Below are 115,343 nucleotides of genomic sequence, written 5' to 3'. Positions count from 1 at the left end.
GCGCTGGTTTTAGTCTTCTGAGCATTTGAAAAATTAGGTTTTTGTGAATTTGGTATTTTAGAATAAAAACAGATAATTATGAGTAAAGCAATATATATAGCCACTAGCGATCATAATAGCGGTAAGTCAATTATCACGCTCGGTTTAATGAGCATTTTGATTGGCAAAACAGCCAAAGTAGGGTATTTTAGACCTATAATCGAAGATTTTGTTGATGGTGAGGTAGACAATCATATCGAGACCGTTTTGTCGTATTTTAACCTTGATATTGCTTTTGATGATGCCTACGCTATCACCAAAAGCAGATTGATTAAGAAAAAAAATAAAGGTAAAATAGGAGAGGTTCTCGACTTAATTATCGAAAAATATAAGAAGCTAGAAGAACGTTTCGATTTCGTTTTGGTTGAAGGAACCAGTTTTACAGGAGAAGGAACTTCAATTGAATTGGATTTAAATGTTTTAATCGCAAAAAACCTCGGAATTCCAACCATAATTGTAGGTTCTGGAGTTGGCAAAACCTTAGAAGAGCTTTTAGACAGTTTATACTTGGTTTACGATTCTTTCAAAATCAAAGAAGTCGAAGTTTTATCGATTTTTGCTAACAAAGTACAGCCAGAAAATATCGAGCTTGTTACAACTAGCTTGCAAAAGAGTCTGCCTTCAAATGTATTAATCAATACAATTCCGCTTATTTCTAGTTTGAACAATCCAACGATGCAGGAAATCGTTCACGAATTGAATGCTAAAGTGCTTTTTGGCGAAAATTATTTGAATAACGAAATTGGGCATTATAGCGTAGGTGCGATGCAGTTGCATAATTATCTGGTTCATTTGCACGATAATGCTTTAGTAATTACTCCAGGAGACCGTTCAGATATTATTTTAGGAGCTTTGCAAGCAAATGAATCAGCCAATTATCCTACTATTTCTGGAATTATCCTGACAGGAAATATTGTTCCAGAAGAAAGTATTTTAAAGCTTATAGAAGGACTTTCTGCCATAGTGCCAATTATTGCTGTTGATGGTGGAACGTATCATATTACCAATAAAATCGGTTCTATTAAATCGGAGATTTACGCCAATAATACACATAAAATAGAAACATCGATTAATACTTTTGAAAAATACGTTGAAATCGAAGCTTTATCGCAAAGAGTGATCACTTTCCAGCCTGAAGGCATGACGCCAAAAATGTTTCAATATAATATGGTGAAAAGAGCTAAACAGCATAGAAAACATATTGTATTACCAGAAGGAAACGACGACAGAATTATTACCGCAGCATCAAGATTGTTGGATATGGATGTGGTTGATATTTCTATTATTGGAGATAAAAAACAAATAGAAAGCAAAGTTGCAGAACTCGGACTTACATTTGATTTTTCTAAAGTGAATATCATCAATCCGATCGAATCTGAAATGTATGAAGACTATGCGAATACGTACTACGAGCTTAGAAAGGCAAAAAACGTAAGTATTACAATGGCAAGAGATTTAATGGAAGATGTTTCGTATTTCGGAACTATGATGGTCTATAAAGGCCATGCTGACGGAATGGTATCGGGTGCAGCGCATACCACGCAACATACCATTTTGCCAGCATTGCAATTCATTAAAACAAAACCAAATTCGTCTGTAGTTTCTTCGGTATTTTTTATGTGTTTAGAAGACCGCGTTTCTGTTTTTGGAGATTGTGCTATTAATCCAAACCCAACCGCAGAACAATTGGCAGAAATCGCAATTTCATCGGCAGAATCGAGCTTAGCTTTCGGAATCGAACCTAAAATTGCAATGCTTTCTTATTCTTCTGGATCATCAGGAAAAGGGGATGAGGTTGACAAAGTAAGAACAGCAACAGCAATTGTAAAAGAAAAAAGGCCAGATTTAAAAATTGAAGGTCCAATTCAGTACGATGCCGCAGTCGATTTAAGCGTAGGAAAAAGCAAAATGCCAGATTCTGAAGTAGCAGGACAAGCAAGTGTGTTGATTTTTCCTGATTTAAATACAGGAAATAACACTTACAAAGCTGTTCAAAGAGAAACTGGAGCCTTGGCAATCGGACCAATGTTGCAAGGTTTAAACAAACCCGTAAACGACTTAAGCCGTGGTTGTACTGTTGATGATATTATTAATACGGTTGTAATTACAGCAATTCAGGCGCAAGGAATGTAATTAATTGTGAATTGTTAATGGTAAATTGTGAATTAAACTTTGCTATAAAAAGTTTTGAGTCTTTAAAAAAAACTCAGCGCCTTAGAAACTTAGCATCTTAGCACCTTTAAATAAAAATGAAAATACTAATTATAAATTCAGGAAGTTCTTCAATTAAATACCAATTAATGATAATGCCAGAAAACGAAGTAATTTGCTCTGGAATGATAGATAGAATTGGATTAGAAACTTCAAATATAACCTTCAAAACAGCAATTGCTTCTCGCGAAGAAATGCTTCCTATTCCGAATCATAAAGTAGGTTTGGAAAAAGTAGCCAATATGCTTTTGGATACCGAAAAAGGAGTAATTAAATCAACTTCAGAGATTACAGCTGTCGGACATCGTGTTGTGCATGGCGGAAGTGATTTTAGCGCTACAGTTAAAATCGATGAGAAAGTAAAAGAAAAAATCAAGCAGCTTTTTGAATTAGCACCATTGCATAATCCAGCAAATTTAGAAGGAATCAACGTGGCAGAAGAGATTTTCAGCTCAGCCGAACAAATTGCTGTTTTTGATACCGCTTTTCATCAGACGATGCCAGAAGTAGCTTATAAATATGCCATTCCAAATTACCTTTTAACCGAAAATAAAGTGCGTGTTTACGGTTTTCACGGAACAAGCCATAAATATGTTTCTGAAAAAGCGATTGCTTATTTAAAAGACAATTCTAAAATAATTACCATTCACTTAGGAAACGGCTGTAGTATGGCGGCCATTAAAGACGGAAAATGCATCGATACCACAATGGGATTCTCGCCTTCAAATGGCTTAATTATGGGAACTCGCGCTGGAGATATTGATCAGTCGGTTATTTTTTATATGATTAAAAATTTAGGATATACACCAGACGAAGTAAACGCCGTTTTACTGAAACAAAGCGGTATGCTGGGACTTACAGGCTACAGCGATTTGCGTGATATTGAGTCAGAAGCAGAAAAAGGAAATAAAGATTGTCAGTTGGCATTACAAATGAATGCTTACAGAATTAGAAAGACAATTGGCGCTTATGCTGCGGCTTTAAACGGATTAAATGCTATTGTTTTTACTGCTGGAATAGGAGAGAATTCTTCTTTCATGCGTAATTTAATTTGTACCGATATGGATTATTTCGGAATTGAAATTGACGCAACAAAGAATCAAATTCGATCTAAAGAATTGAGAGAAATCAGTTCAGACAAATCAATTGTAAAAGTCTTGGTTGTTCCGACTGATGAAGAATACGAAATCGCCAATCAGGTTTATCAATTATTAGAAAGTTAATATGGTAGAATTCAGAAAGAAAATTGCTGAATTAGAAAAAAATATTGAAGGTAATTCGAAAAATAACGAATTGGATAATAGTTATTTAGTAAAACTTCCAGAAGAATTACAATTAGTTTTTAAATATAAAATTTTTGGAAATAATTTACTAGCGATTCCTGCAAAACTAATAAATGAAAACGATGATGAGGAATTTGAAAAACCGTTTAAGTTTCTAGATTCCTTAAGTGAAATTGAAGTGTTTGAAAGTGAATTTAGATCTGAAATTCCAGATAATTTTATTCAAATTGGTAGTTTTTATGACTCGACAGAAATTGTACTTTTAGATGTATTAAAAAAGACAATTCATGTTTTTCATATTTCTGATATTGTTGATAGTGACTGGCTAAATTACAAATTGAATAAAGAAATATGTGATTTGAATATATTTTTAAATAATATACAACTTCAAACAGTGTGTTGTTTAATCAATCCTGAAAATTATTCGGAATATGATATTTTTGAAATTAGAAATGGAACAGATTTAAAAAGTGAAAATGAGAATATTGAATTTCCAAATTTCGAAAATGTACAGATTGAGTATATTAAACGTATCAAATTATCTTTTAAAAAAGGATTTAAAATACATTATGCACCTCAAAAAGTACTAAATGAATTAGAAAAATGATCTTATGTAAAAAGAGAGGAGTTCCTTAATTGGGAGCTCTTCTCTTTTAAAAAAATTAAATATTTGTGAGTATCCTTGAGTTAAAAGCGAATATTTTGAAATCGATATTTTTTAAATCAATTTTCTTCTTTTTCATCGCTTTATAACTCCGACTGATGAAGAATACGAAATCGCCAATCAGGTTTATCAATTATTAGAAATTTAATTTAAAAAAAAAATCAGCCATGGCAAAAATCATTGCGACGCTATTATTTCTTATATTTCTATTTCTTTCTCTGATCCACTTGTATTGGGTTTTTGGAGGAAAATGGGGAACAGAAGGTGTTTATCCAACTCCAGATGTTCAGACACCACCTAAGAATCCGGGAATGCTGCCCACACTGATTGTTGCCATTGGTTTATTTAGTTGTGGTGTTTTTTATCTGATAAAAGTTAAAATCATTTTTGCCGAACTGCCTCTCTGGCTCGAAAAATATGGTTTGTGGTTTTTACTGGCAATATTCGCTGTAAGAACAATCGGAGATTTCAAATATGTTGGTTTTTTCAAAAAAATAAAAAATACCAGATTCGGACAGAATGATACAAAATACTTTGCTCCATTATGTTTGATAATCAGTTTTCTAATAATGTTTTTGTTGCTTCTAAACTGATTTTCTTCTTTCCTTTTTAAGACCAAAAATTAAATATTTGTGAGTATCTTTGGGTTTAAAAACGAATATCTTGAAATCGATACTTTTTAAATCAGTTTTCTTCTTTTTCATAGCTTTACAACTTCAAGCACAAGAATTACTACCATTTGTCGAAAATTACAGCAAGTCAGATTATCAAGGTGATAATCAGATCTGGAATGTAGCACAAGGAAATGATAATGCAATGTATTTTGCCAATAATCATTATTTGCTTCGCTACGACGGCGTAAAATGGGAAAAATATACACTTCCGAACAAAACAATCATTCGATCTATTCTGATTGAAGGTGATAAAATCTATTCTGGTTCATATAAAGAATTTGGCTATTGGTATAGAAAAGACGGAACCATGCACTATGTTTCTATTACCAAAAATCTAAGATTGTTTGATGAAAAAGACAACGAAGAAATCTGGAAAATATTCAGATTTAATGGTTCTCTCTATTTTCAATCTTTTAATGATGTTTTTATTTATGACGGAAAAACAATTAAGAAAATTAAATTCCCGTTTCTTATTTCGTATTGTTTTGGCGTAGATAAAGACTTATATGTTGCTTCAGTTAAAGATGGAATTTTTAAAATGAACGGCAAACATATCGCTAATCCGAAAGGATGGAACGTTTTGAAAAATACGGTTGTCCATGCCATAGAAAAATATCAAAATGAAACTTACATTTTTACACAGAAAAAAGGAGTTTTCCTTGTAGAAAAAAACGGGTTGAAAAGTTGGGATAATCCAATAAACGAAACATTAAAATCGGCTACAATTAATGTGGCAAAATTTGTCAAAAACGGAAAGCTAATTATCGGTACAGGAAATCGTGGGATTTTCATTTTAGATTTAAAAAACAATTCATTTAAAAATATTGAACGCAATAATGTTTTAATGAATAATTCGGTCCTGAGTTTAGGATTGGACAAAGAAAACGATTTGTGGCTTGGGTTAGATAATGGTATTGCACATGTTGAGGTTAATTCTCCTATTTCTTTCTTTTATGACAATTCAGGTATTTTAGGATCGGTATATGCGGTTGCGTCAATTAATAAAGGCTATTTAATCGCATCAAATCACGGTATTTTCGAGTATAGCGCCGGAAAATTTAATATGATGCCTAATACGCAAGGGCAGGGTTGGAATATTTCTCTTATTGACGGAAAATATATTATTGGTCACAATGATGGTACTTTTTCATACGAAAATAATGTTTTGACTAAGATAAATGGTGTAAGTGGTGGTTGGAACATGTCTAAAAGCAGTATCAATAATACCTACTTCCAGTCGACTTATAGTGGTATTTTGGTTTATGCCGATCCTTCAAATATGTCTCATTATAAAATCATTAAAGATCTGGCAAAACCCATTAAGTATGTTGCTCAAAACAAAAAAAATGAAATCTGGGCAGCCGATAATTACCGCGGATTATATCGTGTTATGCTAGATGATAATTACAATACTTTAAAAGTTGAAAATGTCACACAGCAGAGCAAAATACAAAATGATTTTGGGATTAAGATTTTTGAGTTTAGGAAAGAAATTCTTTTCCTCATTAATAATTCTTGGTATACCTACAATTCGATATCTGGCAAATTAGAAGAGAATGAATTGTTTAATACCAATTTTAAAAATGTAACCGACGTTGTTTCTATAGATGACGATCATTTTATGGTGCTGCAAAACGGGATCTTGTATCATATTTATGCGGAAGGAAGTAAGTTTGTCTGGAATATTATTCAAGAGAAATATTATAAAGGAAAATTGATTAATGAGAATCTAAGAATTTTCAAGAAAGATAATTATTATTTATTTAATCTAGACGATGGCTTTGTTTCGCTGAAACTCGAATATGAAAACAAACAAAATTCAGGATTGAAAATAGAAGCATTTAGTAATGATGTTTTAGTCCCGAGCGAAGAGAAAATTAAATTCAATACAGAATTAAGGATTAATGTCATTTCTGGAATTTATGGAGCAAGTAAACCAAATCTATTTTATAAACTTGATAAAGAAAAAGAGTTTATTCCTATTTCCGATGGATTAATCGTTTTGAACAATTTAAACAGCGGTTATCATACCGTAGAAATATTCAAACACGATGGAGCAACCTATGATAAAGTTTCATTTTATAAATTTAAAGTTGCAGAACCTTGGTATTTTTCTTTTTGGATGATTCTGCTTTATCTTCTTGTTATCGCGGCAGTTTTATTTTTCTATTATAAATGGAATAAGCTGCGCTATATGCAAAAACTAAAATTGCAGGCAGAAGAATTAAAACATCAAAGAGAAATTCTTGAGATGGAACTTAAGAAAGAAAACGAACTCAACATTCAAGAATATGAAAAACATATTCTAGAGTTAGAACTACAAGCAAAATCTTCTGAAGTAGCTGGAAAATCTTTGTCAATTGCCAAGCAGACCGAAATGATTGATAAAATTCAAGGCATTTTGGAGACTGAAAAAGATTTTAGCAAACTTAAAAACGAAATTAGAAAAGCTATTAAGATTAATGAAGTGAATAAACACGAATGGGAAACTTTTGAAACCAATTTGAACCAAATTCACAATGAGTTTATCATTAATCTCTCTAAAAAATACCCACAATTAACTCCAAAGGATATAAAACTCTGTGTTTATCTTAAAATGAACCTTTCGTCAAAGGAAATTGCTCCTATGATGAATATCTCTTTTAGAGGTGTAGAACTGCATAGATACCGTCTTAGAAAGAAGCTTAACCTCACTCAGGACGAAAATCTATCAAAGTTTTTATTAAGTCTGTAAGATTCGGTTTTATTTTTTATAGAATTTATATTTTTCAATATCATTTTTTATATAATTCCAATACATCATTACTACATCATAACGATATGTTAAAGAATTTTTGTTAACATTTATCCTGTTGATAATCAATGTTATAACGTTAATTTTTAACACAATGATGTAGCTATGCTGTAGTGGTATTTGATGTACTACAACGTTGTAATTGCTTAATTTGGCTCTACTAACTTAAACGATTACGTACTGTATGAAAAATTTTATTTTTAGCTTTTTAGCTCTCTTGCTACTGCCTACATATATGGTAGGACAAGCGCAAGCAATCAAAGGAAAAGTAGTGGACAGCAGCGGAATGGGAATTCCAGGAGCAATAATTGCTTCTGCTGACGCTAGGGCAACTGTAGATGCCGATTTCGATGGAAACTTTACCATCAATGCAAAACCTGGAGACATTTTAAAAGTTTCTATGTTAGGCTTTGATTCGGTTTCTGTACCGGCCACTGCCGCACCAATGACTATTACTTTAAAAGAAGCAGGAGACACTGCCTTAAAAGAAGTAGTTGTAATTGGATACGGTACAAGAAAGAAAATTGATAATACTTCGGCGGTTAGCTCAATTAAGTCCGAAGAGATTACCAAAATGAAGGTTTTAAATGCCTCTCAAGCTATTCAAGGTAAAGCAGCTGGTGTTCAGGTTTCTACTTCAGATGCACCTGGAAGTACGCCTTCTGTTGTAATTAGAGGGGCTGGTACTGCATTAGGAGGAAGAAACCCTCTTTATGTTGTAGATGGTATGCCTACTGAGAACATTAATAACATTAATACTAATGATATTACATCTTATGAAGTTTTAAAAGATGCTTCTTCATTGGCTATTTATGGTACCAGAGGTGCTAATGGTGTAATTATGATTACAACTAAAGGCGGTAAAGGAAAACTTACTGTAGATGTTGAAAGTTTTGCAGGTATAAGAACTCCACTGAAAAAAGTTAAAATGGCAAATAGTGACGAGTATGTTCGTTATAGCAATGCAGCTTATAGTGCAGCTTTTCCACAAGGTAGATTCTCTGCTAATCAGCCATATAACACAGATTGGCTAGATGCAATTACAAGAACTGGGTCTTATACTCAGAACAATATTTCGGTTTCAGGATCTTCAGAAAACGTAAAATACTTCTTTAGTGTTGGAAATTATGAAGAAAAAGGAATTTTAAACGGATCTGATTATGGACGTACTACATTCAGAAACAACAATGAGTTTAAACTTTCTGAAAAAGTTAAATTAACTCAAAACTTTAGTGTAAGTAGTATCAAAAATACGCCAATGCCTTTAAGTGCATTTACTAATGCTTATAGACAATCTCCGTTAGTTCCTGTACGTTATGCTGATGGAAAATATGGTGTGCCATTTGTTTCAAATGGAGTTGTAGCTGAAACTGGACAATCGTTTAATAATGTTGGAAACCCAGTAGCTCAACTGGATTATACTAATGAACAACAAAAAACGGTTACATTACAAGGAGGATTAAAATTAGATTGGGATATTATCAAATCTTTAAAATTCACATCACAATTTAATGGAGAATATTATACTTACAAACAGTATAATTATGTAGATAATTTAGCACTTTGGTTATCTGCTGATCCTACTCGTGTAAAATCAGATTATGATACTAGTAGTTTAAATACAAATACTTTGACAAGAAGCAGAGATGAATATTTTAATTGGAATTTATCAAACTACTTAACTTATAATAAAGTTTTTGCAGAAATTCATGATGTTGAGGTTACTGCAGGTATCGAAGCAAATGTTCAAGGTACAAGAGAGAAATTAACTATTGATAGAAAAAATGTAAATCCAAATTCTAATTACTGGTCTTTGAAAGATGTTAACAATGCATCTAATGTAACTGGTTATAAAGATGAAGCGCTTAACCAAAGAAGATTAGCATCTTATTTTGCTCGTTTCCAATATAAATTGATGGATAGATATTTGGTTACTGGTACAGTAAGACGTGACGGTTCATCACAATTTAGCGAAGACAATCGTTGGGGAACATTCCCGTCAGTTGGTTTAGGATGGATTATTTCAAAAGAAAGTTTCTTAAGTAATGTAGAACCAATTAATTTGTTAAAACTTAGAGGATCTTGGGGTAGATTAGGAAATCAAAATGTACCTCTTAACACGCAAGTCTTTACTTCAGGATTAGATTATCCAGATTTTGGTTCAGGTGTAACAATTAATTCTCAGGTAGATCCTAATTTATCTTGGGAGATTGTAGAAGAACTTTCAGGAGGTTTTGATTTTGAAATGTTTAATAGCAGATTAAAAGGATCTTTTGATTTGTACGACAAAAATACAACAAACACAATTTTGAATGTTAAACCATATTCAACTTCAGGAATTACACTAGCTACACCTGCACATGTTGGTGAAGTGTCTAACAAAGGTTATGAAATTGCATTGCGTTGGGATGATAAAATCAATGATAATTTAAGTTATTGGATTGGAGGGAATTTTTCTCATAATAAAAATGAACTTACAAGTCTTAAAAATGTTCAGCTAAATCCAATTATTGGGGGAAGTTTAGGGAATGGTCAAAATACCAAAATCTTGGATAATACATCAGTAGGACAACCATTAGGTAGTTTTTATGTGTATGAATACGCTGGTGTTGACCCAGCAAATGGTCAAATGTTATACTACAAAGCTGATGGTTCTAAAGTCCCTCAGACTGGCTTAGATGAACTTAAAGATAAAAAATATGTGGGTTCTCTTCTACCAACTTCTACTTATGGAGTTACTTTAGGATTGACATACAAAAACATTGATTTTTCTGTTGATGGTTATGGAACAGGAGGAGCAAAAGTATATAATGGAAAAAAAGCACAAAGATTTGGAGGAGAAAATGTAGAAGCTTCTATGGCTAATAATTTTTGGACACCTACAAATACATCATCTTCAATTCCTGCACCTTCTAATTTAACTCCTTTTGCTTCAACCTATTATTTAGAATCTGCTGATTTCTTTAGAATTAATAACATCACTTTAGGATATAAACTTCCAATAAAAGAGAACAATTTTATTAGCTATTGCAGATTATATGTAAACGCAATTAACCCATTTATTACACAAAAATTCTCTGGATTCTCACCAGATGTGGTGTCTGATGGTAAATTAGTTGAAGGTACTCAGGGTGTTGAGCTAGATGCTTACCCATCATTGAGATCTTTTGTAGTAGGTGCAAATTTAAAATTTTAATATCATGAAAAGAATATATATATCAATGTTTGTACTTTCTGGATTATTCTTATCTGGATGTTCAAATGATTTTTTGGATGTAGAGCCAACAGAGTCTATTCCTGCTGACCCAGCTTTGGTAAATAGCGATGCTGGAGCTACAAGTTTTGTAACAGCAATTTACAATCAATTTTTAGGATGGGATATGTCTTCTTTTGGTTGGAACGCAGTTACAAGTATTATTAGTGATGATGCTGATAAAGGTTCTGATCCGGGAGATGCCGGTGGAGATAAAGATATTATGGATGCTTTAACATATAATGCTTCAACTCCGTCATTTCAGTCTACGTGGAATGCAAATTATGCAGGAATTAATAGATGTAATCAGGCTTTGGCAATATTTCCTAAGTTAGATCAGGTAACACCTAGTTTAAAAGTCAGATTAGAAGGAGAGGCTAAATTTATGAGAGCTTTTATGTACTTTACTTTAGTTAAAGGATATGGTGGAGTTCCTATTGTAGATCATTTGCCAATTCCTGGAAATGACTCAGACAGAATTATGCAATTAACTCGTAAAACTCCTGCCGAAGTTTATGCTTTTATAGAAAAAGACTTAACAGATGCTATTGCGAATTTGCCGGAAAAATCGACTTATACTGGTAAAGATGTTGTAAGAGTTTCTAAAGGATCGGCTTATGCTTTATTGGCAAAAGTAAATTTGTATCAAAAAAATTGGCAAAAAGTAATTGATAATTGTGATAAAGTAACTGGTTACTCTTTAGTTTCTGATTATTCTCTACAATTTAAAAAAGAGGGAGAATTTGGTCCAGAATCTATTTTTGAGATTGATGGAATTGGAGGAACTTCTAGTCCTGGATTTGGAATTGGAAACTATACTGTTTCTCAAGCACCACGTGGCGCTGGAGGATGGGGTTGGGGATTCAACACTCCAACACAAGGTTTAGCAGATGCTTATGAGCCAGGAGACGTGAGAAGAGCAGCTACAATTATTTTCAGAGGTTCAGTTTTGTATGATGGTAGAGAAGTTCCATCTACAGTAGCAAATCCAAGATATAATTATAAAGCATATTCTTCATCTTTTTATAACCAAGAATTTACAGATACAAATCTTAGATATTTAAGATATGCAGAGGTTATATTAATGAAAGCCGAAGCTTTGAATGAATTAGGACAGACTTCAGCAGCAATTCCTTTAGTAAATCAAATTCGTCATAGAGCAGGTTTAGGAGACACTCCTTTTACTTCTCAATCAGATGTTAGAAAAGCAATCTACAAAGAAAGAAGATTAGAATTTGCTTTTGAGCACGACAGATGGTTTGATATCGTTAGAACAGGACAAGCAGAAGCGGCTATGGCAGCAGATGGTAAAACTTTTATAGTTGGAAAACATGAATTATGGCCTCTTCCAACGTCATTTATGAGAGAAGCAGGAGCACTTTCACAGCAAAACCCTGGTTATTAATCAAAATCTTTAAAAATCACTTCCCTCTAGATTTCCTGGAGGGAGTGATTATTTTTTCAATACTTAAATTTTTATAATGGTTAGAATTTCAGTTTTATTTTTAGCTTTTACTTTTTTTAGTTGTGGATCAAATGCCGATAAGTCAAAAGAAAATGTACAGGAAAATACTTCTGGCGTTACTGCATTAACAGACGAGCAGCTTTTAGATGCTGTTCAAAAACAAACTTTTAAATATTTCTGGGATTATGCAGAACCAAATTCTGGATTAGCTAGAGAGCGTTATCATCCGGATGGAGTTTATCCTGAAAACGATTCCAATATTGTAACTACAGGTGGTTCAGGTTTCGGATTAATGGCGATTGTTTCAGGAATGTCACAAGGTTATATTACAAAAGAAAAAGGAGTAGAAAGACTTAACAAAATTGCAGATTTTTTAGGCAAAGCAGATCGTTTTCATGGAGCATGGTCACACTGGATTGACGGAAACACAGGAAAAGTAAAGCCTTTTGGAACCAAGGATAACGGAGGAGATTTAGTTGAAACCTCATTTTTGGTTGCAGGAATGATTACTGTTCGTGAATATCTGAAAGATGGTTCTGAAAAAGAAAAGGCTGTAGCACAAAAATTTGATGCGCTTTGGAAAGGAGTTGACTGGCAATGGTACACAAACAATAAAAATGTTTTGTATTGGCATTGGTCTCCAAGTTATGCTTGGCAGATGAATTTCCCACTACAAGGATATAACGAATGTCTTATTACATACGTAATGGCAGCATCTTCGCCAACCCATACCATCGATGCAAAAGCATACCACGAGGGATGGGCGAGAAGCGGAGGTATCGTTTCTTCAAAAACAAAATACAATATCCCCCTTATTTTAAAACACAATGGAGCTGAAGAATTTGGCGGTCCGTTATTCTGGGCACATTATTCTTATGTAGGTTTAGATCCGAATCAGTTGAGTGACAAATATGCTAACTATTGGGATTTAAATGTAAATCAGACTAAAATTAATTACCAGTATTGTGTAGAAAACCCGAATAAAAATGCTGGTTATGGACCAGAATATTGGGGGTTAACAGCATCTTATTCTAGAAACCCAGATGGTTCAGTTGGGTATAATGCACACATGCCAAGTAACGATCAGGGTGTAATTTCTCCAACTGCAGCTATTAGTTCTATCGTTTACACGCCAAAAGAATCAATGGCATTAATCAGAAACTTATATGAGAATCATAAAGATGAAACTTGGGGAGATGCCGGTTTTTATGATGCTTTGAGTTTAGGAAACAAATGGGTTGCAAAGCGTTATTTAGCGATTGATCAAGGTCCAGAAGTGGTAATGATTGAAAATTACAGAACAGGATTGTTGTGGAAATTGTTTATGAATGCACCAGAAGTCAAACAGGGTTTAACAAAACTTGGATTTAAATCTGGAAAATACGGAATTTAAGATTCTATGAAAAATACACTAGCATTTATATCTCTGTTGTTTTCTATCGTTGTTTCTGGGCAGAGTGAAACAACTGGGAAAATCAATACTGTTATAATGTCTAAATATGAGCTAGGATATGTTTTGCATCGTCCAGCAAATGTTAAGGAGAAAAAGCCATTGATTGTTTTTATTTCTGGAGATGGAGAAAAAGGAACTGATTTGGAAAAAGTAAAAATTAATGGGCCTTTAAAATATTTAAAAACGCACCAATTAGACGCTTATGTTTTGGCTCCGCAATGCAAAGAAGACGAAAATTGGGATATTGAATCAATTTATCAGCTGATTGTAAAAATTCAGAAAGAAAACAAAATCGATTCAGAAAGAATATATGTTACTGGTTTGAGCTCAGGAGGTTGGGCTTCATGGAATTTGGCTTTTGCACATCCGGATCTATTTGCAGCAAACGTACCTGTCGCTGGTTTTGTAGATTTAATTCAGTTAGAACACGCTTGTGAAATAGCCAATATTCCAACCAGAATTTTTCACGGATTACTAGATGATGTAGTAAATGTGGATTATGCAATTGCGATTTACAAGGAATTAAAAAAATGTAATGCTAAAGATGTAAAGCTGACCATTTTTGATGATGCAAATCATGACAGCTGGACAAGGGTTTATGATAATGCGGCAATCTACGACTGGATGTTGCAGCAAAGAAAAACGAATACAAACAAATAAATAGAATAGAATGAAAAACAAATTAGTCTTACTTTTTTTAGGATGTGCTGTTTTGGGTTATGCTCAAAAAAAGACAACTAAAAATACAGTGAAAATTAAACCAAAGTCTGAATTTGTGGCGGAGTTAATGTCAAAAATGACTTTAGACGAGAAATTGGGTCAGTTAAACTTGCCAACATCTGGTGATATTACCACAGGGCAGGCAAACAGCTCAAATGTGGCAAAAAATATTGCTGAAGGAAAAGTGGGTGGTTTGTTTAACATTAAATCAGTTCAAAAAATTAAAGAAGTGCAGAAGATTGCGGTTGAAAAAAGCCGTTTAAAAATTCCGTTGCTTTTTGGTATGGATGTAATTCACGGTTACGAAACAACATTCCCAATTCCGTTAGGATTATCTTGTACTTGGGATATGGGATTAATTGAAAGAAGTGCACAAATTGCGGCTAAAGAAGCAAGTGCAGACGGAATCAACTGGACATTCTCTCCAATGGTTGATATTTCTCGCGATCCAAGATGGGGAAGAGTTTCTGAAGGTTCAGGAGAAGACCCATATTTAGGAAGCCAAATTGCGAAAGCAATGGTAAACGGTTATCAACAGCACGATCTTTCTAAAAACAACTCCATTTTAGCGTGTGTGAAACACTTCGCATTGTACGGAGCTCCAGAAGCTGGACGCGATTACAATACTGTAGATATGAGCCATATCAGAATGTTTAACGATTATTTCCCTCCTTACAAAGCAGCTGTTGATGCAGGAGTAGGTTCTGTAATGGCTTCTTTCAACGAAGTTGACGGAATTCCTGCAACAGGAAACAAATGGTTAATGACAGATGTTTTAAGAAAACAATGGGGTTTCAAAGGATTTGTGGTAACAGACTTTACAGGTATTCCTGAAATGATTCCTCATGGAATGGGAGATTTACAGCAAGTTTCAGCTTTGGCATTAAACGCTGGTGTTGAAATGGATATGGTAGGAGAAGGTTTCTTAGGAACTTTGAAAAAATCTTTGGATGAAGGAAAGGTAAAAATTGAAACAATTGATAATGCTGTAAAATTGATTTTAGAAGCAAAATACGACTTAGGATTATTCCAAGATCCGTACAAATATTGTGACGAAAAAAGAGCTAAAACGGAGATTTTTACAAATGATAGCCGTAAAGAAGCACGTGATATTGCAGCACAATCTTTAGTATTATTAAAAAACCAAAATCAGCTTTTGCCACTTAAAAAATCTGGAACGATTGGTTTAATCGGACCATTGGCAGATGCTAAAGAAAACATGCCTGGAACTTGGAGTGTGGCTACAAAAATGGAAAATGCTGTTTCTTTATTGAGAGGTATTAAAGAAGTCGCTGGAGCAGGAACAAAAGTTTTATATGCAAAAGGAAGCAATTTAGATTACGATGAGACTTTTGAAACTAATGCGACAATGTTTGGAAAAACATTACACCGTGATTCACGTTCAAAAGAAGATATGTTGGCTGAGGCTTTAAAAGTGGCAGAACAGTCAGATGTAATTGTTGCGGCTTTAGGAGAATCTGCTGAAATGAGTGGAGAATCAAGCAGCCGTACAAACTTAAATATTCCTCAAGCGCAAAAAGATTTATTAAACGCTTTATTAAAAACAGGAAAACCAGTTGTTTTAGTTTTATTTGACGGACGTCCATTAGTGATTACTGACGAAGAAAAAACGGTTCCTGCAATCTTAAACGTTTGGTTTGCTGGTACAGAAGCAGGTTATGCTATTGCTGATGTTTTATTTGGAGACGTAAATCCTTCTGGAAAATTAACTTCAACTTTCCCAAGAAGCGTTGGACAATTGCCAATTTACTACGCACACAAAAATACAGGAAGACCGCTTTCTAACACAGAAGGTAAATTCGAAAAATTCAGATCAAATTATATTGACGAAAGAAACGAGCCTTTATTCCCATTCGGATTTGGTTTAAGCTACACCACTTTTGATTATTCGAACTTGAAAATTTCTTCTGATAAAATGAATGCTTCTGGAAAATTGAAAGTAACAGTTGATGTAACAAATACTGGAAATTTTGACGGAAAAGAAACAGTTCAATTATACATTAGAGATTTAGTTGGTTCGGTAACAAGACCAGTTAGAGAACTAAAAGGTTTCCAAAAAATAGCACTTAAAAAAGGTGAAAAACAAACCGTAAGTTTTGACATTACGGTTGAAGATTTAAAATTTTATAACTCTGATTTACAATTTGTAGCAGAGCCTGGGCAGTTTGATATTTTCGTGGGAGGAAATTCAAACGCCGATAAGAAAGTTAGTTTTGAGTTAACTAAATAGTTGGTTTATTTGATTAGTGAAAAGCCCTTCGTTTGGAGGGCTTTTTTTCTAAAACGAAAGACCTTTTTGTAATTTTTTAACTACGATTATATGAATACTTTAAAAATATTTAGCGCAGTATGCCTTATGGCTTTTTCTTATGGGAATGCACAGAAAAATGCAATCGTGGCACATCGAGGAGCTTGGAAAAAGAACAACCTGCCAGAAAACTCGATTGCCGCCTTAAGACATGCGATAGATTTAAAATTGCCAGGTTCAGAATTTGATGTCTGGAGAACAGCAGATGATTCGCTTGTAATCAATCACGATGCGCATTACAATAAACTGCTTATTGAAGAAACCAATTACGCAGATTTAATAAAATTTAAGCTTTCTAACGGAGAAAAACTTCCAACCCTTCATGAATATATTTCAGAGGGAATAAGAAATAACAAACACACACTTTTGGTTTGCGAAATCAAACCTTCAGAAATTAGTAAAGAAAGAGGACAAAAAACTGGTGTAGCTGCCGTCGAAACCATTAAAAAATTAAAAGCCAATAAAAATACCTGCTACATCAGTTTTGATTATGATATTTTGAAGAAAATCAGAGCTATAGATTCTAAAACTTCTTTGCAATATTTGGAAGGAAATAAATCTCCAAAAGAGGTAAAAGCAGATAAAATTAATGGTGTAGATTATCATTATTCTGTTTTTCAAAAGCATCCTGAGTGGATACAAGAAGCCAAGGATAACAAAGTTATTCTAAATGCTTGGACCGTTAATGATGCCAAAGATATGGATTGGATTATAGAACACAAATTCAATTACATCACCACAAACGAGCCCGAGCTTTTAAAGGAAAGAAAAGAGATTAAAAAATAAGCTAAAGCTTTTAGCTGTAGAAATCGAACAATGAAGAAGATATACAAACAATTAAAGCCAATTTTATTGCTTTCGATACTTTTTGGAAGTAGTCTTTCGGCACAAAATTCTGGTAAAACAGAGTGGTTTGATCCAAGCAGACCAGCGACAACCTATTGTAATCCAATAAATATTGGATATAATTATACAACGCACAATCATAACGGAATTCCAGAATCACGCCGTTCTAGCGCCGATCCTGTAATTATTACGTACAAAGGCGAGTATTATTTATTTGCGACCAATCAGGCGGGTTTCTTTTGGAGTAAAGACATGTCAGACTGGAATTTTGTTTACGGAAGTTTCCAAAGGCAGCCTGGCGATGACGATCAGTGCGCTCCTGCAGCTTGGGTTGTAAATGACACTTTATTTTATGTAGGTTCAACTTGGAAAAGAGATCATCCAATTTGGAAAACAGCAGATCCAAAATCAGGAAGATGGACACGTCATGTAGACAAAGCAATGTTGCCAACTTGGGATCCAGCGATTTTTCAAGACGATGATAAAAAAGTGTACATGTACTATGGTTCAAGCGGAAAATTACCGTTAGTTGGCGTTGAGGTTGACTACAAAACTTGGCTTCCAAAAGGAAATCAAGCAGATTATGCAACTTTGTATAAAGCAACCGAAGTAGAAGATATTCAAAAACCTTACGGACAAATTAAAGAAGTGGCTATTCTAGATCCTTCAGCACACGGATGGGAGCGTTTCGGGCCAAATAACGATATGGAGCCTGCACCGTGGGGAAATTTCATTGAAGGAGCTTGGATGACCAAACACAACGGAAAATATTATATGCAATATGGTGCACCAGCAACCGAATTTAAAGGGTATGCAAATGGTGTTCATGTTGGAGATAATCCGTTAGGACCATTTACCTATCAGAAACACAATCCAATGTCGTATAAACCAGGCGGATTTGTAATTGGAGCCGGACACGGAAATACGTTTGCAGATAATTACGGAAATTATTGGAATACAGGAACCTGTAAAATTTCTATAAAAGATCGTTTTGAGCGTCGTATTGATATGTTTCCTGCTGGATTTGACAAAGATGATGTAATGTATTCTATTACAGCTTATGGGGATTTTCCAATTGTATTGCCAACAGCTCAACGCGATCAAACAAAGGGAGCTTCTTCTGGATGGATGTTGCTTTCTTATAAAAAGCCTGTAACAGTTTCTTCTTCCGAAGAATGTATGGAAGTGGAGACGCACAGAATGGATAATGGCGGAAAGAAAGTGTATGAGAAATTCTGTTACGGACCTGAAAATCTAACTGATGAAAATATTCAGACTTATTGGTCTGCCAAAACGAGCAACCCTGGCGAATGGCTTCAAATGGATTTAGGAAGACCAATGGAAATAAATGCGTTGCAGATTAATTATGCAGATCATAAAGCGACACAGTTTAATAAGGCAATGGATATTTATTATCAATATAAAATTTTCATGTCTGATGATGCTCAAAATTGGACTTTGGTAGTTGATAAATCTAAAAATGATAAAGATGCGCCTCACGATTATGTAGAGCTTATAAAACCGATTAAAGCGCGTTATATTAAAATGGAAAACATTCATAATGCATCTGGTTTATTTGCGATTTCAGATTTTAGAGTTTTTGGAAACGGATTGGCAGCAAAACCAAAAGCAGTTGCTGCTTTCAAAGTAGATAGAAATAAAGCAGATTCTAGAAATGCTATAATTTCTTGGAAAAAACAAGCCGATGCAATTGGGTATAATATTTATTACGGAATTGAACCAGACAAATTATACAATAGCATTATGGTGTATGGAGATAATACGTATGATTTTAGAGGTTTGGATAAAGGCACAAAATATTATTTTACAATTGAACCTTTTAATGAAAACGGAATCGGAACAAAAAATAAGATTATTGAAGTAAAATAATCTTTATTTATAAAATCTGTAAAAGCTCTAATTGCAAATTGAAAAATTTGCAATTAGAGCTTTTTTTTGAGAAAAGCTTTAGAAAAAAACTCAGAACTGTCAATAATTTTGTTCCTTTGTGAATGTGCCAAAAGCACTATAAACTCCAAAATTACTATATAAACTATGAAAAAAACGATTCTTTTAACTGCATTAGTTTTAAACGGATTGACATTGTTTGCGCAGACAAATGATGAAAAAAACATCAAATTATTTTACAAAAAAGCCTTAACAGAGTCAAAATGTTACACGTGGCTGGAATATTTGTCTAACGATATCGGAGCTCGTCTGTCTGGATCTAAAGGTGCAGAACAAGCTGTTGAATACACTAAAAGACAATTGGAAAGCTTAGGACTTGATAAAGTTTATTTGCAAGAAGTTATGGTGCCTCACTGGGTTAGAGGCGAAAAAGAAACTGCTTTTATCCTTGACGGAAAAGTAAAAACGAATGTGCCAATATGTGCATTGGGTGGTTCTGTTGCAACACCAAAAACGGGTCTTACGGCAGAAATAATCGAAGTTCAAGGAATTAAAGAATTAACGGAGCTTGGATCAGATAAAGTAAAAGGAAAAATTGTTTTCTACAACAGACCAATGAATCCTGAAAACATTGAAACTTTTACTTCTTATGGAGCTTGTGTTGACCAAAGATACGCAGGAGCAAAAGAAGCTGCAAAATTAGGAGCTGTCGGAACAATTGTTCGTTCTATGAACTTGCGTTTAGACGATTTTCCTCATACAGGAGCTCAGAGTTACGGAGATTTGCCAAAAACGCAATATATTCCAACAGCGGCAATTAGTACAAACGGAGCTGAGTTGTTGAGTAAATCTTTAAAAGCAAATCCAGCTTTGAAATTTTATTTCAAACAATCTTGCGAAACTTTACCAGATGCATTGTCTTATAACGTAATTGGTGAATTGACAGGTACTGTAACTCCAGAAAACATTATGGTTGTTGGTGGACATTTAGATTCTTGGGATTTGGCAGATGGTTCTCATGATGATGGAGCAGGGGTAGTGCAAAGTATGGAAGTAATTCGTATTTTGAAAAACTTAAACTATAAGCCAAAAAATACGATCCGTGTGGTATTGTTTATGAATGAAGAGAACGGAGGAAAAGGCGGTGCTAAATATGAAGAAGTTTCAAAAGAAAAGAAAGAGAACCATATTTTTGCTTTAGAAAGCGATTCAGGAGGATTTTCTCCAAGAGGATTCTCAATTGAAGCTGATGATGCTAATTTGAAAAAAATCCAAGGTTACAAAGATCTTTTTGAGCCTTATTTAGTGCACAGTTTTACAATTGGCCATGCAGGTTCAGATATCAATCACTTAACTTCGCAAGCAATAGTAAAAGCAGGTTTAAAGCCAGATTCTCAACGTTATTTTGATTATCACCACGCAGCAAACGATAAATTTGATGCTATCAATAAAAGAGAATTGGAACTTGGTGCAGCAACAATGGCTTCATTGATGTATTTATTAGACCAAAACGGAATCGAAATCAAAAAAGCGAATTAAGATTCAGATTATAAAAACCCAAAAAGCCATAAGTTTACTTGTGGCTTTTTTTGTGCTCATTAAATTCCGTAGGAACGTATTCATATTGTAGCGACGGATTTCAATCCATCGGAATGTGCGGAAAATTAAAATTAAGATTTCATCACAACCAAATAATAGAAAAAAATAATCGGAATATTAGAAAGCAAGATTAGAATCTTTACTCCGATGTCTCTTCGATGTTGGGGTAAATGAATAAATTTTTCTGCTAAATGAAAAAACATAATAGAGTTAACTACAATGCCAGCTAAAGCAAAAGGCCATGCAATAATCAGAACCATAGAATTTTGATTGGAAATGATATAAAACATAAACAGAAGCGTAGTGATTAGAAATGTTCCTATAGCTAATTCTGTAGATTGTTTTTCTTCGGAAGGATCATAAATTGTTTTCATAATTTTTAGATTTTAAAAGTGTGCTGAATAGTTTGAACAGGCATAAAAAGCATTTTAGAAAAATCGAGATAATGAAATGGAAGTGCCTGTTTTCCTCTTTTATATTGTTTAATGAAATAGTCCATTCTTTTAGGATAAAAAACGGTTCCTGTTAGAATCACCATAAACAGATACAGGCTCTTTTTGCCATTTCCTAGCAAATAATACTGCATTCCGATTTCTTCGTATACACAAACTCCCGTATTGGTAAGAACATGAATGACATCATGATCTTCCAGTTTTTCCTGAATATCAAAATGATTTTTGTGCAGAAAATTTCCTAAGCCAAATCCAAGGCTCTCTTCAGGATATTTCATTAGTAGACTTTTATCAATATTCCAAGGTTCGTTTTTCTTGAAATATTTTTGATACGGTTTTTTAGAACATTCATATAGTTTTTCAATCCAATAATCTCTCATAAAGTGTAGTTTTTTTAAAAGTTCTTTGAAATTCAAAGTAAAATGATAAATAAAAAAGCTAGAAAATAGAGAACTAGCTTTTTCAATATTAATAAGTGTCTATTAAGGTTTTCAATATATTAGAATCGGCAATGTCAGAAGGAGCAACAACTTTTTCTTCCAATGGTATATCGTTGCCATAACGTTCTTTTAGTATCTTCTGAACTCTTGGATCTTCTAAATTAAAATCTTTCAATTCTCTAAGTTTAGATAATTCTATTCCTGCCGCATTTTTATAGATTTTCCAGATCAATTCAGAGCAATAAATTCTATTATCGGTCCATTCAAAATAAGCATCGTATTCTTTACCATCAAATTGCTGACTGTAGTCTTTCATTTTTTGTAGAATTTCTGGCTTTAGAATGCTGTCATCTTTTAATCGTTTCACCACATATTTGCTGTCTTTTCCATGTTTGATCCAATCTTCAAGCGGAGTAAGTTTTACAGGCTGAACGGCTTCAAAAACAAACCATTTTCCGTTAATATCATATATAATTCCGCAATGAGAAAACTTCGAATTAGTTGCAATACGAACTGCTTCACATTGTTTTGATTCTGAAGTTTGAAAAATAAGATCTCCATCCTTAAACTTGCTAACTGCTGTTTTTTCTGTTTTAGTTTCTCCTGTAAAAGGATTATTAGGAAAAACTTTTATAGCAACAAATAAAGCACAGCCAAAGCTTATGATGAATGTAACTATTGGAAACAGATATTTTTTGATTTTCATAAAGTAAAATTTAAAGTACTTTGAGATGCAAAGTAAATGATAAAAAAAATAGTTACCAAATTAATGATAACTATTTTTGCTATATTTTCTAAACTTATATTAGATTCTGAAAATTCCGCCCACTTCGATAATTCTTTGAAAGAAGAAGAAATCTTGTGAAGCCTTATCTTCGTTGCTAACAGATGTTCTAATATCTTGCATATTGATATATCCGCCTTTTAATTCTCCCTGAATATAGAAATGTTTAAAGAAGGTAATATTTAGACCAGCTTTTGCAGAAAGACCGTAACCCGAAAAATGGAAATCATCATGACGTTCTTTTCCTAATAGAGTCGCATTTGTTTTTGGGTACAAAAGACCAGCTCCTAATCCTTCTGTTAAGTTAATTTGAACTTTATCAATATTTGGAAGACGAAACAATTTTGAAATATCATCAAATCTAGAAACTTCAGTATTGATGTAGTTTAAACCATCTGTGTGCTCATACATTAAAAAAGCAGGAGGATTTCCTTGAACAGTACCCATATCATAACCACCTTCCTGAGCACCATATAGTGACATATCGACAGGAGTATTGTTATAAACACCGTTGTAGAAAGATCCAGGATCGTTTGCAGGCAAATTGATATATCCGTTTACATTTGCTATCTGATTTTGTGTCATTACATACTTCATGTGGTCAAGACCAATTGTTACGCTGTAATGATCGCTAAAGAAATAACCTAATCTCAAATTGGTTTGAGGAATGGTCATATTAGCAGGATTTACATAATCGATATGGTATCCTTTTGGTTTGTCATGAGCGGCCATATTCTCAACTGTAAAGTTGTAATCTTTACCTCTAAAGTTTACATCCGATTTTGAGTAGCTTTCTCTGTTACCACCCCACGACACAAAGAATTTTCCTTTATTATGTGCCGCATATTTATCTACTGTGCTTTCTTCCTGAGCAAATGTGCTTAAAGAAACACAAGTCAGTAAGAAAAATAAAATTTTTGTTTTCAAAGAACTTAAGTATTATAATTTAAAATGCGTTAACTGTTTTTCTAATAGCAACTAACTTGTTCATTAAGCCTTCAAAATAGTCTAAGTGAAGCATATTAGCACCATCGCTTTTTGCGTTTGCTGGATCAAAGTGCGTTTCGATAAAAATACCGTCAACACCCACTGCGATACCTGCTTTTGCTACCGTTTCAATCATATCAGGTCTTCCGCCCGTAACACCAGCAGTTTGATTTGGCTGCTGTAAAGAGTGGGTAACGTCTAGAACTGTAGAAGCATATTGCTGCATAGTAGGAATTCCTCTAAAATCAACAATCATATCTTGGTAACCAAACATAGTACCGCGATCTGTAACCATAACGTTCTCATTGTTACAGTCTAATACTTTTTGAACAGCATGTTTCATGCTTTCTGGACTCATAAATTGTCCTTTTTTCAAGTTTACTGTTTTACCAGTATTGGCAGCAGCTACAACAAGATCTGTTTGACGAACTAAGAAAGCAGGAATCTGCAACACGTCTACGTATTGAGCAGCCATATCAGCATCTTCGTTAGTATGAATATCGGTTACAGTTGGAACATGAAAAGTCTCTGAAACTTTTCTTAAGATTTTTAATGCTTTTTCGTCGCCAATTCCAGAAAAACTGTCAATTCTAGAACGGTTTGCTTTTTTAAAAGATCCTTTAAATACGTAAGGAATCTGAAGTTTGTCGGTAATACCAACTAATTTTTCAGCAATCTTTAGCGCCATTTCTTCTCCTTCGATAGCACAAGGCCCCGCCAATAAAAAGAAATTCCCGCTGTCAGTATGCTTAATTTGAGGAATATGTTGTATGTTCATAAAATTATTTTTTTGCAATGCAAAGGTAGTTATGATTTATGAGTTTCGGATGAAGATTTAAGATTATTTTAAGATGGGGTATTGTTAAAATTATAGCTTTTTTCTTATGATTAAAAAACTCGGAATTGTTTTCTGGAAATTAAGCTGAATTATAGATGTCAAAATATTTTTATCGTTTTAATTATATAGCTATTCTAAAAATAAATTATACTTTATCATTAAATAAATTTACGTTTCCATTTTCTAATTCGACTAAGAAATGCTCTTTGTTTATAAATAGTTGAATCATTAAATTAGACAGTTCAATATCATTAGTTTTCAATTCCTGAATTAGTTTTCTAATTAATGTACCAGCGTAATTTCTTATTTTCCAAACAAAATATGGTAACAACGCATTATCAAAATGAGCATTATGAACAATTAGATTTCTAAATCTATAAATCATTAGAACATCATTTTGAATAACATCAATTTGTTCATGAATGCTTTTTTTTGTAAAATTTGCGTCTTTATAGAAAGAAATTAAATTTTCTAGCTTTTGTAATATAAACAAATCATTTTCATGATTTTTTATTTCTTCTAGCGAATCAATAAATTTCTCCAAATAAATTGTATTTCCTGGATCAACCAGTAAGTTTGCTTTTATAATAATTTCTTCTGATAATTTTTTCCTTTTTGAAAATCTTTGGTTTAATGCAATATGTTCATAATGGCGATATAATTCCCATCCATAATCATATATGTAATTAAAAATTTGGGTAGAGGAGATAATTTCTTGTATTAGATGTATTTTTCTTTTTTTGTTGCCTGCTAGAATGTCATTAGTTATGTCAAATTCTAAATTAAATAGGTTTTCAATTGCAATCCAATAGTTTAGCATTTTATCTTCTTGTTTGATTGATTGCTCTGCTTTACTAAACCAATGTATGGCGTTTAACAATTTTGACTGACCCTTTTTGTGTATTTTCGTATTACACCATAAATAAGAAAAATCATTTAAGCCATTTAACTCATTTTCAAAATCATCTAAAATAAGTGAGTCTCTGAATCTGATTGGATCTTCTTTTTTGTTTAGACCATGAGAAGAAAAAATAAACTTTCCATCTTTTACAATTATATAGCTAGATGAATCTATTTCTATTTCCGTCTTTGTTCTAAAATAACAAGAAACTAGATCTAAAGTATTTTCTAGTTTTGTTAATGCATTTGTTAATGAAGATTTAGGAAGTAAATAATCAATTTCTACTGCTGCTTGAATAAATTTTTTTGACTGGTTCGTATTCTTTTTTTGTAAATCTTCATGGTGAGAATGATCTTCATCATTAACAATAAATCTTTTGTTTTCTAACGAATACAAGGTAACATTTCCTAATTCAATGTTTGTAGAACCCTTTAATCCTTTTACTATAAATATATAATGTGCCTTTTCTTTTTTTTTGTAAAAATAATTTGAAAGCGCATTAATACGGTCTTTATTTTGTAAGTTATTCATTAAATAAACAACATCTGCATAAAATTGAGATTGATTAGAGACGCTGCTGCTGGCACTTAAATTATGAGGGAATTTAGTAGAAATAATACCTGACTGTTCGCGATAATCGGAAAATATATTATCTGAGAATTTTTTAATATCTTCTAAAACATACCCTTTTTTAATAAATTCTACAATTATATTTTGAGTTAAATAATTTATTGTGGTTATGAAATTTAATGTTATTTCTTCATCATTATTTAGTTCATTATTTAAATTTTCTAAGCAATAATTAAAATACAAACCTTCTTGAAATTGATTTTTTATTTTTTTAGAAATTTCCAGAATATAATTATTCTTATCAGAATTAAATACAGACCTAAGAATTTTAAAACTTGAATAGAAATGATTTTTAACGATGACATCATTCATTAAATAGAAAGATATTTTATCATAAAAATATTTTTTGTTATCCAAATTTTGAAAAGAGTTCTCTTCTATTTCTGTTATGATGTCTTCAACTAATATATGTGGACTGTATAGAGAAAGGCCATAAGATTTCTTTAAGAAGTTTAATATTAAATCTTCCCACAAATCCCTCCAAAAACTAATTCTATTTTCAATATTATTAGACATTTAATCATTTTTTGTTATTGAATATTAATTCTGTTTCAACCTCAATCCCATTGGAACCATCAAAATCCCTTTTTCATAAACATTCAAATAAAGCTTAATAGGCTTTTTTTGTCCATCCCATTTCAATTCATAAACATTCAAGAATCCAGCCCCCATATTGCTTCTTTTAGTCGGAAAAGGGCAACAAGTTTCTAATCTAGTGTACGTTATTTTTTCGCCGTTTGGACCAGCCAGAGCATTTAAGAAACGGGCTTCGTTTAAAGCTTCATTGTTTGTGTTTTGAAAAAATATATTAATAGGATAATCAGGATCGTAACCGTACTTTTTGTCTTTAGCAAATTGGGTTATAGAAAAAGTATTGTCCTTTTTCAGAATTAAATCTGGCGCATTATCATCTACATTTTTTAAAGTCGATTTTGTACTTATACAAGACGAAGCGCTAATCAATAAAACGAGTAAAAGTGCTATTTTTTTCATGGTTAAGGTTATTGCGAAAGTTAAACGGCTTGTTTTGCTTTTTTTGGATTTAGTTTTAAAACACCAACTACAATCAGATATTGTGCCAGAAGATACGTTAGCATTATAAAAAAAGAGCTTTTAGGAATTGGAGCATAAAATTTATTTACGGCCAAAATGCTATCAGAAATTACAAAGAAAAGCGCTCCAAAAAAAACAAGCTGATTTCCAGGTTTCTCCCAAACCAAGAATCCGTTGAAAGCAAACAAAAGCATAATTGAAATTACCGAAGCGTAAATAGAAACCGGAATTTCAAGTTCGCCTAAATAAGGCATTAAAACAGAAACCATTCCGATTAAATAGATCGCAATTAAGATGCTGCCCAATATAAAAAGCGGTTTATTTTGTTTTTTTCTAATTCTTTTCTGCTTATTAAAAAGAACGCAGTACACGACATGAGCACTAAGAAAACATACAAGTCCTAATATAAAGTAAATCTCTCCAAGGTCGGTAAAAAGCAAGATTACATCTCCAAGCCATGAAAGTGCTAATGCTGCCAGTAAAATATTCTTGCTCTGAAATTTTTTATAGAAAAAGGCTCCAAAACCAATAATAGGCATTAAAATGGGTTTAAGAAAAAGGTCAAATCGCTCGTAGCCAAAAAGTAGAACAATGAGATAAACTATACTAAATGCGACATAAATTTTGAAAAAGGAAGAGTTTCTCATAATAGGGGTTATGAAGTGATGTATTGGTTTTGGTTGGTTTTAAATTCAAAATTGACGAAATAAAGTGTCGTTAAAAAAGACAGGATCAGGTAGGTAAAAATAATATAATTACTAATTGGAATTACATGGTTTAAACCAAACCAATCCCCATAATAGCCAATAATACAAATTACAATCCCTAATCGGATTCCTTCCAACAAAAGAGCAAATCGATTTTTATCCATTAACTCTGTGTAGCTATATATAGTTATAAAAATAAAAAAGCCGTAAATAAAAATATTTGGAAGTCCGATTTTGGCAATGTTGTCAAACAGATAGCTTACAAATAGTAATGTTATTAAAACTTGTGCAAGAGACCAGTAGATTAGTTTTTGAGAGTTTTGCGTGCCGTATTTTTCAAAATCAAAAACATTTTCAATTTTGTTTACAGGATATTTTTCTTCAAAATTTTCAGGGCGCCAGCCTGTTGGCTTAAACCAAATAGTTAATTTGTCTTTCCATTTTGGAGCGCGCCAAGCATCTTTTATGAGCAAGCTCAAATGCTGAAAATTTATTTTAATAGGATTCCAAGTATTGGCAGGCCTTGTGATTCCGAAAACGGGTGGCACATCGTCTAATTCTTTTTGAAAAGTACCAAAAAGTTTGTCCCAAAAAATAAAAATCTGCGAGTGGTTTTTGTCTAAATATTCTGGATTAATGGCATGATGGACACGGTGATGCGAAGGAGTTACTAGAATATGCTCAATAAATCCCATTTTCTTGATATGCTTGGTATGATACCAAAATTGCAAAAATAAATGAATAGGCAACGTAATAGCTATTACAGAAGCAGGAACACCCAATAGCGCTGCAGGAATCAATAAAAAAGTGAAAAGATTGACCAAACTCGCAATGGGCTGACGAAGCGCGCAAGCGAGATTAAATTCTTCGCTACTGTGATGTATGGCATGTTTGTTCCAAAGAAAATTAATTTGGTGTGCCAGACGATGGCTCCAATAGCCATAAAAGTCAATCACAAAAAAAGCGATGCAATAGGAGAGAACATTGGCTTCTAAATGCTGTAATGCGATTTTAGAAACGAGCCATTCATAAGAAAGAAAAGTAACGCTTAAACCCAAAACATCTTTAACCGAATTGGTAATGCCAGAACTAATGCTCGATACGCTGTCTATTAATGGAGCAGTGTCGTTTTTTATATAAATGCCGTAAATTTTTTCAATAATAATTAAGACTAAAAAAACCGGCATTGCAATAATTAATATTTTTCCGTATTCTTCCATAAAAAAAGCATTCTATTTTTTCCAAATATAGAATAAAATAGAATGCTTTTTAAATTATTTGCAATTAAACAATTTCGGCGCTAAGACCAGCTTCCAAAAGTTGTGTGCATTGAGGTTTAAGTTTTTCAATCGGACCTGTCTTTACAGTGCATTTTCCGTTGTAATGTACAATCAGAGAGCATTGTTCGGCTTGTTCTGCCGTATGGTCGCAAACACGCATAAGAGTATCAATTACGTGATCAAAAGTGTTTACATCATCATTATACACAATGATCTCGTTATTAAAAGCAATGGCTTCTTTTTCGCGAACTCTTTCTCTTACTTTTTCTTTAGTACTCATATTTAATATAGGTTTTTGTACTGAATTGATTATCAGTAATCTAATTTACGTATTTTAAAGATACCCAATTGTTTCTCTGTAGCTTTTTAACATAAGTTAAACCTTTTTCTACGCATGAAGCATCAATAAACGGAATGTCTTCTTCATAAAAACCGCTAAAAAGAATAACTCCCTTTGGATTTAAAGCGTCAACATAAGCCTGCATATCATTCAACAAAATATTTCTATTGATATTGGCAATAATCAAATCGTATTTTTTTCCGGCCAATAAAGCGGCATCGCCTTCATAAACGCTGATATGTTTGCAATTATTGCGTTCAGCATTTTCAATAGAGTTCAAATAGCACCAATTGTCAATATCAATAGCATCGATTGGTTCTGCACCTTTCATTTCGGCTAAAATAGCTAAAATTGCAGTTCCGCAACCCATGTCAAGAGTTTTCAAACCTTTTACGTCCATTTCTAGTAAATGCTGAATCATCATGTGAGTGGTTTCGTGATGACCAGTTCCAAAACTCATTTTAGGTTCGATTACAATATCAAACTCAGCATCAGTTTTTGGATGAAAAGGAGCGCGAACGTGGCATTTTCCATCCACATCAATTGGTTCAAAGTTCTTTTCCCATTCCTCGTTCCAGTTTACCTGATCGATTTCTTCAATGGTATATTCAATTTTAAACTCCTCAGACTGTAAAATATAAATATCATCTAGGATATTCTCATCCCATAAATCTTTCTTCACAAAAGCCGAAATTCCGTTTTCTGTTTCCGTAAAACTTTCAAACGCTTTTTCGCCCAATTCAGCCACTAAAATTTCTGATCCAAGTTCTTTTGGTTCAATTGTAAAATGATATCCTAAATATATATTTGACATAAAATAAAAATTTTTGCAAAGGTAAGAATCAAAAGCAAAACTTGTTCATAAATAAATCAGATTCTCATATTTATTAATGGTAATTTCGATATACTTTTGTAGGAATTTTGATGTTATGAAGAATACGGTTATTATTTTGCTTTTTCTGGTCTTAAACGGTATGGGGTGCGTAAAAGATCATGATGTTGTACGATCTTTTTGCTATTGGAAAACCGATTTGTATTTTCAAGAAGAAGACGATTCTTTGATAAGTAAAATTGGAATAAAACACATGTATGTCCGTTTTTTTGACATCGATTGGAATCCCTATTCCAAAGAAGCGCTTCCTGTTGCTACAATCAACAATGTTTGGTTTAACGAAAATACTCCAGAGATTACACCGTCTATTTTTATTACCAATGATGTGGTTTTAAATACCAATAAAAAACAGTTGGATACGCTGGCTATTCGAATTGCAAAACGTGTCCAGGAAGTAGGGCAGAAAATTATTGAACGAAAAGCAGAAAGAATTGCCTCTGGAATTGTATATCCAAAAGACTATTACAAACAGAAAGATTATAAAAGTCTCAATTACGACTCGATAAGATTGCTAGAATTGGCAAAACTGAAAGTTGATTTTAAAGAAATTTTGATTGATTGTGATTGGACAGAGAAATCGAGAAAAAATTATTTCTATTTATTAGAAAAAGTAAAAAATCAGTTTCCAGATGCCAAGATTGCCGCTACCATTCGTTTATGGCAATATAAATATGCAACAAAAGCGGGAACTCCGCCAGTAGATAAAGGGCTGCTGATGTGTTACAATATCTCGAAACCAGACGATTTGCAGACTAAAAATTCTATAGGAACAAGCAATGAATTGCAGCAATATATAACGCATAGCGACTATAAATTGAAGCTAGATGTAGCGTTGCCGTTGTACAGTTGGGCCGTTGTTTTTAGAGGAAATCAGTTTAAAGGAATTTTATCTGATTATGGAAACATATTGAATGATACGATAAAACTTAAGAAAGTTTCTGATGGCAAATATTTGCTGCAAGATGATATTTTGGTTGGACAAACGTATCTGCGAAACGGTGATGAAATTAGGATTGAGAAAATTTCTGACGCCGAACTCGAAAAAATGATTTCAATTATTAAAAGTAAAATCGCAATTGATAATCAGACTAAAATAACGTTTTTCTCTTTTGACAAAAAATACATTAAAGATTATGGAATCCAGAATATTTCCAAATATTATGAAAGTTTTTAGCAGTTTGTTTTTACTGTTGAGTGTTCAGCTTTCTTTTGCCTGTGGATGGAGCGTTTCGCCCGAAACATCTCGTTTGGCTTTGTTTAAAGCAGAAAGAGAAGGCTTTTTTAGACTAACACCGTTTTATTATTCGGCAGATTGGTATTATTCGACCAATACAATTTCTACAGCCGATTGGGATTTGAATTGTAAAGAATGGCAGAAAAAACTTGGCGCTGGCGTTAAGCCCGAAGATATTTATGCGATCTTATATGCAACAGATTCTGAACAGTTTCAGAATGCATTTGAAAGTAAAACGCTAAAACAGACATTTAGTAAAAATACATTTGTTGAAGCATTGTTATTGTCCAGAAATAAAGCCTTTTTAAAATATATAGTATTGGCTAAAAGTTTAGAATACAATAATCTTCAATATAGTAAATGGGAATCTTGGAGTGATATTAATGGAAAAGTGTATAATAATGTATCAATAGATTCTGATTTTGATAAAAAGATAAAATCGGTTAAAGACGATTTTTTAAAACAGCGATACGCGTTTGTGTATCTAAGAAACAGCTTTTATGGCGGAAACAAACAAGAAGTTATTCGATTGTATGATACGTATTTGGACAAAGAATCAAATACTATTTTAAAACCTTGGGGATTATATTATAAAGCGTTGTGTATAGACAATTTACCAATGCAGAATTATCTTTTAAGTAAAGTATTTGCCTCTTGCGAAGAAAAATCATTTGCCGTTTTACAGCATTATAACTGGAAGCTGACAAACGAAAGTTTGGCTTTGGCAAAAAATGATGAAGAACGCAGTATAATTTTGGCTATCGAAAGTCTTAGAAATCCGGCACCTGATTTAAAAACAATTCAAAAAGTTTATGAACTGAACCCAAATAGCCTGCTTTTGAGTTTTTTAATTGGTAGAGAAATCAACAAACTCGAAGACTGGATCTTAACGCCTCAGTACACCAATGACGGAACGCCTTCGGTAGTATTTGACAGAGATATTTGGTATGAAAATTATGCCACTGCTAGAGCGAAAAATTATACTAAAGATATATTTTATCTTAGACAAGTTCGTGATTTTTTAATAAGTATTCATAGTAAAACTTCTGGTGAACAAAGAGATTATTTAAGTGCGGGAATCGCTCAGATTTTGTTTTTAAACGATGAAATAGATTTAGGAAAGAAATATACTGCCATGATTTCTGCAAATGCCAACCCGTCTATACAAATGCAGAAGAACATGCTTTTGGCTTTGGTTTCTTTAAAACAAGATGATTTGAAGAATGAAAAAGTGCAAAACCAGCTTTTTACGTATTTCAATTCCATCGAAAATTTGGTGGAAAAGGATAGCGGATTATTTAAAAATTTATACAGTTTGTATCGTATTGCAAGCGAAGAATTCTATAAAAAAGGCGACGCAGTTTCCGCAGGTTTATTTTTTATGAAATCTGATATTAAAAACGGAGGAGAATATTCAGCATACAGTAATCCTTATTTTTACACTTATTTAGGTTATTTTGATCGTCATGCTACGGTTGAAGATATGGATCGATTAATGGCTTTACAGAAGAAAGAAAATAAAACGCCGTTTGAAAAATATCTTTGCACAGGAACAATCGCGCCAGATGTCAATTACTACAAAGATTTAAAAGGAACCATTGCTTTTAGAAATAATAATCTCGAATTGGCTTACGAGACATTTGCCAGCATGCCAAAAGACTTTTGGGATAAAAATTATGAGTTTAAAAATTATTTAAACGAAGATCCGTTTAAACCAAAGATTCTTCAAAAACAGGAAGAGCGCAAATTCGATTATCATTTTAATAAAAGAGATTTTATTGCCAAATTGATTCAGTTGAAAAAGCAAAATACTGCCACAAGCAATTTACAATTGGCGCATGCGTATTTTAATGTTTCGTATTTAGGAAATTCCTGGATGATGAGCGCTTACGATTGGACCTCTGGAGAATCTTATATTGATTACGTTTATGGCGATAACACTGAGAATAAGAAGAAGTATCAAAACGGAAATTATTTTCATTTAAATACGGCAAGATCATATTATCAAAAAGCGCTTAAAATGTCTAAAAATAGCAACGAAAAAGCCATGGCAAGCCTAATGCTTTTCGAATGCAACTATTACGGATATTATGCCGATTTTATAGATGATAAAAGACCAGCTTTTAAAGCCGGAAAAGAACTTCGAGATTTTTATTCGCTTTATAAAACAACATCAGTGTTTAAACAATACAATTGCCCGCTTTTGAAATCATTTATTAATTAATCTTTTGTGAAATGTGAGAGGTGAGATGTGAAAAGATGAAAGATGCAAGAGAAAAGATAGAAATATAAAAAAAGCGTTCGCACAGCGAACGCTTTTTTTATATGTGAGATTCAAAATCTAAAATCTAAAATCTAAAATCTAAAATCTAAAATCTAAAATCTAAAATTAGATAGCTGTAACAATAGCTAAGAAATCATCTGCTTTTAAAGCAGCACCTCCAATTAAACCACCATCTACGTCTGGTTTAGAGAAGATTTCTTTAGCGTTTTCTGGTTTTACAGAACCGCCGTATAAAATAGAAACTTCATCAGCAATTTCAGCTCCAAAAGCTTTACGGATAGTTTCTCTAATAAATTCGTGCATTTCTTGAGCTTGCTCTGGCGAAGCAGTTTCTCCAGTTCCGATAGCCCAAACTGGTTCGTAAGCTAAAACAATTTTAGACCAAGATTCTTTTGCAATATGGAATACACCATCGCGCAATTGATTTTCAACAATGTTGAAGTGATTTCCAGACTGGCGATCTTTTAATTCTTCTCCAAAACAGAAAATAACAGTCATGTCATGTTTTAAAGCAGTATCAACTTTGTTTGCGATTAAAGCATCTGTTTCGTGGAAAATAGCTCTACGCTCTGAGTGACCTAAAATTACAGTGTTAACGCCAATGCTAGTTAACATATCTGCAGAAATTTCTCCTGTAAAAGCACCACCTTCAGCTTGGTGAACATTTTGAGCAGAAACTCCAATAGTTGTGTTTTTTAATTTTGTCGCTGCCGCTTGTAAGTTTACAAAAGTTGGCGCTACAATTACTTGTGCATTAGTTTTTGCTGGAATTTTAGCGATTAACTCGTTTAATAACTCTTCAGTTTGCGCTGCATTTTTATGCATTTTCCAGTTTCCTGCAACAATCGATTTTCTCATTTTGGTAGTTTTATATTATTTTTTGTTTTTTGTTTAAAGTAAAGCCAAAGTTCAAATTGATATTTAAATTTTGACATTGAAATTGACATTGAAAAGATTATTTCAATGACTGTAAAGTAGAATTGATTTTTTCGAAATCAGTTTCTATAGCGCGGTATAAAACAATTTTACCTGTTTTGTCAATTATGATATATCTCGGAATCCAATCTAAGTCGATTGCTTTTCCAAAAACACCTTTCATACCGTCATTCATCATGTAATGATCGCCTTTGTTTAACTCATGTTTTTCGATTCCTGCTTTCCATTTATCAGCTGTTTTATCAGCAGAAAGGAATAAGTAAGATACATCAGGATTATTAGCTTGCAATTCTTTTAATTTAGGCATTGCTTTTACACAGTCTCCACACCAAGAAGCCCAAACTTCGATCACCAAAGTTTTTCCTTTATATTTTTTTAAGATGTTTTTGAAAGTAACTTGGCTTCCATCTGTTGCTGATAGTTTTTCAGACAAAGCTTCTTTAGAAAAAGTTGTTTTCTGAGCTTGTGAGCAAGAAAAAGTAATAAACGCAATTGCGACTAGGACTAATTGTTTCATATTTTATTAAAATTATTTTTATTAAGGTACTGAATTCACAAAGTTAAACAAACAAATGGAATGCCAATTGTACATTAACAAAATTTGAAGAGTCGTTTATTTTGTAACAAATTGACGTTTTTTGGTTGAAAAAACCGTTTTGAAATCGTAATAGTTGGCTATTAATTCCGTCGTTTTTTTTAAAGTGATTTTTGAGATGATAAAAAATGAGGAGTTTTTTGTCTCGAAAAGAATTTTTAAACAAAAAAAACGTCTGATTTTAGATTATCTAAAAGTTAGTTTGAAAGTAATTTTTTAAAAAAAAGAGAGCTTTTTTTAAGTTCTCTTTTTAATTAGATTCTAAATAGATGTGTCAATTAAGATTTTATAAATACCTGTATTTTGATTAAATTGATAAGAGGCATTCTTAATTTCAAAACCATCATATTCCGTATGAGAACAATCTTTAGTAATTCTCTTTGCCTTTACATAAAACTCAAAAATTTTCTTTTCCCCAATATTTACAGAATAATTAATCGTTTCTGTTTTCCAACCAATACTAGAAAAAGTAAGGACATTATAATTATTTTCAGAGATCAATTTAAACTCCACTTTTGCAGAACTATCATCTAAATTTTTTACAATAATATCCTTACTGTTATAAGTGCCGTTAGTAAATAAGTTTTCTCCAGTGGTTTTGTCTACAAGCTCAAAAGAAAACCCCGCTGGAGGTGTAGTACACAATTTATTGTTTTCGCATCCATAAGTAATAATTAGGAAGAAAAGTAAAAGAGACTTTAGAAGAGTTTTCATAGGCAAGTTTGTTTTTGGTTTGTGAAATATAAGAATAGTACTTGTGTTTTTTATTAGATGTTTTTGCAAATATATTATAAAAGGCTATGTTTAATATTTTTCTTACTTAATTTATTGAAATAATTTTAACCAAAAAAGAAAGCCAATTCAACTGAATTGGCTTTCTAAAAATTTATATTTTTTGAAATTTTATAATTTCAAATCATCAACATCATTGTAGTGTACTTTTTGAGCAATGGTTCCGTCATGAACGACAACAATACTTGGATTTGCTCTTTCAACCGTTTTTAAAGCTGTCCCGTCACAGAAATAGAAATCAATATCTAAAGCATACTCTTTTTTCGCTTTAGCAATTTCATCAGCTCCAGAAGCTGTCATTCCGATTACTTTATAGCCTTTTGCTTTTGCATCTGCAGTAACTTTTGCTAATTTTTTCATTCCTTCTGGATTCGATAAATTCAAATCGTAAGTTACGTAGATTAACAGCTTAGGCTCTTTTAATAATTCTTCTTTATAATCAGAATCATCTTTTGTCATGGTGAAATCGTGAATAGGAGGAACGTAGCCTTCTGAAATCACTTTGTCTTTACGGTCAACAAATACGGCTCCTTCTGGAATATTCATTAGATCTTTTTCTGTAAATTCTTTATCAACTCCATTTACTTTATAAATGAAAATCATTTCTACAACCGATTTTGGAGCTCCTTCTGGAATTTCCATTCCCTTCTCGATGTTGGTTCCCACTTTATACGGACGGAAATCTTTGATAGGATTATGATTGATAACCCAAACCGCCATAAACACACATAAAACAATGCTGATTAAGGTAATGATATTGGTAACTAATTTTGAGAATAGAGGTTTTACCAGTTTTTTATTGATAAATAAAATCAAGATAAAGAAAAGTAAAACAACATCTTTTGTGAAGGATTGCCAAGGTGTTAAGTGTAAAGCGTCTCCAAAACAGCCGCAATCTTTTACCACATCAAAATAAGCAGAATAGAAAGTCAGGAACGTAAAGAAAACGATTAGCAATAATAAAGCCCAAATCGTTAGTTTTGATTTATAGCCAACCAAAAGCATTACACCTAAAACTACTTCAAGAATTACTAAAAAGATCGCTAATCCTAAAGCTAAAGGCTCTAGAAATGGCATATTAAAAACGGGTTCGCTAAAATATTCAGCCAATTTATAAGAGAAACCAACAGGATCGTTCAGTTTTATTAATCCAGAAATAATAAAAAGTACACCGACAAATAATCGGGAGAATTGGGTAATGATGTTCTTCATGATAAATATTTAAATATTCAAATTCCAAATTCCAAGTTTAGCATTGGAATTTGGAATTTATAATTTGAAATTTTATTTAGTAATAGGATTAAGAATTAAAGCAAAAACAGAATAGTTAATCATATCCTGATAATTGGCATCGATACCTTCAGAAACCAATGTTTTTCCTTTATTATCTTCAATTTGCTTAACGCGAAGGAGTTTCTGCAAAATCAAATCGGTTAAAGAACTCACACGCATGTCGCGCCAAGCCTCGCCGTAATCGTGATTTTTAGCTTCCATTAAATCTTTGGTCAATTTTACTTTAGCATCATACAATTCAGTTGCTTTTTCAACGTCAAGATCTGGCTGATCTACAACGCCCAATTCCAGCTGAATCAAAGCCATGATAGAATAATTGATGATTCCGATAAATTCTCCTTTTTCGTCTTCATCCACTTTACGAACTTCGTTTTCTTGCAAACTTCTAATTCTCTGTGCTTTGATGAAAATCTGATCGGTTAGCGATGGCAGTCTTAAAATTCTCCATGCACTGCCATAATCTTTCATTTTATTGATAAACAATGTACGGCAAACCGCGATAACATTATCAAACTCTTGGGAAGTATTCTTCATTTATATGCTGTATATTTGCTAAAATTTCTTCAAAAATAGGGAAAAATTAAAGAGTTTCAAGTTTCAGGTTTCAAGTTTTTCTAAACAAATTGTTAATGGGATTAACTTGAAACTTGAAACTTGAAACAAAAAGAACAAATATCATGACAATTAACTGTAAAGGAGAGCTTATTGATTTATCGATTCCAAAAGTAATGGGAATCTTAAATGTTACTCCAAATTCTTTCTTTGATGGAGGGAAATATAAAAATGAAGATGAGATAATTTCCCAAGTTGATAAAATGCTTTCGGAAGGGGCAACATTTATTGATATTGGTGCATATTCTAGCAAGCCAAGCGCTGAGTTTGTAACTGAACAAGAAGAAATTGACCGAATTGTTCCTGCAATCGAATTGATTTTAAAACATTTTCCGAAGACTTTATTGTCGATTGACACTTTCAGAGCTGAGGTTGCAAAAGCGAGTATCGAAAGTGGTGCAGCGATTATAAATGATATTGCGGCTGGAGAATTAGACGACAAGATGTTTGATGTGATTGCGCATTACAATGTTCCGTACATAATGATGCATATGCGTGGTAATCCGCAGACGATGCAGAGTTTGACACAATATGACGATATAATAAAAGAAATGCTTTTTTATTTTTCAGAAAAAGTAAAAAAAGCCAGAAGTTTAGGAATCAATGATCTGATTTTGGATCCAGGTTTTGGTTTTGCCAAAACAATAGATCAGAATTATGAAGTGATGCAAAAAATGGAACTTTTTAATATCTTAGAGTTACCTGTTTTGGCTGGAATTTCAAGAAAATCAATGATTTATAAAATACTTGATATTACACCGAAAGAAGCTTTAAACGGAACTACCTTCTTGAATACTATTGCTTTGACGAAAGGAGCAAAAATTCTTCGTGTGCATGATGTGAAGGAAGCTGTGGAATGTGTTGCTTTATTTGGTAAATTAGGAGTTTAATTAGATTTTGTGTCATTTCGACGAAGGAGACTCGAGCGAACAGGCCGAAGTAAATCAAACTAGAAACTTGACAAAGATTGGAAAATCACTTTGCGGAATCGCGCGTGTGATTCCTCGTACCTCGGAATGACAAACTTTACATAAAATAGTTATAAAAAAAATATGAAATACTTTCCTCTACTTATAATTGTTCTTCTATTTTCTTGTGGAAAAAAAGAAGACGTTTTATTGCCAAAATCGAATGTTTCAATTGTAAAAGATGTACAAGACCATTCACCGATTTACATCTTTTTTAAAGTTGACGGAAAAGATACTATTGCTGATTTGAATAGAAAAAGTGCTATTATTTCGACCAATTGGATTTTCAATGTAGATAAACGGTTACCATTGAAATTGGTAATTCCTGAAGTAATTAAAATGCAGGAAAAAAAGCGTAACGAGAAGATGCATCAAAACGAAGAATCTCAAAACTATTATTCTTATGCAGATTCTATTGGAAAGAATTTAGCTTTTCTGCCTTTCACGAAAGTGTTTTATAAAATGGAGAAACCTACTGCAGGAAGTTTTGTGGTTTACTTTAAAAAAGGTAAAAAACAAGTTTTTATGGCAAATCAGGAAATTAAAATATCAGAAATACTAAAACAATTCTACAGCATAAAATTTGAGAGAGTGCCAGATTTAGTGTTCTTATTTGATAAGGATATGAGTTATGAAGAATATATTCAATATAAAATTTTGCTTCAAAAAGACGTGACGTACAATCTTGATAAACTTCCAATAGAATTTATTTTCTAAATAAGTTCACAAAGAAGAAAACAATAAATATAAAAAGCCTTTCTATACGTTAAGAAAGGCTTTTGTGTTTGCGATTAAATGGTTTTAATAACCACCGCCTCCGCCTCCGCCTCCGCCTCCGCCTCCGCCTCCGCCTCCGCCACCGCCACCTCCGCCAGAGGTATCAGTTTTTGTAAGGGTACCACTGATTTCGCCATTAGGATAGGCAGTAGTGTGTAAATTAACGTAATAGTGATTAGCCATCAGCTCGGTAATTTGTGCATCAGTTATAGAACCAGATATAGATATTGGAGAGGTAGATACACTTGCATCTGGAAACGGAATAACAATTGTGCCGTCTGCCGCATGTATATGACCATGTATTGGTACTAGTCCTGAAAAATTCACTTTAAGATCAAACGTTTTGGCACTTTGATTTAATTTAAGTGTCGCCGTTTCTGAAGCTGAAGATGTTACGCCTGTAACTGGGGTCAGATTAGCAGTAAATGTCACAATTACAGGTGGTGTGTAATTGTCGTCGTATCCATTAGAACACGAAATTCCAATTAAAAGCAATAGTAGGATTGCAGAAACGCGAAATAAAGATTTCATAATTATATGCTTTTTAGGTTAGAAAAAAGGTTAAAAAACTATAATTATTAAATTTTATTAAGATTTAATAAATCAGTATAAATTTACGATTTTATTTTTTAAATCTTAATGTAAATGTTTGATTTTTAAATAAATGTGTATTTTTGGAGAATATGGTTTTTAGCTAAAACCTGAAACCTGAAACTTGAAAAAAAAATTTATTGATGATGGTAAGGTTCGTTTCGTAATATGGTAAAACCCCGATACAATTGTTCGATAAAAAACAAACGAACCATTTGATGAGAAAACGTCATAAGCGAAAGCGAAATTTTTCCTTGTGCTTTTTTATAAACAGTTTCAGAAAAACCATAAGGTCCGCCAATTACAAAAACTAAAGTTTTGACACCAGAATTCATTTTCTTTTGCAATTCGTCAGAGAAACCAACGCTTGAAAAAGTTTTTCCATTTTCATCCAATAAAATCAATTGATCTGTTGGAGAAAGTTTAGAAAGAATGAGTTCGCCTTCTTTTTCCTTCTGCTGGCTTTCAGACAAGTTTTTTACATTTTTGATATCTGGAATAATCTCCAGTTCAAATTTGATATAAAATGACAAACGTTTGGTGTAATCGTCAATCAAAGTCTGAAGCGATTTGTTGTCTGTTTTGCCTATTGCGAGAAGTTTGATGTTCATTATTTAAGTTTTTTTGCCACGAATTTAATTTAAACACATAGAAACATAGTTTTACTTTATCTGCAAAAGGCGTTTCACTAATTTAAATACACATAGCTATGTGTTAAAGCTTGCTTTTTCTGTAAACTTAAACAGAAACAATAAAAAATCTATGTTTCTATGTGTTTAAATTTTTATGCAAAGCTAATTTCAATTATTGTTTTTTATTTTCAAAAACGGTTTCAAAATGTTCTACAATTAGAAACGGTTCGTAATAATGATGCAGAATCTTTTTCCATTCCAAATACGCTTCAGATGTTCTGAAACCTACAGTATGATCTTCCAAAGTATTCCAGTCTACTAATAAAAGATATTTGTTTTCGACCTCAAGGCATTTTTCCAAACGATGTCCTAAATAACCATCAATTGATGAAATGTATTGACTCGCTTTTGCAAAATCAGCTTCAAATTGAGAGGCTAATTCTGGTTTTACATAAAGAAATGCGGCTTCTAGAATCATAGTAGATTAAAATTTTATCTGCTTGATCTGCTAAATCTGTGGGAGTATAATTTTTTACTCTCGCAGATTTAGCAGATTCAGGTGATTTATTATTTAAAAAATCTAAGGCTAATCTTCGTACAGATTAGCCAGATATTAGTTTTTAGAAAACTTAGCTTCAAAAGCTTTAAAACGATTATCTAAATCTTTTAATAATTGTTTCTTAACCGAAGCGTCCTGAATAAAACTGTAATTGATGCTGTTGTAAACGTATTTTTTAATTGTTTCGTAATTCACATCAGGATATCTTTTTGCTAGTAAAACATATTGTTCTGTCATACTGCTTCTTAAAATTCCAGCATCGTCTGTACTGATTACGATTGGAACATTAAATTCTTTGTAAAGCGTAAACGGATGCCTGTTTTCTTTTACTTTCAAAATGAATTCGTTGCTCACCAAATTAATCTCGATCGGAATATTATTTTTTGACATATATTTCAATAAATCATACGAATTTGCTTCGTATGCCATATCAACTCCGTGACCAATTCTATTTGCTCCCGCAACATAAACAGCGTCATTAATATGCCAAGTCAATTCTTCTGGCTGAACCAAACCTAATGTAAGTTCGCCTGCGTGAAGCGTATATTTTACATCTGGAAATTTAGAATGGCAGTATTTAAACATTACCATGTGCAACCAATAGTCTTTCATAGAAGTTTGTCCGTGTTCTGGAGAAACAATATTTACACCCGCAGTCAGTTTGCTTTCGCTTGACGAGATAAAAGCAATAACTAAGTTTTTGAATAAATCTACAGGTTCCATAAAGCGAAGCACAAAGTTTTGATAGCGCATGGTGAACTTGTCGTCATCCATTTTTAAATCTTTATGCAGCTTTGCTATGAAATTATTGTTGAAATCTAAAGCATATTTTTTTGCCTCTTTTTGCTGAAGCGATTTGTACAATTCGTCCAAAACTTTTAGAACTGCTTTTTCATCTTTCTGTTCTGCAGCCTGACGCAATTTTGAATTGAAATCGGTTAAGTCAGAAACATTCATATCACATGGAATTGTGGATAATTGCGTTTCGATATAAGCTACATTTTCTGCAATGGCACGCTTTTTTAATTCGAGCATTCCTTCAGCAAAATGACCCGGAATTGTTGGTTCGAATTTTAGAAAAGAATCAAAAAATAAATCGTCTGAAGGTACAGAACCATTATAGTCTTTAACAGACCAGGTTTGCATAATCTGCTGTTCGTAATACTCTAATTTTCCTTTGTTTTTAAGAGATGAAAAGTTTTCCCAGTTCCCTTTTTCAGGTTTGGTTTTAGAAACCGCCATAGTTTCCAGATTCAAATAAAAGTCTTCTGCAATAGCTCTTTCTAAAAGAGGTTCTGAATAAACAGATCCTGAAAAATGGTGGTGTAAATCTCCTCCTTTAGGCATTTGTTGGAAGAAAGCTGTTAAAAGAGCTTCATTATTTCTGATTTTTTCTAGATAACTCTCAGCCGATTGAGAAAAGCCAATTTGTGCTATAAAAATGCAGAAAAGTGTAATTATTCTTGTCATACTCTAAGATTAAATTACGCGCAAATATACGACTTTCTGCGAAAATTTGAAAACGGAATTTCGGTTAGGGATTTTTTACCGCAAAGAACGCAAGGTTTTGTTACAAGTTAGACTTAGTATAAACGCAAAGTTCGCAAAGCTTTGTCTAAAAAACCTTGCGAACTTTGCGTGTTTTGCGGTAAAAAAATCTTAGAACCTTAGTATCTCAGAATCTTAAGAAAAAAGTACATCATGTATTTCAGGGACTTTTTCAAAAACGCTTTTCGCGAAAGGACAAAGCGGAATAATTTTTAAGTTGTTTGTTCTAGCATAATCTACTGCTGCCATAACTAATTTTTTGCCAACGCCTTTTCCGTTAAAGTCTGGGCTCACTTCGGTATGATCTATAATAAATTTTGAATCTCCTGCCCAAGTGTAAGTCATTTTTCCAGCTTCTTTTCCGTCTTCTATAGCTTCAAAGTAGCCTCTTTTGGTATCGTTTATTTGTTGAATTTCCATTGTAATTATATTAGTATGGTTTTAATTTCGATTGCGTGTGTTAGGGTTTTGTGAATGGGACAGCTATTAGCAATCGTCTCTAATCTTTGTCTTTGTTCTTGGTCAACATCACCAATCACTTCAATTTTTCTGGTAAATGAGGTGCAATTTCGTTCGGAATCTCTTTCAAAATCAATTTTGATATTAATTTCCTCCACGTTCCATTGCTTGCGATTGATATACATTCGTAGAGTAATCAACGTGCATGAAGCCAATGATGAAGCTAAAAGTTCGGTAGGATTTAAACCTAGATTTTTCCCGCCCATTTGTACAGGTTCATCTGAAATTAAAACATTTCCAGTTGCAGAAGTAATTTCCGTACGATACAAACGCGTATCTATTTTTGCTGAGATTGTATCCATAAATTATTTAATTCTTGGTTCTGGTAATGGTACAAATTCAGTTTCGCCTGGAACTTTTGGAAAAGTCTGGTTTGTCCAGTCAATTTTAGCTTTTTCGATGAGGTTTTTATCAGATGAAACAAAATTCCAAAAGATAAAGTGTTCTTCAGGGAAAGGCTCTCCTCCAAAAATATATACGGTAGAGTTTTCAGCAATTTCGAATTCGCACAGTGAACTTTCTGTAGTAATAAGAATTTGTCTCGGATCGTATGTATATTCACCGTTTTTAATGCTTCCTTCTAAAATATACAACCCGCTTTCGCCGAATAAATGTTGTCCGATATTTATTTTGGTAGCCTCTTTGCTTTTGATTTCAATAAAATACAACGGACTATAAACAGGAACAGGCGATTTTTTACCAAAAGCTTCACCAGCAATCAATTTGTATGAAACGCCATCTTCTTCCCAAGCTGGAATATCATCTGCTTCAACATGCGTAAAATTAGGCTCCATTTGCTCCAATTCTTTTGGAAGCGCCACCCAAATCTGTAATCCATGAAGCATTTTATCAGAATGTCTTAAATATTCTGGAGTTCTTTCAGAATGTACAATTCCTTTTCCAGAGGTCATCCAGTTTACAGCGCCTGGTTTTATTTGTAGTTCTGTTCCTAAACTGTCGCGGTGCATGATGCTTCCTTCAAACAAAAAAGTAAGTGTAGAAAGCCCGATATGTGGGTGTGGAGGAACGTCCATGTTTTCATGGTCACTTAAATGGGCAGGTCCCATATGATCGATAAATACAAATGGTCCGACAGCTCTTTTTTCGCGAAAAGGCAATAATCGCCCAACCATAAAATTACCAATATTGGCTGCGCGTTCTTCGATGATTAAACTAATGTTTGACATGGTGATGATAGTATTTGATTTGAAAACAAAATTACAGTGCTAGTGTGTGTCTGTAACTTAATTTAGATTAAGAAAGGTTGTTTGGATTTGTGTTATAAAAATAAGAAAAATCGTTTAGTAAAGTTTTAGATGTTTATTAAATTTAAGTTTAGTAGTCCCAAAGGGACGAAATATTTATAGAAAGAATAATAGCTTATAGAATATAGCCCCATAGGGGCGCAAAATATGTCGCTCCGCTGGAGCTTTTTTAATAATAGGAATTGTTTTTCTATAAATATTATACTCCGCTGGAGCATTCCAAAGCTTAATGATTTAATTAATCGATCAACTCAAACTCCAAAACCTCACTCTCAGTTCCATTAATTATAATCGACAGTTGATGAATTCCAGTATGAAAAACACGAGTCGTAATCAATTTAAAAGACTGATTTCTTTCAATCTTTGTTAATTGGTTTGGGTGATAGACTTTCTCACTGATTTTGAAAACTTTTTTTGCCAAATGTCCTTTTGCTTTTTTATAGTGAACGGCATATTCTAAACGAACTGTTTTAGGATCTTTGTTCTTGTTATTTAAGTGAAAATGAAACTGAAGATGATCTCCAATTTTTACTTTTGGCGTTTTGATTTCAAAAGAGGAAAGTTCAATATTGGTACTTTCTAAACCGTAATGGCTTAAAATTTCAGGATGTCCTTGTTTTAATAAAGTTCGGCATCCGTGTTTAATGATTCCGTCGGTTTCTTTGCTATGGCCTTTCCATTTAGAAGCTATTTCAAGCACGATTTCAGGATTATCTTTGGCAATATCGTTTAAATTATTAGCAACACTTCTTCGAACATATTCTGAAGGATCATTTTTTAGATTTTCTAAAATAGGCAGGATAGAAGAAGGATCTTTTTTAAGAAACGGAATCGCCATTGCCCACGGTAATCTTGGCCTTGAACCTTCGCTTGCCAATCTGCGAACGTGATGATTTTCATGAAGAGACCATTTAATCATTTCGTCGATCATTCTTTCTTTATACTTTAAAATAAAAGGGCGAACAGCAAACTCACAGCTTATAAATTGGGTTATAGAAACAAAGGCTTTTACTGAAGTCTCAAAATCTTCTAAACCATACATTTCAATATAATCGGCAAAGAAAATAAAAGCCAGATTGCCATCAGTAAAACTGTTTTTCTTTAAATTTTCGATGATTTTATCAATTAAAGAAGCGGCTTCAGCAAAATTTTGCGGCATAAATTTATGCAGCACAACTGTAGTGTGTTTCATTCTTTCTTTCCATTCCTTCTGCGTAAAATCGCCTTCGTAAATTGCTTCAATGAATTTTTGTTTGTTGAATGCAGGATGCACCTCGGCAACGGCCTGACCAAATTTTTCGTAAAAAGAAACTGAGTATATATCTTTAATTAATCCCATAAATTTTGCATGATTGAATCTCAAAGATATTTAATGTTTTTCTATTTTTCTACCATTAAGGTATTAAGTTTATTAAGGTTTTGAGCTTAATTTTTCTTAATCAATAGATTGCTTAAAAGAAATTTTTAAAGCTCATTATTGGTTAAAGTAGCATTAAGAAGTTTAAACTTAATTTTCTTAATGTCTTTATGGTTAAAAAAGAAAATTTTAGTGTTTTAAAATACTTTTCGCAGAAAGGAAACTTTTAAATCCATAAAATAAGTCCTAATTTAGCATATTATTAAAAACAGAAAAATGATAAGCGAAGCACAGTTTCAAGCAGAATTACAACTTTTGATTAGTAATGCCATTAGAGAAGATGTAGGACCAGGAGATTACAGTTCGTTAGCTTGTATTCCAGATACAGCTCACGGTCAGGCAAAATTATTGGTAAAAGATCAAGGAATAATTGCTGGTGTTGAATTGGCAAAAATGATATTTGCGTATGTTGATCCGAATCTAAAAGTAAAAACTTTTATTGAGGATGGAACGCATGTCGAATATGGCGAAGTTGTTTTTGAAGTTTCAGGAAGCTCGCAGTCGATATTAAAATCTGAACGAGTAGTTTTGAATACAATGCAGAGAATGTCTGCAATTGCTACAAAGACACATCATTTAATGGGACTTTTGGAAGGAACAAATGCTAAGATTCTAGATACACGTAAAACCACTCCAAATTTTAGAGCTGCAGAAAAATGGGCAGTAAAAATTGGCGGAGGAGAAAATCACCGTTACGCCTTATACGATATGATTATGCTGAAAGACAATCATATTGATTTTGCAGGTGGAATTACGCGTGCGATTTCTAAAACAAAAGAATATTTAAAAGAAAATAATCTAGATTTGAAGATTATCGTTGAAGCTCGCGATTTAGATGAAATTAGAGAGATTTTATTAAGCGATGGCGTTCACAGGATTCTAATTGATAACTTTAATTATGAAGATACCAAAACTGCTGTTGCTTTAATTGGTACAAAATGCCAAACGGAATCTTCTGGAAATATTAGCGAAAAAACAGTTCGAGAATATGCTTTGTGCGGTGTAGATTATATTTCGTCCGGTGCCTTAACACATTCTGTTTATAATATGGATTTGAGTTTGAAAGCTTTTTAAATTATTAATTGTAAATTATCAATTATTAATTTTTGAAGTCTAGAAGTCTAACGATCTAAAAGGTCTAAAAATCTAAGAAAATATGTCGCAAGAGATAGAAGATCGGATTGAAAAAATGCCCGTTGTGCGCTCTTTAGCCCGACTTTTTAAAAGAATAAAACTGCCTTGGCTGGAAGGATTTTCGCTGTATGATTTACTTGAAATGTATACTTTAGGAATTATTGAAGGAGCATTTTCGTATCATGCCAGCGCGGTTTCCTTTAGCTTTTTTATGGCTTTATTTCCTTTTGCGCTGTTTATCTTAAACTTAATTCCGTTTATTCCAATAGAGAATTTTCAGGAAGATTTCTTGCAGTTCGTGCAGCAGAGCGTTCCGCCAAATACTTTTGATGCTATTAGTAAAATTATTAGCGATATTTTAAATAATAGTCACTCCGGCTTATTATCATCTGGTTTTTTGCTGTCGATTTTCTTAATGGCAAATGGTATTAATGGAATTTTGAGCGGTTTTGAATCGTCTAAACACGTTTTTGACAAACGCGGATTTTTTAAACAATATCTGGTTGCACTGGCGATTTCGCTAGTAATGACTGTTATTTTATTTGTGACAGTGGCTACAATTGTGGTTTTTGAGGTCTTTATCCAAAAAACAATTATTCAAGATGTGCTAAGTGATCGAATTCCGCTGATTATTTTAGGGCGATATTTGTTTGTTGTTTTAATGATTTTGATAACTTCTTCAATATTATTGCGTTACGGTACAAAACAATATAATAAAGTGCCTTTTATAAGTATTGGTTCTGTATTTACAACGATCTTAATTGTTATATCTTCGTTCTTTTTTGGGATTTGGGTTATAAAATTTTCAAAATATAATGAACTTTATGGTTCTATTGGGACTTTATTAATTCTAATGTTTTATATTTGGATAAACTGTATGATACTGCTTTTAGGGTTCGAACTAAATGCTTCTATCAGAAAATTAAAACAAAAAAAAACTTACTAGTATGAAAAATTGGATGTTAACAATCGGTGTTTTTTTCTTTGCGCTAACCATGCAAAGCCAAAGTGTAATTGGAAAATGGAAAACAATTGATGACGAAACTGGAGAAACAAGATCGGTTGTAGAAATTTATGAGAAATCAGGTAAAATTTATGGTAAAGTAGTAGACATACTTCGCGAAGGACATAAAAAAGATGTATGCGTAAAATGTGACGGAGCCGAAAAAAATAAACCAATTTTAGGAATGACAATTATAAATGGACTTAAAAAAGATGGTTCAGAGTATAACGGTGGTACAATACTAGATCCTACTAACGGTAAAAAATACAAATGTTACATAACATTAGAATCTGCAGATAAATTAAAGCTTCGCGGATATGTTGGAATATCATTAATGGGAAGAACCCAATATTGGACAAGAGTCAAAAATTAATTAAAATCTAATGCGAAAAGTTGCTTCGATAATTTTACTCTTAGTTATTGTTTCCAATAGCTTTGGACAATCTAAGAATTCGCCATTACAAATAAGTCATCTTGCAGGTGACTTTTATGTTTATAGAACTTTTAACGATTATAAAGGCGTTAAAGTTTCTGCCAATGCCATGTATGTGGTTACCAACGAAGGTGTTGTTGTTTTTGACTCTCCTTGGGATAAAACGCAGTTTCAGCCTTTGTTAGATAGTATTGAAGCTAAACATAACAAAAAAGTTGTAATGGTTTTTGCAACGCATTTTCATAAGGATCGTGCGGGTGGATTGGATTTTTATAGAAATAAAGGAATTAAAACCTATTCAGGCAAATTGACAGACGAAATTCTTAAGACGAATAAAGAGGGAAGAGCCGAATTTGTCATTCCGAATGATGCAACTTTTACCGTTGGTCAATATAATTTTGAAGCCTATTACCCAGGTAAAGGACATGCGCCAGACAATATTGTGGTTTGGTTTGGAAAAGAGAAGATTCTTTACGGCGGATGTTTTATCAAAAGTGTTAACGCAGACGACCTAGGTAATCTAGGAGATGCGGATGTTAAAGAATGGGAAAAATCCATTAAAAAAGTACAATCAAAATTTAAAAATCCAAAATATGTTATTCCTGGGCATGATGATGGAACTACAAGTGAGTCTATCAATTATACTTTGAAATTGGTTCAGGATTACAATCTTTCAAATAACGCTTCTCCTAAATCAGGTCAGAAATAAATTTACTGGCTTATAAAAAAATCCAATGCATTTCATCGAAGTTATTTTACCGCTTTCTTTAGCAAAGACATTTACATATCGAATTTCTGAAGCTGAATATCATTTCATTCAAAAAGGAATGCGTGTTGCCGTACCTTTCGGTAAAAGTAAAATATATACTGCGCTTGTTTTGGATGTTCATCAAAATGCGCCAACATTATATGAGGCCAAAGAAATCCATCAAATTTTAGATGAAAAACCAATTGCTACCGAAATCCAAATTAAACATTGGCTTTGGGTGGCCAATTATTATATGTGCGGCATTGGGGATGTCTACCGTGGTGCATTTCCAAGTGGATTGTTGCTGGAAAGCGAAACCATTATTTCGCATAAACCTGATGTTGTGGTAAACGACAGTGAGCTTTCTGATGATGAATTTTTAATTTACGAAGCTCTGCATCATCAGAGTTCATTAAAGGTTCAGGAAATTTCTTCAATTTTAAATAGAAAAAACATACTTCCGATTCTGCAGAAATTGATTGCTAAGGATATTATTTTTTTAGATGAAGAAATAAAAGAAACGTATAAACCAAAGTTGGTTCGATATGCAAAGTTGCATTCCAAATACGAATCTGATAATGGCTTAGAAGAATTGCTCACGGTGCTTAAAAATGCTAATAAACAGAAAGAAATTGTTTTAGCTTACTTTCAAATTAGCGCTTCAGAAAAAAAGCCCATTACAGTAAAAAAACTTGTAGAAGTTTCTAATGCAGGATCGGCAGCGGTGAAATCTTTGGTAGAAAAAGAAATCTTTGAAGAATATTATTTGCAGCACGATCGGGTTGTATTTAATGGGGAAGCATCAGAAAAAGAACTGCAATTGAGCGAAGCGCAAGAAAATGCTTTTCTGGCAATTAAAAATAGTTTTTTAGAGAAAGAAGTTTGCTTGCTTCATGGTGTAACTTCGAGTGGAAAAACAGAGATTTATATTAAACTCATTGAAGAATATCTAGAGACAGGAAAACAAGTTCTGTATCTGCTGCCAGAAATTGCGCTTACTACGCAGTTGGTTTCGAGATTGCGTCTCCATTTTGGAGATAAGGTGGCTGTTTTTCATTCAAAATATAGCAATAATGAAAGGGTTGAGGTTTGGAGACAGACACTTGAAAACTCGCCAAAAGCACAAATTGTAATAGGAGCTAGGTCAGCGTTATTTTTGCCCTTTAACGAATTAGGGTTGTTAATTGTTGACGAAGAGCACGAACAGACATTTAAGCAGACAGATCCTGCGCCAAGATATCATGCAAGAGACGCTGCAATAGTTTTGGCTAATTTTCATAAAGCAAAAGTATTGTTAGGTTCAGCGACCCCAAGTATTGAAACTTATTTTAACACCCAAAACGATAAATACGGATTGGTAACCCTTTCTGAACGCTACAAAAATGTTCGTTTGCCTGAAGTGCTTTTGGTGGATCTAAAAGACAAGCATTTCAGAAAAAGGATGACGGGGCATTTTAGCGATCTTTTAATCGAAGAAATTGCAGAATCATTATCGGTGAGCGAACAGGTTATTTTGTTTCAAAATAGAAGAGGATATTCACCTATAATAGAATGTTTGACTTGCGGTCACGTTCCGCATTGCCAGCAGTGCGATGTGAGTTTGACGTATCATAAGCATAAAAATCAGCTACGTTGCCATTATTGCGGTTATTCGATTGCAAAACCTACTAATTGCCATAGTTGTTCCAGTATAGATTTAACGACAAAAGGTTTTGGAACCGAGCAGATCGAGCAGGAGTTGACTTCTCTGTTTCCGAAAGCAAAAACAGCTAGAATGGATCAAGATACTACTCGAGGAAAATTTGGCTTTGAGAAGATAATTGATACGTTTAAAAATCGTGAAATAGATATTTTGGTGGGTACGCAAATGCTGGCCAAAGGGCTTGATTTTGATAATGTAGGATTGGTCGGAATTATGAATGCCGATAATATGCTTCATCATCCTGATTTTAGAGCTTTTGAACGCAGTTTTCAAATGATGACGCAAGTTGCAGGAAGGGCGGGAAGGTCAGAAAAGCAAGGGAAGGTTGTAATTCAGACTTATAATCCGAATCATAATACTATTCAGCAGGTTACCAATCACAATTATTTAGGTATGTATAAAGAGCAATTGTATGACAGGCAAATTTATAGATATCCTCCTTATTTTAGGATTATAAAACTCACTTTAAAACATAAAGATTTTGATAAGCTAAAAGAAGGAGCAATGTGGTTGTATCAGGTTTTGAGTCAGAATTTAGGAATGCCGGTTTTAGGGCCAGAAGAGCCAGCAATAAGCAGAATAAGAAACGAGTATATCAGAACTATATTGATTAAAATTCCGCACAATCTTCATTTAGGAAATACAAAAAAAACTATTCAGAAAATGCTGAATAGTTTTGAAGCTGTGGCTCAATATAGAGCTATAAAAGTTGTAATTAATGTAGATTTTTATTAAAACGACAATTAAGAAGAAGTTGAGAGTGCTTTTACCAGATCTTCTTTTTTATTGCGGCTTAAAGGTATTTTAGTGATGCCTATTTCGGCAAATTTGCTGTTAAATCGCTCTACCTTATCTATATTGATGATGTACGATTTGTGAACACGGATAAATTTGTCTTTCGATAGGTCATTTTCAAAAGATTTCATGGTAGAAAGTACCAAATTGCTGTCGTCTTCGGTTACTACTCTTACGTAATCTCCAAAAGCTTCAATCCATTTTATTTTTGAAGTGAAGATTTTAAGTTTTTTTAGATTACTTTTGATGAATATATGTTCGCCTTCTTCTTCTTTGATATCTTTTTTAAGCAAATGCATGTCGATTGCCCTTTTTACAGAGGCATTAAAACGGTCAACTGCAATTGGTTTCTGAAGATAGTCGGTAGCGTCGTAGTCGAAAGCTTTTAAAGCATATTCGGCTTTAGAAGTGATAAATATAATCTGCGGTTTTGATTTTAGTCCGTCAAGAAAATCAAATCCGTTAATAACAGGCATTTCTATATCAAGAAATATTAAATCAATATTATTTAATGAGATGCAACTTTTTGCTTCAATTGCATTAGAAAAATCTCCGATTAAATGCAAGCCTGGGTGATTATTTACCAATTTGGCAATAATTGTCCTTTGTATAGAACTATCATCTACAACAACACAGTTTAGTTTCATAACATTTACATTTAGAATAAATTCAGGATAGCAGTAGTAAATGTATTATTTTTTTGTAAAAAAAACTAAGGTTGAGGGATATTTTTTGTATTATGCCGAATAAAAGGAAAAAAATGTTGCATATATAAATTAAATGCTTACTTTTGCACCCAATTTTAACAAATAAATTTTTTATTTATGAATCATTATGAAACTGTTTTCATTTTAAATCCCGTTTTATCTGAGGTTCAGGTGAAGGAAACAGTAACGAAATTTGAAGAATTTCTTACTAGTAGAGGAGCTGAAATGGTATCGAAAGAGGATTGGGGTCTTAAAAAAATGGCTTACGAAATCCAAAACAAAAAAAGTGGTTTTTACCATTTATTCGAATTCAAAGTAGCTGGAGAAGTTCTTTTAGCTTTTGAAACTGAATTCAGACGTGATGAAAGAGTTATGCGTTTCTTAACTGTAAGTTTAGACAAACATGCTATTTCATGGGCTGAGAGAAGAAGAGCAAAATTAAAATCTACTAAAGCGTAATTATTATGTCTACAATTGAGCAATCTGCAAAAGGAAAAAAAGACGGAGATATCAGATATTTAACGCCTTTAAACATTGAAACTAACAAAACTAAAAAGTATTGCCGTTTCAAAAAATCTGGAATCAAATATATCGATTATAAAGATGCTGATTTCTTATTGAAATTCGTTAATGAGCAAGGAAAAATTCTTCCTCGTCGTTTAACTGGAACTTCATTAAAATACCAAAGAAAAGTTTCTGTAGCTGTAAAAAGAGCTCGTCACTTAGCTTTAATGCCATACGTGGCCGATTTATTAAAATAGTATAAAAAAAACAAAGTTGTTGGTTTCCCGTTAACGGAACCTAACTTCTAAAATATAAGGACAACAACATGGAAATTATTTTAAAACAAGACGTACAAAACCTAGGGTTTAAAGATGATGTAGTATCTGTAAAACCTGGTTACGGACGTAACTTTTTAATTCCTCAAGGATTTGCTACTTTAGCGACTCCTTCTGCTAAAAAAGTTTTAGCTGAAAACCTAAAACAAAGAGCACACAAAGAGGCTAAAATTGTTGCTGATGCTAAAGCATTGGCTGAAACATTAAAAGCTCTTGAGATTAAACTTACTGCAAAAGCTGGTGGAGAGAAACTTTTTGGTTCTATCACTAACATCGATATCGCTGAAGCTTTAGAGAAATCTGGTAATGCTATCGATAGAAAATTCATCACTAGCGGTGTTGTAAAACGTTTAGGTAAATACAATGCTACAGTTCGTTTACACAGAGATGTAATCGTTGATTTAGCTTACGAAATTGTTGCTGAAAAGTAATAGTTTTTAAATCTATACAAAAATCCCGATGTAAGTCGGGATTTTTTTTTACAATAAATATAAATCAACCTTTAAGTGGTTGTCGTAGTTTGCCTATGGCTTACAGCTTAAAGCTTAACACAAAGAAAAATGAAATACGCTAGATTAACAAAAGAACAGTTTGATGAATTACATGCTGAATTTGCAAGTTTTTTGGCTACACAAGCAATAGATAGAAAAGAATGGGAAGAACTAAAGGCTAATAAGCCTGAAGTTGCAGAACAGGAATTGGATGTTTTTTCAGATTTGATTTGGGAAGGTGTGTTAACGAGAGCAGAATACCTAGAGCATTTTTCTAAAAAACATATATTTCTTTTTCATTGTTTTGATACTTATATTAAATCAATCGTTTTGAAAACATCTTCTCCAGAAGTTGATTTTTTAACAAAAGACGGACTTCAGTGGTTAAGTGATAATATGTTTACTGATAATATCGAAATGAAAGTAGGGAAAAAGGTATTTACAGATGAACGAAATTCTTCGATTTTTGAATTGATCAAACAAGGCGCTTTTTTGAGTGATGGACAATTGTTTAAACAAATTAATACTATAATAGAATCGTAATTTGGTTTCTAACTTTTTAGAAGGCAGGTAATTAGCTTATAATTGCCTGCTTTTTTTTGTTTTTTAACTTTTGTTTAATGTTTTTGTGAATTTTAACCGCGTATTTCTACTTGTTTTTTTAGAATTCGTTAATTTTTTTTTAGTCTTGATATTTTTGGATTCATTTTGGTTGCAATTGGTCTTTATAACGGATAGTTTTATCTGTTTTTTTGTTTAATATGTAAGTTTAAACTTATTTTTTAGCAATTTAACATATTTTGTTTAATATTTTGTTTAGCTATAAAATTGCAGTAAAATTATGTTAAAAGTAGCGTTTTTCTTGATGTTTTCAGGTAGTGTTATTTTTTAAATTAAAGTTTTAAGAATAAATTATAAGAATTTTAGGCTTGTTTTATGTTTTTGTTTTTCCTAATTTTAGGTAACAAAAGTTAAACAAAGTTTTCTTTTGATTTTCAAAAACAAAATGGCTAGAATTTATTTCCATATTGTTATTGGGATTGAAACTTAAAATATACAATAACTTAATAGGTCTGCGTATGGAATTAACAATTACTTTCTTTATCAAATTTACTTTCTTTGTAAATTTTGTTTTAGTAATATTTTTTAACCTCTTAAGTTTACTTCGTTTCAACGATAATTTTAGTCGTTACCCAATATTTAGTTTTTTTTCAAAAGGTTTTCATTTTAGTTTGCTGTCTTATATTTACCCCATTTGGTGTATTACTTATAAGGAGTAATAATTTTATTGGATATAAATAGGTTCAAATCGGCTTTTTTAGCATGATAATTTAGAAAGACTAATCAACTTTCTTTAAAACAGAGAACCAACTTATATAAGAAGAATCCCCAATTCTGCTTCAACTAAAAATTTTCTTTATGAAAATTGGACCTGCAACAAATCACTCCTCCGGGAAAATTGAGTACAATCATTTTTTTCCACAAAAAGCGGAACTCATCCTGTCTCGTAGAGGTAGAATCTGTTCTCCGGTATATTTTGATATGCCGAATTCAGCGTAATTTTTTTTTAAGTAAAACAAGGTTTTAGGTACTTGTATAAGTAGCTAATTTTTGTTTTAACGGTTTCATTTTTAATTGATTGTTTAATTGCGTAGGTGCTTGCACTTACTGCGAGAGGTGTTTTATTGTCCATTTTCTAATCTTCCAAATTATGAAAAAAAAATTTACTTTTTGTAATCTCAACTCTCAAATGAGATTATTAGGACTTTTAACTTTATTCTTTATATGCACTAATGCATTCTCTCAGACTATTTGTAGACCTGTGTCTCAGACAAATAGTGCGGGAGGAGGGCTTTTGTGTTTAGGAGTAGATGTTAATAGTCCTGCCAATGCTTTTGATAGCGCTGGCTTATCCACTTATGCAACCTTAACAAATGGTGTTGCAGTGCTTGGATGTTTTGCAGAAGAAACAATGACCTTAAACCAAACAGCCCGAGCCGGCGACCAAGTTGCAATATACATTGGTACGGGCAACGGATTACTTGATTTAAGTTTGTTATCAAATGCAACGGTTCAGGCTAAAAATTCTGGAACCAATGTAGGTTCAAGTGTGGCTTTAAACAGTCCGCTTTTGAATTTAAGTTTGCTAAGCGGCAATACTGTTGCCGTTGCAAAATTTCCTATTACGGGTGATACCAACCAAATTCAAATTCAAGTTGGAGGAGGTGCGTTAGCTCTTTTAACAAGCTTAAGAGTTTACGATGTTAGACTTGAATTTGCACAGCCAACTGTATCTGGAGGTTTGACACAGACAGTTTGTGCTGGAGTTCCAACAACTCTCACAGCAACACCAGCTGCTGGTACTACGCTAGCTTGGTATAGTTCTGAATTTTCGACAACAGCTTTGGCAGTAGGAAATACGTATACAACTCCTGCCTTAACAGTAAATACGACATATTATATAGGAATAACTAGAGCCGCAGGTTGCGAAGGGAATGTTCGTGTGCCAGTGGTTTTAAATGTTTCAAATCCAGTTGCACCTGCTTATAGCAATGTGGGAACTACAGTTTGTTCTACTGGTGCAACACAGCAGACTACATTATCGTTAGTAAATGCTGTACCTGGAACAACTTATAATTGGTTTTCTTCGCCAACGGGTGGTTCGTCTCTAGCGAGTGGAACTACTTATTCTCCAACAGTGCCTTTAGGAACGACTTCATTTTTTGTAGAAGCTTCTATCGGAAGCTGTATTAGTCCGACTCGTACTCAGATTAATGTTGTTTCAACAGCGGTTCCAGCCACACCGACAGTTCTTACACAAAGTGTAACTATACAATCGGGGCAGAATGCAACTTTAAGTGCTACAACTACTGATGTTGGAGCACAATTGAATTGGTACGAAACCGCAACTGGCGGTACAGCGGTTGCAACAAATACATCCACTTTTACTACACCAATTTTAACAGCTACTAAAACTTATTATGTTGAAGCGCAAAGCCCAAACGGAAATTGCGTTAGTGCTACAAGGGTACCTGTAGTAGTTACCGTTCAGCCATCTTCTTTAATGGGCTGCCTTGAAGCAGGCAGTCAGCAGATTAGTCAAAATGGTTTGTGTGTGTTATGTAGTTCTGCAAATCCAAATTATTCTGTAGATGGAAATACTGCAACTGCAACCCGTCTGACTGTTCCGGTTGGATTAATAAATGGTTATATTCAGCAGACCTTACAATTTACTAATCCGGGAAAAGCTGGAGATATTGTTGATGTTGAGTTAGAATTGCCAGGAGGTTTAGCAGACGTGCAGCTATTAAGTGCAGTTAGTTTGGCAACTTATAATGGTGCAACTTATAATAATGATCGAGTTGCTATTAATAATCCTCTTATCACTCTGCAATTATTAAGTGGAAATAGATTTAGAGCAAGTGTTACAGCTGGAGCAAATTTTGATCGTGTTGAAATTCGATTAGGAGGCTTAGCAACAGTTTTAACAAGCGTAGATATTTATCAGGCTGCTTATAGATACAAAGATCCAGCGATTTCTGGAAATACAACTATTTGTAGTGGAGCGACAACAACTTTAACTGCTGCTCTTGCAGTGGGCGAAACGATAAACTGGTATAGTGTTCCAACAGGAGGCTCTTCTTTGGCGTCTACGGCAGCATTTACAACACCAGCTTTAACTGCTCCAACAACTTATTATATTGAAATAACTAGAAATGGTTGTGTTAATAGTGTAAGATCATCAGTTCAGGTATTGATTGATAATCCTGTTTTGCCTACCGTTACAGCAGCGCCTACAACTATTTGTAGCGGGCAATCCACTACATTATCTGTTAATGCTCCAGTTGCTGGAACTACATATAATTGGTATGATGCTGCTACAGGTGGTACTTTACTATTTACAGGTAATTCTTTTACGACTCCTGCCTTAACTGTAAATACATCTTATTTTGTAGAAGCTGCTATTGGTGCATGTACAACACCAACACGCACAGCAGTAAATTTGACTGTTAGTCCAATACCTGCAACACCAACTTTTACATCATCTAATGTAATTATTCAGTCTGGTCAAGATGCTACATTAACAATTGCTAATCCAGTTGCTGGAGTTAGATACAATTGGTATAATGCAGCTACGGGAGGTACACTTTTGGCAACTAACGTTACATCTTATACAACACCAATATTAACAAGTAATCAAACTTATTATGTAGAGGCTTCTAGTATAGCTACTGATTGTGCCAATACTGCAAGAGGTGTTGTAACGGTTACGGTAATAGCTAGTGCGAGTACATGCTTGCAAGCTAGTTCTCAAATATCATCAAATGATGGTTTGGTTTGTGTTTTATGTGCGCCTACCAATCCAAATAATGCTGTTGATGGTGATATTAGTACTTTTTCCCAGCTTAGTGTGCCAATTGGTGTAGGAGCTTATCTACAGCAACAATTGATTTTTACAAATCCAGGTTTGGCAGGAGATATAATCGATGTCGATTTAGAGGTTCCAGGAGGGCTTTTAGATATAGGCGCATTATCTAATGTTACTCTTGCAACTTACAATGGTGGTACATATAATAATGACAGAACAGCAATAAATGGTGGTTTATTAAGCATTCAACTATTATCTGGAAATAAATTTAAAGCTAGTTTTACTGCAACAGCACCGTTTGATCGTATAGAAGTACGATTAGGAGGTACTGCGACTTTATTGAGTAATTTATATATCTATCAAGCCGCTTATAGATATCCAAATGCTACCATCACAGGAGCGGCAACACCAATCTGCGCAGGGCAAACAGCTTCGTTGTCAGCTTCTTCAACAGGAGGAGAAACTTTTGTATGGTACGATGCTCCAACAGGAGGAAATATTGTAACAGTATCTCCAACAGCAGCTTTATCAGCTACTACTACCTATTATTTAGAAGCAACACGCGGAACTTGTGTAAACAGCTTACGTCAAGCAGTGACGGTTAATGTTTTACCAATTCCAACTGCAGCGGATATTGTTATTACAAGTCCAGTTGAAGCTACTTGTGCGGGAGAAGCTGTTTTAACTCCATCTTCTGCAATCGCTGGTGTTCAATTTAGATACTATACAGATCAAAATAAAACTACTGAAATTGTAAATGGAAGTGTTATTGGCGGAGTGACATTCGCAAAAGATGCGGTTACCGGAGCTCTTTCATTAACAGGTTTAACTGCGGTTGGATCGCCTTACAATTATTACATAGCGGCGTTAAATGGTGGTACTTGTGAAAATGTTAATGGAGATTTAAAACTAGTAACAGTTAATTTCCCTTCAACCACACCTTTGACAGTTATAGCGACTCCGTTACAAGCTTGCGGAAGTGCAAATTTGGTAAATGCAATTACTAATTTTGATTCATCAGGAAGTACTACTTATACATTTTATGATCCTTCAAATAATGTAATAACTGCGGATGCCGCTGCAAATATTACAGTAAGTGGTGTTTATTCTATAGAGGCACAAAGTACAGGAAGTACTTGTCCATCTGTTAGACAATCAGTAACCGTATCGATTACTGCATCACCAACTTTAGTGGTAAGTAATCCACAAGAATCTGTAAACGTTGGAACAGATGTTGCCTTAGTAGCAACTTCTACAGGAACTATTACTTGGTTTAATCCGCAAGGAGTTGCGATTGCAGGTCCTCCTTTTACAACAGGACCATTAAATACACCTGGGATTTATACTTACACAGCTGTAGCAACAGACGGAACTTGTACAGCTACAGCAACTAAAGTAATTAATGTAATTGATCTTACAAGCTGTCAAAACTTAACAGATCGAGTTTATGCAACAGCTCAAACTCAGGGATCTATAATTACTGGAGGTGTTTCAAACGGTGCAAATGCAGTGGATGGAAACCCTCAGACATTCTCAACCATTACCACAGGTTTAGGACTTTTGGGTGTTGGTACAACATGGCAAAATTTAACTTGGCCAGCCAATATTGCTAAAGGTACTCCTGTAACAGTTAAATTAGGTTCTGAATATAGTCTATTGGCTGTTGGTCAGAATTTATCAGTAGTGGGTACAAAAAATGGTGCTCTTATCGGTACAGGGCAACCAGTATCAGGATCATTATTAAATTTACTTTCGGGAGATAATACATATGAATTTACTTTTGTTCCTTCAGATGCTTCAGGGCCGCAAGATTATGACGGTATTCGCGTTGTATCTTCTTCTGTTTTAAGTGTTGCTCAAAATACAAAAGTATTTGATGCTTATTATAAAAAACCAGTTACTTCGGTAACATGTACAGATGGAGATATTCAAGATATTTTTTATGGCGCAACTGATTTAGGAATTGGAGCTGCGACTGCTTTGGTAGGAGTAAGTGATGTTTGGAATGTTGCTGATAAGGATATATCTACTTTTGCTACAATGTATAGTGGGGCCGGAGTTTTAGCGGCTGCAGACTTAACAGTACAATTTAAAACACCTTCTGTTCTTAGTGATACATTGAGAATAGTGGTTTCTAAACCAGGAACTCTTTTAACGGTTAATTTGTTAACAGGATTTTCAGTTCAACGTTATTTAGGAAATGTGGCAGTTGGTGCTCCAATCCAGAATACAAGTACTTTATTAAGTTTAAAATTATTGCCAGGAAATTCTTTAGCGATGGTATTAGTCTCTTCTCCAACAGAAATTTACGATCGAGTAAGAATTCGTTTTGGAGGTGTTGCTGGAGTATTAGATTTTTTAAGAGTTCATACTGTAGAAAGAACAGCTAATACAACGGTCATTGGTGCAGATCCGCAAAATAAAATAACGGTCTGTCCGGGAACCGATATTACGCTTCAAATTCCAGAGGTGGCTTGTTCAACTTATAGATGGTATGATGCGCCAACAGGAGGAAACTTGCTTGCATCGGGAATTACCTTTACAGTGCCAGCAAATTTAACTGCTGGAATTTATAAATACTATGTACAGCCAGTGCGTTATGGTTGCGAAAATTATACAAGAGGAGAAGTAACTGTCGAAGTTAGAGCTTCCGCTCCAGTAAATGCTTTAACAGATATTACTTTAAATGGAGGGACAGCAACTTCGGTTTGTTCTGCTTCAGGAACTGTAACTTTGGCAGCAGGTTTAACAGGAACGCCAGTTTTAACAAACCCTGTTTATCATTGGTATCGTTTTGACGGAACAACAGCTCAGTTGGTGACAGGTCAAACAACGGCACAATTGGTAATAAACGGATTGATTCCGGGAACTTATACCTATTTTGTGGGAGTGAGTTCAGATGAATTCTGTGAAACTGCGGCAGCAGATAGAAAACAAATCACATTTACAATTTTACCTCCTTCAACAGTAAATGATATTTTAGTTGATGATGTAACGGTTTGTAATGGTGTACCTGCATCATTAACGCCGACTGCACCAACATTATCAAGTCCAGTATTTACTTGGTACTTAGATGCAAATAAAATACAGCCAATTACAAACGGAGCTGTTATAGCGGGAGTTACTTATACCATAGATGCTGCTGGTGTTTTGACCGCTTCAGGTTTAACAAAAGCAGTAAGCCCTAAAACATATTATGTTGCTGTTGCAAGCACTAATACCTGCGAAAACTTAGCAGGAACATTAAAAGATGCGGCAATCATTGTTAGTGATCCAAATACGCCAACAACTACACAGAATCCTCAGAATTTCTGTTTGTCTAGTGCGTCAACTGTTGCGAACATCCAAGTAAATGAAAGCAATGTAATTTGGTATGATGCAGCTACGGGAGGAAATGTAATTGCTTCGACCACTCCGTTAATAACAAGAATTTATTATGGAGCAGCTACTGATGCTGTTACAGGTTGCGAAAGTTCAGTAAGATTGGCAGTTACAGTAAATGTAAATGATCCAGGAACTCCAACTTTGGTAACAGCGGGAACGCAAAACTTCTGTTTGGCTAATGCGCCAACATTTGCAAGCGTTCAGTTTAATGAAGCCAATATTGTGTGGTATACAGCTTTAACTGGCGGAACAGCAATTCCATCTGCAACAGCTTTAACCACTGGCACTTATTATGCTGCGATAAAAGACCCGACAACAAACTGCGAAAGCGCTGCAAGACTGACAGTTGACGTAATCGTAAGCGATCCAGGAACTCCAACATTAGTGACAGCGGGAACGCAAAACTTCTGTTTGTCAAATGCGCCAACATTTGCAAGCGTTCAGTTTAACGAAGCTAATATTTTATGGTACACAGCTTTAACAGGCGGAACAGCAATTCCATCTGCAACGGCTTTAACCACAGGCACCTATTATGCTGCGATCAAAGATCCGACAACAAACTGCGAAAGCGCTGTAAGATTAACAGTTGACGTAATTGTAAGCGATCCAGGAACTCCGACATTGGTAACAGCGGGAACGCAAAACTTCTGTTTGGTTAATGCACCAACATTTGCAAGCGTTCAGTTTAATGAAACGAATATTATATGGTATACAGCTTTAACAGGCGGAACAGCAATTCCTTCTACTACGGCTTTAACCACTGGCACTTATTATGCTGCGATCAAAGATCCGACAACAAACTGCGAAAGCGCTGTAAGATTAACAGTAGATGTAATTGTAAGCGATCCAGGAACTCCAACTTTGGTAACAGCAGGAACGCAAAACTTCTGTTTGGCAAATGCGCCAACATTTGCAAGCGTTCAGTTTAATGAAACGAACATTGTGTGGTATACAGCTTTAACAGGAGGAACAGCAATTCCATCTGCAACAGCTTTAACTACCGGTACTTATTATGCGGCGATCAAAGATCCGACAACAAACTGCGAAAGCGCAGTGAGACTTGCAGTTGACGCAATTGTAAGCGATCCGGGAACTCCAACATTGGTAACAGCAGGAACGCAAAACTTCTGTTTGGCAAATGCGCCAACATTTGCAAGCGTTCAGTTTAATGAAACGAATATTGTGTGGTATACAGCTCTAACTGGCGGAACATTAATTCCATCTACGACTGCTTTAACCGCTGGCACTTATTATGCTGCGATTAAAGATCCGACAACAAACTGTGAAAGTGCTACCAGACTTGCAGTTGATGTGATAGTAACTGATCCTGCAACACCGACAACTACACAGACCACTCAGAATTTCTGTTTGTCTACTGCGTCAACGGTTGCCAATATTCAAGTGAATGAAAGCAATGTAGTTTGGTACGATGCAGCTACGGGAGGAAACCTTTTTGCGTCAACAGATCTATTGACAAGTAGAATCTACTATGGAGCAATTAAAGATCCAGCTACAAACTGCGAAAGTTCAGTGAGATTGGCGGTAACAGTAAATGTAAACGATCCTGGAACTCCAACTTTGATAACAGCAGGAACCCAAAATTTCTGTTTGGCTAATGCACCAACATTTGCAAGCGTTCAGTTTAATGAAACGAATATTGTTTGGTACACAGCTCTAACTGGCGGAACAGCAATTGCTTCGACAACAGCTTTAACTACAGGAACCTATTATGCTGCGATAAAAGATCCGACTACAAACTGCGAAAGCGCTGCAAGACTGACAGTTGACGTAATTGTAAGCGATCCTGGAACTCCAACTTTGGTAACAGCAGGAACGCAAAACTTCTGTTTGGCAAATGCGCCAACATTTGCAAGTGTTCAGTTTAACGAGGCTAATATTGTGTGGTACACAGCTCTAACTGGCGGAACAGCAATTGCTTCGACAACAGCTTTAACTACAGGTACTTATTACGCAGCTATAAAAGATCCAGCGACAGGTTGCGAAAGCGCTGCAAGACTGACGGTTGATGTGATTGTAAATGATCCAGGAACGCCAACTTTGGTAACAGCTGGAACGCAAAACTTCTGTTTATCTGCTTCGCCAACATTTGCAAGCATTCAGACTAATCCGGCTAACGTTGTATGGTATACAGCTTTAACAGGCGGAACCGCTATTGCACCAACAACAGCTTTAACAAGCGGCACGTATTATGCAGCAATTAAAGATCCAGCTACAGGCTGTGAGAGTGCAGTAAGATTGACAGTTGATGTTATTGTAAATGATCCGGGAACTCCGACATTGGTAACAGCAGGAACACAAAACTTCTGTTTATCTGCTTCGCCAACATTTGCAAGCATTCAGACTAATCCAGCTAACGTTGTTTGGTATACAGCTTCAACAGGCGGAACAGCAATTGCTCCGACAACAGCTTTAACTAGCGGCACCTATTATGCAGCAATTTCAGATCCAACAACAGGCTGTGAAAGTGCCACAAGATTGCTAGTTGATGTAAATGTAAGCGATCCAGGAACACCAACTCTAGTAACGGCTGGAACACAAAACTTCTGTTTAGTGAATACACCTACTTTTGCTAGTGTTCAGTTTAATCAAACAAATATTGTCTGGTATACAGCTGCAACAGGAGGAACATTGATTCCATCTGCCACAGTTTTAACCAGCGGTACATATTATGCGGCGATCAAGGATCCAGTAACAGGATGTGAAAGTGCTGCAAGAGCTCAGGTTGTAATTAATGTAACAGATCCAGCAACGCCGACAACAAATGCTGCGGCACAGACTTTCTGTACAGGAACAAACCCAACTGTTGCTAATATTCAAGTAAATGAAAGCAATGTTGTTTGGTACACTACTCAAACAGGAGGAACTGCATTGGCTTCGACAGATGCATTGACAACAAGAACTTACTTTGGAGCAATAAAAGATCCAGCGACAGGATGTGAAAGCAGTGTAAGATTACAAGTTGCTGTAACGGTTGGTAATACAGTCAATCCAACAACAAACAATGCAGCACAAACTTTCTGCTCTGCAAATGCACCAACGGTTGCTAATATTCAGGTTAACCAAAGCAATGTAACATGGTTTACAGCTGCAACGGGAGGAACAGCAATACCAGCAGGAACAGCACTTGCTTCTGGAATTTATTTCGGAAATATAGTTGATCCATCAGGATGCGAAAGCTCAACTCGTTTACAAGTAACAGTTACAGTAGTTAATCCTAGTCCGACACCAACTACTGCCAGCGCTACTCAAAACTTCTGTACACTAAATTCGCCAACAGTTGCCAATATTCAAGTAAACGAAGCAAACGTTGTGTGGTATAATACAGCAGTAGGAGGAACAGCAATTCCGCCAACAACAGCTCTTACAACAGGCACTTACTATGGTGCGGTTTCAAGTGCTATTGGTTGTGAAAATCCAAATAGATTAGCTGTTACGGTAAATGTAAATTCACCAAGTGTAATTACAACACCAAGAACTACACAAACATTCTGTTTATCTGCTTTGCCAACATTGGCTAGTATTTTTGTAAACGAAACAAATGTAGTTTGGTATGCGTCTGCAACTGGCGGAACACCATTAGCAAACAATACTCCGCTTACCGCAACGACTTACTATGCGGGATCATTAGCCAATACATTTAATGGCTGTGATAACGGACCAAGATTAGGAGTTACAATTGCATTTGAAAATGATGCGGCAGTTCAAATTGCATCAACAGATGATACGCCATGTGTATTCAAAGGTGTAACCTATTCAATTGCAAATGGTAAATCTAATTATGTATGGACAATTAACGGAGGTACAATTGTTTCAGGCGGTGGTACAAACGACGGATCTGTAACCGTTTCTTGGTCAGATATTGGTCCAGGAACTGTAACTGTGGCTTATGTTAATAATTGTGACGAAAGAACAATTAAAACGCTAAATGTTAGTGTTACAAGCTGTTCAGACTTAACGATTACGCATACTGTAGACAATCCAACACCAAATTTTGGAGATCAGGTAACATTTACCATAACGGTTAACAATGTAGGAGAAGGAGATTTCAAAAATACTCTTGTTAGTGATTTGCTTCCAAGCGGTTTACAATTAGTAAGTTCTTCTGCAACTGCAGGAACTTACGATCCAGCAACACAACTTTGGACAATACCAACATTACCTGCAGGTCAAAGTGTAGTATTGACAATTGTTGCAGAAGTATTGCCAAATGGAAATTACACAAGTGTAGCAACTGTAGAAACTTCAACTCCTTTAGATGTTGACGCTTCAAATAATTCAGCTTCAGTAACATTAGAGCCAATTTGTCTAACTGTTTACAATGAGTTTACTCCGAATAATGATGGTAGAAACGATTTGTTCAGAATAGATTGTATTGAATCTTATCCAAACAACGAGCTGAAAGTGTTTAACAGATATGGAGCATTAGTGTATAGTAAAGCGCATTATGAAAATGATTGGAACGGTACAGCAAATGTATCCGGAGTTGTTAATAGAGGAGATATGCTGCCAACAGGTACTTATTTTTATGTGATAACCATTGGAGATGGAACGGTTAAAAAAGGCTGGTTATCTATTATGAGATAACTCACTTCTATTAATCATCTAATTAATTAAACTAAATAAGTATCGTTATGAAACTATATATAAAAGCAATAGAAACGTATTTAATTTTAATATGTTCTTTTATCACGGTTTGCGCTTCGGCACAACAAGATCCTGAATATACCCAGTATATGTATAATACTATGGCGGTAAATCCAGCGTATGCTGGATCTACCGGAACCATAGAGGCAGCACTTTTATATCGTTCTCAATGGGTCGGAATGCCCGGCGCGCCAGAAACACAATCTTTCTCTGTTCATTCTCCGCTTAGAAATGAAAAATTAGGATTGGGTTTAAGCATTGTAAATGATAAAATCGGACCTTCCAATGAACTGTATCTTGATGGAAACTTCTCGTACTCAATAGCTCTTGGGTACGAACAAAGATTAGCTTTTGGTGTAAAAGCAGGTACGAGAATGTTAAACATCGATTGGTCTAAAGGAAGATATTACGACAATGATGATGTTTTGTTAAATCAGAACATTAACAATCAGATGAAACTAGCTGTAGGAGCAGGGGTTTACTATTACACGCAAAAATGGTATGTAGGATTCTCTATTCCGAGTTTTATTCAGAATGATTACTATGACGACGTAAAAGAATCTATAGATTATGATCGTTTGCACTACTATTTAATGGGAGGTTATGTTTTTGATTTGAATCCGAATTTGAAATTTAAACCAGCATTTTTAGTAAAAGCAGTGAGCGGAGCACCAATTACTGCAGATATATCAGCAAATTTCATGATTCAAGAAAAGTTTGTTATAGGAGGAGCATATCGAACAGATGATTCGATAAGTATACTGGCAGGTTTTCAAATATCTCCAAGTTTCTATCTTGGATATGCATTTGATTATACTGTAAGCCAATTGAACAAATACAACGATGGTTCGCACGAAATCATCTTGCGTTATCAATTTGTGAAAAATCAAAGTAAAATTAAATCTCCTCGATTCTTCTAAAACCAAAACTTATGAGAAAAGTATATATCCTATGTTTAATTTTGAGCGTTACGTTTAGTTTCGCTCAAAAAACTAATTTGAAGAAAGCGGATGCTTTGTTTAAAAACTTCTCGTATTTGGATGCTTCCAAAGCTTACGAAGAATGTTTGCAGCACATAAAAGATCCATCAGCACAGACTTTGAAGAATGCGGCAGATTCGTACTATTTTATTTCTGATTCTAGAAATGCTCTTAAATGGTACAAAAAGCTCTACGAAGTTCAAGGAAATAATCTGACTGATATTTACTATCTGCGTTATATTCAATCTATGAAAGCAGTTATGGATTATGATGAAGCAGATAAAATCACAAAAGAATATCTAAATAAAAAAGGAGATAAAACAGAGATTAACCGATATGTTGCCCAAAAGACATACATGGACAGCGTTGCAAAAGCAAAACCTCTTTATACCATTAAAAATTTAGATATCAATACCAGTAAATCAGATTTTGGAGCGACATTCTTTAAAGATAATGTAGTGTTTACATCGGCTCGTGATACAACGAAGTTTAGCCAGAAATTGTATACCTGGAACAATCAGCCTTTTCTTAATCTGTATATTGCAGAAAGAAATCCAGCAGATGGGAGTTTATTTAATGAAACAGTTTTTATTCCCAATGTCATGACCAAGTATCATGAGGCAACTGCAAGTTTTGATAGTCAAGGAAAAACAATGTATTATTCGACCAATATTGTAAAGAAAAACAAATTGGTTGTTGATGATGCCAGAGTGAATAACTTTCAGATTGTTAAAGGCTCAATTGTCAATAATAAATTAGAAAATCCGGAAAAAGTATTTTTTGATAGCGATGATTATTCTGTAGGTCATCCATCATTAAGTGAAGACGGACAACTGCTTTTCTTTGCTTCAGATATGCCAGGAGGCCAAGGCGAGACAGATTTATACATGGTGAAAATTGCAGCAGATGGAACCATGAGTTCGCCTCAAAATCTCGGTCCAACTATTAACACAATCGGTAACGAAGTATTTCCATTTTACCAAAACGGAGTTTTATATTTTTCGTCTGATGGACATTACGGTTGGGGAGATTTAGACGTTTATGAAAGCAAGCTTTTGCCTAACGGAACTTTTTCTACACCAAGAAATCTTGGAGCGCCTATTAATAGCAACAAAGATGATTTCTCTTTTATAATTGATAAAACAGATGCCTACGGTTATTTTTCTTCAAACAGAGAAGGAGGAAAAGGCGATGATGATATTTATTCTTTTGTAAAAGGAAAACCAGTTTGCAACCAAAGCATTTCTGGAATGGCTATCGATCGCAAAACGAAAAGACCTTTAACAGATGTTACCATAATGGCGTATAACTCGTTTAGCGAAATTTTGGGTGAAACCAAAACAAATTTTGACGGAAAATATGCGATTGAAGTTCCTTGTAATAAAACAATCAAAATGATTGCCGCAAAACCAAACTACAGTAGTGACGATAAAACAGTAGAAACGACTACTCAAAATGGCGGCGAAATAAAAGACGTAAATTTTGAATTGAGCAATTATGATGATTTGGTTGTTAAAAAACAGGGAGTTGAGAAAGTTGATGTAAACCCAATTTATTTCGATTATGACAAGTATGATATTACGCCAAAAGCAATCGAAGAATTGTCTAAAGTGGTTTTCATTATGCAAAAATTCCCAAACATTAAAATTAAAATCGAATCGCACACCGATTCGCGCGGAAAAGACTCTTATAACCTAAAACTTTCAGACAATAGAGCAAAATCTACTCGTGATTACATTCTTTCACAAGGCATAGAAGCTTCTAGAATTGAGAGCGCCATAGGTTATGGAGAAACCCGATTGGTAAATAGATGTAAAAATGGTGTAAAATGTTCTGAAGAAGAGCACTTGCAAAATAGACGTTCAGACTTTATCATTATTCAAAAATAATTTTATATTCATGCTTCTAAAATACTGATTACTAGTAGTGAATATAAAACGGTGAAACCATTTGGAAGTTGGTTTTTTTTAATTCTTTTTTAAGAATAATGGACAAGGAGAAAATCAGGCTGCATAAATGTGCAGTCTGATTTTTGATTTTCTAAAACTTTAATTTTTTCTGTATTTGAACAAAAATAAATTCTAATTTTGATACTCAGTTTTTCATTATTATAATCTGCAATTTTATACTATTTTATGAGCATTCAAGAGACCATTCAAGCATTACGAAATGAACTTAATCAGCACAACTACAATTACTATGTGTTAGACAATGCCACAATTTCAGATTATGAATTTGATATTAAGCTAAAAGAGCTTCAGGATTTAGAAAATAAACATCCAGAGTTTTTTGATGAAAACTCGCCAACGCAGAGAGTAGGTGGAGCAGTTACCAAAAATTTCAAAACAATTGCACACCAGTACAGAATGTACTCTTTGGACAATTCTTATTCTAAAGAAGATCTTTTAGATTGGGAAAACCGTATCCAGAGAGTTTTAGGAAACGTAAAGTTGCAATATACCTGCGAATTAAAATACGATGGTGCCTCAATAAGCATTACATACGAAAACGGAAAACTAGTTCAAGCTTTAACACGTGGAGACGGTTTTCAGGGAGATGAAGTAACGACCAATATTAAAACCATAAAATCGGTTCCGTTACATTTGAAAGGAAACTATCCTGATAAATTTGACATTCGTGGAGAAATTATTCTTCCGTTTGCAGGTTTTGAGAAAATGAATCAGGAATTAATAGAAATTGGAGAAACGCCTTATTCAAATCCAAGAAATACAGCTTCGGGAAGTTTGAAATTGCAAGACAGCGCTGAGGTAGCCAAACGACCGCTAGAATGTCTGCTTTATTTTGTGACAGGAAACAATTTACCTTTCAAAACACAATATGAAGGATTAGAATTGGCTAGAAGTTGGGGATTTAAAGTGCCAAAAGAAGCAAAATTGGTCAACAGCATGAATGAAGTTTTTGACTTCATAGATTATTGGGATACTCATCGCCATAATTTGCCTTACGAAACAGATGGTGTTGTGGTAAAAGTTAACAGCATTCAGCATCAGGAAGAATTAGGATATACAGCAAAATCGCCACGTTGGGCAATTGCTTATAAATTTAAGTCAGAACAAGTTTCAACAATATTAAAATCAATTTCCTATCAAGTCGGAAGAACAGGAGCTATAACGCCTGTTGCCAATTTAGAGCCAGTACAGCTTGCAGGAACAATTGTAAAAAGAGCCTCTCTTCATAATGCCGATCAGATTGAAAAATTAGATATTAGAATAAACGATACTGTTTTTGTCGAAAAAGGAGGAGAAATTATCCCAAAAATCATTGCAGTAGATTTAGATAAACGCCCAGAGAATTCAGAGAAAACCCATTATATTGCCTATTGCCCAGAATGCCATACCGAACTGGTTCGAAATGTTGGAGAAGCCAATCATTACTGTCCTAATTTTTACGGATGTCCTCCGCAGATTATTGGAAGAGTACAGCATTACATTTCAAGAAAAGCAATGGATATTGAAGGGCTTGGTGGAGAAACGGTTGCTTTATTGTTTAAAAATGGTTTAGTGCACAATTATGCCGATTTGTATGAGTTGAAAGTCGAAGACATTTTGCATTTAGAAAGAATGGCACAAAAATCAGCAGAAAATCTGGTAAATGGAGTTCAGAAATCAAAAGAAATTCCGTTTGAAAGCGTCTTGTTTGCGTTAGGAATTCGTTTTGTTGGAGAAACAGTTGCCAAAAAACTGGCAAAACATTATAAAAATATAGATGCTTTGGCTCAAGCCTCTTTAATGGATCTGGTTTTGGTTGATGAAATTGGAGAAAGAATTGCCAAAAGCGTTATCGAATTCTTCGAAAATGAAGAAAATAAGAAAATTATTGAACGTTTAAAAAGTTATGGAATTCAATTTGAAATTGAAGAAAAAATAAACCCAAATGCTACTGATAAATTTGTTGGAAAAACTTTTGTGGTTTCTGGCGTCTTTAGTCAATTTTCTAGAGACGAACTTAAGAAAGCCATTGAAGATAACGGAGGAAAAGTAGGAAGCTCAATTTCTGCAAAAACAGATTTTGTAGTGGCAGGAGATAATATGGGACCAGCAAAACTGGAGAAAGCAACAAAACTAAATATCACCATATTATCAGAAGAAGATTTTATAAACAAATTAAATGAAGCTTAATAAACCGTCATTAATTTTGTTCTTTTTTGCCTTGTTGTGTACAATTATTTTTGATTGGACACAGCAAGAAGTTTTTGCGACATACTCAAAAGCGATTGTCCTCCCTGCTATTTTTATTTATTATTTAATTAGCAGCGAGTTCGAAATAAAAAAAACAGAAGGCGTTATTTTTCTCTTTTGTTTTGTTGGACAAGTTTATGATTTGATGGATGTAGAAAGCTCCGAACTAGGAGGAGTGCTTTGTTTTCTGGTGGTCTATAGTTTAATTGTCACCTTATTTATTCGGGAACATGAAAGAATAAGATTATCTAAACGCGATATTCTGCCTATTTCTATTGTAGTAGTTTTTATAGTTTATCTGCTCATTTCTGTTTTGAGTCTGCAGCTTGACAGCATGAGAAAATTTATTGTAATTTATACCGTTTACGGAATTGTTCTAAGCATACTGAGCTATTTCTGTTTTGTGAGCTACATTACCAAAGGAACACATATGGCATTAATTATGTCGCTCATGGCAATAAGCTACATATTTTCTGATATCTTTTATATTTTTAATGAATATTTCTCGTATTCTATTGTATTAGTTTTAATACGAGATACAGCTCAAATTCTAGCTTATTTCTTTATGGTAGAATACTTTTTAGAAAAAGCTAGAATTCAAAAAAAGACTATACAACAATAGTTGCACTTTGGTTAGTATGTGCCTTGTCTTTATCAAAATAGAAATCGATACGGCCTAAATTAATTCCGTAGCATCCAACTTGATTTACCAGCACATCTTTTCCAGCTTTGTTTTTTACAACTGTAGGCTTGTCTAAAAAAGTGTGAGTATGTCCTCCAATAATTAAATCAATGTCTTGAGTTTGTTCTGCAAATGTCAAATCGCTAATTTTTGTCGGCTTATCTTTGTATTTATAACCTAAATGCGAAAGACAGATTACCAAATCGCATTTTTCCTGCTTTTTCAAAAGTTGTGTCATATCCTGAGCAACTTCAACCGGATTATTGTAAACCGTTTCCAGATATAGTTTTTTATCTACTAAACCTTGCAATTCAATTCCAACTCCAAAAACACCAACTTTAATTCCGTTTTTATTAAAGATTTTGTACGGTTTCACATGACCGTCCATAACCGTATTTTTAAAATCATAGTTAGAGTTGATAAAATCGAAAGTCGCGTGCGGAAGCTGTGCGTACAATCCATCAAGACCATTGTCAAAATCATGGTTTCCAATTGTAGAAGCATCATATTTCATCATACTCATCAATTTGAACTCTAATTCTCCTCCATAATAATTGAAGTAAGGAGTTCCTTGAAAAATATCTCCCGCATCCAATAAAAGTACATTCGGATTTTCTCTTCGAATCGTTTCAATCAGTGTGGCACGACGAGATACTCCGCCTTTATTAGGATTACGCGGATCATCAGCAGGAAAAGGATCAATGTGGCTGTGCACATCATTAGTATGTAGAATCGTTAAATGCTTAATATCGTTACTTTCAAAACTGCTCAAAGACAATCCTAAACTTAGTAGGGCAGTACTCGCTGCTGTTTTTTCGATAAACTCTCTTCTTTTCATTTTATATATTTTTTGCAGAATGCTTTGCTTGTTTTTAATATTTTTTTTGCCACCAATTTCACGAATTAACACGAATTGATTTTTCAAGAGAATTCTAAAATTTGTGCAAATTTGCTTAATTGCTTCGCCAGTTCGCTATCGCTCGGGTCGTGGCAGACTCCATTATTTATTCCTCTGTGATTCTAATATTTTTTGGAGCCACAACAGTGTCTACTTCTTTAAAATAATCAATCAATACATCTCTAAGTTTGTAGTTTAAGTCAAACTTCTGAGTGCTTTTTGCAAAGAAAGCCATATTATCGCCTCCATTTGCTAAATAATCATTTGTAGCAACGTAATACGTTTTGTTTACATCAAGAGGTTTACCTTGTACCATGATATTTTTTGCCTTATTGTCTTTAGTAATTGTAAAAGTCATTCCAGACAATGGTTGAGGTTTTTTCTCCTTAATAATATAAGCAGCAATATCTAAGATTTGTTCCCCTTTTAAAGCCATAACAACCAAACTGTTTTCAAAAGGCATAATTTCGAAAGCCGATCTTGTTGTAACATTTCCTTTAGGAAGAATAGCACGAATACCGCCATGATTTAAAAGACAGATATCAATATCTTTCTTTTCGCGAGCGTTAAAAACGATGTTTCCTCTTTGTACGCAAACATCAGCCAATAAACTCCCAATGCCAGTTTGCCATTTTCCTGTGCTTTTGTCAAGTGTTTCAGGACAATAAGCCAATACATTATCCAAATCCTTATTAATGTGATCGCGATAAGGCTTAATAAAGTTTTCAATTTCAGCAGTTTCTCCAGTCTTTTCAGTAACAGGGAGTTGTTTTCCTTCAATTTTAGTTAAATTGTAGTTTTTCGAACTACATGAAGAGATTAAAAAAAGTGTTAAGAATATAACAAAAAGTTTTAAAAATCCGTTATACTTTTTTAGTTTTACCATTTTAAATGCAACTTAAATAATTAATTTTGTAATTGGTAAAAGTACTATGTTTTTGAATTATATAAAGGAGTTTTTTGTAAAAAAATCATTAAATGTTAATTTAAATAACGAAAAAAACGAAGTATTTACTAAAAACGTTCAAACAATTGGTTTATTGATAGATGAGAGCAATTTTGAACATTCGGAAGCACTCCTGAAAGAGCTAACAAGCTATGGAATTGCTGAAGAAAATATAAAAGTTGCAGCGTACAGAGGAAAATTTAAGAAAAAAGAAAGCTATTCTCGTCCAACTTTTGGTAAAAAACACATCAATTGGAGAGGCAGAATTACAGAAGATTTCTTGAATGAATTTGTAAATTCAGAATTTGATCTTTTGCTGAGTTATTATAATGTCGAAAACAGTATTTTGATGTTACTTACAAGCCAGTCAAAAGCTAAATTTAAAGTCGGATTTTCTGCTGTAGATCAAAGGCTGAATCGTTTGATGATTCATACAGAATTAGGGAACTATAAACTGTTCGTTTCAGAATTGTTTAGGTATTTAAAAAATATAAAATAAATTAATTAATAATATGCAATCATTAATAGGAACTGGTGTTGCACTTGTAACGCCATTTAAAAAAGATTTTTCAGTTGACATTGAGGCTTTACAGCGAATTGTAAACTTCTCTATAGATGGTGGAGTGGAGTATCTTGTAGTAATGGGAACAACAGCAGAAAATGCAACCCTTACAACAGAGGAGAAAGAGTTGGTTATAAAGACTGTAATCGATGTAAATAAAGGAAGATTGCCTCTAGTTTTAGGAGTTGGAGGAAATAATACTATGCAGATTGTTGAAGAGTTAAAAACAAGAGATTTTTCGGCTTTTGAAGCGATATTATCTGTTTCTCCATATTATAACAAACCAACTCAGGAAGGAATTTATCAGCATTTTAAAGCAATTGCTGAGGCTTCTCCAGTTCCTGTAATCCTATATAATGTTCCAGGAAGAACGGCAAGCAACATGCTGCCTTCGACAGTGGCGCGCTTAGCTAACGATTTTAAAAATGTTGTAGCTATTAAAGAAGCTGCTGGAGATATGGCGCAAGCTATGCAGATTATTAAAAATGCTCCAAAAGATTTCTTGGTGATTTCTGGAGATGATATGCTGGCATTGCCAATTGTATTAGCAGGTGGAGCAGGCGTTATTTCTGTAATTGGACAAGGTTTTCCTAAAGAATTTTCAGAAATGATCCGTTTAGGATTAAATAAAAAAGCGGCAGACGCTTTCAAAACACATTACTTTTTATCAGATAGCATTGATATGATTTTTGAGCAAGGAAATCCAGCCGGCATCAAACAAATCTTTCAAGCACTTGGAATTGCTGAAAACACAGTTCGTCTACCTTTAGTTTCTGTTGATGATTCTCTAGCGGCAAGACTAAATGAGTTTGTAAAAAACAGCATTAAATAATTGTTAAAGTGTTAGTATTTTAAGATACTAAAAAATTATTTTGCAGTAGCTAAATTAATAACTAAATTTGCCACCGAAACTTCGGTGCAATTTCACTTTGGCATAAATTGTCTGAGAGATTGTAATAACAGTAAGAAAATGAAAAAAACACTATTGCTTTTAATTGTTGTAACTCTTTTTTATTCTTGTGGAGAATATCAAAAAGCGTTGAAAAATGAAGATGTTGCAGCAAAATTTGAGATGGCAACAAAAATGTATGATGCCGGTAAATACACAAAAGCGATTCGTCTTTTTGAGCAATTGGCAACTTCTTACCGAGGAAAGCCTCAGGCAGAAAAACTGTTTTACATGTTTTCGCAGTCCTATTATAAAACAAAACAATATTATCTAGCTGGTTACCAGTTTGAAGCATTCGTGTCGGGTTATCCAAGAAGTGAAAAAGTGCAGGAAGCAGCTTTCTTAGGAGCTTACAGCTACTCTAAATTGTCTCCGGTTTATAGCTTAGATCAAGCAGATACTGTAAAAGCGTTAGAAAAATTACAGACTTTTATTGATAACTATCCAAACTCTGAATATATTCCTCAAGCAAATGAGGCTGTACAGAAGCTAAATGCAAAATTGGAGAAAAAAGCATACGAAAACGCTAAAGGATACAATACAATTTCAGATTACAAATCGGCTTTAATAGCTTTTGATAACTTTATCGCTGATTTCCCTGGAACACCTTTAAAAGAAGATGCATTGTTTTATAAATATGATTCGGCATATAAATTGGCAATAAACAGTATTCCTTCAAAAATGGAAGAACGCTTGCATGTTGCGCAAACAGCTTATGCTAATTTGATCAAATTTAAAAGCGATACAAAATATAAAAAACAGGCAGACGAAATGAATGCCAGAGTTGAAACAGATTTACAAAAATTTACTAAATAAAAGAAAGTCATGGATTTAAAAAAGACGAATGCTCCTGTAAACACAATAACTTACAATAAAACAGTTATTGAAGAGCCAACAGGAAATGTGTATGAGGCAATTACCATTATGGCTAAAAGAGCAAATCAAATTAATTCAGAGATTAAAAAAGAATTGACTGAAAAATTAGAAGAGTTTGCTACTTATAATGATAGTCTAGAAGAAGTTTTTGAAAATAAAGAACAAATTGAAGTTTCTAAATTTTACGAAAAATTACCAAAACCACACGCTTTAGCTGTTCAAGAATGGTTAGACGGTAAAACTTACCACAGAAGTTCAAACAAATAACAGTACAATGTCAGTTTTAAACGGGAAAAAGATTTTACTGGGTGTTTCTGGTGGAATCGCAGCGTATAAAACAGCCACTTTAGTACGACTTTTTATAAAAGCAGGTGCACATGTCCAAGTGATCATGACACCTGCTTCTAAGGATTTTGTAACCCCACTTACATTATCTACTTTATCAAAAAATCCAGTACATTCAAGTTTCTTTAATGAAGATAATGAAGATGCGGTTTGGAACAATCACGTAGAATTGGCTCTTTGGGCAGATTTTATGCTGGTTGCACCTGCTACTGCAAATACATTGTCTAAAATGGCTACAGGAAACTGTGATAATCTTTTAATTGCTACTTATTTATCGGCAAAATGTCCAGTTTATTTTGCGCCTGCAATGGACTTGGATATGTACAAGCACCCTTCAACTTTATCGAGCTTCACAGCTTTAAAACAGTTTGGAAACATTATGATTCCTGCTGAAAGCGGAGAACTGGCTAGTGGTTTGTCTGGAGAAGGTCGTATGGCTGAACCTGAGAATATTGTGGCGTTTCTAGAAGCCGATTTAGAAAGCAAACTGCCTTTAAAAGGAAAAAAAATACTAGTAACTGCAGGTCCGACATACGAAGCGATAGACCCAGTGCGTTTTATAGGAAATCATTCTTCAGGAAAAATGGGGTTTGATATTGCTAACGAAGCAGCAAGTTTAGGAGCAGAGGTGTTTTTAATAGCAGGACCAACCCATTTAAAAGCTAAAAATAGTTTAATAAAAGTGGTTGATGTTGTTTCGGCTCAAGAAATGTATGATGCTTGCCATTTGTACTTTAATGAAGTTGATGCTGCAATTGCTGCCGCTGCTGTTGCAGATTACAGACCTAAATTTGTTGCAGATCAAAAGATTAAAAAGAGTACAGATGATTTTTCGATAGAACTTGAAAAGACGAAAGATATACTGTCTTCTTTGGGAGCTATCAAAAAAAATCAGTTTTTAATCGGATTCGCACTAGAAACTCAAAATGAAATTGAAAATGCTAAGCTGAAAATTCAGAAAAAAAACTTAGATTTGATTGTTTTAAATTCCTTACAAGATAAAGGTGCAGGTTTTAAAAAAGAAACCAATAAAGTAACGTTTATTGATAAAAATTTTGAAATCGAACCTATGGAATTAAAATCTAAAGAATCTGTTGCGGCTGATATTTTGAATAAAGTAATTCTGCATTTTTCAAAATCATAAAATTTAAAATATACGCCAAAAGCATAATTTGGAAATCCATTTATGTTTGTAAAATTAAATATTAGACGATTATGAATAAGATAGTTACGCTATTAGTGTTTTTAAGCTTTGGTTTTGTGCAAGCTCAACAGCTAAATTGTACAGTAACAATTAATACAGAACGTCTAACAAATCCGAATAATCAGGTTTTTAAAACGCTTCAAACCTCTCTGGCTGAGTTTGTAAATAAAACAGACTGGACAGGATCGATTTTAAAACAAAACGAGAGAATAAACTGTTCGATGTATATTACATTGTCCTCAAACAGTTCAGATCAATTTACAGGAACCATTCAAGTTCAGTCTTCCAGATTGATTTTTAATTCTACCTATTCTTCTCCGGTTTTAAATTACAACGACAAAGATTTCAATTTCAGATATACAGAATACGAACCACTATTATTCAATCCAAGTACTTACGATTCAAACTTGGTTTCTGTAATATCTTTCTACTGTTATGTGATTTTAGGAATGGATGCCGATACTTTTCAAATGGGAGCAGGAAATCCGTATCTTCAGACTGCACAAAATATTGCCAATGTGGCACAACAAGGAGGTTTTAAAGGATGGAATCAATCTGACGGACTTCAGAATCGCTATTATTTAATTAATGATATGATTGCGCCAACCTATAGTGATTTGCGTCAAGTTACGTATGCTTATCATACAGGATTAGATGCTATGACATTGGATACAAAAGCAGCCAAAGAGAAAATAAAAAACGCCTTAATGCTTATCGGTAAATTAAATTCGGTTAAGCCAAATGCTTTTATAACTCGAGTTTTCTTTGATGCAAAATCAGACGAAATTGTTTCTATTTTTTCAGGAGGTCCAAGTATTCCAATTACAGATTTAACCGATGTTTTAAATAAAGTTTCTCCGTTAAATTCTACGAAATGGTCACAGATTAAATACTAATCTGGCCTTCTTTTTTTATCTTCGCTAACTTTAATTTTATATTTACAAAACTGCCCTATGATTACATCACTGTCAATTAAAAATTATGCTCTTATCGAAAAGCTAGCCATAGATTTTTCTAAAGGTTTTTCTATAATTACAGGTGAGACAGGTGCAGGAAAATCGATTATTTTAGGAGCTATTGGTCTTGTTTTGGGTAAAAGAGCAGATCTTACTTCGTTAAAAAATAAAGAAGAAAAATGTGTTATCGAAGCGCAATTTGAAATTGGCAAATACAATTTAAGAGATTTTTTTGAAGCTAATGATTTGGATTACGAAGACGAAACCATCATTAGGAGAGAAATTTTGCCTTCTGGTAAATCTCGTGCTTTTATAAACGATAGTCCTGTAAATCTTCAGGAACTGCAAGATTTAAGTTTGTATTTGATTGATATTCATTCGCAACAGCAAACACAGGAATTATCAGATGAAAATGTACAGTTTAAAATTATTGATGCGATCGCTAATAATGCTGAAGTAATTGCGGAGTATCAAAAACTGCTGAAGTCTTATAAATCAGATAAATCAAAGTTAAATGCGTTGCTGAAAAAACAAAGCGACGCAGGAAAAGAGCAAGAATACCATACCTTTTTGTTGAATGAATTGGTGGCGGCTCAATTAAAATCTGGCGAACAGGAAGAATTAGAATCTGACTATGAAAAGCTGAATAATGTTGAGATTATTAAAGAATCTCTAGATAAATCTTTGGCAATTGCAAACGAAGAGCAGTTTGGTGTTTTTCATAATTTGAATGAAATTAAAAATGCATTGCAAAAAGTAGCTCCTTTTTCTGTTGAATATCAAAATTTATTTGAAAGAATAACAAGTCTAACGATTGAATTTGACGATGTTTCTAAAGAATTGCAAAGCTGTTCAGAGAAATTGTTAAATGATCCAGCTCAATTAGAACTTATAAATCAAAAACTGCAGTCAATTTATAATTTACAGAAAAAACATCAGGTAAGTTCTGTAGATGAATTGCTTCAAATACAAGCAGATTTAGGAAACTCTTTGCTAGAGCTGGATAATATGGATGAAGAAATCGCTTCATTAACTAAAATTATCGAAGAAAAAGCATCAGAATTAGATCATTATGCTTCTAAAATACATGGAAATAGAGTTAATGCAATTCCGAATCTATCAGCACAATTGGTTGCTATTTTAGAAACATTAGGAATGCCAAATGCTCGTTTTAATATGGAATTGCAACCTTCCGAAACCTATTTCCAAAACGGAAAAGACGAATTGCAATTTTTATTCTCTGCCAATAAAGGAACCGATTTTGGTTTGCTGAAAAAAGTGGCTTCTGGTGGAGAGATGTCGCGTATTATGCTTGCTGTGAAAGCTATTTTGGCTAAATATTCAAAACTGCCAACTTTAATATTTGATGAAATTGACACTGGGGTTTCTGGAGAAATTGCGATTAGAATGGGGGAGATCATGAAAGAAATGAGCACAACGATGCAGATATTTGCAATTACCCATTTACCGCAAATTGCGGCAAAAGGAGAATCTCATTTCAAAGTTTCTAAATCTACAGTTGGCAACGATACGCTTTCAGAATTAAAGCTTTTATCGCAAGAAGATCGAATTATAGAAATAGCTCAAATGTTATCAGGAGCAAATATTTCTGATTCTGCCTTAAATCACGCAAAAGAATTATTGAATTAAAATATAGAAATGGAGAGTTTGAGTTTTTACGAAAATCAATTTATAAAAGCAGATTCATTAATTTCTGAAGGAAATTCAGCAGATGCAAAAGAATTGCTCGAAGAAATCTTATCCCAATATCCCGATTTCGGCAAAGCACATAATCATTTGGGATGGATTTACTACAATAAACTTACAGATTACGAAAGAGGGATTTATCACTATAAATTGGCGATGAAATTTGATCCTAAATATCCTGCACCTTATTTAAATTATACTTATTTGCTTATCGATATCGGCCGTTATGCCGAAGCAAAAGAGCATATTGAATTTACGATAGCAAATTTAGAAAATGCAGATAACTCTTCTTATAACAGTGAATTAGGTAGAATGGCGGAGTATGAAAACCAATATACGGCTGCTTACAACTATTATAAGGAGGCTATGAAAAATGCATTAAACCCAAATTTTATTGACAATATGAAGGCCAATATGAAAAGGGTTAAGGATAAAATGTCTATTTTTGAAAAATTAAAACTGAAATTGAAATAATACAAAAAAAATAATTGCAAGATGATTATAGAACCTAGAATGAGAGGATTTATTTGTTTGACTGCCCACCCAACGGGAGCTGAGCAAAATGTAAAAAATCAAATCGAATACGTGAAATCTAAAGGAGAAATCGCTGGGGCTAAAAAAGTTTTAGTTATTGGCGCTTCTACAGGTTTCGGATTGGCTTCAAGAATTACTAGTGCTTTTGGTTCTGGTGCATCAACAATTGGAGTGTTTTTTGAAAAACCACCAGTTGAAGGAAAAACAGCTTCTCCAGGATGGTATAATTCTGCAGCATTCGAAAAAGAAGCTCACAAAGCAGGTTTATATGCAAAAAGTATCAACGGTGATGCGTTTTCAAACGAAATTAAAAGAGAAACTCTAGATCTAATTAAAGCAGATTTAGGACAAGTAGATCTTGTAATTTACAGTCTAGCGTCTCCAGTACGTACAAATCCAAATACAGGTGTTACACATCGTTCAGTTTTAAAACCAATCGGACAAACTTTTACAAACAAAACAGTTGATTTCCATACAGGAAAAGTTTCAGATGTTTCGATTTCTCCAGCAAACGAGGAAGATATCGAAAATACTGTAGCAGTTATGGGAGGTGAAGACTGGGCAATGTGGATTGACGCTTTGAAAGCTGAAAATTTGTTGGCAGAAGGTGCTGTAACAGTTGCTTATTCTTATATCGGGCCAGCATTAACTGAAGCAGTTTATAGAAAAGGAACTATCGGTCGTGCAAAAGACCACTTAGAAGCAACTGCATTTACTATCGAAGATTCATTGAAATCTATCGGAGGAAAAGCGTATGTTTCTGTAAATAAAGCTTTGGTAACTCAAGCAAGTTCTGCAATTCCTGTAATTCCATTATACATCTCTCTTTTATACAAAATCATGAAAGAAGAAGGAATTCACGAAGGATGTATCGAGCAAATTCAGCGTTTATTCCAAGATAGATTATACAATGGTTCTGAAGTTCCTGTTGATGAAAAAGGAAGAATTAGAATTGACGACTGGGAAATGCGCGAAGATGTTCAGGAAAAAGTAGCTAAACTTTGGTTAGAAGCTACAACTGAAACATTGCCAGAAATTGGTGATTTAGCAGGTTATAGAAACGATTTCTTAAACTTATTCGGTTTCGAAGTTCCTGGTGTTGATTACAACGCAGATACTAACGAAGTTGTTGAGATTGAAAGTATCAAATAACAATATTTTACGACGTAAAACGAAAAACCATCAACCAAAAGTTGATGGTTTTTTTGTTAATATAACATATCTTTGTTAAAATTTTAAAACAGTAAAAATATACCCTTTAATAACGCATATTCTGCTATGATTTTTTCTTTAATTATACCCGTGTATAATCGTCCCGATGAAGTTGATGAGCTTTTGGAAAGTCTCACAAAATCTGATTATAATGAAGCTTTTGAAATTGTTCTTGTCGAAGATGGGTCTTCTATTCCATGTCGAGATGTGGTGATGAATTATCAAGGGAAATTAAATATCTCCTATTATTTTAAAGAAAACTCAGGGCCTGGTGATTCGAGAAATTTCGGAATGCAGAGAGCCAGAGGCGATTATTTTATCATTTTTGATTCAGATTGCATTATTCCTTCACAATATCTATCAGAGGTACGCAAAGAATTAAATGAGCAATATGTAGACTGTTTTGGTGGTCCAGATAAGGCATTAGATAGTTTTTCGAATATTCAAAAAGCAATTAATTTTGCTATGACGTCTTTTTTGACAACCGGCGGTATTAGAGGTGGTTCTGAGAAAATAAACAAGTTTCAGCCACGTAGTTTTAACATGGGAATTTCTAAAAAGGCTTTTGAAGCTTCAAATGGTTTTGGAAATATTCACCCGGGAGAAGATCCTGATCTATCGATTCGCTTATGGAATTTAGGTTTCGAAACAAGACTTTTTAAAGAAGCTTATGTGTATCACAAAAGAAGAATCGATTGGGAGAAATTCTCTGTCCAAGTAAATAAATTTGGAATTGCGCGACCAATATTAAATAGCTGGTATCCAGAACATAATAAATTGACTTTTTTCTTTCCAACTTTCTTTTTGTTTGGATTATTATTAGCTTTTTTATTGTTAATTTTTAATATCGATATTTTATTACAATTATATTTTGTATATTTCGTTATAATTTTTCTTACAGCTAGTGTTCAAAATAAAAGCATCAAAATTGGATATCTATCTGTTATAGCGGTGTGGAAACAGTTTTATGGTTACGGAACAGGATTTTTAAAATCATACATCAAAGTGATTTTATTAAAGAAAAAACCGCAAGAAGCTTTTCCGCGTATGTTTTTTAAAGTATAAGAATGACAAAAGTTATTGGTCTTACAGGAGGAATTGGCAGCGGAAAAACTACTGTTGCAAACTATTTTCAAGAAATGGGCGTTCCTGTTTATATTGCTGATGACGGTGCAAAAAGAGTGATGCAATCAAAAAATATTCTTGCTGAAGTAAAATCTGCTTTTGGTGGCAACATTTTTGATGGTGAAGTTTTAAATCGCGCCAAATTAGCACAAGTCGTTTTTAATGATAAAGAACAGCTGGCAAAATTAAATGCAATTGTTCATCCTGCAGTAAAATTAGATTTTGAAGCATGGGTAAAAGAGCATAAAGAATATGATTATGTAATGTATGAAGCTGCTATTTTGTTTGAGAGCGGCCGATATAAAGATTGTGACGTAATTATAACCGTGACAGCTCCAGAAGAAATAAGAATTGAGCGAGTTATAAAACGAGATAAAACAACCCGCGAGCAAGTATTAAGCAGAATGAAAATGCAGTGGAATGATGAAAAACGAATTTCTAAGAGCAATTTCGTGATTAATAACAATAATCTTAAAAATGCTAAAGAAGAAGTTGTTAAAATTCTTAAAATTTTAAATATAAAACAAAAACAGTCTTAAATGTTAATATTTGGTTAATGTATTATTTAGTATATTGTTAAAATATTAATTTTGTTTCGATGAATAAATTATTTTTTAGAATACTTGTTTTATTGATGAGTCTGTCCTTGATAGGGATAATTCTGGTACAAGTGTTTTGGTTCAATTCTTCGTTCAAAAATAATGAAGAGCAATTTAAATACCACGTTACTCAAGTAATTGGAAATGTTGCAGATAAGCTGGAACAACAAGAAGAGTACAGTTTCTACGACAAATACAACCGTATAAAAGACAGTACGGGTAAAATTCCAAAAAAAGAAGATTTACTAGAGGTACTTTACGTACAGAGAAACACAAAGACCAATAAAACGATTGTTTATTCAAATACGTTGACATCTGAAGATTACGATATCAATGGTTCTGTTTTCAACAAAAAATTCAGCAGTGAACGTTTTAAGAATTTTAGTTCAAAAAGAGTAACAGAAGTTTATAATAATAACACCGGAATTGACAATAATAGTTTAGGACAGAGTATTATTCCTGACCTTAAAATTGAAAAATCGGGAAGTTTAGATATTTTAAATAAAGTTCAACAGCAGATTCAATATAAAGATATTGCCGCTTTGACCCCAATCGAAGGGAGAATTACAAAAGACAAGCTTTTTAAATTATTGAAGAAAGAGCTGGAAGAATATGGTGTAAAGACCAAATTTGAATTCGGAATATACAGTAGTGGTGTTCCAACAAAAATTAAATCCGATGGATTTCATTTTGATAAAGAATCCACCTATAATATTCCAATTTATACAGATAATGAAGGGAATAGCAGGTACGAATTATCAGTAACCTTCCCGCACAAAAAGAAATTCTTATTATCTGAATTATTAAGTATTACTATTTTATCAATAGTTTTTACATTAATTATAATAGTTGCCTATACAAGTGCGTTAAATCAATTATTGCGTCAGAAGCATATTTCTGAAATCAAAACCGATTTTATAAATAACATGACGCATGAGTTTAAAACTCCAATTGCAACTATAAACTTAGCATTAGATGCTATAAGAAGTCCGAAAGTTATTGAAGATAAAGAGAAGGTTTACCGCTATCTTCAAATGATTCGTGACGAAAATAAAAGAATGCATGCTCAGGTTGAAAACGTTTTGCGTATTTCAAAATTAGAAAAGCGAGAGCTTGATATTACAAAAGAACCAACTGTTGTAACAGATATAATTGACGATGCTATCGAGCATGTGAATCTTATTTTGGAAGACAGAAAAGGTACTGTAGTTAAGCATTACAACGCAGCAAGAACAACCTGTTTGATAAACGAAGTGCACTTTACAAACGTACTGGTTAATATTTTGGAAAATGCCATTAAATATTCTCCAGATGCGCCAGAGATCGAAATCTTTACTGAAAACATTAAAGATATGATTTTGATTAAAGTGAGAGATCATGGATTGGGAATGAGTAAGATAGCTCAAAAACGAGTATTTGAGAAGTTTTATAGAGAGCATACAGGAGATCTTCACAATGTAAAAGGACATGGTTTAGGGCTTGCATACGTAAAAAGAATAGTAGAGGATCACAATGGTCAAGTATATGTAGAAAGCGAAAAAGGAAAAGGTAGCACCTTTATAATAAAAATACCATTAATAAATTAAAATATGGAAAATACTAACAAAAGAATACTTTTAGTAGAAGATGACCTAAATTTTGGGGCGGTTCTTAAAGATTATCTAATGTTAAATGACTTTGAAGTTACTTTAGCTAAAAACGGTATGGAAGGTTTCGAGAAATTCAAGAAGGACGTATATGACTTATGTATTCTTGACGTAATGATGCCTTATAAAGATGGTTACACTTTGGCCAAAGAAATTAGAGAGAAGAATAGTGAAGTGCCAATTATCTTTTTAACAGCAAAATCTATGAAAGAAGATGTGTTAAAAGGTTACAAAGCTGGTGCAGACGATTATTTAAATAAACCTTTTGATTCAGAAGTTCTTTTAATGAAAATTAAAGCAATCATTCAAAGAAAATCAGCTGATACAAAAGCAGAGCAAGTACAGTTTGAATTTAATATTGGTAAATTCCACTTAAATTCAAAATTAAGATTCCTTACTTTCCAAGATGAAGAGCCAATTAAATTGTCTCCAAAAGAAAATGAATTGCTTAAAATGCTTATTCTTCATGAAAATGATTTAATGCCAAGAGAATTAGCTTTAACAAAAATCTGGAGAGACGATAACTACTTCACATCAAGAAGTATGGACGTTTACATTGCTAAATTAAGAAAATATCTAAAAGCAGATGAAGACGTTGAAATCTTAAATATTCACGGAGAAGGTTTTAGATTAGTGATAAAAAGCAAAGTTTCTGAATAATTAATTCAGTAAAAAATATAAAAGCTCTGAGAAATCAGGGCTTTTTTTGTGCATTAAACCAAAATATTTTTGATTTGTTTTGTATTGTAAATTTGACTTTAAGTAGTTGATTTTTAAAATGATGTGATTGTTTTTTGAAGTCTATGAAATTTTAGTAAATTCTATTTTGAAGAATTTTCTTTAAATAAATTTGGAAAATCAAAAAAGTATTATGAATATTTGCACACGAAAAAATTAATAACCCTTTAAAACGAAGAAATAGTGTTTGTACTTACATCGACATCTCAGAGCTTTACATCAAATGTATTTGGTGAAGCAATTCTTCGTGGCTTATTTCAATCTTAGAAATATACTTTTAGATATATAAAAAAGCCCGAAGACAATAAGTTTCGGGCTTTTTTTATTCTAGACACTTCAAAATTTTCCCGAAAATCGATTTTTAGAATTTATCCGACAGGATAAAAGGTTAGGCCTTTTTGGCTGTTAATTTAATGCACGATAATTTTTTTATGGAAAATTATACGGTAGACGAGTATGCTTTATGTACTCGTTTTAAAAGTAAAAGAAGAAAGAAAAGAGCAGTAAAAGAAGATTTTGAAAAACAATTAATTCAGTTAAGAAAACTTGAAGTCGAACTTTGGAACAAGCGTAGAGACTTGCCATTAGTTCCTTTAGAAATTCCTTATCAAAAGGGCTGGCAGCGCAATTTTAAATTAAGAGATGATGTTGCCAAATCAAGTGAAGCACCATTTTACAGTGAATTATTGGAAAAAATAAATACATGGCAGTTTTCTCCCGAAAAATCTTTTAAGAGAAAGAAAAAGAGAAAAAGGAGAAATGTTTATGTTGAAAAAATTCAAACTGTAAAAGAATTTTCAGAATGGGAATGGAAAAGTTCAAAACTGGAATTGACCGAAAAAGAAAAAGCACATTTTTATAAAAGAGAACGCTGGTGCAGCAACTTTAAACGATATAAAATTCATTATGTGTTTAACGAGCCTTGGCGCTATGTGCTTCGTGTTAGTCCTTATATGATAACGCACACCAAAATGGTCGATTCAGTTTTAGAAAGTCAGATTCAGACTCTTGACAATTACATTGTAAATCATCATCTGAGATATAAGATAAACCGATTAATACAAGGCAGATCTCATAAATGGAGTTATTATGAAAACGAAAATCCGAAAGAGATAAGCCCAATTAAAAATAAAAGCCTGCATGCTTTGTATCAGCAATATGCAGACGAAATGATAGAAAATCATGGGAAATAAATTATCGGGAAAAGACCTAATTAAGTTAGGCTTTCCAAAGAACAATTCAATAAACATCGCCTTAGGGCAGATAAATAGATATAGAAAAAGAGAAAAAAAGGAATCTATTCTAACAGAAGCAAAAGATGTATTGCTAAATCCTGAAAAATACGAAGGAAATGGAACTTGGGGAAAAGTTGCAGAAGGCTTAATCAAACCCGTTCAGGTAAGAATGCATCAGCTTAAAACAACAAGAGCGCCTTTTACCATTTTTGGTGAAAATGAAATAGATCAGCAAGCCAAATTTCAATTGTACGATTCACTGAAACTGCCAATTTCGGTTGCTGGAGCTTTAATGCCAGATGCCCATTCGGGTTATGGTTTGCCGATTGGGGGAGTACTTGCTACTGATAACGCGATTATTCCGTATGGAGTTGGAGTTGATATTGGGTGCAGAATGAGTCTTTCAATTTTTGATTTGCCTGCTTCTCATTTCAAAGGAAGAGAGCATCAACTCGAAGCAATTTTAAAAGACAATACGAAGTTTGGAATGTATGAAACACATGCTTCAAGAGTCGATCATGAGGTGTTTTATAAAAGCGAATTCCAAAATATTCCGCTATTAAAAAATCTTTTGCCGAAAGCATACAAACAATTGGGAAGTTCAGGCGGAGGAAATCATTTTGTAGAATTCGGAATTGCCAAAATTGAGAATCCAGAGAATGAATGGAAACTAGAAAAAGGTGAATATTTTGCTGTTTTGTCACACAGTGGTTCTCGCGGTTTAGGTGCTAACATTGCGAAGCATTACACCTATTTAGCAACGAAACAATGTCCGTTACCCAAAAATGTGCAGCATTTGGCTTGGCTGGACTTGAATACTCATGATGGTCAAGAATATTGGCTCGCAATGAATTTAGCGGGAGAATATGCAAAGGCTTGTCACGATGATATTCACAGAAGAATTGCCAAAGCGATCGGGAAAAGAGTAGTGGTTACAATTGAAAACCACCACAATTTTGCTTGGAAAGAAATGGTAAATGGTCAAGAATGCATTGTGCACAGAAAAGGAGCAACACCAGCAGGTGAAGGTCAATTGGGAATTATTCCGGGTTCGATGACAGCGCCAGGATTTATTGTGAAAGGAAAAGGAAATGCAGAAAGTTTAAACTCAGCTTCGCATGGTGCCGGACGTTTATTTTCGAGAGCCAAATGCAAAAGCAGTTTTACACAAAGTCAGATCAACAAAGAATTGAAAAAACATGATGTGACTTTAATCGGCGGCAATATCGATGAAGCTCCAATGGCGTATAAAGACATTGAAAAAGTAATGGCAAACCAAACTGATTTAGTAGAGGTTTTAGGAACATTTACTCCGAAGATTGTTAGAATGGATCGCTAAAAATTAAAGATTATGGAAAGATTTCAAGACGAAAATAAATGGCTGGGAAGCTTTTATAATGAGATTTTGGTTAAATGTCCAAAGTGTGAATCAAAGGCGACTGTAAAAGAAAAGTTAAAGGAAAAATGTGTATGCGGAAGATGCCACAGTATGGTTTTTGAATGCAAAAGTTGCTTTTACAAAATAAAAGAACCTGTTTATCAGTACATAGTTTATATAAAAGAATACTGCAACAATTGCTTTGAAAAATTTGAATATGAGTCACAACCATTAAAGGAGAAACCTGAGACGTATAAAACTAAATGTCCTCACTGTGATTTTCAGGAGGAATGGAAAGCTAAAACATATCGAATTAAAGAAGAATCGAAAGTAGACAATGGTTTGGCAAAAGAAATGTGGTATGATTTGCCGTTATGGTTTCAAAAAGAAGTTAACGGAAATCTGTTTTGGGCTTACAATCTGGATCACATTGATTATTTGGAAAGATACATTAGAGCAGATTTGCGAGAAAGAAACAATGAAGGAAGCTATAACGGAACTATGATTTCGAGACTTCCGCAATTTGTAAAAGCAGCGAAGAATAGAGAAAAGCTGCTTAAAATTTTAAAGAAATGGAAAGAATAATTCAGATAACAGCGGGTCGTGGACCTGCAGAATGCACTTGGGTAGTTGCCCAAGTGCTTAAAAAAGTACTTGAAGAAGCACAAGAGCAACAATTGGAAACTGTTCTATTGCAAAGAGAAGCAGGAACTGAAAACGGAACTGTAGAAACGGCTTCAATCGCTATTAAAGGAAAAAATGCCGATCAGTTTGTCAATTCCTGGATTGGAACCGTTCAATGGATTGGTCAAAGTCAGTTCAGGAAAATGCACAAACGCAAAAACTGGTTTATCGGCATTTTTGAAATCGAACAGCAAAAAAATAATTTGTTTTCAGAAAATGATGTTCAATATCAGGCTATGCGAAGTTCAGGAGCAGGAGGACAGCACGTCAATAAAGTGAGTTCTGCAATCCGAGCGACTCATATTCCAACAGGAATTGCGGTAGTGGTAATGGATAGCCGTTCGCAACATCAGAACAAAAAGCTGGCAACAGAAAGATTAATTAAAAAACTAGAAGACGAGAAATTACTTCAACTTAAGAATCACGTAGGAAAACAATGGGAAAATCAGCTGAATGTACAACGTGGAAATCCAGTTAGAGTTTTTACAGGAAGTGATTTTAAAAAGAATAAAGCGGAGAAAAGTTACAAAGGAACTCGTCAGAAACTAAAAAACGATTTACGAAATGAGCGTAATTAAAAACTTGGTCGCAAAACAGAATGATGATACGCGAATTATATGTGACCAAAAAAAAACAATAAATATCAACACATAAAATGAAAACAATTGATAAATACCTTTTTCAAGCTTTGGATAATTATCCGTTTTGGCTTGAAGGAACTATAGAATCTTTAGATTATGCTTTTTCTTATGATCCAAAAAATACGATGATTTTGTGTTTGTACGGAAGAATTCAGGCAGAACAATTAATGAATTACGAAGAAGCTAAAACCTATTTTCAGGAAGCTTTATCGATTAATATTCATGCTTTGGAAGTATATCCGTATTATTTGCAGACTTTGATTTTGAATGAAGATTTTGAAGAAGCTCAAAAATTAATAGACTTTGCTTTGACTATTAAAGGAATTAATAAGTCTGATATTTATATAAAGAAAGCCGTTATTTTGGAAGTGCAGCATAAGTTTAAAGAGGCTTTGAAAGAAATCAAACAGGCAAAATTATATTCTATTCATCATGATTATGATTCTGGAATTAGCGAAGTTGAAAAACGAGTTAAAGGTAAAATGGATTTACTGAAAAACAAAAAGCCCAAAAAGGAAAAGAAAGATTCTAAAAAGAAATCAAAATGATTTTAGATAAAAACGATGCATATTCAAAATTGAATAGCATCGTTTTTATTTATTTCTAGACAAATAGTCCCTACGGGACAATATGTTTGTTGTTAATTTTTTTTCTACCCATATTTAACTCCTAGCGGAGTTTGTACTAGAATTATTCCGTTACCGATGATATGTATTAGTAATAAAAACTTTTTTTTTCAATATTTAACCTGACAGAGTTTTAACAATACAATTATCTCGTAGAGATTATAGATCTGTAGAAATAAGATCAGGAATGTAAAAATGTCCCATAGGGACTACATATCATATTTGGATTATTTCCAATGTAATTCTAAAGCAAAACAATTTTTATCACCTTTTGTAATGCTAAAAGTTGTTGCGGAATGATTTTCATTGTCATTTTCATGAATAACAACTTGATCATTTAGAGAAAGCTCTTTTAAGAAATTCATTTCGAAGCTTTTTACTTCTTGCTTTAAAATTTTTTTTGCATCAACATGATCCAAGCACCATTCTAGATATTTTACATTATTGGCATGATTTACAATGTCTAAATCAGATAAATAGACTGTTTTTTCGAAAACAGATTCTTTTTCAGAATTAATGTTGATTCGAGAAAAGCCTTCAACTGTTGCTCTGTTTTCTGGGAAAAGTTCGAAATGCTCAAAAGGCAGTGCCAAAGGTTCTGGGCGGCGTGCTTTGGTGTTGAAAACAGCCCAATACGTTTCGCTGCCTACAATCTTTTTTCCGTTTACATACATTTCGAGTGCACGAACCGAACGTGAATTTTCAAGACTATTGATCCAAGTTTTTACGGTTACAACATCTTGCCATTTTGGTAAAGCGGTTATTTCTACACGCATACGGCTTAGAACCCAAGCTTGATCAAATTCTTGCATATCTGTAAAGCTGATTCCGCCAACTTCAGAATGTGCTGCAGCAGTAAGCTGTAAAAGATTGCATAAATCAGTATATTTTAAGTAGCCGTTTGGCGTACATTGCGTAAAATTAATTTCCCAGTCTTTACTTAGAACTGATGTAAAATTTGGTGATATTGGCATTTTCTAAATTTAGATTTTAGATTGTTTGTTTTAGATTTTCTTTGATGTAATTGATAATCTCATTTCTATCAGTCGAATAATCAAACCATTTTGTGTTTTCATTTCTTTTGAACCACGTTAATTGTCTTTTTGAAAATCTTCGCGTGTTCTTTTTTATTTCTTCAATTGCAAAAGGCAAAGTGAATTCTCCGTCAAAATAACTAAATAATTCTCTATAACCGACCGTTTGTAAAGCATTTAACTCTTTGTTAGGATAAAGGGTTTTGGCTTCTTCGAGCAGTCCCATATTCATCATAATGTCTACTCGCTGATTGATTCTGTTGTAGATAACTTCTCTATCTGCATCTAAACCAATTAAAATAGGAGTGAAGTTTCTATTGTTTTTCTTCAAATTTAAGAATGAAGAATAGGGTTTTTGCGAGCCGATGCATACTTCTACAAAACGCATCATTCGTTGCGGGTTTTGTAAAGTCTGCGGATTTTCGATTGTTATTTTTTGATAATATTCGGGATCCAAATGTTGCAGTTGTTCTTGAAGATATTCGATTCCGAATTTTTCGTAGTTAGAATTTACTTCTGAGCGAACTTCTGGTTGGATTTCTGGAAATTCATCAAAACCTTTTAAAACCGCATCGACGTATAAACCTGATCCGCCAATTAAAATGGCAAAGTCATTGGTTTGATACAATTCTTCCAGTTTTGAAAGTGCTTCTTTTTCATAATCTCCAACGGTATAATTTTCGAAAATAGATTTGTTTTGAATGAAATGATGCTTGGCAGCGTTTAATTCTTCCTGACTTGGAACGGCTGTGCCAATGGTCATTTCTTTAAAAAACTGACGGCTATCGCAGGAAATAATTTCGCATTTAAAATGTTGTGCCAAAGCAATGCTCAGGGCTGTTTTCCCGATAGCTGTTGGTCCGACGATTGTTATTAAGTACTTCATATTTTTTAGCCCAGATGGAAATCGAAACCCCGGACTTATATTTGTTTGTTTTTTTTGGAATAAAAGAGCGACCGGAGGAAGCTCCTTTTATGACTTTAAAAAACAACAAAGATAAGGAGGAGTTGCAATGTACAGCTGGATTAGCTTCATAAATTAATTATTTGGCAATGTTTTTCCGCATTGATAGCAATATTTTGCATTATCAAAATGCAGTTGTGCTTTGCATTGCGAGCAGTTTTTTTTTCCGCTTACAGAACTGTTTCTAAGGCTGGCTTTGGCAAATTCTGCAGTTACAATACCAGTAGGCACTGCGATGATTCCGTAACCCATAATCATGACAAGTGATGCGAGAAATTGTCCAAGTGGCGTAATTGGCGAAATATCTCCATAACCAACGGTCGTCAGTGTTACAATAGACCAATAAATACTAACTGGAATACTGGTGAAACCGCTTTCTTTGCCCTCGACAACGTACATTAATGCTCCTATAATTACGGCGCTGATAACGACAAAATAAATGAAAACGAGAATTTTTTCTTTACTTGCCTGCAGGGCTTCTTTGAGCTGATACGATTGATGTGAAATTTGCGGAATATGTAGGATTTTGAATAACCTGAAAAATCGTAATACACGCACAATAGTCAAGACATTTGTAGCAGGAAAAAAGATTGACAGATACATTGGTAAAATGGCCATCAAATCTATGATTCCGTAAAAACTAAAAATGTATTTTATTGGTTTTTGAATCGCAATTATTCTTAAAATATATTCGATGGTAAAGAAGACCGTGATAATCCATTCGCAAATAAGCAGTTGGCGATGGTATTCATGATTGATTCCTTCTACCGTATCGAGCATTACCAAAAGTACGCTGAGTAATATGAGCCCCAAGAGAACCAAATCGAACATTCGGCCCAAAATGGTATTTGTACCGTAGAGAACGATTTTAATTTTTTCTCTAAAAATCTCGTATTTTGATTTGTTTTTTGTCATATCACGAAGATACGTAAAGTTTATCGTATTAAAAATGCAGGATTTTTAATGATTTGCTCTTGCGAATGTAGCTTTGAATGATGTTTTTTACATCTCGATTGTGCTGCATTGGAATCAGGATATTTTTTAGAATATCGATATTGGTGATCTGATAGTTTAAATCGTAATAAGCATAACCTTTGTACGTTCCGTCTTCGATTAAAATAGCGCTCTTTTCGTTTATATTGCGACCTCTGTCGATTAAGATCATGCTTTTATTTTCGAAACTATTTTCTGAAATAAATTGCTGTACTCTTAAATTATAGACTTCTGATGTAATTTCGCCAATGCAAGCTCCATCACATTCTTTAATTTTATACTGAAAGCACTCTTTTTTGGTTTGATATAAACCCGTTAGTTTTTGGCACAAATGATATTTTGCCGTAAATTTAAAAAGCGCATTTTTGCCTTCTTGTAGAGAAACAAAAGATGTAATTTCTTTCTTTCGTCCGTCAGCTTTTTCAAGTTTAAGATTGATATAGCCGTTTAAATCTTTTTCGGCATATAAAGCAAAGGGGAAAACGGTTTTCTTTTGCGAACGATTGTATCTCGGGCGATTGATTTTTACTTCTTGGCTTTCTTTTAAAAGCGCGATCAGTTCGCTTCCAGTTTCTTCGTAAGTTATAGTAAAAACTTCTGCCTGAATTCTTTTGCTTTTGGTTGTAACTCCAGTAAAATGCTGATTAACTCTTTTTTTGATGTTTTGGCTTTTGCCGATATAAATTAAAGTGCCATCTTCTTTGTAGATATAATAAACGCCAGTTTTGGTTGGCATTTGATCGAGAATATCTAAGAATTTTGGAGAAATTCCTTTTTCGACTTCGAGTTTTATAAAATCTTTTACGATTGTTTTCTCTGTGTCTTTTTCTAAAAGCATTTTGAACAGCTTTGTTGTAGCCATAGCATCTCCGCTCGCGCGATGTCTGTCTGCCATTGGAATTCCGAGTGCACGCACGAGTTTTCCTAAACTATAGGAAGGCTGTTCTGGAATTAGTTTTTTAGCTAATTCTACTGTGCAAAGTGTTTTGGCTTCAAAATCGTAGCCTAAACGACGGAATTCTGTTCGAAGAATTCTATAATCAAAAGAAGCATTATGCGCTACGATTACGCAGTCAGAAGTGATTTCTATAATGCGTTTTGCAACTTCATAGAATTTTGGTGCCGACTGCAACATAGCATTATTTATTCCTGTCAGTTTTACTACAAAAGGTTGAATCGGAATTTCGGGATTGACGAGACTGATGAATTGGTCAACTACTTCATGTCCGTCAAATTTGTAGATGGCGATTTCAGTAATTCCTTCTTCATTAAATTGTCCCCCAGTGGTTTCTATGTCTAGTATCGCGTACAAATTTTAGTGCTCAGTTTTTAGTATTCTGTTTTTGGTGTAGAGGCGCACTGCAGTGCGTCTAACTATTTTTGAATTTTAACGCCCGCCAAAAATGCTGCTTCCAATTCTCACCATTGTGCTTCCGCATTCTATGGCTAATTGATAATCTCCAGACATTCCCATTGAAATTGTTTTTAAATCAACAATCTGTAGTTTTTGGATAGAATCAAAAATAGATTTTAAATGTGTGAATTCTTTTTTTATTTGGTTTTGGTCTTCGGTGAAAGTGGCCATTCCCATCAAACCTAAGATACGAATATTTTTCAACTCTTTGAACTCTGGAGAAGTTAAAAGTTCATTTAATTCCTTTTTGTCCAAACCAAACTTAGATTCTTCTTCGGCAATATAAATTTGAAGAAGGCAATCTATAATTCTTTTATTTTTTAAAGCTTGTTTATTAATTTCTTGTAATAATTTCAAACTGTCAACACCATGAATCAAAGTGACATATGGCGCCATAAATTTGACTTTATTCGACTGAACATGACCAATCATATGCCATTGAATGTCTTTTGGCATTTGTTCCCATTTTTCAGTCATTTCCTGAATTTTGTTTTCTCCAAAAATCCGTTGGCCTGCTTCGTAAGCTTGCATCAAGTCTGAAACAGGTTTTGTTTTTGAAACGGCAACCAGAGTTACATGTTCAGGTAAAGTTGCTTTAATTGTATTTAAATTCGATTGAATCGACATGATATTTCTTTTTTATGAAAGAATAAATTGCTTCGAAATTTTCTCTGCTTTTTTGCTTTCGCTATAATCATAAAAACCTTCTCCAGATTTAACTCCCAGTTTTCCTGCTCTAACCATATTTACTAAAAGTGGGCAAGGAGCATATTTCGGGTTTTTGAATCCATCATACATTACATTTAAGATTGCAAGACAAACATCAAGGCCAATAAAATCAGCCAATTGAAGTGGTCCCATTGGATGCCCCATTCCTAATTTCATTACGGTGTCAATTTCGTAAACTCCCGCAACTTTATTGTATAACGTTTCAATCGCTTCGTTTAGCATTGGCATTAAAATTCTGTTTGCCACAAATCCAGGATAATCGTTTACTTCAACTGGGACTTTACCTAATTTTTCAGATAAAGTCATGATGATTTTAGTCACTTCATCGCTTGTATTGTATCCGCGAATGATTTCGACTAATTTCATAATCGGCACTGGATTCATAAAGTGCATTCCGATAACACGCTCAGGATGTGCTACAACAGCTCCGATTTGCGTAATTGAAATGGAAGAAGTATTGGTTGCCAAAATGGTATTGTGAGAGCAATATTCGTTTAATTGCTTGAAGATGTTCAGCTTTAACTCCACATTTTCAGTTGCAGCTTCGACTACTAAATCAACACCAACGACTCCGTCTTTTAAATCTGTATACGTAATAATATTGGTAATTGTTTTAGTAACATCTTCTTGCGTGATTGTTCCTTTAGAAAGCATACGATCTAAGTTGGCCGCAATAGTTGCCATTCCTTTATCTAATGATTTTTCAGAAACGTCGATTAATTTTACAGTAAATCCGCTTTGCGCAAAAGTGTGCGCAATTCCGTTACCCATTGTTCCTGCCCCAATTACAGCTATTGTTTTCATATTATGATAGATATTTTTTTATGATTTAGCCACGAATTCACTAATCAATTCGTGAATTCGTGGCTAACTTATTTTTTTTGAAATTTAATTATTTGTTGAAACAGTCAATAATTTGATAAGCTACACGCAATGCATCTGTTGCTTGTTCCAAAGTTACAACTGGCGTAGTATCTGTATTTATTGCATGCGCAAAAGATTCTAATTCGTCAAGAATAGCATTATTTTGCTCTACATCTGGATTAGTGAAATAAATTTGTTTTTTTACACCTTCAGCGTTTTGAAGTATCATATCGAAATCTCCAGGAACTTCTGGCGCATCTTTCATACGAACTACTTCGCATTTTTTTTCTAAAAAGTCAACAGAAATGTACGCGTCTTTTTGAAAGAAACGTGATTTACGCATGTTTTTTAATGAAATTCTGCTGGCAGTTAAGTTGGCAACGCATCCGTTTTCGAATTCGATTCTGGCGTTGGCAATATCCGGTGTATCACTAATTACCGATACGCCACTGGCGTGAATGTCTTTTACTTTTGAATTTACAACGCTTAAAATGGCGTCAATATCATGAATCATTAAATCTAAAACCACAGGAACGTCTGTACCGCGTGGATTAAATTCGGCCAAACGATGTGTTTCTATAAACATCGGATTTTCGATCATGTTTTTTGTAGCAATAAAAGCGGGATTAAAGCGCTCTACGTGACCTACTTGTCCTTTTACATTGTATTCTTTGGCTAAAGCAATGATTTCTTCGGCTTCTTCTACTGTGTTGGCAATAGGTTTTTCAATAAAGATATGTTTTCCAGATTTGATTGCGACTTTTGCACATTTATAGTGTGAAAGTGTTGGAGTAACAATGTCAATCACATCGACAGCGTGAATGAGTTTTGCAATTGTGCTGAAGTTTTTATAGCCAAACTCTTTTGAGATTTTTTCGGCATTTTCTTGATTTTCGTCGTAAAATCCAACTAATTCGTATTTGTCAGATTGTTGTAATAAGCGTAAATGTATTTTACCAAGATGACCAGCACCTAAAACTCCTACTTTTAACATGAGAATGTATTTTAAACAAAAATATAATTTATTTGTTGAAAGTGAAAATGAATGCCAGAAAGATTTATCGATTCATTTCGCATATGATAATCTTTCGAAATTCACTTTGATCTTTTTTTTATAATTAAAAATGATGTCTTGTTGATAAATTATAAAAATAGATAACTAACATAATAAGAAAACAAATAGATAATGTTTGTAAATATTTTTTTTCTGTTTTAAAGTCTGTTTTTTTATTTATGACATAAGTGTCTGTGTAATCATCATGTAGATTTTTACCCATTAAAAAAGATAAACTCTCAAAAGGGATAAATCGAAATAATGTTCGTTTTAAGATCATCAAAAAAGTAGGCGGATTTCCATTTTCATCTGTTATGTAACAAGCGGTTATGAATTTTGCAGGTGTGCTTTTAAACACAGATTCGAATAATAAATAGTAAATGAATTTAATAACAGAAAAGAAAGCTAAAATCCCAAATTTAACTCCGAAAGTGATTTTAAAATACTTAAAAATAGAGGTTTCTTGATTGTTTTGTATTGCATAAGTAATAAATCCATAAACGATAATGATTATAATAAAAGAATCTATAATAAGATTTAAGAGGCGTTTGTAATTGGATGCATTTTCAAGATTATTATCCTCCGCATTAATATTCAAATGTTTAGTAATGAATTGGTACGAAATGAAAATGTATGCTATAGAGAGTAATATGTAAATGATGCTATAGATGCCAAATTGAATAGTATGGAAATGAAGAAAAAAAGAGCATATTTTTATTATTCCATCTAAGAAAATTAAGGCGTAATTAAATAATAATAATTTAGAGTCTTTATATTGTGAAAAATAATAAATGATACTTCCTGCGAGGAAAGATAAATAAAAGAATAAGGTTAAAAATGCTATTGAAGTGCTTCTGTACGAATATTCGTTTGTTCTTTCTGTGATAATATAAATATCGAATCCTGAAAAATGATAAGGTTTACTACTAAATACAATAAAATTTGAGAATTCGGTTATGTCTGTAGGGTTAAAGAAAACAAAGAAGAAGGCAATAGAAATACCCCATAGAGAAAAAAATAGTGATAAGATAAAGATAATCTTTTTCATAAAATGGTTGTGGTTGTTAGGTTTATGGTTTTAATCAAAAATAGAAATTAAATCATAAAAAAGTAGTTGACTTTTGATAATTTGTTTTCTTATTTTTGCGAAAATAAAACCTACCCATTTTGAAAGACACTGCCAAACATCAAGGACTTCGCAATCAATTAGTAACCACTTTAGAGCAAAAAGGAATTACTGACAGAGCAGTTTTGGATGCGATAAAAAAAATCCCAAGACACCTTTTTTTGAATTCTAGTTTTGAAGATTTCGCTTATCAGGATAAAGCTTTTCCTATTGGAGCTGGACAGACTATTTCGCAACCTTATACGGTAGCTTTTCAGTCGCAATTGCTTGAAGTGAAAAAAGATCACAAGATTTTAGAAATTGGAACGGGTTCTGGTTACCAGACTGCTGTTCTGTTTATGCTTGGCGCTAAAGTTTATACGGTTGAGAGACAAAGTGAATTGTTTAAAACTACATCTAATCTTTTTCCAAAATTAAACATTCGTCCAAAACATGTTACTTTTGGAGACGGCTATAAAGGATTGCCAAATTTTGCGCCTTTTGACAGTATTATAGTGACAGCAGGTGCACCATTTATTCCTCAGCCATTAATGGCGCAATTAAAAATAGGAGGAAGACTTGTAATTCCGTTAGGAGAAGATGTTCAGATTATGACTTTATTAATTAGAAAGAATGAAACTCAATTTGAAAAACATGAATTTGGAGAGTTTCGATTTGTTCCTTTATTAGAAGATAAAAACTAAATGAAAAGCCCGTTTTATGCGGGCTTTTTTATTGCGTTAGAATTGAAATATATCTTTCTAAACTTTCTTTTTCTCTTTGCGCAATGAAAAGGAAAAAATATTCTTTGTCTTTTTTAGTTTGGGCTATTTCTAAAGATTGATAATATTGCATTCGATTTTCATAATCGCCTTTAATATTAGCTATTGGATAGCCTTTTTGCATCAAAATTAAATTCATAATCAATCTTGACGTTCTGCCATTTCCATCAATAAAAGGATGAATTGTAGCTAAACGTTCGTGCATTTCAGCAGCTAGAATGACGGGATGTAATTTGTTTTTGTTGATTTCATACCAAATAAAATATTCATCCATTTCTTGCTGAACCATTAAAGGTTGAGGAGGCATGTGTGAACTTCCTTGTATCATAACTTGAACTTTTCTGTAACGTCCTGCATCCTCTGGAATTATTCCACGAAGAATTAAATTATGAATTGATAAAAGATCTCGCTCGTTTAACGAATTATTTTTAACCATTAATTCTTTTATAAAACCAATAGCTTCTTGATGGTTAATGGCTTCAAGATGTTCTCGCATACTTTTTCCTGAAATTGTCAAGCCTTCATTGATAACCATGTCCGTTTCGCGAAGCGTCATAGTATTTCCTTCAATTCTATTACTTTCAAAAGTATATTCTAGTTCGAGTGTTTGTTTGATTTTAAAACTGTCATATTGACGATAAGAATCAAGTTTAGCTTTTAAAAAATCGATTTCTTTTAAAATCTTTTCTAATGAAGTTGATAGTTTAAGATTTGAAACTGTTTTGTTGTATTTGATTTCATCTTCGGCAACTTTTAAAGCTTTCAACGCAAATTCATCGTCACCAATTTCATAAAGGATTTTCTCTTTAAGCCAAGCAATCATCAAAGTTTCATAATCAATCTCCAGAAGCTGAGATAATTTAGTAACCTGATCTTTTGTTGGTTTTCTAGTGCCCGATTCAAATTTACTAATCAAAGCTTGGTCAATACCTGCAAGTTGTGCCAATTCACGAGTTTTTAAACCTTTCTGTTCTCTAGCATTTTTTAAAAGCGATTTCATTTTATGAAAAATTTAGTCTTGACAAAATTAGTCAATTTTTTAAACAAAAGAAAAGCAGTATTTTATAAACACTGCTTGTGATATTTTATTTTGGAGGAAGCGAGCCGTCTTTTCTCATTTCTTTTACAACTGCCTGCATTATAGCATCTACAGTTTGTCCTAAATCAGTTACGTATTGTGATTCTGTTGTTCCTGTCCAGATTAGCTTGTTTTGTTTTAACGAAAATACATTGGTTTCGACCATATAAGAGGTTGTTTCTTGGTAGTATCCTGGGTCGTAGAAGTTTGGTGAATACATTCCGTACCAATTTCCAAATCCGTAACCGTACATACCTGTGTACATCCCATCAAATCCTCCGTAATACATACCTGTATAAGTTCCAGGAACATAATTGACTTCTTTTTCTTTACTGACTAATCGCATACTGATTACGCCGTCAAAATTTTCGTCTTGTAAAATCTTTAGTTTTTGTTCTTGCGATAATTGTGAGGTTGCATTTAAGTACTGATAGGAAGTCTTAAATATAGGATTGCCTGCTGCAATTCTGTTTTCGGTAATTCGTCTCGAAGCTTCATCTTTGACCAAAGCGACAACCAAAACTTTTTTAAATTGTTCCTGAGTGATCGTTACATCAGGATCTCTCCAGCTGTTTACAATAGAAGTATTACTGCCACAACTTGAAAACGCTGCAATAGCGAAAAACAAAACTAAATACTTTTTCATATTTTACAGTTAAATTATTTTGTAATAAAAATAACAATAAAATATTATAAAAAGGTCATTAAGAGAAAATTAAATTTGCTCTTAGTTGTACGCTTTTTTGATTCTGTCTAAATCGCGTTTTGTGTCTTGTTCCTTTAGAGATTCACGCTTGTCATAGTTTTTCTTTCCTTTACACAAGCCGATTTGCAGTTTGGCTAGACCTTTTTCGTTTGTAAATAATTTTAAAGGTATAATAGTTAAACCTTTTGCTTGAACACTTTTATGGAGTGTTTTTAATTCTTTTTTATTTAAAAGCAGTTTTCTTTCACTTCTTGATTTATGGTTGAATTGATTTCCAAAAGAATATTCTTCAATATAAGTATTAATGGCAAAAAGTTCCATGCCACTAAATTCGCAGAAGCTTTCTGTGATATTTGCTTTTCCCAAACGTATAGATTTAATTTCTGTTCCCGCCAAAACAATTCCAGCAGTATAAGTGTCGATTATCTCGTAATCGAATCTGGCTCTTTTGTTAAGTATGTTGACTGATTTTATCATGGTTGCAAATGTAAGACAAAATTGAAAAAAAATGAGGCAGTTAAAGATAATTAAAGATTTTTTTTCAACGCATGATTTAAATCAGGATTAACGAAAAAGCTTACTCCTAAGTTTGTCATGTAATTTTAAAAAACAAAATAAATGAAAAAGATTTTTACTTTAGTGAGTATGGTGTTAATCGGTTTAACTGCTAAAGCTCAAGATCCCTCTCAAGGGCTGAAAGGAGCTTGGTTTGCTACTTCTCAGTTTGGCTATCAGCAAACTAAAAGCGGAGAGGTTAAAGGAACAAGTATATCGGTATTGCCAATAGTCGGTACGTTTGTTACGCCATCTGTCGCAGTAGGTGCTGGAATTGGGTATATTAATATTAAATCAGATGGTTATTCTGCAGGAAGTACAGATGTTAAAACACTAGCTAAGACAGATTTATTTGTTTTTCAACCTTTGGTTAGAAAATATTGGAATGTAGCCGGTTCGTTATATTTCTTCGGACAGGCGGCAATACCAGTAATTACAGGAAAAGAAAAAGAAAGTAATTTAAAGGTAAATCAATTTGGTTTGTCTGTATCAGGAGGCCTTGATTATTTTGTAACCAAAAATTTCTCTGTTGAGTTCTCTTATGATTTAGCAAATTTTACTTCTACAACTCTAAAACCAGAGAATGGAGAGAAAACAACGATTACCAATTTTGGATTAGCTCATGTGGCTAATGTCGATTCGTATTACAATACAGCATTTGGTGGAAGTAATCCAAACTTGACTTCTCCAATTTCTGTTGGATTTAAATTCGTATTCTAATTTATTCTTTATTTGATTAACGTAAAATTCTATTTAGTAATTTTGCAAAAAAGAAGACCGTACTTTTCATTGTACGGTCTTTTGATGTTATTTAAAAAGTATAAAATGCAAAACCAATCTAAAGATCCATTACACGGAATTACGCTTCAAAAAATTGTCGAAACCTTAGTCGATTATTACGGATTTGATACTTTAGGAGAATTAATTCCAGTAAAATGCTTTAATTCAAATCCGAGTGTAAAATCAAGTCTTACTTTTTTAAGAAAGACAGATTGGGCTCGTAAAAAAGTAGAAGAGCTTTATATTAAAACGCTTCCTAAATTAAGTTGATTTTTATAATTTATAAGAAATCATAACACCTCCACGATACGGAAGCCATTCCCCACTTTTATTCCAATTGACTGTTTTTTCATATCTTCCAGGAGTTCCGTCATTGTATTTGCCATGATAAAAGCCTTGATGCCATCCGCCGCCTACAAAGAAGTCTAGTAAAAATTTATCACTTAATTTTAGGTTGTAACCCACTGTAGCTCCAATTCGGTAACCGAAACCATCTTCGTACATATTAGTATTCCAATAATTCCATTTCTGTATCTGATATCTGTCAGCTCCTATATGTGCTCCAGCATAAAAACCATTGTATTTTTCTTTAAAATGATAACGAATTTCAGGAGTAACAGTAATAAATTTCATTGGGTTTTGTCCATTAAAAGATTCCCAAAAAGAAGCCATTACATCAGCACTAAATGTGGTTTTTTCTCCAATACTGGTTTCTATTCCAATATTCGGGACTAGTAACAAAGCAGTAGCGCCGTTAAATTTTACAAATGTCTGACTTTGCAGTTGGATACAAAATAAAAGAACAAATAGGGCGGGTATTTTTTTCATAAATTTTATAGGAATTCAAAAACAGCCTTTTTTGGCTGATTTCGAGCGCAAATATAACGTATAATGCTAGAGAACAATTGCCTATAAGATTATTTTAACAAGAAGAAAAGTTTACTTTTCTAATAATGAATAAATTACCTTATCGCGAAATTTCCCATCCCAAAAATCTGACTCTTTAAAATGAGCTTCTTTAACAAATCCGCATTTTTGCAATACCTTTTCAGAGGCATGATTTTCTGGATCAATTATGGCTTCTATCGAGTGAAGTTTCAAATCTTCAAAACCAAACTTAATTAGCCTGTTTACGGCTTCTGATACAATTCCTTTTCCGTGGTGATCTGGAGAAAGTATGTATCCAATTTCAGAGCGATAATTTTCGGGTTGCATTCTGTAAAAGCCAATAATTCCTAGCAGTTTAGGATTGCCTTTAAGCCTGATGCCCCAGTTTATTCCAATATTTTCTTCAATTTTCTCGTCAATAATTCGAATATGTTCCAAAGCATCCTCATGATTTTTTACTAAAGGTCTCGGAATATATTTCATGGTTTCAGGATTAGAACGCAGTTCAAAAACTTCTTGTGCGTCTATATCTGTAACCCTGTCTAAAAATAAACGTTCTGTTTCTATTATTGGAAATGGAGTGAAATTAAATTCTAACATTTTGTTTGTTATAATATTGTGATACTAAATTTAGCACTGAAATCTTTATTTTCGTCCAATGTCAAAATGTCTTCTTTTTTATATAAATCGCCTGTGTTTTCATCAGTGTCAGAATAGCCAAGCCAAGGCTCGATGCAAATAAATGGAGCATTTTCTTTTGTCCAGATTCCTAAACTTGGAAAATCAGGATAATCAACTTTGATATATGGTTTTGAATTGTTTAGGATAGTCAAAGATTTTGATTCAATGGTTTTAAAAATTAAAGCATCATTTTTAAAAAGCTCATAATTTAAAGGAACTAAATTATTTTTAGTTTCTAAAACTTTAGTTTTTGATGAAATTAGATCATTTTCAAGAAGGTAATATTTCAGATTTTCTTCTTTTTCGAATTGAAGAGCATAATCATCAAAAGCATCTGGAAGAGCAATGGCAGGATGTGCGCCAATTGAAAAAGGCATTTTTTCTTTTCCTTTATTAATTACTTTATATTCTAATTCTAATGAACTTTCGTTAAGGGTATAAATAAGCTGTAATTCAAATTCAAAAGGATATTTCTGTAATGTTTCTTCAGAAGATTTAAGAGAAAAAACGGCTTTATTTTCTGTTTTTTCAATCAAAGAAAATTCCATGTCACGGGCAAAACCATGACGAGACAGATGATACTCTTTTTCATTTATTTTATAAGTATTGTTTTTCAAAGTACCTACAATTGGAAAAAGAACAGGGGAGTGCTTGCCCCAAAAATCTGGATTGCCTTCCCAGATGTATTCATTGTTTTGATTGTCTTTTATAGAAAATAATTCAGCTCCAGCATGTTTGATTGAAGCTTTTAGTATTGAATTTGAAATAGTTGTAGTCACAATGTTGAATATAAAATGATTGTTTTTTATAGAGATGTAAATATATTTTATAAAATTTAGTTTTTTAAGAAAAACGCTTAAATTATTTTATTGATAAAATTTTGCTAAAATTGAATTTATGTTTTCAAATTTCTCTGCGAATAGCTTTTTTTTTCATTAATTTGCTACATAAACAGCTAAAAAATATGAAAAAGCAATCTGCAAAAGCCATTTTAACCGCGGCTTTATTTTTTGGGATTTCTTCAGTTTGGGCGCAGCAAACTCCATCAGCGCCAACAGCAAATCCAGTAAACAATTACAATTATCATGATGCCTTTGGCCCTAATTTCTACACCAAAAATGGTACTCCAACCCGTGCAGCTAGTGGTCAGCCTGGTATTGAATATTGGCAGAACAGAGCCGATTATCAGATTACGGCAAAACTGAATGCGACTACAAACGAGATTGTAGGGACAGACGAAATTACTTATACTAATAATAGCCCTGACAAATTAGGGTTTCTTTGGCTGAATTTAGATCAGAATTTATTTAAAGACGATTCTAGAGGAAATGCAGTTGTGCCTTTAACAGGAAGCCGTAACGGAGCCCAAGGACAAGTTTTTGATGGCGGAAACAAAATCAAATCAGTAAAAATAATTTCTGGCGGAAAAACGAAAACAGAAGTTGAAGCAAAATATATTGTTACAGACACAAGAATGCAAATTTTCCTTCCACAGGAGTTAGCTGCAAAAGGAGGTTCTGTAAAAATTAAAATCGAATTCTCTTTCATTGCACCTTTCGAGGGGTCTGATAGAATGGGAGTTTTGGAGACAAAAAACGGAAAAATTTTCACTATCGCACAATGGTATCCACGTATGTGCGTATATGATGACGTGAGAGGCTGGAATACAGCTCCATATTTAGGCGCATCTGAGTTTTATTTAGAATATGGTGATTTTGACGTGAAACTTACAGTTCCAGGAAATCATTATGTTGTAGGTTCTGGTGAATTGCTAAATGGTCAGGAAGTATTCTCTGCAGAGCAATTAAAAAGATACAAAGACGCATCTAACAGTGACAAAACAGTTATGATTCGTACAGCAGATGAAGTTAATGCAACTGCAAACAATAACGCAGGAACTGTAAAAACATGGCATTATAAAATTAAAAATGCTCGTGATTTTTCTTGGGCATCTTCTCCAGCTTTCATCTTAGACGGTGCTAAAATTAACCTTCCAAGCGGTAAAAAATCATTAGCATTATCTGCTTATCCTGTTGAAAGTGATGGTCGTGATGGTTACGGTCGTTCTACAGAATATGTAAAAGCTGCGATCGAACATTACTCTAAACAATGGTTTGAATATCCTTATCCAGCTGCTACAAACGTTGCAGGTAATGAAGGAGGAATGGAGTATCCTGGAATTGTTTTCTGCGGATGGAAATCTAAAGGACAAGATCTTTGGGGAGTTACAGATCACGAATTTGGTCATATCTGGTTCCCGATGATTGTAGGTTCAAACGAAAGATTATTTGCTTGGATGGATGAAGGTTTTAATACTTTTATTAATTCGCTAAGTACTGCTGCATTTAACAATGGAGAATACAAAGAACAGCCTACAGATTTACATCAGGAAGCAGAATCTTTCACGCGTCCAGATTTAGAAACGATCATGAGCTCTCCAGATAACATGAAAGAAAAGAATATTGGTATGTTGTGTTATTTTAAACCAAGTGCAGGTCTTGTTCTTTTGAGAGAACAAGTTTTAGGAAAAGAACGTTTTGATACTGCTTTTAGAACTTATATCCAGCGTTGGGCTTACAAACACCCACAACCAGATGATTTCTTTAGATCTATGGAAAATGTGGCAGGAGAAGACTTAAGCTGGTTCTGGAGAAGTTGGTATGTAAACAATTGGAGATTTGATCAAGGAATCAATTCAATTAAATATGTGAAAAACGATCCTGCAAAAGGGGTGATTATTACAGTTGAAAATTTTGATAAAATGCCAATGCCAATTGTTTTAGATGTGAAAACAAAAAGCGGAAAAGTGACTAGAGTTAATCTTCCAGTAGAAATCTGGCAACGTAACAACAGCTGGTCTTTCAAACATAATTCAACTGAAGAAATAGAGAGTATTATTTTGGACCCTGATCATGCTTTCCCAGACAATAACGAATCAAACAATGTTTGGACTGCGGGAACAGGTAAAGTAGAAAAAGCTATTATTATAGATGGTTATTTAGGAAACTATGTTACTTCTAAATCTCCTTTAACGATTAATTTGGTTGATAAAAACAGTGTTTTAACAGCTGAACTTCCAAATTATCCGAATTTTTCTTTAGACCCTGTTCCGAATGAAAAAGATACTTTTGAATCGCCTAGAGCTGGATTAAAGTTTAAATTTAATGAAGCTAAAACAGGTTTTGATATGATAATTACTGGAAATGGGCAAGTAATACCATTTACAAAAAAGTAAAGTTTAAAAAGATAATATATTTAAAACCCGATAATTAGAAATAATTATCGGGTTTTGCTTTTTATATATTCACAAAACGTAAAAAAAATGTTAGAATTTTAATTTTTTGTTTTGTAAATAAAAAAATAATGTACTTTTGCACCGATGAATAAAATAAGTTTACATATAACTTCTTTGTCACGGACAAACTCACCGATTACTTCTCCCGAAGTACGGACACTATCTCTATAGTGTTCACTGAGTTTTATAGCCGTATATTTATTCATATCCATTTTTCATTTTGAAATCACATAATTTGTCTATTGGACAAACATATCCTAAAACTATTTATTTTTTTGTAAATTTTCTTAATCAATGTTTTGATTTTGAGAATGTTACTTCATTTATGCTTAATTTTATTGGATTCAATTCTGGATTTCAAGCGAATCAATATGCTTTAATTTTTAACTCTAACTTCAATAATTGAAATGAAGATCTCTATTGTTGTAACTCAAGAAGAACATTTTAAGTATGCGCAGGAAATCTGCGATACGATAGAATCATCTGCCTTATTAAGAGGTACGGGGATTGCTAAAAGAACTCCTGAGTACATTCAGAAAAAAATGGCAAATGGTGATGCGATGATTGCTTTGGCAGACGGAAAATTTGCAGGTTTTTGCTATATAGAAAGCTGGCAGCACGGAAAATTCGTTGCTCATTCTGGATTAATTGTACACCCAGATTATAGAAGTCATGGTTTGGCCAAAAAGATAAAATCAAAAGTTTTTGACTATTCTTTGAAAAGATTTCCAGATGCTAAAATATTTGGTATTACAACTGGTTTGGCGGTTATGAAAATTAACTCTGAATTAGGCTATAAACCAGTTCCTTTCTCAGAACTTACAACCGACCCAAGTTTTTGGGCTGGCTGTAAAACGTGTACAAACTATCCTATTCTGCAAAGCAAAGAAAATAAAATGTGCCTTTGTACAGGAATGTTATACGATCCGAAAGAAAAACAAAAAACACCACCAAGACATCCTTTTAACGAGGCTGTTTTAAACAGACTTAAAAAAATCAAACAAGCTTTATTCTTAAATAAAATCTTGGCATTTTTTGTTTAAGTCAAATGAATTAGAAAAAATCTCAAACTGCTACATACGAAAGTATTAGCCTAAATTATAAAAAATGAAAAAAGTAGTATTAGCTTATAGCGGAGGATTAGATACCTCGTATTGTTTGAAATATTTAAAAAATGAAAAAGGATACGAAGTTCACACTGTTCTTGTTGATACAGGAGGATTTTCTGCTGAAGAATTAACAGCTATTGAAAAAAGAGCTTATGAGTTAGGAAGTGCACAACACGCAAACCTGACAATCGTAGACAAATATTATGACAAAGCTATAAAATATTTGATTTTCGGAAACGTATTAAAAAACAATACATATCCATTATCAGTTAGTGCTGAGCGTGTTTTTCAAGCTATTGAAGCAATTAAATATGCTAAAAAAGTAGGAGCAAGCGCAATCGCACATGGAAGTACAGGTGCAGGAAATGACCAAATTCGTTTCGATTTGATTTTCCAAACTATTGCTCCAGAAATCGAAATTATTACACCAATTAGAGATTTAAAACTTTCTAGACAAGAAGAAGTAGAATACCTTCAAAAAAATGGTGTTAGCTATTCTTGGGAAAAAGCACAATATTCTATCAATAAAGGACTTTGGGGAACAAGTGTTGGAGGAAAAGAAACTTTAACTTCAGGACAGCCATTACCAAGTGAAGCTTATCCTTCGCAATTGCAAAAAGAAGGCGAAGAAAAAGTAACACTTCATTTTGAGCAGGGAGAATTAGTTGGTTTAAACGGAAAAACAGATAAACCATCAAATAATATTGTAGCGCTTGAAAAATTAGCAAACGCTTACGCAATTGGAAGAGATATTCACGTAGGAGATACGATTATCGGGATTAAAGGAAGAGTTGGTTTTGAAGCTGCTGCTCCATTAATTATCATCAAAGCGCACCATTTATTAGAGAAACATACTTTAGGAAAATGGCAGCAATACTGGAAAGAGCAACTTGGAAACTGGTACGGAATGTTATTTCACGAAGGTCAGTTTTTAGATCCTGTAATGAGAAACATTGAAACTTTCTTGCAAGACACTCAAAAAACAGTAAATGGAACAGTTACAGTTTCATTAAAACCATATCATTTTTCGCTTGATGGAATCGAATCTGAAAATGATTTGATGAACACTGGTTTCGGTCAGTATGGCGAAATGAACAATGCTTGGACATCTGAAGATGCAAAAGGATTTATTAAGATTTTAGGAAATGCTCAAAATATTTTCTCATCTGTAAACAAATTAGACCATGATTAATGTCGGAATTATTGGTGGTTCTGGCTACACAGCCGGAGAACTCATCAGAATTTTAATGTATCATCCCAAAGTAAACATCGATTTTGTTTACAGTACAACAAATGCTGGAAAACCGCTTTCTGTAGCGCACCACGATTTGATGGGTGATATTGAAATGAATTTCACAGCCGAAATCAACCCAAATGTGAATGTTGTTTTCTTGTGCTTAGGTCACGGAAAATCAATTTCATTTTTGAAAGAAAATCAGTTTGCGAGTCATACTAAAATCATTGATTTAGGAAATGATTTCAGATTGAATGCAGCTGCGCATTTCGAAGGAAAAGATTTCGTTTACGGATTGCCAGAAATCAATAAAGCAGAAATTAAAAAAGCAAATTATATAGCCAATCCAGGTTGTTTTGCAACTGCTATTCAGTTGGCTTTGTTGCCATTGGCAGAACACAATTTGTTGAATAATGATGTACATATTAATGCAACAACAGGAAGCACAGGAGCAGGAGTAGGTCTTTCAGAAACTTCTCATTTCAGTTGGAGAAATAATAATATGTCGCATTATAAAGCTTTTGAACACCAGCATTTAGGTGAAATTTCGGAAAGTTTAGTTCAGTTGCAGGATGATTTTGACAGCGAATTGCTTTTTATTCCAAATAGAGGAGATTTTCCAAGAGGAATTTTTGCAACGCTTTACACAGTTTGCGATGACAGTTTAGAGCAATTAGTGGAGAAATACCAAGAGTTCTATAAAAACGAACCTTTTGTAACGGTTACAACAACCAACATCAACATGAAACAAGTGGTGCAAACGAACAAATGTATTATTAGTTTATTGAAAAAAGGAAACCGGGTTCTCATAACATCAATTATAGATAACTTAACCAAAGGTGCTTCAGGACAAGCAATCCAGAACATGAATTTAATGTTCGGATTGGAAGAAACCACAGGTTTACATTTGAAACCAAGCGGATTTTAATTTTTTAGTTTCACGTTTAAAGTTTCAGGTTCACGTTCTGTACGTGACTTGAAATGGATACAAAGAAACATAAACTAGTTTTAAGGTGTAAAGTTTTAGTTTTCACGTTCAGTGAACAACTTGAAACATGAAACCTGAAACAAAATAAACAAAACAGAAACATGAACTTATTCAACGTTTACCCATTATACGACATTACTCCAGTAAAAGCAATTGATTGTACCATTATCGATGACAAAGGAGTAGAATATTTAGATTTATACAGCGGACATGGTGTGATTTCTATCGGACACACGCAGCCGGATTATGTAGCAAAACTTAAAAATCAATTAGATCATTTAGGTTTTTATTCAAATGCAATTCAGAATCCTTTACAGGTAGAATTGGCTCAGAAATTAGGAAAACTTTCAGGATTAGAAGATTATGAATTGTTTTTATGCAGTTCTGGTGCTGAAGCGAACGAAAATGCTTTAAAATTAGCTTCTTTCCATAACGGAAAATCAAGAGTTGTGGCTTTTCATAATTCTTTCCACGGAAGAACTTCTGCAGCCGTTGCGGTTACAGATAACAAAAAGATTGTTGCTCCAATAAATGCACAGCAAGAAGTAACATTTTTACCTTTAAACGAAATCGAATTGGTTGAAGCGGAACTAGCAAAAGGAGATGTTTCTTCTGTAATTATTGAAGGAATCCAAGGAGTTGGAGGTTTGGACCAAGGAACAACTGAATTTTTTCAGGCTTTAGAAAAAGCATGTAAAAAATACGATGTAGTTTTAATCTTAGACGAAGTACAGTCAGGATATGGAAGAAGCGGTAAATTCTTCGCTTTCCAACACCACAGAATCAACGCTGATATTATTTCAGTTGCAAAAGGAATGGGGAATGGTTTTCCAGTTGGAGCGATTTTGATTTCTCCAAAATTCGAAGCAAGTTTCGGATTATTAGGAACTACTTTCGGCGGAAGCCACTTGTCTTGTACAGCAGGAATTGCAGTTTTAGATGTGATTGAAAAGCTTGATTTACAAAAGAATGTAAATGAAGTTTACGAATATTTCTTAGAGAAAATCAAAGAAGTTGAGGGGATCAAACAAGTAAAAGGAAAAGGCTTGATGCTTGGAGTGGAGTTTGATTTTGACGTAGCAGCTTTAAGAAAGAAATTAATTATCGAAAAGCACATTTTTACAGGAAGCGCAAATAATAAAAATCTATTAAGAATTTTACCGCCTCTTACAGTGAAAAAAGCAGATATCGATACGTTTGTAAAAGCGTTGAAAGAAAGTTTGGAAGAACTTAAAAACTAAGTTTGACTTACACTGTCAATTCGTTTAATCGTTTAACTGGTTAATCGATTAAACGAATTGACGATTAACCAATTAAACCCAAAAAATGAAACCATTATCAATTGAAACACGCAATGCGGTTTTGCGGACTATGGCAAAGCTGGTCGAACAGGAGCGGAATCAGATTATTTTGACCAATCAGGAAGATTTGAGCGATTACGACGGTTCAGATTTAGCGATGGAAGAACGCCTGAAAGTAGATGATAAAAAAGTAGATGAAATGATTCTATCGCTTAATCAGTTAGCTTCACAGGAAGATCCCATCGGTATTGAGCGTTTTCATTTTACTCATGATAATGGAATTAAAGTGGTCAATAAAACCGCAGCTTTCGGAACCATTTTAATTATATATGAATCTCGTCCAGACGTTACAATCGAAGCAGGCGGAATTGCTTTTAAATCTGGAAATAAGATTTTATTAAAAGGAGGAAAAGAATCTCTAAAATCAAATTTAAAGATTGTAAGCCTTTGGCATCAAGCTCTGGAAGAAAACAGAGTTTCAAAAGATTGGGTTGAATATCTGAATTATAACAGAACCGAAACTCAGGCATTTTTAGAAAAGCCAACTCAAAAAGTAGATTTAATTGTTCCGAGAGGAGGAGAAAAATTAATTGAGTTTGTAAAAGCTCATGCAACTTGTCCGGTAATTGTAAGCGGACGAGGAAATAATTTTGTTTATGTTCATGAAGATGCTGATACAGATTTGGCTTTAAAAGTAATTTTAAATGCTAAAACGGCTAAAATCTCAGCTTGTAATGCTTTAGACAAAGTTTTGATAAATTCTAAACTGCCTAATTTTGAAGGTTTTGCTGCAATGTTAATCGAAACTTTAATCGAATCAAAAGTGGAAGTTATTGTCGATAAATCATTAGAGAATTTCGAGAATACGAAAACTATTGAAAACGAAGATATTTGGTACGAAGAGTTTTTAGATTATAAAATCGTAATCGGAACCATCGATTCTCAAGATCATGCCATTGATATGATTAATAAATACTGCGGTGGACATTCTGCAGCAATTATTACAAGAGATAACGAAGCTGCTCAGCAGTTTATGGAATCGATAGATGCGGCAGCGGTTTACCAAAATGCATCAACCCGATTCACAGATGGCGGACAATTCGGACTTGGCGGAGAATTGGCCATAAGCACTGATAAACTCCATCAAAGAGGACCAATTGGTTTACAGCATTTGGTAACCAATAAATGGTATGTTTACGGAGAGGGACAGATTAGATAATTGAGATAATTAGATAATGTGTCAATTAGATAATTTTAGATTGCAGATTTCAGATTTTAGATTGTGAATTAGTGATTTTTGAATTTGATATTGTCATTGATATTCAATTGGAATTTGGAATTTAATTTTTTGGAATTTAATTATAGACAAAGCTTTGCGAACTTAGCGTTTGTAAACACAAAGGATATAAATAAACCTTGCGCACTTTGCGGTTAAAAAATCGTAGCAAAACAACAACAATGGGTAAGAAACGGATTTTATTAAAAATAGGAAGTAATACTTTAACCAAAGAAACCAATCATATTTCGCGGGGAAAGATTGAAGATCTTGGAATTCAGATTGCGGCTTTGAATGACGAATATGAATTTATCATCGTAAGTTCAGGAGCAATTGCAGCGGCAAAGCAATTTGTAAAGCTGGATAATCAAGATAAAGATGTTTTTGTAAAACAGGCTTTGGCTTCTATTGGACAGCCTCATTTAATGCGGATTTACAATGAGAATTTTAAGGATTTAGGATTAAATACTTCACAGTGTTTACTTTCATATTCTGATTTTGAAAAAGAGCAGACCAAAAAGAACATCGTAAACACCATTAATGTATTGGTAAAAAACAATTACATTCCGATTATCAATGAAAATGATACCGTGGCGACAGATGAGATTCGGTTTGGAGATAACGACAAATTAGCAGCTTTAACGGCAGTGCTTCTAAATGTTGATATTCTGATCATTGCAACCAATACAAATGGAATTTATACCAAAGAATCCATTCATAATGAAGTTCCGGAAACTATAAAACTGGTCAATGATTTAAAATCGCTCGAAAAAGAAATCGGAGATTCAAAATCATCACACGGAACAGGAGGAATGCAATCCAAAATCGAAGCAGCAGGAATTGCAAAAGCAGCCAATATAGAAACCTGGATCGTCAACGGATTAAATGATAATTTTATTCTGCGGGCATTAAAAGACGAAATTCCATTTACGAAAATTTTATAGCCACGAATTCACG

103 protein-coding genes (1 of these 103 only partly in view) are annotated in these 115,343 nt (G+C 33.6%); 61 read left to right on the top strand and 42 right to left on the bottom strand.

Annotated features, from left to right (window positions below; translation table 11 throughout):
- The 14 genes from corA to J7574_RS13910 all read left to right on the top strand — a co-directional run.
- Nucleotides 1-13, top strand: the end of a protein-coding gene (gene corA / locus J7574_RS13975) for a magnesium/cobalt transporter CorA (RefSeq protein WP_290969537.1). 1,061 nt of this gene lie to the left of the window's left edge; the window shows 13 of its 1,074 coding nt (coding positions 1,062-1,074); its start codon lies off the left edge, out of view; it ends in the stop codon at nucleotides 11-13.
- Nucleotides 14-78: 65 nt separating this feature from the next.
- Complete coding sequence (pta, locus tag J7574_RS13970; protein WP_290969534.1) at nucleotides 79-2,172, top strand: phosphate acetyltransferase; 2,094 nt, start codon at nucleotides 79-81, stop codon at nucleotides 2,170-2,172.
- Nucleotides 2,173-2,288: 116 nt separating this feature from the next.
- Nucleotides 2,289-3,473: an acetate/propionate family kinase gene (locus J7574_RS13965; protein WP_290969531.1), complete on the top strand. Its 1,185-nt coding sequence runs from the start codon at nucleotides 2,289-2,291 to the stop codon at nucleotides 3,471-3,473.
- A gap of 1 nt (nucleotide 3,474) precedes the next feature.
- Nucleotides 3,475-4,140 carry a hypothetical protein gene (locus tag J7574_RS13960; RefSeq protein WP_290969528.1) on the top strand — a complete coding sequence of 222 codons (666 nt, stop codon included), beginning with the start codon at nucleotides 3,475-3,477 and terminating at the stop codon, nucleotides 4,138-4,140.
- A gap of 224 nt (nucleotides 4,141-4,364) precedes the next feature.
- Nucleotides 4,365-4,790 (top strand): DUF3995 domain-containing protein, encoded by a 426-nt coding sequence (locus J7574_RS13955; RefSeq protein WP_290969525.1) that lies wholly within the window; start codon nucleotides 4,365-4,367, stop codon nucleotides 4,788-4,790.
- A gap of 70 nt (nucleotides 4,791-4,860) precedes the next feature.
- The gene (locus tag J7574_RS13950) at nucleotides 4,861-7,605 is read left to right on the top strand and encodes a histidine kinase (protein ID WP_290969522.1); all 2,745 of its coding nucleotides are present in this window, start codon (nucleotides 4,861-4,863) and stop codon (nucleotides 7,603-7,605) included.
- 244 nt (nucleotides 7,606-7,849) lie between these two features.
- Nucleotides 7,850-10,861, top strand: a complete 3,012-nt coding sequence (locus tag J7574_RS13945) for a SusC/RagA family TonB-linked outer membrane protein (RefSeq protein ID WP_290969519.1) — start codon at nucleotides 7,850-7,852, stop codon at nucleotides 10,859-10,861.
- Nucleotides 10,862-10,865: 4 nt separating this feature from the next.
- The gene (locus J7574_RS13940; protein WP_290969516.1) at nucleotides 10,866-12,323 is read left to right on the top strand and encodes a RagB/SusD family nutrient uptake outer membrane protein; all 1,458 of its coding nucleotides are present in this window, start codon (nucleotides 10,866-10,868) and stop codon (nucleotides 12,321-12,323) included.
- Between the two features lie 76 nt (nucleotides 12,324-12,399).
- Entirely contained in the window at nucleotides 12,400-13,776 is a 1,377-nt protein-coding gene (locus J7574_RS13935) for a glucoamylase family protein (RefSeq protein ID WP_290969514.1), read from the top strand.
- A 6-nt stretch (nucleotides 13,777-13,782) separates the two neighbouring features.
- Nucleotides 13,783-14,496, top strand: a complete 714-nt coding sequence (locus tag J7574_RS13930; protein WP_290969512.1) for a prolyl oligopeptidase family serine peptidase — start codon at nucleotides 13,783-13,785, stop codon at nucleotides 14,494-14,496.
- A gap of 10 nt (nucleotides 14,497-14,506) precedes the next feature.
- Nucleotides 14,507-16,807, top strand: coding sequence for a beta-glucosidase BglX (gene bglX, locus J7574_RS13925; RefSeq protein WP_290969509.1), 2,301 nt, complete (start codon nucleotides 14,507-14,509; stop codon nucleotides 16,805-16,807).
- 90 nt (nucleotides 16,808-16,897) lie between these two features.
- Nucleotides 16,898-17,671, top strand: coding sequence for a glycerophosphodiester phosphodiesterase family protein (locus tag J7574_RS13920; RefSeq protein WP_290969507.1), 774 nt, complete (start codon nucleotides 16,898-16,900; stop codon nucleotides 17,669-17,671).
- Between the two features lie 30 nt (nucleotides 17,672-17,701).
- Nucleotides 17,702-19,621: a discoidin domain-containing protein gene (locus J7574_RS13915; protein ID WP_290969505.1), complete on the top strand. Its 1,920-nt coding sequence runs from the start codon at nucleotides 17,702-17,704 to the stop codon at nucleotides 19,619-19,621.
- Nucleotides 19,622-19,786: 165 nt separating this feature from the next.
- Nucleotides 19,787-21,178: a M20/M25/M40 family metallo-hydrolase gene (locus J7574_RS13910; RefSeq protein ID WP_290969503.1), complete on the top strand. Its 1,392-nt coding sequence runs from the start codon at nucleotides 19,787-19,789 to the stop codon at nucleotides 21,176-21,178.
- Nucleotides 21,179-21,309: 131 nt separating this feature from the next.
- Here the strand turns inward: J7574_RS13910 and J7574_RS13905 are convergent, their stop codons facing one another.
- The 11 genes from J7574_RS13905 to prmA all read right to left on the bottom strand — a co-directional run bounded on the left by J7574_RS13905 (nucleotide 21,310) and on the right by prmA (nucleotide 30,464).
- Nucleotides 21,310-21,612 carry a hypothetical protein gene (locus J7574_RS13905; RefSeq protein WP_290969501.1) on the bottom strand — a complete coding sequence of 101 codons (303 nt, stop codon included), beginning with the start codon at nucleotides 21,610-21,612 and terminating at the stop codon, nucleotides 21,310-21,312.
- A 5-nt stretch (nucleotides 21,613-21,617) separates the two neighbouring features.
- On the bottom strand, nucleotides 21,618-22,070 hold the full coding sequence (locus tag J7574_RS13900; RefSeq protein WP_290969498.1) for a hypothetical protein: 453 nt from the start codon (nucleotides 22,068-22,070) through the stop codon (nucleotides 21,618-21,620).
- 88 nt (nucleotides 22,071-22,158) lie between these two features.
- On the bottom strand, nucleotides 22,159-22,836 hold the full coding sequence (locus J7574_RS13895; RefSeq protein ID WP_290969495.1) for a YiiX family permuted papain-like enzyme: 678 nt from the start codon (nucleotides 22,834-22,836) through the stop codon (nucleotides 22,159-22,161).
- 99 nt (nucleotides 22,837-22,935) lie between these two features.
- Nucleotides 22,936-23,841 (bottom strand): hypothetical protein, encoded by a 906-nt coding sequence (locus tag J7574_RS13890; RefSeq protein ID WP_290969493.1) that lies wholly within the window; start codon nucleotides 23,839-23,841, stop codon nucleotides 22,936-22,938.
- 19 nt (nucleotides 23,842-23,860) lie between these two features.
- On the bottom strand, nucleotides 23,861-24,679 hold the full coding sequence (gene kdsA / locus J7574_RS13885) for a 3-deoxy-8-phosphooctulonate synthase (protein ID WP_290969491.1): 819 nt from the start codon (nucleotides 24,677-24,679) through the stop codon (nucleotides 23,861-23,863).
- A 205-nt stretch (nucleotides 24,680-24,884) separates the two neighbouring features.
- Nucleotides 24,885-26,786 carry a hypothetical protein gene (locus J7574_RS13880; RefSeq protein ID WP_290969488.1) on the bottom strand — a complete coding sequence of 634 codons (1,902 nt, stop codon included), beginning with the start codon at nucleotides 26,784-26,786 and terminating at the stop codon, nucleotides 24,885-24,887.
- A gap of 24 nt (nucleotides 26,787-26,810) precedes the next feature.
- Nucleotides 26,811-27,263, bottom strand: coding sequence for a 2-dehydro-3-deoxyphosphooctonate aldolase (locus tag J7574_RS13875; protein ID WP_290969485.1), 453 nt, complete (start codon nucleotides 27,261-27,263; stop codon nucleotides 26,811-26,813).
- 20 nt (nucleotides 27,264-27,283) lie between these two features.
- Nucleotides 27,284-27,862 carry a lysoplasmalogenase gene (locus J7574_RS13870; protein ID WP_290969483.1) on the bottom strand — a complete coding sequence of 193 codons (579 nt, stop codon included), beginning with the start codon at nucleotides 27,860-27,862 and terminating at the stop codon, nucleotides 27,284-27,286.
- Nucleotides 27,863-27,978: 116 nt separating this feature from the next.
- Nucleotides 27,979-29,250, bottom strand: a complete 1,272-nt coding sequence (locus J7574_RS13865; protein ID WP_290969479.1) for a sterol desaturase family protein — start codon at nucleotides 29,248-29,250, stop codon at nucleotides 27,979-27,981.
- A 64-nt stretch (nucleotides 29,251-29,314) separates the two neighbouring features.
- Nucleotides 29,315-29,590 (bottom strand): ATP-dependent Clp protease adaptor ClpS, encoded by a 276-nt coding sequence (locus tag J7574_RS13860; RefSeq protein ID WP_095927736.1) that lies wholly within the window; start codon nucleotides 29,588-29,590, stop codon nucleotides 29,315-29,317.
- A 40-nt stretch (nucleotides 29,591-29,630) separates the two neighbouring features.
- A complete protein-coding gene (prmA, locus tag J7574_RS13855; RefSeq protein ID WP_290969474.1) occupies nucleotides 29,631-30,464 on the bottom strand; it encodes a 50S ribosomal protein L11 methyltransferase in 834 nt (277 codons plus the stop codon).
- A gap of 115 nt (nucleotides 30,465-30,579) precedes the next feature.
- On the opposite strand from prmA, the gene J7574_RS13850 reads away from it, so the two are divergent.
- The gene (locus J7574_RS13850; RefSeq protein ID WP_290969471.1) at nucleotides 30,580-31,716 is read left to right on the top strand and encodes a hypothetical protein; all 1,137 of its coding nucleotides are present in this window, start codon (nucleotides 30,580-30,582) and stop codon (nucleotides 31,714-31,716) included.
- The gene (locus J7574_RS13845; RefSeq protein ID WP_290969468.1) at nucleotides 31,676-34,000 is read left to right on the top strand and encodes a hypothetical protein; all 2,325 of its coding nucleotides are present in this window, start codon (nucleotides 31,676-31,678) and stop codon (nucleotides 33,998-34,000) included. The genes J7574_RS13850 and J7574_RS13845 overlap by 41 nt, the downstream gene beginning before the upstream one ends.
- A gap of 165 nt (nucleotides 34,001-34,165) precedes the next feature.
- Here J7574_RS13845 and tpiA read toward each other — a convergent pair whose 3' ends face one another.
- The 5 genes from tpiA to J7574_RS13820 all read right to left on the bottom strand — a co-directional run bounded on the left by tpiA (nucleotide 34,166) and on the right by J7574_RS13820 (nucleotide 38,210).
- A complete protein-coding gene (gene tpiA, locus J7574_RS13840; RefSeq protein WP_290969465.1) occupies nucleotides 34,166-34,918 on the bottom strand; it encodes a triose-phosphate isomerase in 753 nt (250 codons plus the stop codon).
- Between the two features lie 97 nt (nucleotides 34,919-35,015).
- The gene (locus tag J7574_RS13835) at nucleotides 35,016-35,513 is read right to left on the bottom strand and encodes a TlpA disulfide reductase family protein (protein WP_290969462.1); all 498 of its coding nucleotides are present in this window, start codon (nucleotides 35,511-35,513) and stop codon (nucleotides 35,016-35,018) included.
- Between the two features lie 339 nt (nucleotides 35,514-35,852).
- Entirely contained in the window at nucleotides 35,853-36,305 is a 453-nt protein-coding gene (locus tag J7574_RS13830; RefSeq protein ID WP_290969459.1) for a hypothetical protein, read from the bottom strand.
- 189 nt (nucleotides 36,306-36,494) lie between these two features.
- Complete coding sequence (locus J7574_RS13825) at nucleotides 36,495-37,595, bottom strand: BT_3928 family protein (protein ID WP_290969456.1); 1,101 nt, start codon at nucleotides 37,593-37,595, stop codon at nucleotides 36,495-36,497.
- A 72-nt stretch (nucleotides 37,596-37,667) separates the two neighbouring features.
- Entirely contained in the window at nucleotides 37,668-38,210 is a 543-nt protein-coding gene (locus J7574_RS13820; RefSeq protein WP_290969454.1) for a DUF1599 domain-containing protein, read from the bottom strand.
- A gap of 143 nt (nucleotides 38,211-38,353) precedes the next feature.
- Here J7574_RS13820 and folP point away from each other — a divergent pair, with 143 nt between their 5' ends.
- Nucleotides 38,354-39,178, top strand: a complete 825-nt coding sequence (folP, locus tag J7574_RS13815; RefSeq protein WP_290969451.1) for a dihydropteroate synthase — start codon at nucleotides 38,354-38,356, stop codon at nucleotides 39,176-39,178.
- 162 nt (nucleotides 39,179-39,340) lie between these two features.
- Nucleotides 39,341-39,973: a hypothetical protein gene (locus J7574_RS13810; RefSeq protein WP_290969448.1), complete on the top strand. Its 633-nt coding sequence runs from the start codon at nucleotides 39,341-39,343 to the stop codon at nucleotides 39,971-39,973.
- An 84-nt stretch (nucleotides 39,974-40,057) separates the two neighbouring features.
- Here the strand turns inward: J7574_RS13810 and J7574_RS13805 are convergent, their stop codons facing one another.
- The 8 genes from J7574_RS13805 to J7574_RS13770 all read right to left on the bottom strand — a co-directional run bounded on the left by J7574_RS13805 (nucleotide 40,058) and on the right by J7574_RS13770 (nucleotide 46,486).
- Nucleotides 40,058-40,564, bottom strand: coding sequence for a CHRD domain-containing protein (locus J7574_RS13805; protein WP_290969445.1), 507 nt, complete (start codon nucleotides 40,562-40,564; stop codon nucleotides 40,058-40,060).
- Nucleotides 40,565-40,761: 197 nt separating this feature from the next.
- On the bottom strand, nucleotides 40,762-41,235 hold the full coding sequence (rlmH, locus tag J7574_RS13800; RefSeq protein ID WP_290969442.1) for a 23S rRNA (pseudouridine(1915)-N(3))-methyltransferase RlmH: 474 nt from the start codon (nucleotides 41,233-41,235) through the stop codon (nucleotides 40,762-40,764).
- 193 nt (nucleotides 41,236-41,428) lie between these two features.
- Nucleotides 41,429-41,734, bottom strand: a complete 306-nt coding sequence (locus J7574_RS13795) for an antibiotic biosynthesis monooxygenase (RefSeq protein WP_290969439.1) — start codon at nucleotides 41,732-41,734, stop codon at nucleotides 41,429-41,431.
- A gap of 135 nt (nucleotides 41,735-41,869) precedes the next feature.
- The gene (locus J7574_RS13790; protein WP_290969437.1) at nucleotides 41,870-43,285 is read right to left on the bottom strand and encodes an adenosine deaminase; all 1,416 of its coding nucleotides are present in this window, start codon (nucleotides 43,283-43,285) and stop codon (nucleotides 41,870-41,872) included.
- Between the two features lie 213 nt (nucleotides 43,286-43,498).
- Nucleotides 43,499-43,783: a GNAT family N-acetyltransferase gene (locus tag J7574_RS13785; protein WP_290969435.1), complete on the bottom strand. Its 285-nt coding sequence runs from the start codon at nucleotides 43,781-43,783 to the stop codon at nucleotides 43,499-43,501.
- A gap of 5 nt (nucleotides 43,784-43,788) precedes the next feature.
- Nucleotides 43,789-44,184: an OsmC family protein gene (locus tag J7574_RS13780; protein WP_290969432.1), complete on the bottom strand. Its 396-nt coding sequence runs from the start codon at nucleotides 44,182-44,184 to the stop codon at nucleotides 43,789-43,791.
- A 3-nt stretch (nucleotides 44,185-44,187) separates the two neighbouring features.
- Nucleotides 44,188-45,069 carry a pirin family protein gene (locus J7574_RS13775; protein WP_290969428.1) on the bottom strand — a complete coding sequence of 294 codons (882 nt, stop codon included), beginning with the start codon at nucleotides 45,067-45,069 and terminating at the stop codon, nucleotides 44,188-44,190.
- A 316-nt stretch (nucleotides 45,070-45,385) separates the two neighbouring features.
- Nucleotides 45,386-46,486, bottom strand: a complete 1,101-nt coding sequence (locus J7574_RS13770; protein WP_290969425.1) for a DNA alkylation repair protein — start codon at nucleotides 46,484-46,486, stop codon at nucleotides 45,386-45,388.
- 294 nt (nucleotides 46,487-46,780) lie between these two features.
- On the opposite strand from J7574_RS13770, the gene nadC reads away from it, so the two are divergent.
- The 5 genes from nadC to priA all read left to right on the top strand — a co-directional run bounded on the left by nadC (nucleotide 46,781) and on the right by priA (nucleotide 52,319).
- Complete coding sequence (gene nadC, locus J7574_RS13765; RefSeq protein ID WP_290969418.1) at nucleotides 46,781-47,638, top strand: carboxylating nicotinate-nucleotide diphosphorylase; 858 nt, start codon at nucleotides 46,781-46,783, stop codon at nucleotides 47,636-47,638.
- 82 nt (nucleotides 47,639-47,720) lie between these two features.
- On the top strand, nucleotides 47,721-48,644 hold the full coding sequence (locus J7574_RS13760; RefSeq protein ID WP_290969416.1) for a YihY/virulence factor BrkB family protein: 924 nt from the start codon (nucleotides 47,721-47,723) through the stop codon (nucleotides 48,642-48,644).
- 1 nt (nucleotide 48,645) lies between these two features.
- Nucleotides 48,646-49,074 carry a DUF2147 domain-containing protein gene (locus J7574_RS13755; RefSeq protein WP_290969413.1) on the top strand — a complete coding sequence of 143 codons (429 nt, stop codon included), beginning with the start codon at nucleotides 48,646-48,648 and terminating at the stop codon, nucleotides 49,072-49,074.
- A 10-nt stretch (nucleotides 49,075-49,084) separates the two neighbouring features.
- On the top strand, nucleotides 49,085-49,843 hold the full coding sequence (gene bla-B1-FLAV / locus J7574_RS13750; RefSeq protein WP_290969410.1) for a subclass B1 metallo-beta-lactamase: 759 nt from the start codon (nucleotides 49,085-49,087) through the stop codon (nucleotides 49,841-49,843).
- Between the two features lie 25 nt (nucleotides 49,844-49,868).
- Nucleotides 49,869-52,319 carry a primosomal protein N' gene (gene priA / locus J7574_RS13745; protein WP_290969407.1) on the top strand — a complete coding sequence of 817 codons (2,451 nt, stop codon included), beginning with the start codon at nucleotides 49,869-49,871 and terminating at the stop codon, nucleotides 52,317-52,319.
- Between the two features lie 8 nt (nucleotides 52,320-52,327).
- On the opposite strand, the gene J7574_RS13740 is transcribed toward priA, so the two are convergent.
- A complete protein-coding gene (locus tag J7574_RS13740; RefSeq protein WP_008463025.1) occupies nucleotides 52,328-53,026 on the bottom strand; it encodes a LytTR family DNA-binding domain-containing protein in 699 nt (232 codons plus the stop codon).
- Between the two features lie 177 nt (nucleotides 53,027-53,203).
- Here J7574_RS13740 and rpsF point away from each other — a divergent pair, with 177 nt between their 5' ends.
- The 9 genes from rpsF (at nucleotide 53,204) to J7574_RS13695 (ending at nucleotide 72,635) form a co-directional block, all read left to right on the top strand.
- Nucleotides 53,204-53,545 (top strand): 30S ribosomal protein S6, encoded by a 342-nt coding sequence (rpsF, locus tag J7574_RS13735; protein ID WP_068842999.1) that lies wholly within the window; start codon nucleotides 53,204-53,206, stop codon nucleotides 53,543-53,545.
- A gap of 5 nt (nucleotides 53,546-53,550) precedes the next feature.
- Nucleotides 53,551-53,847: a 30S ribosomal protein S18 gene (gene rpsR, locus J7574_RS13730; RefSeq protein WP_002987043.1), complete on the top strand. Its 297-nt coding sequence runs from the start codon at nucleotides 53,551-53,553 to the stop codon at nucleotides 53,845-53,847.
- Between the two features lie 68 nt (nucleotides 53,848-53,915).
- Nucleotides 53,916-54,356, top strand: a complete 441-nt coding sequence (gene rplI, locus J7574_RS13725; protein WP_290969351.1) for a 50S ribosomal protein L9 — start codon at nucleotides 53,916-53,918, stop codon at nucleotides 54,354-54,356.
- 129 nt (nucleotides 54,357-54,485) lie between these two features.
- Nucleotides 54,486-54,959, top strand: coding sequence for a DUF6495 family protein (locus tag J7574_RS13720; protein ID WP_290969348.1), 474 nt, complete (start codon nucleotides 54,486-54,488; stop codon nucleotides 54,957-54,959).
- 1,168 nt (nucleotides 54,960-56,127) lie between these two features.
- On the top strand, nucleotides 56,128-66,774 hold the full coding sequence (locus J7574_RS13715; protein ID WP_290969345.1) for a gliding motility-associated C-terminal domain-containing protein: 10,647 nt from the start codon (nucleotides 56,128-56,130) through the stop codon (nucleotides 66,772-66,774).
- A 47-nt stretch (nucleotides 66,775-66,821) separates the two neighbouring features.
- Nucleotides 66,822-67,754 (top strand): type IX secretion system membrane protein PorP/SprF, encoded by a 933-nt coding sequence (locus tag J7574_RS13710; protein WP_290969342.1) that lies wholly within the window; start codon nucleotides 66,822-66,824, stop codon nucleotides 67,752-67,754.
- Nucleotides 67,755-67,765: 11 nt separating this feature from the next.
- Nucleotides 67,766-69,703, top strand: a complete 1,938-nt coding sequence (locus J7574_RS13705) for an OmpA family protein (protein ID WP_290969339.1) — start codon at nucleotides 67,766-67,768, stop codon at nucleotides 69,701-69,703.
- 246 nt (nucleotides 69,704-69,949) lie between these two features.
- Entirely contained in the window at nucleotides 69,950-71,953 is a 2,004-nt protein-coding gene (gene ligA, locus J7574_RS13700; protein ID WP_290969336.1) for an NAD-dependent DNA ligase LigA, read from the top strand.
- The gene (locus tag J7574_RS13695; RefSeq protein ID WP_290969333.1) at nucleotides 71,943-72,635 is read left to right on the top strand and encodes a hypothetical protein; all 693 of its coding nucleotides are present in this window, start codon (nucleotides 71,943-71,945) and stop codon (nucleotides 72,633-72,635) included. Before ligA ends, J7574_RS13695 begins: the two co-directional genes overlap by 11 nt.
- Here J7574_RS13695 and J7574_RS13690 read toward each other — a convergent pair.
- Nucleotides 72,622-73,533, bottom strand: coding sequence for a bifunctional UDP-sugar hydrolase/5'-nucleotidase (locus J7574_RS13690; RefSeq protein WP_290969330.1), 912 nt, complete (start codon nucleotides 73,531-73,533; stop codon nucleotides 72,622-72,624). The two genes, J7574_RS13695 and J7574_RS13690, sit on opposite strands and share 14 nt — an antisense overlap.
- A 166-nt stretch (nucleotides 73,534-73,699) precedes the next feature.
- Nucleotides 73,700-74,479 (bottom strand): 5'-nucleotidase C-terminal domain-containing protein, encoded by a 780-nt coding sequence (locus tag J7574_RS13685; protein ID WP_290969328.1) that lies wholly within the window; start codon nucleotides 74,477-74,479, stop codon nucleotides 73,700-73,702.
- Nucleotides 74,480-74,525: 46 nt separating this feature from the next.
- Here J7574_RS13685 and J7574_RS13680 point away from each other — a divergent pair, with 46 nt between their 5' ends.
- The 18 genes from J7574_RS13680 (at nucleotide 74,526) to J7574_RS13595 (ending at nucleotide 91,478) form a co-directional block, all read left to right on the top strand.
- Nucleotides 74,526-75,038, top strand: a complete 513-nt coding sequence (locus tag J7574_RS13680; RefSeq protein WP_290969325.1) for a hypothetical protein — start codon at nucleotides 74,526-74,528, stop codon at nucleotides 75,036-75,038.
- Nucleotides 75,039-75,051: 13 nt separating this feature from the next.
- A complete protein-coding gene (gene dapA, locus J7574_RS13675; RefSeq protein ID WP_290969322.1) occupies nucleotides 75,052-75,933 on the top strand; it encodes a 4-hydroxy-tetrahydrodipicolinate synthase in 882 nt (293 codons plus the stop codon).
- A gap of 138 nt (nucleotides 75,934-76,071) precedes the next feature.
- Nucleotides 76,072-76,866, top strand: coding sequence for an outer membrane protein assembly factor BamD (locus J7574_RS13670; protein WP_290969320.1), 795 nt, complete (start codon nucleotides 76,072-76,074; stop codon nucleotides 76,864-76,866).
- Between the two features lie 9 nt (nucleotides 76,867-76,875).
- Entirely contained in the window at nucleotides 76,876-77,193 is a 318-nt protein-coding gene (locus tag J7574_RS13665; protein WP_008463064.1) for a DNA-directed RNA polymerase subunit omega, read from the top strand.
- A gap of 7 nt (nucleotides 77,194-77,200) precedes the next feature.
- On the top strand, nucleotides 77,201-78,415 hold the full coding sequence (gene coaBC / locus J7574_RS13660; protein WP_290969281.1) for a bifunctional phosphopantothenoylcysteine decarboxylase/phosphopantothenate--cysteine ligase CoaBC: 1,215 nt from the start codon (nucleotides 77,201-77,203) through the stop codon (nucleotides 78,413-78,415).
- A gap of 71 nt (nucleotides 78,416-78,486) precedes the next feature.
- On the top strand, nucleotides 78,487-79,371 hold the full coding sequence (locus J7574_RS13655; protein WP_290969279.1) for a DUF4835 family protein: 885 nt from the start codon (nucleotides 78,487-78,489) through the stop codon (nucleotides 79,369-79,371).
- A gap of 57 nt (nucleotides 79,372-79,428) precedes the next feature.
- The gene (recN, locus tag J7574_RS13650; RefSeq protein WP_290969277.1) at nucleotides 79,429-81,081 is read left to right on the top strand and encodes a DNA repair protein RecN; all 1,653 of its coding nucleotides are present in this window, start codon (nucleotides 79,429-79,431) and stop codon (nucleotides 81,079-81,081) included.
- Nucleotides 81,082-81,090: 9 nt separating this feature from the next.
- Nucleotides 81,091-81,612 carry a tetratricopeptide repeat protein gene (locus J7574_RS13645; RefSeq protein WP_290969274.1) on the top strand — a complete coding sequence of 174 codons (522 nt, stop codon included), beginning with the start codon at nucleotides 81,091-81,093 and terminating at the stop codon, nucleotides 81,610-81,612.
- 21 nt (nucleotides 81,613-81,633) lie between these two features.
- The gene (fabV, locus tag J7574_RS13640; RefSeq protein WP_290969271.1) at nucleotides 81,634-82,824 is read left to right on the top strand and encodes an enoyl-ACP reductase FabV; all 1,191 of its coding nucleotides are present in this window, start codon (nucleotides 81,634-81,636) and stop codon (nucleotides 82,822-82,824) included.
- A 126-nt stretch (nucleotides 82,825-82,950) separates the two neighbouring features.
- Nucleotides 82,951-83,949, top strand: a complete 999-nt coding sequence (locus tag J7574_RS13635) for a glycosyltransferase (protein WP_290969268.1) — start codon at nucleotides 82,951-82,953, stop codon at nucleotides 83,947-83,949.
- 2 nt (nucleotides 83,950-83,951) lie between these two features.
- Nucleotides 83,952-84,548 (top strand): dephospho-CoA kinase, encoded by a 597-nt coding sequence (gene coaE / locus J7574_RS13630; RefSeq protein ID WP_290969265.1) that lies wholly within the window; start codon nucleotides 83,952-83,954, stop codon nucleotides 84,546-84,548.
- Nucleotides 84,549-84,607: 59 nt separating this feature from the next.
- On the top strand, nucleotides 84,608-86,194 hold the full coding sequence (locus J7574_RS13625; protein ID WP_290969261.1) for a sensor histidine kinase KdpD: 1,587 nt from the start codon (nucleotides 84,608-84,610) through the stop codon (nucleotides 86,192-86,194).
- Nucleotides 86,195-86,197: 3 nt separating this feature from the next.
- Nucleotides 86,198-86,914, top strand: a complete 717-nt coding sequence (locus J7574_RS13620) for a response regulator transcription factor (protein WP_095927693.1) — start codon at nucleotides 86,198-86,200, stop codon at nucleotides 86,912-86,914.
- Between the two features lie 509 nt (nucleotides 86,915-87,423).
- A complete protein-coding gene (locus J7574_RS13615; protein WP_290969255.1) occupies nucleotides 87,424-88,185 on the top strand; it encodes a hypothetical protein in 762 nt (253 codons plus the stop codon).
- Complete coding sequence (locus J7574_RS13610) at nucleotides 88,175-89,566, top strand: RtcB family protein (protein WP_290969252.1); 1,392 nt, start codon at nucleotides 88,175-88,177, stop codon at nucleotides 89,564-89,566. Before J7574_RS13615 ends, J7574_RS13610 begins: the two co-directional genes overlap by 11 nt.
- Nucleotides 89,567-89,578: 12 nt before the next feature.
- Entirely contained in the window at nucleotides 89,579-90,190 is a 612-nt protein-coding gene (locus J7574_RS13605; protein WP_290969249.1) for a hypothetical protein, read from the top strand.
- Complete coding sequence (prfH, locus tag J7574_RS13600) at nucleotides 90,178-90,867, top strand: peptide chain release factor H (protein ID WP_290969247.1); 690 nt, start codon at nucleotides 90,178-90,180, stop codon at nucleotides 90,865-90,867. Before J7574_RS13605 ends, prfH begins: the two co-directional genes overlap by 13 nt.
- Before the next feature lie 77 nt (nucleotides 90,868-90,944).
- Nucleotides 90,945-91,478 (top strand): hypothetical protein, encoded by a 534-nt coding sequence (locus tag J7574_RS13595; RefSeq protein WP_290969244.1) that lies wholly within the window; start codon nucleotides 90,945-90,947, stop codon nucleotides 91,476-91,478.
- Between the two features lie 305 nt (nucleotides 91,479-91,783).
- On the opposite strand, the gene J7574_RS13590 is transcribed toward J7574_RS13595, so the two are convergent.
- Both J7574_RS13590 and miaA read right to left on the bottom strand, forming a co-directional pair.
- The gene (locus tag J7574_RS13590; RefSeq protein ID WP_290969241.1) at nucleotides 91,784-92,530 is read right to left on the bottom strand and encodes an acyl-ACP thioesterase domain-containing protein; all 747 of its coding nucleotides are present in this window, start codon (nucleotides 92,528-92,530) and stop codon (nucleotides 91,784-91,786) included.
- A gap of 16 nt (nucleotides 92,531-92,546) precedes the next feature.
- Entirely contained in the window at nucleotides 92,547-93,476 is a 930-nt protein-coding gene (miaA, locus tag J7574_RS13585) for a tRNA (adenosine(37)-N6)-dimethylallyltransferase MiaA (protein ID WP_290969238.1), read from the bottom strand.
- Between the two features lie 14 nt (nucleotides 93,477-93,490).
- Between miaA and J7574_RS13580 the strand changes: the two genes are divergently transcribed.
- Complete coding sequence (locus J7574_RS13580; protein WP_290969236.1) at nucleotides 93,491-93,628, top strand: hypothetical protein; 138 nt, start codon at nucleotides 93,491-93,493, stop codon at nucleotides 93,626-93,628.
- A 1-nt stretch (nucleotide 93,629) separates the two neighbouring features.
- Here J7574_RS13580 and J7574_RS13575 read toward each other — a convergent pair whose 3' ends face one another.
- The 6 genes from J7574_RS13575 to J7574_RS13550 all read right to left on the bottom strand — a co-directional run bounded on the left by J7574_RS13575 (nucleotide 93,630) and on the right by J7574_RS13550 (nucleotide 99,656).
- Entirely contained in the window at nucleotides 93,630-94,469 is an 840-nt protein-coding gene (locus tag J7574_RS13575; protein WP_290969233.1) for an ion transporter, read from the bottom strand.
- Between the two features lie 28 nt (nucleotides 94,470-94,497).
- Nucleotides 94,498-95,859: an exonuclease domain-containing protein gene (locus J7574_RS13570; protein ID WP_290969223.1), complete on the bottom strand. Its 1,362-nt coding sequence runs from the start codon at nucleotides 95,857-95,859 to the stop codon at nucleotides 94,498-94,500.
- Between the two features lie 75 nt (nucleotides 95,860-95,934).
- Nucleotides 95,935-96,588: a YggS family pyridoxal phosphate-dependent enzyme gene (locus J7574_RS13565; RefSeq protein ID WP_290969220.1), complete on the bottom strand. Its 654-nt coding sequence runs from the start codon at nucleotides 96,586-96,588 to the stop codon at nucleotides 95,935-95,937.
- A 12-nt stretch (nucleotides 96,589-96,600) separates the two neighbouring features.
- The gene (locus tag J7574_RS13560; RefSeq protein ID WP_290969217.1) at nucleotides 96,601-97,494 is read right to left on the bottom strand and encodes a 3-hydroxyacyl-CoA dehydrogenase family protein; all 894 of its coding nucleotides are present in this window, start codon (nucleotides 97,492-97,494) and stop codon (nucleotides 96,601-96,603) included.
- An 88-nt stretch (nucleotides 97,495-97,582) separates the two neighbouring features.
- Nucleotides 97,583-98,548 (bottom strand): Gfo/Idh/MocA family oxidoreductase, encoded by a 966-nt coding sequence (locus J7574_RS13555; protein WP_290969214.1) that lies wholly within the window; start codon nucleotides 98,546-98,548, stop codon nucleotides 97,583-97,585.
- A gap of 124 nt (nucleotides 98,549-98,672) precedes the next feature.
- On the bottom strand, nucleotides 98,673-99,656 hold the full coding sequence (locus J7574_RS13550; RefSeq protein ID WP_290969211.1) for an RDD family protein: 984 nt from the start codon (nucleotides 99,654-99,656) through the stop codon (nucleotides 98,673-98,675).
- Nucleotides 99,657-99,775: 119 nt separating this feature from the next.
- Here J7574_RS13550 and J7574_RS13545 point away from each other — a divergent pair, with 119 nt between their 5' ends.
- Nucleotides 99,776-100,417 (top strand): protein-L-isoaspartate(D-aspartate) O-methyltransferase, encoded by a 642-nt coding sequence (locus tag J7574_RS13545; protein ID WP_012025429.1) that lies wholly within the window; start codon nucleotides 99,776-99,778, stop codon nucleotides 100,415-100,417.
- Nucleotides 100,418-100,445: 28 nt separating this feature from the next.
- On the opposite strand, the gene J7574_RS13540 is transcribed toward J7574_RS13545, so the two are convergent.
- The 3 genes from J7574_RS13540 to smpB form a co-directional block, all read right to left on the bottom strand.
- A complete protein-coding gene (locus J7574_RS13540; protein WP_290969197.1) occupies nucleotides 100,446-101,495 on the bottom strand; it encodes a Fic family protein in 1,050 nt (349 codons plus the stop codon).
- Between the two features lie 85 nt (nucleotides 101,496-101,580).
- Nucleotides 101,581-102,219 carry a hypothetical protein gene (locus J7574_RS13535; protein WP_290969194.1) on the bottom strand — a complete coding sequence of 213 codons (639 nt, stop codon included), beginning with the start codon at nucleotides 102,217-102,219 and terminating at the stop codon, nucleotides 101,581-101,583.
- 81 nt (nucleotides 102,220-102,300) lie between these two features.
- Nucleotides 102,301-102,756 (bottom strand): SsrA-binding protein SmpB, encoded by a 456-nt coding sequence (gene smpB / locus J7574_RS13530; RefSeq protein WP_095927676.1) that lies wholly within the window; start codon nucleotides 102,754-102,756, stop codon nucleotides 102,301-102,303.
- Between the two features lie 141 nt (nucleotides 102,757-102,897).
- Here smpB and J7574_RS13525 point away from each other — a divergent pair, with 141 nt between their 5' ends.
- Entirely contained in the window at nucleotides 102,898-103,554 is a 657-nt protein-coding gene (locus J7574_RS13525) for a hypothetical protein (protein WP_290969187.1), read from the top strand.
- A 105-nt stretch (nucleotides 103,555-103,659) separates the two neighbouring features.
- Entirely contained in the window at nucleotides 103,660-103,884 is a 225-nt protein-coding gene (locus J7574_RS13520; protein WP_111376858.1) for a VF530 family DNA-binding protein, read from the top strand.
- A gap of 3 nt (nucleotides 103,885-103,887) precedes the next feature.
- Here J7574_RS13520 and J7574_RS13515 read toward each other — a convergent pair whose 3' ends face one another.
- The 3 genes from J7574_RS13515 to J7574_RS13505 form a co-directional block, all read right to left on the bottom strand.
- A complete protein-coding gene (locus tag J7574_RS13515; RefSeq protein WP_290969180.1) occupies nucleotides 103,888-104,442 on the bottom strand; it encodes a DUF3575 domain-containing protein in 555 nt (184 codons plus the stop codon).
- A gap of 111 nt (nucleotides 104,443-104,553) precedes the next feature.
- Nucleotides 104,554-105,102 carry a GNAT family N-acetyltransferase gene (locus tag J7574_RS13510; protein ID WP_290969178.1) on the bottom strand — a complete coding sequence of 183 codons (549 nt, stop codon included), beginning with the start codon at nucleotides 105,100-105,102 and terminating at the stop codon, nucleotides 104,554-104,556.
- An 8-nt stretch (nucleotides 105,103-105,110) separates the two neighbouring features.
- Nucleotides 105,111-105,962, bottom strand: a complete 852-nt coding sequence (locus J7574_RS13505; protein ID WP_290969175.1) for an aldose 1-epimerase family protein — start codon at nucleotides 105,960-105,962, stop codon at nucleotides 105,111-105,113.
- 185 nt (nucleotides 105,963-106,147) lie between these two features.
- Between J7574_RS13505 and J7574_RS13500 the strand changes: the two genes are divergently transcribed.
- The gene (locus J7574_RS13500; protein ID WP_290969173.1) at nucleotides 106,148-108,418 is read left to right on the top strand and encodes a M1 family metallopeptidase; all 2,271 of its coding nucleotides are present in this window, start codon (nucleotides 106,148-106,150) and stop codon (nucleotides 108,416-108,418) included.
- Between the two features lie 98 nt (nucleotides 108,419-108,516).
- Here J7574_RS13500 and J7574_RS13495 read toward each other — a convergent pair whose 3' ends face one another.
- Nucleotides 108,517-108,684, bottom strand: a complete 168-nt coding sequence (locus tag J7574_RS13495) for a hypothetical protein (RefSeq protein ID WP_162615021.1) — start codon at nucleotides 108,682-108,684, stop codon at nucleotides 108,517-108,519.
- Nucleotides 108,685-108,885: 201 nt separating this feature from the next.
- Here J7574_RS13495 and J7574_RS13490 point away from each other — a divergent pair, with 201 nt between their 5' ends.
- The 6 genes from J7574_RS13490 to proB all read left to right on the top strand — a co-directional run bounded on the left by J7574_RS13490 (nucleotide 108,886) and on the right by proB (nucleotide 115,330).
- Nucleotides 108,886-109,521 carry a GNAT family N-acetyltransferase gene (locus J7574_RS13490; protein WP_290969167.1) on the top strand — a complete coding sequence of 212 codons (636 nt, stop codon included), beginning with the start codon at nucleotides 108,886-108,888 and terminating at the stop codon, nucleotides 109,519-109,521.
- Between the two features lie 64 nt (nucleotides 109,522-109,585).
- On the top strand, nucleotides 109,586-110,779 hold the full coding sequence (locus tag J7574_RS13485) for an argininosuccinate synthase domain-containing protein (protein WP_207296668.1): 1,194 nt from the start codon (nucleotides 109,586-109,588) through the stop codon (nucleotides 110,777-110,779).
- On the top strand, nucleotides 110,772-111,749 hold the full coding sequence (gene argC / locus J7574_RS13480; protein WP_290969159.1) for an N-acetyl-gamma-glutamyl-phosphate reductase: 978 nt from the start codon (nucleotides 110,772-110,774) through the stop codon (nucleotides 111,747-111,749). Before J7574_RS13485 ends, argC begins: the two co-directional genes overlap by 8 nt.
- 161 nt (nucleotides 111,750-111,910) lie before the next feature.
- Entirely contained in the window at nucleotides 111,911-113,050 is a 1,140-nt protein-coding gene (locus tag J7574_RS13475; protein ID WP_290969156.1) for an aminotransferase class III-fold pyridoxal phosphate-dependent enzyme, read from the top strand.
- Between the two features lie 85 nt (nucleotides 113,051-113,135).
- Nucleotides 113,136-114,329, top strand: coding sequence for a glutamate-5-semialdehyde dehydrogenase (locus J7574_RS13470; protein ID WP_290969153.1), 1,194 nt, complete (start codon nucleotides 113,136-113,138; stop codon nucleotides 114,327-114,329).
- A gap of 239 nt (nucleotides 114,330-114,568) precedes the next feature.
- Complete coding sequence (gene proB, locus J7574_RS13465) at nucleotides 114,569-115,330, top strand: glutamate 5-kinase (RefSeq protein WP_290969150.1); 762 nt, start codon at nucleotides 114,569-114,571, stop codon at nucleotides 115,328-115,330.
- Nucleotides 115,331-115,343 lie beyond the last annotated feature (13 nt).

Origin of the sequence: Flavobacterium sp. (assembly GCF_017744675.1) — a bacterium.
GTDB lineage: Bacteria > Bacteroidota > Bacteroidia > Flavobacteriales > Flavobacteriaceae > Flavobacterium.
The sequence above is the reverse complement of the archived record's forward strand: the minus strand, read 5'-3'. Positions and strand labels throughout refer to the sequence as shown.

Excerpts from the sequence above, each read along its gene's own strand:
- pta (WP_290969534.1), top strand. The coding sequence starts at position 79 with ATGAGTAAAGCAATATATATAGCCACTAGCGATCATAATAGCGGTAAG.
- J7574_RS13965 (WP_290969531.1), top strand. The coding sequence starts at position 2,289 with ATGAAAATACTAATTATAAATTCAGGAAGTTCTTCAATTAAATACCAA.
- J7574_RS13960 (WP_290969528.1), top strand. The coding sequence starts at position 3,475 with ATGGTAGAATTCAGAAAGAAAATTGCTGAATTAGAAAAAAATATTGAA.
- J7574_RS13955 (WP_290969525.1), top strand. The coding sequence starts at position 4,365 with ATGGCAAAAATCATTGCGACGCTATTATTTCTTATATTTCTATTTCTT.
- J7574_RS13945 (WP_290969519.1), top strand. The coding sequence starts at position 7,850 with ATGAAAAATTTTATTTTTAGCTTTTTAGCTCTCTTGCTACTGCCTACA.
- J7574_RS13940 (WP_290969516.1), top strand. The coding sequence starts at position 10,866 with ATGAAAAGAATATATATATCAATGTTTGTACTTTCTGGATTATTCTTA.
- J7574_RS13935 (WP_290969514.1), top strand. The coding sequence starts at position 12,400 with ATGGTTAGAATTTCAGTTTTATTTTTAGCTTTTACTTTTTTTAGTTGT.
- J7574_RS13930 (WP_290969512.1), top strand. The coding sequence starts at position 13,783 with ATGAAAAATACACTAGCATTTATATCTCTGTTGTTTTCTATCGTTGTT.
- bglX (WP_290969509.1), top strand. The coding sequence starts at position 14,507 with ATGAAAAACAAATTAGTCTTACTTTTTTTAGGATGTGCTGTTTTGGGT.
- J7574_RS13920 (WP_290969507.1), top strand. The coding sequence starts at position 16,898 with ATGAATACTTTAAAAATATTTAGCGCAGTATGCCTTATGGCTTTTTCT.
- J7574_RS13915 (WP_290969505.1), top strand. The coding sequence starts at position 17,702 with ATGAAGAAGATATACAAACAATTAAAGCCAATTTTATTGCTTTCGATA.
- J7574_RS13910 (WP_290969503.1), top strand. The coding sequence starts at position 19,787 with ATGAAAAAAACGATTCTTTTAACTGCATTAGTTTTAAACGGATTGACA.
- J7574_RS13905 (WP_290969501.1), bottom strand. The coding sequence starts at position 21,612 with ATGAAAACAATTTATGATCCTTCCGAAGAAAAACAATCTACAGAATTA.
- J7574_RS13900 (WP_290969498.1), bottom strand. The coding sequence starts at position 22,070 with ATGAGAGATTATTGGATTGAAAAACTATATGAATGTTCTAAAAAACCG.
- J7574_RS13895 (WP_290969495.1), bottom strand. The coding sequence starts at position 22,836 with ATGAAAATCAAAAAATATCTGTTTCCAATAGTTACATTCATCATAAGC.
- kdsA (WP_290969491.1), bottom strand. The coding sequence starts at position 24,679 with ATGAACATACAACATATTCCTCAAATTAAGCATACTGACAGCGGGAAT.
- J7574_RS13880 (WP_290969488.1), bottom strand. The coding sequence starts at position 26,786 with ATGTCTAATAATATTGAAAATAGAATTAGTTTTTGGAGGGATTTGTGG.
- J7574_RS13875 (WP_290969485.1), bottom strand. The coding sequence starts at position 27,263 with ATGAAAAAAATAGCACTTTTACTCGTTTTATTGATTAGCGCTTCGTCT.
- J7574_RS13870 (WP_290969483.1), bottom strand. The coding sequence starts at position 27,862 with ATGCCTATTATTGGTTTTGGAGCCTTTTTCTATAAAAAATTTCAGAGC.
- J7574_RS13865 (WP_290969479.1), bottom strand. The coding sequence starts at position 29,250 with ATGGAAGAATACGGAAAAATATTAATTATTGCAATGCCGGTTTTTTTA.
- J7574_RS13860 (WP_095927736.1), bottom strand. The coding sequence starts at position 29,590 with ATGAGTACTAAAGAAAAAGTAAGAGAAAGAGTTCGCGAAAAAGAAGCC.
- prmA (WP_290969474.1), bottom strand. The coding sequence starts at position 30,464 with ATGTCAAATATATATTTAGGATATCATTTTACAATTGAACCAAAAGAA.
- J7574_RS13850 (WP_290969471.1), top strand. The coding sequence starts at position 30,580 with ATGAAGAATACGGTTATTATTTTGCTTTTTCTGGTCTTAAACGGTATG.
- J7574_RS13845 (WP_290969468.1), top strand. The coding sequence starts at position 31,676 with ATGGAATCCAGAATATTTCCAAATATTATGAAAGTTTTTAGCAGTTTG.
- tpiA (WP_290969465.1), bottom strand. The coding sequence starts at position 34,918 with ATGAGAAAATCGATTGTTGCAGGAAACTGGAAAATGCATAAAAATGCA.
- J7574_RS13835 (WP_290969462.1), bottom strand. The coding sequence starts at position 35,513 with ATGAAACAATTAGTCCTAGTCGCAATTGCGTTTATTACTTTTTCTTGC.
- J7574_RS13830 (WP_290969459.1), bottom strand. The coding sequence starts at position 36,305 with ATGAAAACTCTTCTAAAGTCTCTTTTACTTTTCTTCCTAATTATTACT.
- J7574_RS13825 (WP_290969456.1), bottom strand. The coding sequence starts at position 37,595 with ATGAAGAACATCATTACCCAATTCTCCCGATTATTTGTCGGTGTACTT.
- J7574_RS13820 (WP_290969454.1), bottom strand. The coding sequence starts at position 38,210 with ATGAAGAATACTTCCCAAGAGTTTGATAATGTTATCGCGGTTTGCCGT.
- folP (WP_290969451.1), top strand. The coding sequence starts at position 38,354 with ATGACAATTAACTGTAAAGGAGAGCTTATTGATTTATCGATTCCAAAA.
- J7574_RS13810 (WP_290969448.1), top strand. The coding sequence starts at position 39,341 with ATGAAATACTTTCCTCTACTTATAATTGTTCTTCTATTTTCTTGTGGA.
- J7574_RS13805 (WP_290969445.1), bottom strand. The coding sequence starts at position 40,564 with ATGAAATCTTTATTTCGCGTTTCTGCAATCCTACTATTGCTTTTAATT.
- rlmH (WP_290969442.1), bottom strand. The coding sequence starts at position 41,235 with ATGAACATCAAACTTCTCGCAATAGGCAAAACAGACAACAAATCGCTT.
- J7574_RS13795 (WP_290969439.1), bottom strand. The coding sequence starts at position 41,734 with ATGATTCTAGAAGCCGCATTTCTTTATGTAAAACCAGAATTAGCCTCT.
- J7574_RS13790 (WP_290969437.1), bottom strand. The coding sequence starts at position 43,285 with ATGACAAGAATAATTACACTTTTCTGCATTTTTATAGCACAAATTGGC.
- J7574_RS13785 (WP_290969435.1), bottom strand. The coding sequence starts at position 43,783 with ATGGAAATTCAACAAATAAACGATACCAAAAGAGGCTACTTTGAAGCT.
- J7574_RS13780 (WP_290969432.1), bottom strand. The coding sequence starts at position 44,184 with ATGGATACAATCTCAGCAAAAATAGATACGCGTTTGTATCGTACGGAA.
- J7574_RS13775 (WP_290969428.1), bottom strand. The coding sequence starts at position 45,069 with ATGTCAAACATTAGTTTAATCATCGAAGAACGCGCAGCCAATATTGGT.
- J7574_RS13770 (WP_290969425.1), bottom strand. The coding sequence starts at position 46,486 with ATGGGATTAATTAAAGATATATACTCAGTTTCTTTTTACGAAAAATTT.
- nadC (WP_290969418.1), top strand. The coding sequence starts at position 46,781 with ATGATAAGCGAAGCACAGTTTCAAGCAGAATTACAACTTTTGATTAGT.
- J7574_RS13760 (WP_290969416.1), top strand. The coding sequence starts at position 47,721 with ATGTCGCAAGAGATAGAAGATCGGATTGAAAAAATGCCCGTTGTGCGC.
- J7574_RS13755 (WP_290969413.1), top strand. The coding sequence starts at position 48,646 with ATGAAAAATTGGATGTTAACAATCGGTGTTTTTTTCTTTGCGCTAACC.
- bla-B1-FLAV (WP_290969410.1), top strand. The coding sequence starts at position 49,085 with ATGCGAAAAGTTGCTTCGATAATTTTACTCTTAGTTATTGTTTCCAAT.
- priA (WP_290969407.1), top strand. The coding sequence starts at position 49,869 with ATGCATTTCATCGAAGTTATTTTACCGCTTTCTTTAGCAAAGACATTT.
- J7574_RS13740 (WP_008463025.1), bottom strand. The coding sequence starts at position 53,026 with ATGAAACTAAACTGTGTTGTTGTAGATGATAGTTCTATACAAAGGACA.
- rpsF (WP_068842999.1), top strand. The coding sequence starts at position 53,204 with ATGAATCATTATGAAACTGTTTTCATTTTAAATCCCGTTTTATCTGAG.
- rpsR (WP_002987043.1), top strand. The coding sequence starts at position 53,551 with ATGTCTACAATTGAGCAATCTGCAAAAGGAAAAAAAGACGGAGATATC.
- rplI (WP_290969351.1), top strand. The coding sequence starts at position 53,916 with ATGGAAATTATTTTAAAACAAGACGTACAAAACCTAGGGTTTAAAGAT.
- J7574_RS13720 (WP_290969348.1), top strand. The coding sequence starts at position 54,486 with ATGAAATACGCTAGATTAACAAAAGAACAGTTTGATGAATTACATGCT.
- J7574_RS13715 (WP_290969345.1), top strand. The coding sequence starts at position 56,128 with ATGAAAAAAAAATTTACTTTTTGTAATCTCAACTCTCAAATGAGATTA.
- J7574_RS13710 (WP_290969342.1), top strand. The coding sequence starts at position 66,822 with ATGAAACTATATATAAAAGCAATAGAAACGTATTTAATTTTAATATGT.
- J7574_RS13705 (WP_290969339.1), top strand. The coding sequence starts at position 67,766 with ATGAGAAAAGTATATATCCTATGTTTAATTTTGAGCGTTACGTTTAGT.
- ligA (WP_290969336.1), top strand. The coding sequence starts at position 69,950 with ATGAGCATTCAAGAGACCATTCAAGCATTACGAAATGAACTTAATCAG.
- J7574_RS13695 (WP_290969333.1), top strand. The coding sequence starts at position 71,943 with ATGAAGCTTAATAAACCGTCATTAATTTTGTTCTTTTTTGCCTTGTTG.
- J7574_RS13690 (WP_290969330.1), bottom strand. The coding sequence starts at position 73,533 with ATGAAAAGAAGAGAGTTTATCGAAAAAACAGCAGCGAGTACTGCCCTA.
- J7574_RS13685 (WP_290969328.1), bottom strand. The coding sequence starts at position 74,479 with ATGGTAAAACTAAAAAAGTATAACGGATTTTTAAAACTTTTTGTTATA.
- J7574_RS13680 (WP_290969325.1), top strand. The coding sequence starts at position 74,526 with ATGTTTTTGAATTATATAAAGGAGTTTTTTGTAAAAAAATCATTAAAT.
- dapA (WP_290969322.1), top strand. The coding sequence starts at position 75,052 with ATGCAATCATTAATAGGAACTGGTGTTGCACTTGTAACGCCATTTAAA.
- J7574_RS13670 (WP_290969320.1), top strand. The coding sequence starts at position 76,072 with ATGAAAAAAACACTATTGCTTTTAATTGTTGTAACTCTTTTTTATTCT.
- J7574_RS13665 (WP_008463064.1), top strand. The coding sequence starts at position 76,876 with ATGGATTTAAAAAAGACGAATGCTCCTGTAAACACAATAACTTACAAT.
- coaBC (WP_290969281.1), top strand. The coding sequence starts at position 77,201 with ATGTCAGTTTTAAACGGGAAAAAGATTTTACTGGGTGTTTCTGGTGGA.
- J7574_RS13655 (WP_290969279.1), top strand. The coding sequence starts at position 78,487 with ATGAATAAGATAGTTACGCTATTAGTGTTTTTAAGCTTTGGTTTTGTG.
- recN (WP_290969277.1), top strand. The coding sequence starts at position 79,429 with ATGATTACATCACTGTCAATTAAAAATTATGCTCTTATCGAAAAGCTA.
- J7574_RS13645 (WP_290969274.1), top strand. The coding sequence starts at position 81,091 with ATGGAGAGTTTGAGTTTTTACGAAAATCAATTTATAAAAGCAGATTCA.
- fabV (WP_290969271.1), top strand. The coding sequence starts at position 81,634 with ATGATTATAGAACCTAGAATGAGAGGATTTATTTGTTTGACTGCCCAC.
- J7574_RS13635 (WP_290969268.1), top strand. The coding sequence starts at position 82,951 with ATGATTTTTTCTTTAATTATACCCGTGTATAATCGTCCCGATGAAGTT.
- coaE (WP_290969265.1), top strand. The coding sequence starts at position 83,952 with ATGACAAAAGTTATTGGTCTTACAGGAGGAATTGGCAGCGGAAAAACT.
- J7574_RS13625 (WP_290969261.1), top strand. The coding sequence starts at position 84,608 with ATGAATAAATTATTTTTTAGAATACTTGTTTTATTGATGAGTCTGTCC.
- J7574_RS13620 (WP_095927693.1), top strand. The coding sequence starts at position 86,198 with ATGGAAAATACTAACAAAAGAATACTTTTAGTAGAAGATGACCTAAAT.
- J7574_RS13615 (WP_290969255.1), top strand. The coding sequence starts at position 87,424 with ATGGAAAATTATACGGTAGACGAGTATGCTTTATGTACTCGTTTTAAA.
- J7574_RS13610 (WP_290969252.1), top strand. The coding sequence starts at position 88,175 with ATGGGAAATAAATTATCGGGAAAAGACCTAATTAAGTTAGGCTTTCCA.
- J7574_RS13605 (WP_290969249.1), top strand. The coding sequence starts at position 89,579 with ATGGAAAGATTTCAAGACGAAAATAAATGGCTGGGAAGCTTTTATAAT.
- prfH (WP_290969247.1), top strand. The coding sequence starts at position 90,178 with ATGGAAAGAATAATTCAGATAACAGCGGGTCGTGGACCTGCAGAATGC.
- J7574_RS13595 (WP_290969244.1), top strand. The coding sequence starts at position 90,945 with ATGAAAACAATTGATAAATACCTTTTTCAAGCTTTGGATAATTATCCG.
- J7574_RS13590 (WP_290969241.1), bottom strand. The coding sequence starts at position 92,530 with ATGCCAATATCACCAAATTTTACATCAGTTCTAAGTAAAGACTGGGAA.
- miaA (WP_290969238.1), bottom strand. The coding sequence starts at position 93,476 with ATGAAGTACTTAATAACAATCGTCGGACCAACAGCTATCGGGAAAACA.
- J7574_RS13580 (WP_290969236.1), top strand. The coding sequence starts at position 93,491 with ATGGAAATCGAAACCCCGGACTTATATTTGTTTGTTTTTTTTGGAATA.
- J7574_RS13575 (WP_290969233.1), bottom strand. The coding sequence starts at position 94,469 with ATGACAAAAAACAAATCAAAATACGAGATTTTTAGAGAAAAAATTAAA.
- J7574_RS13565 (WP_290969220.1), bottom strand. The coding sequence starts at position 96,588 with ATGTCGATTCAATCGAATTTAAATACAATTAAAGCAACTTTACCTGAA.
- J7574_RS13560 (WP_290969217.1), bottom strand. The coding sequence starts at position 97,494 with ATGAAAACAATAGCTGTAATTGGGGCAGGAACAATGGGTAACGGAATT.
- J7574_RS13555 (WP_290969214.1), bottom strand. The coding sequence starts at position 98,548 with ATGTTAAAAGTAGGAGTTTTAGGTGCTGGTCATCTTGGTAAAATACAT.
- J7574_RS13550 (WP_290969211.1), bottom strand. The coding sequence starts at position 99,656 with ATGAAAAAGATTATCTTTATCTTATCACTATTTTTTTCTCTATGGGGT.
- J7574_RS13540 (WP_290969197.1), bottom strand. The coding sequence starts at position 101,495 with ATGAAATCGCTTTTAAAAAATGCTAGAGAACAGAAAGGTTTAAAAACT.
- J7574_RS13535 (WP_290969194.1), bottom strand. The coding sequence starts at position 102,219 with ATGAAAAAGTATTTAGTTTTGTTTTTCGCTATTGCAGCGTTTTCAAGT.
- smpB (WP_095927676.1), bottom strand. The coding sequence starts at position 102,756 with ATGATAAAATCAGTCAACATACTTAACAAAAGAGCCAGATTCGATTAC.
- J7574_RS13525 (WP_290969187.1), top strand. The coding sequence starts at position 102,898 with ATGAAAAAGATTTTTACTTTAGTGAGTATGGTGTTAATCGGTTTAACT.
- J7574_RS13520 (WP_111376858.1), top strand. The coding sequence starts at position 103,660 with ATGCAAAACCAATCTAAAGATCCATTACACGGAATTACGCTTCAAAAA.
- J7574_RS13515 (WP_290969180.1), bottom strand. The coding sequence starts at position 104,442 with ATGAAAAAAATACCCGCCCTATTTGTTCTTTTATTTTGTATCCAACTG.
- J7574_RS13510 (WP_290969178.1), bottom strand. The coding sequence starts at position 105,102 with ATGTTAGAATTTAATTTCACTCCATTTCCAATAATAGAAACAGAACGT.
- J7574_RS13500 (WP_290969173.1), top strand. The coding sequence starts at position 106,148 with ATGAAAAAGCAATCTGCAAAAGCCATTTTAACCGCGGCTTTATTTTTT.
- J7574_RS13495 (WP_162615021.1), bottom strand. The coding sequence starts at position 108,684 with ATGAATAAATATACGGCTATAAAACTCAGTGAACACTATAGAGATAGT.
- J7574_RS13490 (WP_290969167.1), top strand. The coding sequence starts at position 108,886 with ATGAAGATCTCTATTGTTGTAACTCAAGAAGAACATTTTAAGTATGCG.
- J7574_RS13485 (WP_207296668.1), top strand. The coding sequence starts at position 109,586 with ATGAAAAAAGTAGTATTAGCTTATAGCGGAGGATTAGATACCTCGTAT.
- argC (WP_290969159.1), top strand. The coding sequence starts at position 110,772 with ATGATTAATGTCGGAATTATTGGTGGTTCTGGCTACACAGCCGGAGAA.
- J7574_RS13475 (WP_290969156.1), top strand. The coding sequence starts at position 111,911 with ATGAACTTATTCAACGTTTACCCATTATACGACATTACTCCAGTAAAA.
- J7574_RS13470 (WP_290969153.1), top strand. The coding sequence starts at position 113,136 with ATGAAACCATTATCAATTGAAACACGCAATGCGGTTTTGCGGACTATG.
- proB (WP_290969150.1), top strand. The coding sequence starts at position 114,569 with ATGGGTAAGAAACGGATTTTATTAAAAATAGGAAGTAATACTTTAACC.